Origin of the sequence: Serratia sp. NFX21, from assembly GCF_048517035.1 — a bacterium.
GTDB classification, from domain to species: Bacteria; Pseudomonadota; Gammaproteobacteria; order Enterobacterales; family Enterobacteriaceae; genus Serratia; species Serratia quinivorans.
The window spans coordinates 3,718,946-3,833,413 of record NZ_CP183196.1 but is presented as its reverse complement, the minus strand read 5'-3'; the positions used below and the strand labels follow the sequence as shown (position 1 = coordinate 3,833,413).

Genomic DNA, 114,468 nt, shown 5'->3' with positions numbered 1-114,468 from the left:
TTGAGCCGACGAACCACAGGCCAATGATTGAGCCTATTCCGAAGACGAACAGAACAATATCCACATCCGCGGACAAGCCCGAGGGTTCGAGGAGGGGCTCAATGTAGATATAGAGAATGTTGTGAGCGACAACGAAGGTAAAGACCACAAACAGTACGGCACGAATGCCAGTCTTTAGAAAGACTCCTGTAAGAGGCTGGCGCTGCTCCTTGGTCTGACCGGGAAAATCCGGAACGACGGCGATAACCCATACGATGAGCGCCAGTGCCAGGACAGTCATCAGACCAAAAGCACCTTGCCAGCCAATGGTTCGACCAAGCAACGCGCCGAGCGGTACGCCGAACACCAAAGCTATGGTCGCGCCAGCGCCGGATATCGCAATCGCCCGCCCGCTGAGATGAGATGGTGAGATGCGTACAGCAAAGCCGGCTAGCAGCGACCAAACAATGCCACCGAAGACACCGGCAAAGAAGCGCGCTACCAATGAGATGCTATAGCTATCGGAAAGCGCGGTGACGAGATTGACAAGCGAAAACCCAAAGATCGCCACCAACAGCAAAGGACGCCGCCGCATACCCTGCGTAAGGGTTGTCACTGGAATAGCAGCGACCAGTGCCCCCACCGCGTAGGCAGTGATGAACTGACCGGCCAAACTTTCGGATACATTCAAGCCCCCCGCGATGGAGGAAAGCAATCCTGCCGGCATGATTTCGGTCAACAGCGTGATAAAGGCTGCCATCGCTAGGGCAAGCAGTGCCGCGATAGGCAGGGTTTCCGTGTTCCTGCTTGAAGCCGATGTAGTCGTCGTATGCATCAAAAAATTCCTCAAATCGAAGTTGTCTCAGCCCTTTACAGAGCGCTACCCGACAGTGTGCTCGTTGGCGAAAAGAAGAAAAATAGGCAATAATTCACAACATATATGACAATTGAGTCATTAATAAGGAAGCTCATGGAAAGCCTTGGTTCCCTCGATGTCTTCGTTCGTGTCGGTGAGTCGCGCAGCTTCACGACTACCGGGCAACAACTAGGTATCTCAGCATCAGCAGTTAGCAAGGCTATCGCTCGTTTGGAGGAGCGGTTAGCTACGCGACTGTTCCATCGGTCGACTCGAAACGTCACTTTGACTCCAGAGGGAGCTCTCTTTCTGGAGCGCTGCAGACGCATTCTGGGTGAGGTGGAGGCGGCAGAAAATGAGCTTGCACAATCCAACCAGATGCCTCGCGGCAAGCTTCGCGTTAGCCTGCCTTCCGTCGGTCTACTGTTCATGCCGCAATTCGCCGAATTTAAACGTCAGTACCCCGACATAGAACTGGATATCGACTGCTCTGATCGTCTGGTGGATGTAATCGAGGAAGGATTTGATGCGGTGATCCGTACGGGAGAGCCAAGTGATTCCCGGTTGATGGCACGTAAGCTCGGAAGCTATCGTCGTATCATGGTGGGTGCACCGAAGTACTTCGAACAATGTGGGGTGCCGAATACCCCCGAGGAACTAATGCAGCACCGCTGTCTACGATACCGATTCCCCAGTAGTGGCAAGGTCGACCAGTGGCCCCTCAGCCGCGGAGGCCAAATGCTCACTTTTGATCTAGCCAGTTCAATGACGGCCAATACGCTTGAACCGCTGGTTTGCTTCGCAGAGTCAGGTCTTGGCATCGCGTGTATGCCAGACATTGCCATCCGTCAGCAACTGGAAGTCGGCAGCTTGGTATCCGTACTGGATGGATTCAATCAAGACCACACCATCTTACGGGTGCTGTGGCCTTCAAGTCGGCATCTTTCACCCAAGCTGAGAGTCTTCGTTGATTACGTCACCACCGCTCTATTTCCAGGTACAAGTAAGAAAACTGTTATCAACGGTGCAAACGTGATCCCCCCAACGGTTGAAAACTGATCCAAGGGTTAATCTGTTCTCCTGACAACGGGGGAGCTGATGGTCACTTTGAGACTGCTTGCTGGGTGCGCCGAAAGTGAGTCAGCAAAAGGCGCGTCAGTGGGCGGCTAGCCCGCCAAATATTATCAGTGTAGCCGTCTTACGCGCCAAGCAAAACCTATATGTGGTCGGCTCGGCTGCTGCATGGGCGGGAACTAGCCTGCAGGTCCTGCAGCGGCAATTGGCGCAATCAGCCTGACAATCTCCGAGGCGGCACTCATTGTTGAGGGTTCATCGCGACTAATCTTCAACTTACCTCAGTAACGGGCCGACCGCTATGTGCAAAGCGGACATTCGTTTGACTATAAAGAGATGTCCTCTATTAGTTGACCACTGATAGAGAATGCTGCGACTATATCAAGCAACGCGAAGGAGCAAACTCTAGTTGGCTATCCTCTAGCGGAATGTAGCTTCTAATAGAGGTTACGAGGCTTCGTTAAAATGAGAAAGATGTAGGATAGATAAAAATGGAACCTGTCTCAATGGCAATTAGTGTAGCAGCGTACTACGTTGCTACAAAATTTGTAGACCAATTTATATCTCAGGAAGGATACGGATGGTTCCGAAAGGTGCTTTTTCCTAAGCAAAGATATGTAGATAGGCTCAATCAATTGATCCAGGAAACGGCTACAAAATTTGAAGTCGAATATCCAATTGAGTCAGATAAAGTTCCATTTTATCACTCCCAACCATTATTTGAGGTATTAAACGAATATATTTTGTTTAAAGAACTCCCCGATAAAACTGAATTACTGAGTAAGTTTAGTGATTTCCCAAGTGTACTACCTCCAACTCAAAATCAACTTGAGCGTTTTTATGCAATTCTGACATTTGAAATAAACAATTGCAAAACGTTAAAAAATCTCCATATCGAAGAAACTTATAAAGAAAAAATATTCGATATTAGTGACGAACTTATTCAAATTAAACTTGTTTTGCGATCTATAGATGAGAAACTAACTTTTCACTTGAGCGATGATTGGTTGAATGAGAAAAACAGACAAGCTATAGCTGACTTGGGAGGGCGGTACACACCCGAACTCAACGTAAAGCTAGAAATAGCAAAGATATTTGATGGTCTCGGTAGAACTAATTATTTTTCTGAAATGTTTTATTCACATATGGATATTTTTCTGATCACTGGAAACAAGCTACATAGTTGTGATGTAATTTCTTCACAATTATCTGAAATAGCTCAGCTCTTAAGCGAAATTGCAAATCTATATCAAGAAATTAATTTTTCTAAATTAAATGAAATTCCGACGAATAAATTTAATGACTGTGTTTCCAGCTGCCAAGCAGCTATTGATGGGGCGGAATCAATATTGTGGAAACTCCGAGAAAAGTCAGAACAATCAGGTCAGACCAAGCACTACAGTGATAAGTATTCATCCACTCTGCGAGAGCTTCGGGAACTAAACCATGCGTGCAATAATATACTTACATTCATTAACTCAATAACAGTGAAGTTAGCTAGCAACCCATTCTTACTTCTCGAAGGAAAAGCTGGAATTGGTAAGTCTCATTTACTGGCTGACGTTATTAAAACACGAATTGCCTCGGATTATCCTTCTCTACTTATATTAGGGCAACAACTTACTTCAGATGAATCTCCTTGGATACAAATCTTCAAGAGATTACAGCTTAAAATCACTTCTCGTGAATTCCTAGAAAAATTAAATTTATATGGTCAAAAAAAAGGAGAAAGAGTATTAATTTTTATTGATGCTATTAATGAGGGGAATGGTAATAAATTCTGGAATGACAACATCAACAGCTTTGTCGATGAAATCAGGCGCTTTGAATGGCTTGGTCTGATAATGTCAGTCAGAACAACATATAGAAGTGTAACAATTTCACATGAGAATGTGGGGCGAAATAATTTTGAAATTCATGAGCATATTGGATTTCAGAATGTTGAGATGGAAGCTGTCAGTCTATTTTATGATTATTACAATATAGAAAGGCCTTCATCACCGAACCTTAATCCAGAGTTTAAAAACCCTCTATTTCTTAAATTATTGTGTGAAGGGATTAAGAAAAACGGCTTAACTAAAGTGCCTGTTGGATTTAATGGTATTTCAAATATTCTGAATTTTTTAGTCGAAGGTGTAAATAAATCATTAGCATCGCCAAAAAAATATTCTTTCGATCCCAGTTTTCCCCTTGTTAAAGATGCTCTAAACGAAATCATAAGATTAAAAATAAAAATTGGTGGTAATAGTATTTCACTTAAAGATGCTCACTTAGCGGTTCAATCTGTTGTTAAGGATTATGTTACCGATAAAAATTTCCTCAGCGCCTTGATTGACGAAGGATTATTGACTAAAGGTATAGTAAGAAATGATGATAATTCTACTGATGAAGTAGTTTATGTAGCTTTTGAAAGGTTTGATGATCATTTAACCGTTAAGTTTTTATTAGATGATGTTGAAAATATCGAAAATGAATTTAAGTCAGATGGTCGTCTAAAAAGTTATTTTGATGATGAATATGACTTATATATAAACTCGGGGATAGTAGAAGCTCTATCCATTCAATTGCCAGAAAAGTATGGGAAAGAACTTTATGAATTTCTGCCGGAGTTCAGCAATAATCATAAATTACTAGAAGCCTTTATTGATAGCTTGATATGGCGAGATATTAATGCTATTGATTTCGGAAAAATCACACCTTTCATCAATGAGCACGTTTTTGCGTTTAACAATAGTTTTGATCATTTTTTAGAGGCAGTGATCTCTATTTCAGGGTTAGTTGATCATCCCTTTAATGCTAACTTCTTGCATAATTGGCTAAAAGAACACCCTTTGCCAAATCGAGATGCGTTTTGGACTACAAAACTTAAATATAAATATAGTGAAGACTCAGTATTTAGGCATCTAATAGATTGGGCATGGGACAGAACAGATAAAAGCTACATTTCAGATGAGTCAATCGAACTGGTTGCAACTAGTTTATGCTGGTTTTTAACTTCTAGTAACCGAGAACTTCGGGATTGCTCTACTAAGGCTTTAGTTAGTTTACTCGAACCAAGAATTCCTGTATTGAAAAAAATAATTGATAAGTTTTATGGTGTGGACGATCCTTACGTTTGGGAAAGAATATTTGCAGTTGCATTAGGCTGTACATTGCGAACTGATAATTTTAAAGAACTAAAATATTTAGCCGAAACAGTTTACCAAAAGGTATTTTGTTCTGAGTATGTATATCCAAATATCTTACTTAGAGACTATGCGAGAGAGATTCTTGAATTTGCTGCTCATCTTGGATTGGAGCTTGAAGGCATTGAATTGTCCAAGACTAGGCCACCATACAACAGCATTTGGCCTGACGAGATCCCTTCAAAAGAAGAACTAGAGTCCCTTTATGATAAAGATTCTTATTGGGCACTTTGGAGCTCGATTATGGGAGGTGGTGACTTTTCACGATATACGATTGGAACAAATAACAATCATTCGGATTGGTCTGGTTGCAAGTTTGGTGAAACTCCTGTTGATCGTAAGCAAATATTTAAAACTTTCAAATGTAAACTAACTGATCAACAAAAAGAGCTGTTTGATGCTACAGATCCTATAATTGATGATAATAAAAGCGAAGAAATTACATTTGGGGATATTAAGATTAAAATTGGTCGCGCGATAGGTAGAAAAACACAGGAAGAAATAAAGGCGAGCAAAGAATTATTCAAGAGTTCTTTGTCATACGACCTGTTAATTGAGTTTGGAAATGATATAGAGCCATACCTGGATCATAATAATAACTTGCTGGAAACGGATAAATACTTTGATCTTCGAATAGCTGAGCGATTTATATTTACTCGTGTTGTGGAGCTTGGTTGGGATCCTGAGAAACATGGTGATTTTGACCGACAAATAGGAACTGGACGTGGACGCAGAGAATCATTTCAAGAACGGATTGGTAAAAAATACCAATGGATTGCTTATTATGAATACATGGCAAGGCTAGCCGATAACTTTATTCGTTTTAAAGGCTATAGTGACGAACGAAAGGAAAGTCCATACAAAGGGACATGGGAGCCTTACATAAGAGATATAGATCCTACTATCTTACTTAAAGAAACTGGAACGAAAAAGTTAAGCAATCAAGAAATGTGGTGGCTTAATGATGAAGTATTTGATTGGACTTGCTCTAATGAAGACTGGGTTAAAAGCTCTACTACTATAACTAATCCATATGCTTTGATTGAAGTTAAAGATGACAATGGTGATGAATGGATAATATTAGAAAGTTATCCAACATGGAAAGAACCAAAAATTATTGGAAACGATGATTGGGGGCACCCACGAAAAGAGGTTTGGTGTCATATCAGAAGTTATATCGTGAAAGTTGAGGAATTTGATGGATTTAGAAATTGGGCAAAAGATCAACATTTTATGGGCGGGTGGATGCCGGAAGGCACTAATAGATACCAATTATTTAATAGGGAGTTCTATTGGTCCGAAGCATTCCAGTTTTTTAAATCAGATTATTATGGTGGTTCAGATTGGACCTCGGTAACAGACCAAGAGTCTAGAGCTAAGATAGCTGATGTTAGTGTCACTTCTGTTAATTATTTGTGGGAAGAAGAGTTCGATAAATCAAAAATAGAAACTCTGAGCTTTTTGAAGCCTAGCAATTTAATCTTTGAAAAGATGGGCTTAAAAAGTGGGGAAGTAGAGGGTAGCTTCAATGATAAAAACGGAACTATGGTTTGCTTTGCGGCTGAAGCTGTGCATGCTTCAAAGGCGCATCTACTTGTTAAAAAAGAGCCATTTTTAACAATGCTAAGTGATAATGGTTTTGAAATCGTTTGGACATTATTAGGTGAAAAAGGTGTTATAGGTGGCTCACTCACCTCAAATCATCATTATGGCCGACAGGAGTTTAGCGGAGCATTTTATTTTGAAGGAAATCAGCTAATAGGAAGTCATAAAACTAACTTAACGAGATAAAAATAATTGTAAGAACTGAATATATAAGTAGTATTAGAAAGGGGGTTATACTTAAGAACCCCCGACTTGAGGGCGGCAGTCGGATGGTAGCTAATATGCACGTTAAAGATGCTAGCGGCGCTAATGTCAGCTCCTCGCTCATAGCAGACTTGGCGGTCTTGCTTTCCTTCCGCTCAGTGCCAGAAGCGGGCGCTACTTAACCTGATAAGTGAAATGCGAACAAATGCTGCGTTAACTATTGTGGCCAGTGAATGATTCAGATGGCTTTCACACTGGCCAGTCGTCATATCTTCTAATTCAGCTCTGCAGCATGCCCGGTTTTATCCGTAAGACCGGACAACATCGCAAGTATCAGTGCAATAACAGACAATATAGCTCCCGCCCAGTTAGGCGATTGCAGACCGAACCCCGCAGCAATCACCGCGCCACCAAGCCAGGCTCCTACAGCATTACCGAGGTTGAAAAGACCGATATTAACCGCAGCGGCCAGCGTGGGTGCACCTGCTGCCCGTGCTTTATCCATCACCAGTTTCTGGATAGGGGAAACTGTCGCAAATCCAAACGCAGCCATCAGGAAAATGCAGACGGCTGACATAACCTGGCTGTGCGCTGAAAAGTTGAATACCAGTAACACTACGGCTTGAGCAGCCAGTGTGAAATAGAGCATCGGCATAAGGGCGCGGTCAGCATATCGGCCACCAAGTTGGTTGCCCGTAAACAATCCAAGGCCGAACAGCAGCATCAGCCATGCGAGGCTGCTTTCACTGTATCCTGCCAGCTCCGTCATCATCGGCGCGATGTAGGTAATTGACGTAAAGAATGCGCCCGGCCCGAAAACAGTAATGCCCATTGCCAGCAGCACGTTTACGTTTCTGAAGGCGTTAAACTCATGCGCAAATCTCTGATTTTGTGCCCTTGGCTGGTGCGGGACGAGCATTCCGATGCTGATAACCGCAATGACCCCTATCACGGCTATAGCCATAAAAGCATCACGCCAGGAGAGGTGTTGACCAATCCAGGTACCGGCGGGTACGCCAATAAGATTTGCGACGGTTAGCCCCATGAACATGAACGCAATGGCCCTCACGCGTTTAGAAGGTGCAACCATATCTGCCGCAATAATCGAACCAAGACCAAAGAAAGCACCGTGCGTCATGGACGTGATAATTCTGCCCAGTATGGCTATGCCAAGCGTGGGGGCAAACGCCGTTACCATGTTCCCGGCTACGAAAAGCAGCATAAGGAATACCAGCATGGCTTTACGCGGGACTTTTGAACCCAGAATAATAAGAGCCGGTGCGCCGACGAAGACGCCCAGCGCATAAGAAGTCGCCAGATAGCCGGCAACGGGGATGGTGACGTTAAAATCTACGGCAATGACGGGGAGCAGCCCGGCAATGATGAATTCAGTGGTTCCGATACCGAATGCACCTATCGCCAGCGCCCATAGAGCTAATGGCATAACAAATATCCTGTAAGTAACACTATGTTTTACGTTTGAACTGCTCCGGAATACGGGAAAGATTTCAGCCCGTAAGGCAACAAAAGCAGCGGGACGATAAGGATATAAGTTTGCTAAAAGGCGATAAACAGCCCAGATATCGCCTCAGTGACGACAAAATCTCTACCTAAGCGTGCCGAAATAGCCTTCTCCGGCCTTTTTCAGCAGTTCGTCAACGATAAGGCGAACTCTGGGTATGAGGTGCCTTGTTCGGGGCCAGATGACGTTCAGCTCAACCGGGATGGGGGCATGGTCTGCCATCAGAGAGATCAGGCTGCCTGCGGCGATATGGTTGTTAACCATCGACTCAGGAAACTGAGCTATCCCCACGCCAGCCAGACAGGCCTGAATCATGGCATCTCCGTCGCTTATCTGATGTGCTGTGGCGGATATGAATTTCACTTCACGCTCCCCGGCCTTTCGCAGCCGCCAGGCAAGGGGGGCGCCCCGGCGGTAGCCCATAATGCAGTAGTGGCTTTTCAAATCCTCTATATCGGCAGGCAGGCCGTGCCGTTCAAGATAGGCCGGAGAGGCGCACAATATAAGCCGCTGCCGGCTCAGGCGACGGGCGATCAGCTCATCGGTGCTCTGTAGCTCTCCCAGCCGCAGCACCAGGTCAACGCCTTCCTCCACCGGGTCAATAAGACGGTCATTGAAAGTTAGCGCCAGCCGCAGGGCCGGGTAGCGGGTCATCATCTCGATCAATACCGGCATCATCAGATTCCGTCCGAAAGACGCCGGCATATCAATACGGACCGTCCCGGTGGGATTTTCCTGCCGTCTGCTGAGCGTGTTCTCGGCAGAGTCGAGAATTTCAAGCGCCGAGAGGCAACTGGTCAGGTAAGCCTCCCCATCACTCGTCAGGCTCAGTTTACGTGTTGAGCGGTGAAAAAGACGCGTTCCCAACCTCTCCTCAAGCCGGGCCACACTTTTACCTACTGCCGATTTGGTAATGCCCAGTTGCTCCGCGGCCTCAGTGAAGCTGCTCGATTTCGCAGTAATGACAAAGTTAGTAATTCCCCGCAGGGATTCTGCTGTAATTCCGGTAGACATAAAGTTTACTCAATGACGATTCATTGTGCATTTATCGATGTGTAATTCTATACCAGGCTTATCCCTATCAGTAAATAAAGCACCGGTAACCTGATATCAGCTCAGCTCACTGCACTTGCAAAAATGAGGTCAACCAGAGCCGATCATCCATCACACTTATCCGTAAACCCACCGGAAGAAAATTAAGCCTTCGGTGCAGAAGTTATCTATGACTCCGTTTCACGATCAGACGACGTGAAAGGGGAAGATACAGAAAACATCCTTACTCTGTTCCCGGGAACACATATCACAACAGTCAGGATGATGACGCTGAATCACGAGCCGGGGCTTGAAAAAGCAAAAAGCCCGCTCAGGTTTCCCTGAGCGGGCTTCTCTAATTTGGCTCCTCTGACTGGACTCGAACCAGTGACATACGGATTAACAGTCCGCCGTTCTACCGACTGAACTACAGAGGAATCGTTTGAACGGGGCGAATAATAACGGGGTGGCCCTGGCTTGTAAAGTCAGAAAAGGCCTTGATGTTTCGTTTGCTGCAAGATTATTCAACCTGCTGCTTTTTATGGCTTTTATTGCTGCACTGCTGCGCAGTGGTTCACAACCTGCCACTTATCTTCATCACCATGCTTTATGCTGGTGCAGGCTTTGGTGGTTTTCCGCCGGTGAGGGGAACGTCACTACCGACGCCAATATCATTTTTTCTTATTTTTCCGTCGATTAGTTGACGCTTTCTCTTATTCCGTCTGTCTGGCCCGGATCTTGCTGTGGTTTATCTCAACCCAGCCAAGTGGCATGACGGAGGCAGTATGAATTTCAGACGTCTTAAGTATTTCGTGAAAATCGTCGACATCGGCAGCCTGACCCAGGCGGCAGAAGTGCTGCATATCGCCCAACCGGCTCTCAGCCAACAATTGGCAACACTGGAAGGAGAGCTGAAACAGCAGTTGCTGATCCGCACCAAGCGCGGGGTACAGCCTACTGAGGCCGGTAATATTCTTTATGCCCATGCCCAGACTATTTTGCGCCAGTGCGAACAGGCGCAAAGCGCGGTCAATAGTGCCGGGCAGGCGATGAGCGGGCAGGTCTCTGTCGGGCTGGCCCCGGGCAGTCTGGCGTCACAGTTGGCGTTGCCGCTGTTGCAGGCGGTGCGCGATCAACATCCGGGTATTTTGCTCAGTCTGAATGAGAATATTGGCTCGACGCTGGCCGGCCAGGTCGCTAACCAAAACCTGGATATGGCGGTGATCTACGGCGCTAAAATGCCCGCAGGTTTGCAGGCCACGGCCTTAATGCGCGAAGATCTCTATCTGGTGGCGACGCGTGCGGTGCCAAACCCTGGCAACAGCGTTGAGCTGCTGGACGTTGCGCGGCTGAATTTATTTCTGCCGCGTGAGGGAGACGTGGTACGCAGCCAGGTGGACGAAGCCATGGCGATACGCAAGTTAACGGCCAACGTGATTGGTGAAATTGAATCGCCTGGCACCTTGAGTGCGGCTATCGCCAGTGGTTTGGGGGCCACCATTTTGCCAGAGTCGGTGGCGCGCGCGATGATTGGCCCGGCCAAGGCATGGATGGCGCGTATCAATGCTCCATCGCTGAGCGTGCCGCTTTCGCTGTGCATTTCCGGCCAGCAATCCTTGTCGGCCCCGGCGCTGGTGGTGAAAGAGATCCTGCTGTCCATCGCCGCCAGCCGCAGTCAGGAAAAACGCGTGCTGGCGTTGGTGCAATAAATCAGGTCGAACTCGATTAGCTGAGTTGGTAACGGCTGTCCGGCTGGGTGGCGGCGGGTAAATCCGTCTCGTCATTCATTTCGCGCAGGTTGATCTCAATCGCATTGCACATGGCATTGAGCGGCAGATCGTTGGCGGCGGTGCCGAACGGATCTTCCAGCTCTTCTGCCAGGGAGTCCAGCGAGATAAAGGTGTACGAAATAAATACCGAAACCAGCGGCGTCATGTAGTGCAGATCCGGCACCAGCGCGAAGGGCAGCAGGGTGCAGAACAGGTAGACGGTGCGGTGAACGATCAGGCTGTAGGCAAAGGGGATCGGCGTATTGGCAATGCGCTCGCAGCCACCGAGGATCTCCGACAGCCGGTTAAGGTTCTGGTCAATGCTATGAAAAAGTACGTCTGACAACTGAGCCGATTGCCGTTTCTCGCCCAGCCATTGGCCCATCATCAACAACAGTCGGTTGCAGGGGGAGGCGCTGTTTTTAATGGCCAGCAGGTCGGCATTGGGCAGCAGGCGCTGCAGATCCTCGCTGCTATCGCTGCCGCGCAGTTGGTGTTTCAGACAGTAGCTAAATGCCATCAGCAGGGCGGCAAATTCACGCGCTGCCTGATCTTGTTGCGGTAGCAGGCTTTTAATCTGCCGTAGCAGCGAGCGTTGAACAATTAACAACCCGCCCCACAGTAACCGCGCCTCGGTGAAACGCGCATAGCTGACGCTGTTGCGAAAGCCAAGAAAGATGGCGATCGCCACACCCAGCAGGCTGAAGGGGGCCAGCGTGAGTTTGACGCCCAGGTGTTCGTACCACTGAAAACACAGTACCGCGACAATTGACATCGCCACGTTAAGGCTGAGGCGAAACAGAATTTTAGAGAGCACCGAACCGTGCCAAACGAATAGCCGTCTGAACCAGTGTTGCTGAGGTCTGACAATCATAGGAGTGATAATGACTGGGGGATGGAAGCCGCTGTTGTAACAGATTTACGGTGTGTTCATCAACGGTCTGGGCGTTAAAAGTTAAAAAGCCCGCATCGCGGGCTTTAGCCATCCGCCGTTAACGGAACGGCGGTTCGTTAAAGGTACGCAGCTTGCGGGAATGCAGCCGATCGCCCTCGGCGCGCAGCAGGTCGATAGCGCAAATGCCGATCTGCAGATGCTCCGAGATCGCGCCTTCATAGAAGCGGTTGGCCTGCCCGGGCAGTTTGATTTCGCCGTGCAGCGGTTTGTCGGACACGCACAGCAATGTGCCGTAAGGCACCCGGAAACGGTAACCCTGAGCGGCGATGGTGGCGCTTTCCATGTCCACCGCCACGGCGCGGCTGAGGTTAAAGCGCAGCGCCGAGGCCGAGTAGCGCAACTCCCAGTTACGATCGTCGGTGGTGACTACCGTGCCGGTACGCAAGCGCTGTTTGACCTCTTCGCCGGGCATGCCGCTGACCATTTTGGTGGCGTCATACAGCGCGCGCTGCACCTCGGCAATGCTGGGGATTGGGATGTCCGGCGGTAGTACCGAATCCAGCACGTGATCGTCGCGCAGGTAGGCGTGGGCCAAAACGTAGTCGCCAATCGACTGGCTTTCGCGCAGGCCGCCGCAGTGGCCGATCATCAGCCAGGCGCTGGGGCGCAAGACCGCCAGATGGTCGCAGATGGTTTTGGCGTTGGACGGGCCGACGCCGATATTGATCAGGGTGATGCCCTGGCCGGTGCGAGAAATCAGATGGTAGGCCGGCATCTGGTGATTCTTCCAGGCCAGATCGGATACCGCCTGGTCCGGCGCGGTGGTTTCCGGCGTGATATAGATGCCACCCGCGCTCGACAGCGCAATATAAGGGCTGGCCGGATCGGCTATCTCGGCGCAGGCCCAGCGGACAAATTCATCCACGTAGCGGGTGTAGTTGGTGAACAGCACGAACGGCTGGAAATGCTCTACCGGGGTACCGGTGTAGTGCCGCAGCCGCGCCAGCGAAAAATCGGCCCGCAAGGCGTCGAAATGCGAAAGCGGGAAGGTGCTGGTGGCATGGAACAGGCCGTCGGCGGTTTCATCGCCAATTTGCGCCAATTCGGTGGTGGGGAAATGCTGTGCCAGGCTGGCGCTCATTGAGCGATCCAGCATCAGATTGGAGCCGTCAATCACGTAGGGGAAAGGAATTTCCTGCTGTGATGGCAGCACTTCGATATGCGCATCGTATTCACTCGCCAGCATGGTCAGTTGTTCGGTCAGATAGTGGCGAAACAGCTGCGGACGGGTAATGGTGGTGGTGTAGCAGCCGGTATGGGTGAAACGGCCATAGGCGCGGGTTTTGGTCTGACCGGGCGATTTTCCATCCCAACTGACCCGCAGTTCTGGGTAAACAAACAGCCCTGTGGCGCGGGTCTGCGCGTCGGGCAGCCCACCGTGATTGATAAAATCCCCAACCGCCTGGCGCAGCGCTTCAACCGAGGCTTCGTACAGCGCTTCCAGTTGTTCGATCGCCTGAGCGGGGGTGAGGCCGGTGCCGGATTGCTGACTGCTCATACTCTCTCCTTGGTTCTCCCGGCTATGCGGCGGGAGGCATACGGATGCCAATATCAATTCACAGCAACAGGTTAGCCGAAGACGGGCGTAAAATCTTTATTGAAGGGGAAAAGAAAACGCAGCGGCATGGCGTCTGCCGCTGCGGTGTCGCGATCAGGATGCGGGGGCGGCCTGTTCCACTTTCAGCGAGACCAGGCCAATGCCCAGTTTTTTCGGCGTAAAGCCGCCGCTGGCGCCTTCCTGTGGCTCGGTCGGTGCCGGTGGTGTGATCCGGATGTTCTGCGCACCGCCAGGGTTATCAAAGCGTAGCGTCACGGTAGTGTCCTGCTCGGTGAGCGTCACAAACTGTTCCTGGTCACCGACACGTACCGAAATTGGTTCGCCAACGTTTTTACCGTAGGCGCGGGCGCGCAGCACCAAATCAAAGGCCGAAGGCAGTGGGTCGACGTAGTCGATGTTCACCGTCGGTGCCAGATTGGCGTCCGACCAGCGGCCCCAGTCCTCGACGGCGGCAACACCGGTAATCGCCTTAACCTGTTCCGGCATGCCCGGCAGCATAAAGGCAATGGCATCTGCGTGATATTTAACCGCCGCATCGTCCACTTTCAGCCGCTCGACGGCATTTTGATATGCGGCCACGCTGTCCCCTTCCGGGCTGCTAAAGTTGACCTTGCCACGATAGTTGCCCCCTTTGGCCTGCACGATGTGCGGTGGGGCGGCCAGATTGCCTGAGGCAACGCAGGTCTCGGTACTCAGCGCCAGTTCAGGCGCCCACACCCGGCCAATTTCATAGCACTTGTCGACCCAGACGAATTTTTCACCCGCACCCAAACCGGCGAGCTGTTTTTTCAGCGGTGTGGACAGATAGACGTTAAACATCGGCTCAATTTTACTGTCCGTCACCTTCAGGATAAACGGCACCTTAAAGGTGATGCCAGAGAAGCTAAAACGGCTGCCCTGATTGTCCAGATTAAAGTTGCTGATGCTGTTGGGGAAGCCCCATTGTTTCACCACCGCCGGTTTCCAGGCGTTGATTTTCTCATCGATATTCAGAAATACGGTAGCCAGCGTCGGACTGGACAGGCTGCTGCGCCCAAGGCCAATGTAGTTATCGCCGCCCATCACGTCCAACACCGTGGCACCGTTGTCCAGCGTGCTGCGCTTCTCGTTATGCAGCGCGGTCTGTGGGTGGGTGCCGTCGATAATAAAGAACAGATTACGGCGTTTCTGCTTGGTCAGAATGTCATAAGCGGTGTTGTTCATCGCCAGGTGATCCGAAGACACCACGATAACGGTATTTTTGAAGTACTCGGACGCTTTGATTTTGTCGATCAGCGCCGCGATATGTTGCTGGCTGCAGGCCACCGCGCTTAGCGAGCGGTTTTCTTTGTTCTGCCAACTGAACGACTTTTTGCTGCAACTGGCGGAGATAAAACCGTCCGGGTGATGGGTGTCGACGGTCAGCGCAAACAGCGAGAACTTTTTATCCTGTTTCGACAGCTCGACAAACTTGTCGAACACCAGATCCAGCACGGTATCGTCGTACCAGCCCCAGTCATTTTTGTAGCCCGGATCGCTGACCTGCCCACGCAACTCCTTGAAGCCATACGCATGGTCAAAACCGTGCGATTTCAGGAAGGTATCTTTGCCGGCGAAGGCCAGTTCGGCACCCTGATAAAAGTAGTTGTCGTAACCGGCGGATTTCAGCACGTCACCCAGGCAGACGTTTTCCGGATAAAAGGTGGAAACGGCGCTGGAGGCGTTGCCGTCAAAGGGGGCAAACAGTGGGATACCGCACTGCGAAGACACCATACCGGCAATGGTATAGCCGGTGCCGGGCAGCTGTTGGGTATTGCTGAAATCGATACTGTTTGCGCGGTGCTGGTTCAGTTCGTCGGTCAGGCCGGGGAAGAGATCTGCATCCAGATAGGTTCTTTCCAGGCTTTCGGCATAGATATACACCAGGTTCGGCGCTTTACCCTGCATGCTCTTTTTCGGCGCTTTGTAATAGGTATCAAAGTCGGCGGTGTCACCGCTAATCTGGCTTCTGACCAGCAGGGAGATATCCTGAAAAGCCGGGGTGGTGCCGACGGAAAACAGCGCCAGCAGCACGGCGAGCACGCTATAAACCACGCTGCTGCTTTTTGCCTTGCGCCGCACCAGGCTCCAGGTCAGCACGCTGAAGATCAGCGCCAGCACCGCCAGCAGGCCGATAAACGGCAGCAGGTATTTGCCAACGCCGGCACCCTTCAGGCTGCTGGTGAGGGTGTAGAGCACCGCATCGGTAATGCCATCGCCGGTAAAGTAGTTACTGGCGATCAGCACCACGTTAAGGATCAGATAGCTGCCCAACAGCGTCAGCAGGGCGGCCAGCCACCAGCGGTTGGCGGCGGCTCGGGTCCGGTAGATGAGAATTGAGGCTAAAAAAAGTGCAAATGAAATTAATGCTGAAACCATCCACCGTACCCTGTCTGATTAAAAAGAAAATCTTAACTGCTCTGACAAACGCTATTGAGCCGCGCACAGCGCGAAAGAGGAAGGGTATAGCGCATTGAAAGCACCAGGGTCAATGCGTGTTTGCATTGCCTCGCCGCGGCAGAGTGCGATTGGCGTTTTTTGTGACATTACTGTGACACTAATCACGTCTGAGAGCAGCAGAGCGCAAAATAGGCCCTCTCCTTGGGGAGAGGGTCAGGGAGAGGGGAAACAGACCAACGCGCCCTTTAAGGCAACTCCACCGCATACTGCTCTACCGGGGTGATTTTCTTGATCAGCTTATTGTCGAACAGGAACTGTTCATAGGCCTGATAGCGCGCTTTATCCAGCCTGGCCGGATCGCGGGCGAACAGCGGCAGGCTGGCCTGCCAGGCCTGTTTGTTCAACTCGGTATTGAGTTCCGGGTGGGCCTTGGCGAACGCCAGCCAGCTTTCCTGTGGGTGAGCCTGCAGGTAATCGTTGCCTTTTTTCAGCGCCGTGAGGAATTTTTTGATTTTCGGCTCGCCTACCGCGTCGCGATTGGCGACGATAATCAGTTCGTCGTAGGCTGGCACGCCGTAGTCTTCCACGTTAAACACCACCGGACCCTTGCCCTGCAACTTTAGCTCCAGCGCTTCGATATTACGATATCCGCCAATCACCGCATCAACCTGACCTGCCAGCAGGGCGCTGGTCAGTTGGAAATTAACGTTGATCAACTTACCGTCGTCAGGGTTGAGGTGTTCATGCTTGAACATGGTTGCCAGCGTGGCCTGTTCGATGCCGCTGACCGAGTAACCGATTTTTTTGCCCTTCAGCCCTGCCGGGGTGGTAATGCTTTTATCCAGCGTAATCACGGTATTGAGCGGTGAATTAATCAGGGTACCCACGCGCACCAGCGGCAGGCCCTGATCGGCAAAGAAATGCAGCTGCGGCTGATAGGTGATGGCCAGATCGGCCTGTTTTGCCGCCACCAACCTTGGTGGTAGCGCCGGATCGGAAGGCGGCACAATCTTGACGTCCAGGCCTGCGGCCTTGAAGGCACCGATCTGCTCGGCCACCATAATCGGCGCGTGATCGGGGTTGATATACCAGTCGAGCACCAGCGTCAGTTTTTCTGCGGCGGTAGCTTGCCCGGTCAGCGTGGTGCAGAGCATCAGTCCGCAGAGGGTTTTATTAATCATTGTGGATCCCTTGTTATCAGTCATTTTCCGGCGCCCAGTCGATCAGGCGTAGCAGCAGCGCGTCCACCGTCACCCAAAGCAGGACGGTCATCAGCACCAGAATAAACAGCGCGGCAAAACAGACGTCGGTCTGCATGCGCGCGTTGGCGTTCAGCATTACGTAACCCAAACCTTCCGCCGAGCCGACCCATTCACCGATGATCGCGCCGATCGGGGCGACGGCGGCGGCCATGCGTAGCCCGGAGCCAAAGGCCGGCAGTGCCGCCATCAGCCGCACGTGCCGCAGTTGCGCCCAGGGAGAGGCGCGCAGGGTGCGGGCCAGATCGAGATAATCGTTATTGACCCGGCGCAGTCCGTCGAAGAAGGCTGAAGTGACCGGGAAGAAGATCACCAGCACGGCCATCACCACCTTGGCGCTCATGCCAAAACCGAACCACAGCACCAACAGCGGGGCCAGTGCAAACACCGGGATAGCCTGACTGGTTAGCACCAGCGGCATTAGCCAGCGTTGCAGCCGCGGGGAATAAATCATGCACAGCGCCAGTACGGCACCGAGCAACACCCCGGCCAGCAGGCCGCAGGCGATCTCGGCGGCGGTGATCAGCGTGTGGTAACCGAGGTAAGCCCGGTTGTTCCACAGCGCCTGCGCGACTGAAGAGGGTGAAGGCAGCAGAAAAGCCGCAATATCACCCAGAGTGACCAGACCCCACAGCAATAGCAGGCCGGCAAACACCGTCAGGCTGCGGCGCATCCGCGACAGACGGCTTTCAATCTGTGGTTTCATCCGGCGGCCCTCACCAGTTGCAACAACAGCTCGCTCTGGCTTTTTAGCAGTTGAGGATCGTCCGGTGCGCGCGGCGGCAAACCTTCGATAACATGGCTATCGTCAATACCGGCGGGATAGCGGGACAATACCAGCAGGTGATGGCTGAGACGGCAGGCTTCCATTGGGTCGTGGGTAATTAGCAATACGGTGTGCTGCGCCAGCAGTTCGGCGGCCAGTTGCTGGATCATGGCGCGGGTAATGGTGTCCAGCGCCGAGAAAGGCTCATCCATCAGCACAATCGGCTGGCGTTCATACAGGGTACGGGCGATGGCGGCGCGCTGACGCATGCCACCGGACAGCGCAGCAGGCAAGGCATTGCCATAACCACTCAGCCCCACGCGTTCCCGCAGGTGCTCGGCCCAGGGCCGATCGACCTTTTCACCGCGCAGCCGCGCGCCGAGGCTGATGTTCTGGTCAATGGTCAGCCACGGATAGAGCAAATCCTTTTGCCCCATATAAGCGATGCGCCCGGCAATCGGCAGGCCGTCACTGCCGGTCACCGAACCGGAGGTGGGTTTTTCCAGCCCGGCAATAATCTTCAACAGGCTGGTTTTCCCCGCGCCGCTGGCACCGAGCAGGGCGACAAAACTGCCACCTGCGATATCGAAGCTCAGTCGCTCGAAAATCACCTGCTGACCAAAGCGCAGGGTTAAATCCCGTACCTGAATACCCGGCCGAACGCCATGGTGTTGCGCGTTGCCTATACTCATTGGGCATTCAGCCCCATTTGCCAGAAGGCAGATTCCAGCCGGGTGGCGGTGGTGAAAATCTCTGACAGTTCGCCCAGGCGGCTTTCTGCACCGCGCTGGCGGCCGACGTTTTCCAGCAGATCGATAGCGGCCTGCACCCCGGCCAGATAGCCCGGATCGCCATAGTTGCGGATCCACGAGGCATAAGGGTTGCCCTCCATCACCGTGGCAGGGTCGCCCAGCAGCCGCAGGCCAATCTCGGCATAGCCGGCGACGCAGGGCAACAGCGCCGCCAGCAGGTCGAGAGCGTCCCCGGAGTGGCCGATATCGAGTACATAACGGGTGTAATTGAGGGTTTCTGCGGCTTCTGGCTCGGCGGCAATCTGCGGCTCGCTGAGGCCCCAGTCGGCGCAATAGGCCAGATGCAAAGGCAGCTCGGCGACAATCGCATTGAGCGAGGCGGTGGCCGTGCGCATCTCCGGCAGGGTGCGCAGTTTGCTGACCAGCAAGGCGTAAGCGCGGGCAAAGTGGATCAGGAACAGATAGTCCTGGGTCAGATAGCGGCGGAAAGCAGGTTCGGGTAGCGTACCGGCGGCCAGTTGCTGAATAAAGGGGTGAGCGACATAGTCCTGCCAGTGGCTACCGGCGCGCAGGCGCAGTTGGCCGTAGAGACCGTCGTCGAATTGGGGAGTAAACATGGGACCTCCAAAAGTGAGTGGAGATCCGGGCGCGCTGAGGTATGAACAGGCAATGACTGATAGCGTTATTGCCGACCCGTCCCTTCGCTGGCATGACCCAGATCAGGTTCAAAGGGTTCGGCTTGCGCCATCTCAGCCCATTACAGGACACCCCTCGGAGGAGCCTGTTATACGATATTTACTTTTTGATTACAATGTTTGGGCGGGGGGAAACCTGGAGGATTTTCTCTGCCAAAAACGGTTCGTTTAGTGCGGTCGAAGACAATTTTTCTGGCCTGACAGGGGGCATATTTGTCACTGTAATCCGGTCATAATTGAACCTAAGGACACCACCCATGAAGAAAATTGGATTTCTCTCTTTTGGCCACTGGACGCCTTCGTCACAGTCGGGCACCCGTTCGGCCGGCGATGCGTTGCTGCAATCGATCGACCTGGCCGTCGCGGCAGAAGAGCTGGGGGCGGATGGGGCCTATTTCCGCGTGCATCACTTTGCACGCCAGCTTGGCTCGCCATTCCCGCTGTTGGCTGCCATCGGTGCCAAAACCCAGCGTATTGAGATTGGTACCGGCGTGATCGACATGCGCTATGAAAACCCGCTGTATATGGTTGAAGACGCCGGAGCCGCCGACCTGATTTCAGGCGGACGCTTGCAGCTTGGCATCAGCCGCGGTTCTCCCGAGCAGGTGATTGATGGCTGGCGTTACTTTGGTTACACGCCTGCGGACGGCGAGACCGAAGCCGATATGGCCCGCCGCCACACCGAAGTGCTGCTGGACGCGCTGCGCGGTGAAGGCTTTGCCGAACCCAGCCCGCAGCCGATGTTCCCTAATCCTCCTGGCCTGCTGCGCGTTGAACCTTTCTCCGCCGGCCTGCGGGATCGTATTTGGTGGGGTGCCAGCTCAGACGCTACGGCAGTTTGGGCCGCGAAGCTGGGGATGAACCTGCAAAGCTCGACGCTGAAAAACGACGAAACCGGCGAGCCGTTCCACGTGCAGCAGGCCAAACAGATCCGCGCTTACCGCGAGGCCTGGAAGCTGGCAGGACATAAACGAGAGCCGCGGGTGTCGGTCAGCCGCAGCATTTTTGCGCTGATGAACCAGCAGGACCGCAGTTACTTCGGCAATAGCGGGCAGGAAGGCGATCAGGTGGGCTATATCGGCGATCAGACCCGGGCGATATTCGGCCGCAGCTATGCCGCCGAGCCGGAGCTGCTGATCAAACAGCTGGCGCAGGACGAAGCCATTGCCGAAGCGGATACCTTGTTGCTGACGGTGCCAAACCAGTTGGGCGTTGAGTATAACGCCCATGTGATTGAGTCGATCCTGAAGCATATTGCACCGGCGCTGGACTGGCGCTGATAAGTCGCGTACCGAAAGCCCGCCAGCCTCTCCGGTGGCGGGCTTGACTTATTTTGCTCATTTTGTATTTTAAGGACATGCATACTTTTCTGATTATCGTCCCCGAAGGGGGCATGTTATTCGAGTCGGCAGGCATCGCCGACATCCTGATGCAAGCCAACCGCTTGAGGCCCAACGACGCTCCGCTCTACCGGATGGCGATCGTCACCACCCAATCTCACCGGGTGGTGCATGGGTCGTCCGGCTTGAATCTGTTGGCCGATCATCGTCTTTCAGATCTCGACCCAGAGCAGGAACGCGACACCATCATAGTGACCGGAAAAGGCGCGACCGAGGAGGAGAGTGCCTATGTTGTCGACTGGCTACGGCGTGCCGCACCCCAGGCGCGGCGTATTGCGTCGGTTTGCGGTGGGGCGTTGCTGCTGGCCGAAGCCGGTTTGCTGGATGGACGCCGTGCCACCACCCATTGGCGATTGCTGGAAACCTTGCAGACTCGTTTTCCAAAAGTGCAGGTCGAAAATGGGCCGTTGTACGTGCAGGATGGTTCCGTCTGGACTTCGGGCGGGGTCAGTTCCGGCTTCGATCTCACCTTGGCTCTGGTGGAAGACGATTACGGTTTTGTTCAGGCACGCGAAGTGGCGCAAGATCTGGTGATGTTCCTGCGTCGGCCTGGTGGTCAGGCGCAGTTCAGCCGTTATCCTTTAAATCAGGCTAAAACCCCTGGCCCAATCCGCGATCTTCAGTCGTGGATCCTGGAGAATCTGGCCGCAGACCTTTCCGTTGAGCAGTTGGCGGAACGGGTTGCCATGAGTCCGCGTAACTTTACCCGGGTGTTCACGCGTGAAACCGGTATTTCCCCCGCCAAATTTGTTGAAGAAGGGCGTTTATATCTGGCCCGGCAACGCCTGGAGCAGAGTGCGGAAGGTATTGAGCAAATCGCCATCAGTTGCGGGTTTGGCAATGGCCTCAATCTGCGGCGCGTTTTTGAGCGGCATTTGCAACTCTCACCTACCGAATATCGCGAGCGTTTTCATTCCCGCATGTTGGCCTAAATTGATCTGCAAACGTCATTTACGACACTGATATCTCCGGTTTAGATTGGTGACAGAGCCAATAATGAAGGAGTAGATCATGGTCAAAGTAGGCATTAATGGATTCGGCAGGATCGGCAGGAACGTGTTGCGCGCAGCGTTAGGTCGCAGCGACTTTCAGGTTGTGGCAATCAATGATTTGACCGACAGCAAAACCCTGGCGCACCTGCTGAAATACGATTCGCTTTCAGGCACTCTGGCAGCCAGCGTCGAAGCCGGTGAGAACCAGTTGCTGCTCGATGGTCGACCGATTCATGTTTTCTCCGAAAGAGATCCGGCTGCCATCCCATGGAGCAGCGTGGGTGTTGAGGTAGTGATTGAGGCGACGGGCTTCTTCACCGACAAAGCCAAGGCTGAAGTGCACATCACCCAAGGCGGTGCCAAGCGAGTCATTATCTCGGCACCGGGCAAGGACGATGATATTACGCTGGTGCTGGGCGTTAACCATCAGCAATACGATCCGGCCAAACATTTTGTGGTCAGCAACGGCAGTTGTACCACTAATGGCCTGGCCCCTGCCGCCCAGGTATTGCATCAGGCATTTGGTATTGAATACGGTTTGATGAATACCACCCATGCCTACACCAATAGCCAGGCGCTGCATGACCAACCGGAAAAAGACCTGCGCGGTGCCCGTGCCGCAGCGGAGTCGATTGTGCCTTATTCCAGCGGTGCCGCCAAAGCGCTCGGCAAGGTGATCCCGGAGCTGGACGGTCGCCTGACCGGTTACTCGCTGCGGGTGCCGGTACCGGTAGTGTCTATCGTGGACTTAACGGTCACGCTGAAACGTGAAGTGACGGCCGAAGAGATCAACGCGGCTTTCCGCCAGGCTGCCGAATCCGGCCCTCTCAAGGATATCCTTGGCTACAGCGATGAGCCTTTGGTGTCCAGTGATTATAGAGGCGACCCACGTTCGTCGGTGATTGATGGGCTTTCCACGCTGGTGATTGGCGGTAATTTGGTCAAGATCCTCGCTTGGTACGACAACGAGTGGGGCTTCTCTAACCGGCTGGTGGATCTGGCGGTTCTGATGGAAAAACGCGGTTTGTAAAAGAGTAGGGGCGCTGCATGCTGCGCCCCTGTAGTGAACCTGGTCAAATTACAGTTGCGCGATCTGCATTAAATCTTGTTTGGCCCCTGGCGCGACCGCTAGCACCGGCCCGCCGCGCAGCAGATGTTCCCCGTCGGTATTAAACGGATGGGTCCAGCCACCGGCTTCATTAACCAGGCAGTAACCCGCCAGACAATCCCAGGCGTGCATATAAGGCTCGTAATAACCCACCAGTCTTCCTGCGGCAACCCAGGCCAGCATCATGGCACCGGAACCGTTACGGAAGAAATTGCCGCCCACGGCGGTGATCGCGGCGGCTATTTCGCCAACGCGCTCGGGCGTTACATAGCTGTTGGCACCAAAACCGGTGACGTGGTTTTGCATGGTGCGCTGGGGATCCACCCGCAGCGGTTTGCCATTAAGCGTGGCACCTGCACCGCGTGCCGCAACAAAGCACTCTTGCTGACAAGGGGCGACGATCACCCCGATCACCGGTTCACCCTGATGAATAACCGCAATCGATACACACCAGTTCGGCATACCGTTAACAAAAGGGCTGGTGCCGTCGATCGGATCTACCACCCAGGTGTAGCCAGAGTCACCCGGCTGCAGGCCAAACTCCTCCCCCAAAAAACCGTCGTCCGGGAAATGCTGGGCGATTTTCTCGCGGATCAGCAATTCAACTTCGCGGTCGGCTATCGATACCACGTCCTGCGCATCGCGTTTGGTTTCAATCACCAGGCTTTCGCGGCGGTTAAAATAGTCCAGCGCTTTGTCGCCGGCTGCACGCGCCGCCTGCTCGGCCAGCGTCAGGCGTTGGGAAATCAGCTCATTCATTTTAGCTCCTTAATATTTTGCGGCTTACTGGGCAATCAGCGCCAGCCCCTGCGATTTGAAATCAATGGCGACGCGAGTGGTCGGCGTCAGCTGGCGTTCCATCTGCACATCGACAATAAACAGCGCGCCGAGATCGGTCTTCACTTCATATTCGATATGGTCCCCCAGCCAGGCGCTGTGGGTCACTTCACCGTTTAATGCCCCGGTCTGCTCTGGCTGCAGGGTAATAAACTGTGGCCGCACCGAAAGTTGGGCGGCGCCGGGGCGGGCTTTAGCGCCCGGCACCCGGTACTGACGGCTGCCGAGGGTGATCAGCGCCTCGCCGTTATCTACCCGCTCAATGTCACAAGGCAGAATATTGGCCTCGCCCATAAAGTCGGCGATAAACACCGACGCCGGCGAGTGATACAGCTCCTGTGGCGCACCCTGTTGGGCAATATGCCCTTCTTTCATGACGATAATCTTATCGGAGACCGCCAAAGCCTCTTCCTGATCGTGAGTGACATACACGGCGGTAAAGCCAAGGCGCTGCTGCAAGTCGCGGATCTCGGTGCGCACCCGGCGGCGTAGCCGTTCGTCAAGATTGGACAGTGGCTCGTCGAGCAGCAGCACCTGGGGTTCCAAAACCAGCGCACGCGACACGGCAATGCGCTGCTGCTGGCCGCCAGAGAGTTCGGCGGGCAGGCGCTGGCCCATGTTTTCCAGGCCGACCAGCTTCAACCCCTCACGCGCCCGATCCTGCGCTTCTTTACGCGGCAGGCCGCTGGCGAGCAGGCCGTACATCACGTTGTCCAGCGCATTCATATGTGGGAACAGGGCGTAGGACTGGAACACCATAGCCACGTCGCGCTCATTGGCAGGCAGATGCGTGACATCTTTGCCGCCGATCAGAATACGTCCTGAGGTCGGGTGTTCCAGGCCGGCCAGCAAGCGCAGGGTAGTGGTTTTGCCGCAGCCCGAAGGGCCGAGCAGCGTCACCAGCGTGCCGGGTTCGACGGTGAGCGAAAGGCCGGGCAGGGCGGTGAAGTCGGCAAACTGTTTGGTGACGTTCTCAAACACCACCGAGCCGGAGCGAATGGCAGTCATAGGGCATTCTCCTGATGTAAGGCCGCGGGTGGCGTCACCGGCGGGGTAGCAGTTATTGCGCGGCGTAGGCGACGTTCGCCCACCAGCAACTGGAAGCTGAGGATCACCGCCAGCATCACCACGATAAGCACCGAGGAGTAGGCGATAGCCACGCCGTATTCCCCGTTTTCCACCAGCCCGACGATGTAGGAGGTGGCCATGTTGTACTGAGCGCTGACCAGGAAAATCACCGCGCTGATCGAGGTAATTGCCCGCACAAAGGCATAAACCAGAGCTGCGCTGATAGCGGGTTTCAGCAGCGGCAGGATCACTTTGCGCAGGGTGCGGAAACTGCTGGCGCGTAGCGTCAGCGAGGCTTCATCCAGGCTGCGATCCAGCTGGCTCATGGCGGCGATGCCACCGCGCACGCCGACCGGCATATTACGGAACACAAAGCAGGCCACCAGGATCAGTGCGGTACCGGTGATCTCCAGCGGCGGCAGGTTATACGCCATGATGTAACTGACGCCGATCACCGTGCCGGGGATGGCAAAACTGAGCATCAGCATAAACTCAAAGGTCTGGCGACCGGCAAACTTCTGCCGCACGATCAGCCAGGCGGTGAGCAGGCCAACAATGGCGGTGAGCGGCGCGGCGATCAGGGCAATTTCCAGCGTGGTCCAGAACGAGTTCCAGGCGACCCCGGTCCAGACAATCTGGCCGCTGTTCCATTGGAAACCGAAGGCGCGGGCGTAATGAGCCAGCGTCAGGCTGTTATCCAGCCCCCAGGACTGCACAAAACCGCCGATCAGGATCATGCCGTAGACCACCAGCGTGAATAGTCCCCAGGGGATCACCAACGCGTAAACGGCATAGCGCAAGCCGCGTGGCAGCCCGCAGTGGGTGCCGGAATCTCCTTTGCCGGTGACGGTGGCGAAGTTTTTCCCCGCCAGCCACAGGCGCTGCAAGATAAAGGCACTGAGGGTAAAGCACAGCAGGATGATCGCCAGGACGGCGGCGCGGCTTGGATCGTTTTGCGCACCGACCACCGAGAAGAAGATCTCGGTCGACAGCACGCCGTGGCTGCCCCCCAGCACCATCGGATTGCCGAAGTCCGCCATGCTTTCGATAAAGCTGATCAGGAAGGCGTTGGCCAGACCGGGGGCCATCAGCGGCAGTGAAACATAGCGGAAGGTACGCCAGCGGTTGGCGCGCAGCGTCTGTGAGGCTTCTTCCAGCGAGGGACTGACCCCTTCCACCACGCCAATCAGCACCAGGAAGGCTATCGGGGTGAAAGAGAGCACCTGAGCAATCCAGATGCCGGTCAGGCCATACAGCCAGCGACCTGGCTCGATGCCAAACAGGCTGGCGAGCAGTTCGGTAACCACGCCCGCGCGGCCAAACAGCAGCATCAGCGCCAGCCCAATCACAAACGGCGGCGTGATGATCGGCAGTACGGTCAGCAGGCGCAGCCCTTTTTTGAACGGCAGCGGCGTGCGGGTGGCGGCCAGCGCAAAAGCCAGGCCGAGCAGCGTGGAACCACTGGCGGTCATCAACGCCAGGGTCAGGGTGCGCCAGGCGGTACCGCAACTGCCGCCTTTCAGGCAACCCAGGCTCCAGATGGCCGGATCCTGCATATTGGCGATCAGGCCGTCGGGTTTAAACGAGCCATCCACGTCCTGTACCGAGGAGACAAACATGCTCAGAACCGGGTAGAGCACGAAGGTGGTCACCAGCGCGACCAACAGCACGATGGCGGCCACCACAAAGGCATCCCCCTTCAGCACGCCGCGTTCGGCCAGTGCAAAAGAGAACAACAGCAAAAAGGTGGTGATCAGCAAAATGGCACCGGCGCCAAAGGCGGGTTGGCCGTCGCTGAGCGTGCCAAACAGCTGATCGCTCCACTGCCAGTTCCAACCGCTGTAGCCGATGGCGTGGCCTTCAAACAGCAAAAATACGATGCCGACGACGCTGGCGCACATCAGCAGTTGCGAGCGCAGGCGGCTCACCGGCAGCAGGCGTGCCGGCGCGCAAACCAGCAGCATCAGCAGGGCAATCAGCAGCCAGGGGCGTTGAAAGGCCAGTATTTGCCACAGCGCGGGGGCACTGGCCTGATCCCGCCACAGCGTACTCAGCCAGCCAAAGTCGAAGAACCCGGCTTCCTGGCTGTACCAGGGCAGTAGCAATACGGCCAGTGCGCCCAGCACGAGGGCCCCGTCCAGGCGGCGGTTTTGAGCATTCATCATAACCTCGAGAGTTCATATTTCCGTCACCGCACTTTGCATGGGCGAGAGTTACCTCGCCCGGTTTGTCGCAGAGCGCGTCACATTCGGGAGGAAAGGGACGTGAATTATTGGGCGCTGGCGCCGATCTCTTTATCCCAGCGGCTGAGCAGTGCCTTGCGTTTTTCTGTCGCGCCGTAGGTTTTAAAGTCGTAATCGATCAGTTTGATGTTCTCAAAGCGTGGCGCATATTCGGAAATCGCCGCGTTACGATTTGACGGCAACTGGAAGGATTTGGCGTCTTTCATGTGCGATTGCGCATCAGCGCTGAGCGCCCAGTCGTACCACACCTTGGCCTCATTGAGGTTGCGTGCGCCTTTGACGATCGACATCGAACCAATTTCAAAACCTGTGCCTTCGCACGGGGCTACTGCTTTGATTGGGAAGCCATCGACCTGCATTGCGACGGCATCATGCATAAACACGATACCGACGGTGGTTTCGCCGCGTGCCGCTGCCTTCACCGGCGCCGAGCCGGATTTGGTGTACTGCGAGATATTGGCGTTGAGCTTTTTCAGGTAGTCGAAGGCCGGCTCTTCGCCCATGATTTGCACCAGAGTGGCGAGGGTGTTGTAAGCGGTACCGGAAGAATTTGGGTTAGCCATCTGGATCTCGCCTTTGTAGGCCGGGTCCAGCAGGTCGCTCCAGCAGGCAGGCACCTTGAGTTTTTTCTCCGCCAATAGCTTGGTGTTGTAACCCCAACCGAGCGCCCCGGCATAAACACCCACGGTGCGGTAACCGGCGCTTTCCGCCTGTTTACGTGCCCAGTCGTGCTGTTGATCAAGCAACGGGGATTTATAAGGCTGGGTTAACCCTTCGTCCGCGGCCTGCATATGCGGATCGCCAGTGCCTGCCCACCAAATATCGGTGCGCGGGTTACGGGCTTCGGTACGAATACGTGCGTAGGCTTCCCCGGCGGAGAGGCGCACCATACTGACTTTGATATCCGGGTGCTGTTTCTCGAACAGGTTGGTCATCTGTTCGCAGACCACCACATCGGCGGAACAGATCATGTTCAATTTCCCAGCGGCGAAAACAGGTGAAGCAGAGAGTGCAGAGCCAGCGGCGAGGACCGCTATCAGAGTAACGCGATGCATGGTGTTCTCCTTGGTTGTGTAGGGTGGCGATACGTTGTCGCCTATTCTTTTTGCACGTGTGTGCAAATAACTAGAGGATAAAAATTGTGCTGTCAATCGCGCAATGAAACAATTCAACCTTCTCGTCACAAAAATGAAACATTCTTACCGATAAAAATTTGCACAGCTTTGCAAAGTGCGGCAAACTTTTCGCAGAGCAGAAAATGGATGGATATGAAGATGGCGGTGGACAAGGCGATTATCAGTGCGAAAGACGTGGCGGAATTGGCTGGAGTTTCCCGATCGGCGGTCTCGCGGACTTATACGTCTGGTGCCAGCGTGTCGGCGGCGACCCGCGAGAAGGTGATGCGGGCGGCTGAAGAACTGGGATATCACGTTAACCATTTGGCTCGGGGATTGGTACGTAACCGCAGCGGCATTGTTTGCCTGATCGTTTCAGAGTTGGCGACCCCTTACCGGGCCAGCCTGGTGCGTTTGCTGACTCAGCATTTGCAGGATGCGGGCAAAATAGCCATGTTGATTAACACCGATCGCTCCGATGACAGCGTCTCCCAGGCACTGCAACAGGCGATAAACTTCCGGGCAGATGCCTCCTTTGTGCTATCCGGCATGCCCGACAGCGCCATTGCCCGGCTGTGTCACAGGCACGGCCAGCGGCTGGTGCTGATTAACCGTGATGACACCTTGCCCGGCTCACTCAGCATCCGGCTGGATAACGAAGAAGCGGCGGGCAGAGTGGTGATGGCGTTCGCCCGTGCGGGCTGCCAACGCATCGCTTTTGCCAACTCTTTGGCCGGTACGCCCAGCCTGATGGCGCGTGAACGGGGTTTTCTGCAGGCAGCGGAAGCGGCGGGGTTACCGGTGAGCGTCGAACGCTTCGGTACCACCTCCTATGAGAGCGGTCAGATCCTGGCGCACCGCCTGTTGACCCGGCGCGAGCGGCCTGATGCGGTGTTTTGCGTCACGGATTTATTGGCCTGCGGCTTTATGGACGAGGCGCGCCATCGCTTTGGGCTGCGTATTCCTGAAGATCTTTGTGTTGCGGGCTACGACGATATTCCGCAGGCGGCCTGGTCTTCTTACCATCTCACCACTTTTACCCAGCCGGTGGCGATATTTGCTCAGGATTCGGTTGCGTGGCTGGTGGCCGAAGAGAAGAAAGAAGAGAGCATGATGCCGGCACTGGGGCAGGAGATGCCGGGTGAAACCCGGCTGTACCATGCTGATTTTGTCTGGCGTGGCACCATTCGCGGGGCCTGAGTTTCCTTCATTTCAGATTGTGCATGGCGCGTTGGCAGATCCGGCGGAACTTGCTAAGTTACATGGCAGCTCAGGTCAACACCATTTTCTATTAGCCGCGGAAATTGCATGCCATTCATTTGGCTGTGGCCCAATCTGGTTCGAATAAAAGAATTAACCACAAAAGGATTAATTCAGGAACTGAAGGTTTAACCCGAAGAAAATCTGCCAGCGAGGCTGTCCTGGACCACGGTCTGCAACCGAGCCCTGAGGCTCCACAAAGAAGTTGTAGACGGTTTTATCTTGCTTGATAACCTGTCCAATACCTAAACCCAGCGGAACACTGTAGCTGTCATTCTGGAAGTTGTAGACCCAGATAGGGGCAGATCGCAGATAGGTACCTCCACCTAACTGATAGAATAAAAATGGCTGGAAAGTACCGAGATTCACGTCGCTGCGGTTGTCTTCTCCGGCAAAGCTATGCTGCCATGAGGCCAGATAACCGAACTGGAATTTTGGTGAACTGGCATTAAAGAGCACGTTGACCAGACCCGCAGACCATTTCTCTGTTCCCAGAGCATCTTCAGTAGCAGTCGGCGCCGTTATTTGCGGACCGAAACCAAAACTCACTGCCGGATTGCCGGTATCAATAAGCCACGACGCAAATAAGTTCAGATCACCTAAACCTGTTTTATGACCATAGGTTGGCGCAACCGGATAGGTATTAACCGGTAATGAACCCCGTAACAACCATTTGCTATCGCCTAATGAAAAAGGCTGCGCATAACGGAACCAGAACTGATTGGCATCCTGATCCGTACCGCTCACATCCCCGATGTAATAGTTCTGCATATTAAATGCAGTCATATTCGCCAGAGGGTTGTTTGCCTGCGCCGCATCCGGGGCATGCTCTTCAGCTGCATAGGCATAACATGAAGCAAGGCATAATATTGAAGGCAAAATCGAGTATGAAAGACGCATAGGATTACCTTAAGTAAGTCCCCTGCAGCCGTGACGCCACAGGGGGAATTATTTATGGTGTAACGATATTGAACCAGAACTCGAACTTGTCCATATAGCCCAACATCTCATTGAGCTTCGCACCGTTACCGGTGACCTTAACCTCGCCTTTATCTTCAGCCTGTTTCAGGGTTTCTTCTTTCAGGATGATTTTATTAAGCGTGTCGCGGTTCAGAACAATCGTGGCATCAGCGTCTTTCGCTTCAGCATTAGCAGTATGGTTCAGTACTCCGTTTTCCAGCTCCAGCTTGTATTTACCGCCATCGCTGCCCAGGTCGATATTAAACACCGCTTTGGCATTACCCGCTTTTTCACCGTTGATATGTACCGCCAGGAAATCGAAGAACATTTCAGGCGTCATCGCGCGAACGGTATCCGGGCTTGCTGTATTAGGTGTTGGGCCTTTAACCACACCATTGCGCAACTCCTGAGCACCGGTCAGGTAGAAGTTACGCCATGGGCCGGACTCAGCCTGGTAACCCAGTTGTTCCAGTGCATCCGCTTCCAGGTTACGCGCATTCTGGTTATTTGGATCGGCAAACACCACTTTACTAACCACCTGAGCAACCCAACGGTAGTTACCCTGGTCAAAGTCGGTTTTTGCTTTCTGAAGAATCGCATCGGCACCGCCCATGTATTCAACAAATTTCTTCGCTGCTTCTTCCGGCGGTAATTCATCAAGCGTTGCCGGGTTGCCATCGAACCAGCCGAGATACAGCACATACGTTGCTTTCACGTCATGGCTGATGGAGCCGTAATAGCCGCGGTTAGCCCAGGTCTTCGCCAGGCTGTCTGGCAGTTTGAAGTTGGCAGCAATTTCATCGCGTGTCAGGCCTTCGTTGGCCATACGCAGGGTCTGGTCGTTGATATAACGATACAAGTCACGCTGGCTTTTCAGCAGGCCAACAACGTTTTCGTTACCCCAGGTCGGCCAGTGGTGCTGAGCCATAATAATTTCAGCTTTGTCACCCCAACGCACTATGGCTTCGTTGATGTATTTCGACCACGGCAATGGTTCTCGAATTTTCGCGCCGCGCAACGAGTAGGTATTGTGCAGGGTGTGAGTCACATCCTCTGCGGCTTCGATGAGTTTCTTCTCTTCGATGAACCACAGCATTTCAGACGGTGCTTCGGAACCCGGCGCCAACATAAAATCGTAAGTCAGACCGTCAATCACTTCTTTCTGGCCGTCTTTATCGATGATGTTAGTTGGTGCAATCAGCGTCACAGTACCTGCTGAGGTGGTTGTCCCCAGACCCGCCCCCACCTGGCCAGTAGCTTCGGGTTTAAGGAGGTTGCCATACATATAGCTGGCACGGCGGCTCATAACGTTACCGGCCATAATATTCTCGGCTACAGCAGCTTCCATAAAGCCTGCTGGCGCATAAACTTTTACCTTCCCGGACTTAACATCCGCTTCGTCTACCACACCACGCACGCCGCCATAGTGGTCAACGTGGCTATGGGTATAAATGATGGCGACAACGGGTTTATTACCGCGATTTTTGAAGTACAAATCCATGCCGACTTTTGCTGTTTCTGCTGAAACCAGCGGGTCAACGACTGTAATCCCTTCTTTACCCTCAATGATGGTCATGTTGGATAAATCAAGGTTACGGATCTGGTAAACACCCTCAGTCACTTCAAACAGACCGCTGATATTGATCAACTGAGACTGTCGCCAAAGGCTCGGGTTTACAGTGTCAGGGGATTTTTCCCCTTCTTTGATAAATGCATACTGTTGTGGGTTCCAGATAACATTTCCCTGCTCGCCTTTAATCACCTCCTGAGGTAAAGCGGCGATAAAGCCTTTGTGGGCATTCGTGAAATCGGTGTTATCGGAGAAAGGAAGCTGGTTATAAAGTGCATCGTTAGCTTGCTTTGTTGACGCGGTGGCACCTTTTGGTGCTTCCTGCGCGAACAAAGGTGTCAGTGCGCTGGAAGAGAGGAACCCTGCCAGTGCAAGACTTTTGACGATCAACGTAAGTCTCATTTGTAACCCCCATGTGAAAACCTTATAACTACTCAGCCTTATCAAATAATTACTTCTTGAAATTATTAATTAATTCAAATAATTAAAATGGCCACTGGTCATTTTCATTTTTTAAATATAACCAAGTAGTTACATTTCGCCATTAATAGATACAAATATTTTATGCTTGCGGGACTAATTGCCTCAAAAGTCTTTTAGCAGTGGAGTATGTCCGTCCCTCGCTCACAGCTGCCCGCCTGTCTGCTTAAAAAATAGGTTTAAGGTGGGATGTTTTCCGTTTTCTAAGCGGATCCCTTAAACTGCATCGCGCAGGTCACAATATATGGGCAATGACCATAAACGGCTGTAATCCTGGGTTTTTGAACGAGTGAGTTAGAACCGTTGCCAGAATGTTCATCAGTGTCTGTAGATAAAAACCCTGTATCCGATTCGCGCTGACGCGCCAGCTGCCCCGATGAACGAAGAGGGAGGCAGTTATTCAAACCAAGGAAGTAAGATGCTTTTGCCAGATTCAAGCTTTACAAAAAACCTCTATCAATCGTCATTTGAACAATGAGTCGTCAGCTGTTTGTTGCTCTGGATGGGCCCAAGGGAGCCGGTAAAACCACACTGTTGGAAGCCATTACGAAAGTACTAAGGGCAGACAACAAGAAGGTGATCCGACTTTGCGAGAAAAAAAGCGATCCCTACAGGGGGGAGACAATGGCCCTTGTTAACAAACTCGCCAGAAATCCCAACCTGGATTTGGAATTGGAGGTCTGTAAGCGCTTTGCTGATAGCCGTGCATGGATTTCCCGGCACGTGCTGACTAAACAGCCAGCGGACAGCATTATCCTGATGGATCGCTGGTATCCCTCGGATGCCGCGTTTCGTCGGATGGTTCCATTTGCAGAGATTTTACAGCTTAACATTGAACGAAACGTGCGAACGCCAGACCTGCATGTCGGGGTTGTTACTGCGCCAGATATTTCATGGGCGAGGGCCGCGGCCCGACCACGTGGGCTAAGCAGTACGGTGATTCATAAGCTGGAAGAGCATGTTGCTTGTACTCGCGCGTTCGAGCGAGAAATTGCAAATCGCGGCTGGTTTTTATGCCGTAATGAAGGAATGATCGAAGACGCAACGATGCAGGTGATTTCTGAGATCTACAGAGTGCTGGATGCCCATAGTCATTCGTATACCGCTTAAAAGCTCTGACGCTATACCTTCAACGCCGTTAACGCGGCATCGTTATGGATAAAATCTGATTCTGTCAGAGATTCAATAATACCAAACGGCAAAAGACCCGCCTAAGTCTCCTTAAGCGGGTCTTTCGAATTTGGCTCCTCTGACTGGACTCGAACCAGTGACATACGGATTAACAGTCCGCCGTTCTACCGACTGAACTACAGAGGAATTGTCTGAACGGGGCGCATCATATCCAGCCACCCAGAATGTGTCAACGCTAAATTCGCCTATTCGGTGCGACTGCTCAGCATCTGAGCAAAGCGGGCTGGATTATGGGACTTCTGCGCTGTTTTCAGCCTGAAGCCGCTGTAAACGTGCGAGAGGATCCTGCTTATAGAAGCGACTAAAATGCTGGTACATCACCGGAAAACGGTTGGCCAGCAGTTCGGGCGCACTGAAAAAGTACTCCGACAGCACCGCGAAACATTCAGCCGGATCGGTCGCCGCGTAGGCGTCCATACTGGCGGCCTCTTCGCCGACCATGTCGATCTCGTCCTGCAGGTTTTCCATCGCGGCGTGCAGGTCATGTTCCCAGGCGGCGATATCGCGTAGCGGGATCGGTGGAATACCGGTGGCACTGCCGCCGTTGCGCATGTCCAGCTTGTGTACCGCTTCGTGGATCACCAGGTTAAAGCCGGAGAGATCAAAAGAGTCCTGCACGTCCTGCCAGTTGAGCACGATGGGCCCTTGTTCCCAACTTTGGCCGGATTGCACCACCGGCCCGGAGTGCACCAGGCCGAAGTCGTCCTGCCATTCATCTTCCACAACAAACGGCGTAGGGTAGAGCAGGATCTCATTGAAACCATCAAGGCACTCGGCGCCCAGTTCCAGCACCGGCAAAGCGAACAACAGGGCAATACGCGCCTGCATTTGCGAGGTCAGCACCAACCCTTGCAACGGGACGATACTTTTTTGCTGCAAGATCTGCCCGGCAACGACGATCAGCCGTTGTTGTTCCCGCTCATCCAGCGGAGAGAGCAGGGGAATTGCCAATGCGTCCTGCCACTGGGCAAGCGTCTCCGCCTGCGGTTGATGCGTTTTCCACGGCCATTTAATCATCACGTTGCTCGTAAAGTCGTCACTTGAACATTCGGCTGGAGGCTAACCCTGTAAAAATGCCGCAAAAAGGGGCATGATAGCAAGCACTAGAAGGAGAGATGCCGGAGCGGCTGAACGGACCAGTCTCGAAAACTGGAGTAGGGGCAACTCTACCGGGGGTTCAAATCCCCCTCTCTCCGCCATTATTCAATCACTTAGATAAAATTCTTTCAACGATCCCCGTCACAGATAGCCCTTCACAGCATCACCGAATTCCACCGCTGCCAGTAAGAATGACCGGCTTATTTTTCCGTAACGCGAAACTCCTTGCGATATAAAGACGGCGACGTCTTGAACTGCCGCTGAAAATGCCTGCGCATTGACAACGCAGTGGCGAAACCTGCGGCCTGCGCAATGCGCTCGACGGGCTGGTCGGTTTTTTCCAGAAAGCGCTGCGCCATCGCCAGCCGCTGATTCAGCAACCACGGCATGACGCTGGTGCCGGTAGTTTGCTGAAAGCGCCGGGTAAAGCTGCGGCGACTCATGCAGGCTTTGTCCGCCAGTGCATCCAGCGTCAGCGGTTGCTGCAGATTTTCCGTTGCCCAACTCAGCGTTTGCATAAAACGGTCACCGCCCACAGTGTTATACACCGGTTGCTCGATAAACTGTGCCTGGCCGCCCTGACGGTGTGGCGGCACCACCAACTGCCTGGCCACCGCGTTGGCGCTCTCCGCACCACAGTGCTTGCGTACCAGGTGCAGGCAGCAGTCGATGCTGGCGGCGGTGCCGGCGGAAGTGACAATATCGCCGTCATCCACGTACAGCACATTCTGGTCTATCGACACCTGGGGATATCGTCGCAGAAAATCCGCCATCCATTGCCAATGGGTGGTTGCCGGACGGCCGTTGAGTAAGCCGGCCGCCGCCAGAACGAAGCTTCCGACACACAGGCCGACCAGGGTAGCACCACGCGCATGGGCGTCTAGCAGGGCGTCGATAAGTTGTGGTGATGGCGGGACTTCGGGATTGCACCAGCTGGGCACTATCACCATATCGGCTTGCGCCAACGCCGCTAATCCATGATCTGCCACTATCGAGAAACCAGCGTTGGTCTTTAATGGGCCGGGTTCGGTGGCGCAAATCAACAGCTGATAGGCCGGTTCCCCGTTGCTGTTCAGTGCCTTCTCAAACACCGCACAGGGCACCGAAAGGTGAAACGGGATGATGTTGTTAAAAACCACGATACCCACTTTAAGTGGCGCCATACTGCTTCCTTTTTATCAGTAACCCTATGTGGACGATTTGGCCCGATGATATCGCTTTTGGTTATTAGACTACCTGTTGCCATATCACTGCAACCTGCAGAATTGAACCCGACCGCAGCAGGAAACGACGTGCTGTTTTGTTGTTCTCACAAGGATAAACCAAAATGAAAAAACTGATTTCCGGTACTGCACTGGCACTCTCGATGGCTACCTCCAGCCTGGGTTTTGCCGATGATAAGCAAAGGGCGCCTACCATTCGCACCATGAGCGGTGCGCAGGCAAGTACATCTTTACCGGTTAACGCTACAGCGCTATTGGTGATTGATTTTCAGAATGAATACTTCATCGGCAAGATGCCCATCCCCGACGGAAATAAAGCGCTGATGAACACGCAACGGTTGGTCAGTTTTGCCCATCAGCACAAGATGCCGGTGTTTTTTATTCGGCATATTGGCCCGGCAAATGGGCCGTTGTTTGCCGAAGGTAGCAAGTTCGCCGAGTTCCATCCGGATCTGCAGCCGTCGGGCAATGATCGGGTGATCACCAAAGCCACCCCCAGTTCATTTGTGGGCACCGATCTGGATAAGCAACTTAAGCAGGCGGGTATCAAGAAGCTGGTAGTGAGTGGGTTGATGACCCATATGTGCGTCTCTTCAACGGCGCGCGATGCGGTGCCGTTGGGCTATGAGGTGATTATTCCCGAGGATGCCACCGCCACCCGCGATCTGGCTACCTGGGATAACCAAATTGTGAATCACGCCGTGCTGCAACGCGCTGCGCTGGCCGGGGTAGCCGATGTGTTTGCTGAAATCAAAACCACCGATCAGGTCTTGGCGCTGCCGGTGAATTAAGCGGTCCTCGGGGAAGCAGGCCGCCGGCCACTTTGCAATATTTCACGGCTCGCCTAAGCTGATTTCAACCATCACTTTTTTATGGGTAATCACTATGTTGACTGTGTTACGCACTTCAGTTTTGGGCGCTGCGGCCTTGTTATTCCTCGTGGGCTGCCAGCAAAAGGCACATCAGCCGCCGCCACCACTGCAAGTGCAGTTGGAAAAGCTTTCCACCATGCTGGCTGGTAGTCACTTCCTGCGACAAAACTGTCACCGTTCGGACATCCCGGATGACGTTAAATTGCAACGTACCGCGATGCGAGTGGCGGAACATCGGGGCTGGGACACCCAGGCAGCGGGTTATCAGCAGTTGCCGGCACTGGCTCAGGCTCGTTATCTGGCCATACTGGAGGATCGTCAGTTGCTGACGGACAAATGTGCCGCGCTGAACAATCGTACTGCAAACTTTGTTGCCGCAGCCAAGTCCGATCAGGAAGACTACATGGAGTAGTCCCCGCAAGCACGGGCGCGGCATGCGGCGCCCGTCACCCCACAATCCCCATCTCCGTTTAAAATATTCTTTGCAGGATAAGCATCTGTCGCTCATTATTTGAAATGTTGTTTCACTTTTATCCCATGAGCCGATCTTGAAGCCATATACCGCCTTGCGTCAGCGAGTAGAAAATACCCCCTGGTACCCAAAACGCAAAAGTTATCGCGTCCTGTTTTGGCGTGAGATCACGCCGCTGGCGGTGCCGATCTTTATGGAGAACGCCTGCGTTCTGCTGATGGGAGTGCTGAGCACTTTTCTGGTGAGCTGGATCGGTAAAGAGGCGATGGCCGGGGTCGGGCTGGCGGACAGCTTCAACATGGTGATTATCTCCTTCTTTGCCGCCGTGGATCTGGGCACCACGGTGGTGGTGGCCTTCAGCCTGGGCAAGCGCGATCGCAAAAGAGCACGCTCGGCGGCACGCCAGTCGCTGGTGTTGATGACGCTGGTGGCCCTGGTGCTGGCGGTGGGCATCCATTTGGCGGGCGAGCAGATTATTGATGTGATCGCCGGTGCCGCCACGCCGCAGGTGAAAGCATTGGCGCTTTCTTATCTGCAAACAACGGTCTGGAGCTATCCGGCGGCGGCCATTGCGCTGATTGGCAGCGGTGCGTTGCGCGGAGCCGGGAACACCAAGATCCCGCTGCTGATCAACGGCGGCATGAATATCCTGAATATCATCATCAGCAGCATCCTGATTTATGGCATGTTGGGTTGGCATGGGTTGGGCTTTGTCGGTGCCGGATTGGGGCTGACCATTTCCCGCTATATCGGCGCGATAGCGATTATCTACGTGCTGATGATCGGCTTTAACCCGGCGTTGCATATCACGCTGAAAAGTTACTTTAGCCCATTGAAGCTGGCCATCTTGTGGGAAGTGTTGGGGATTGGCATCCCCGCCAGCATTGAGTCGGTGTTGTTCAACGGCGGTAAGTTGCTGACCCAAATGTTCGTCGCCGGTATGGGTACCAACGTTATCGCCGGTAATTTTATCGCTTTCTCTGTCGCTTCATTGATCAACCTGCCGGGCAACGCCCTGGGGTCTGCATCGACCATTATTGTCGGGAAACGTCTGGGTAAAGGGCAGATAGCCCAGGCGGAACGGCAGTTGCGGCACATCTTCTGGCTGGCGACGATTGGACTGACGGTGATCGCCTGGGGCACGGCGCCGCTGGCGGGAGTGTTCGCCTCGTTTTATACGCAACAAGATGACGTGAAGGAGGTGGTGAAGGTGCTGCTCTGGCTCAACGCCGCCTTTATGCCCATCTGGGCCGCTTCCTGGGTGCTGCCCGCCGGTTTGAAAGGCGCGCGCGACGCTCGTTTCGCCATGTGGGTGTCGATGCTGGGCATGTGGGGTTGTCGCGTGGTAGCCGGCTATACGCTGGGCATTGTGCTGGGGATGGGCGTGGTCGGCGTTTGGTTAGGGATGTTTATGGATTGGGCGGTGCGCGGTGCGTTGTTTTATTGGCGTATGGTCAGCGGACGTTGGCTGTGGAAATATCCGCGGCTAAAACAGCCTGATGTGGCGGAAAAACAACCATCCGATATCTGATGCGAAAGGCCCGGTTCAGCCAAGGAACCGGGCATCAAGCGATGAATATTCAGCCTTTGATATTGACGTCACTGCAGCTATAAAAACCTTCGCCAACCGGGTCTATGCGCTGCCAACGAACGTAGAGTACATGTTTGCCGGTATAGTTTTTCGCATCGACGGCGAATTTATATTGCTGGTTCACCGGAGTCACGTTTTCAACTTTGCCTAACAGCTCAAGATCGCTCCATTTTAATTCGGCTTTTTCAGCATCGTAATCGGCTTTGGAAATATAAACTTCAAAGAAGCTTGGATCATGCGTTGCCGTTGCATCATAAACAATATCGATTTTACCATTTGCATTTTTCTGGATATCGCTAGTGCGCCAAGGGGCTTTAACGTCCAACCCTGACTTGTCATTCCAGACTTTGTCTCTGTCATCCCATTCGGTACCCACGTTCCCCGCAGAGCAGAGCTGCCCATCGGGTATCGCGGCCTTAACGGCGGCGGGGTTGTTGTAATCGGCGACGTTTTTGGAGACTTCATTCCATTGCCTGAATTGGTAGTTAGACTGTTCAATCAGGTTAACTTCTTGCTTGCTGCTATTTTTATTGCCTTCTTTTTTCGGTGAAACAAAGCCGGGCTTGTTAAGATATTTATTGTAAATGTATTGATATGCCGCCCTGCAATCACTCTCTTTTATACCTGAACCGTCCGCCGGCCAATAAAATCCGCCTTCTTTAAAACATTGATATTGGCGTGAAATAGGGGTAGCGACAGAACCGTGTCTAAGCTGTGCCGAAGCCTGCTCTTTGGTAGTGGAAACTTGCTCCTGAGCCAATGCGGCGGTGGAAAATAATGAACATGAGGCTAATACCAAAAGGGTTTTCTTTAATAACATTGAAGTTGTTCCTCTATGATTTAAACCCGTCATAATTGAGGCTGCATCTGTGTCGTTTTGATGCAACGCCAAATATTGGGCGTAACGGCAAGTGGATAAATGAGTCGATAAACGTTTAGGTAACAGCACTAAAAAAATACTTAAGCATTATTGCTGATATCTCGATAAAATTAGTGATATTCATCACAATAATGCGAGATGGTGATATTTAATTAATTAACTTATTGAATACTTCGCAAGGTGAAGAGAAAAGTTTCTTCTCTGAACATCGGTCTCTGAGTGCGATGGCGAGCGGGGTGAAGGGGTCAGCGATGTGATGGCTTAACCTTTGTGGCAAGGCGGGGCGTTGTCCGGTTGATTTTCCTGCCGCCATTGGGCCGGTGATACGCCGTGGACCTGTTTGAAGGCTTTAGAAAAATGCAGTTGGTTTTCATAGCCGACCGAGATCCCCACCACTTTTATCGCCGTCCGGCTGTTGCGCAGCAGGCTGGTGGCGAGCGTCATGCGAAAGTTAAGCAAGTACTCCTTTGGCCCGATACCGTAAGCTCCCTTGAACAATCGGCACAGGTAACTGCGGTTGATATTGCAGTAGGCGGCCAGGCGTTCAATGGTCAGGTGTTCGTGGTAACGGTTTTCAATCAGTTTGACCGCTTTGTGCAGATGTTGCGTCTTGTCGCTGGGGTGTTCGTTGCTGCCCTGTAGCGCATTGTCGATCAACGCAGAAAAAAACAGATAGCTCAGGCCGAGGGTCTTCAATCGATGTTCATCATCATGGCTAACGAGCTGCCGCAGATAGCTCAGGGCCTGGGGAGTCTCGTCAGTCTTGCGGGGGCGATAAATCGGGAACTGGCGGCTCAGGCGGCACTCTTCGAAAATCTTGCCGGCCACCAGTCCGTCGACCTCCAGCCACATGTAATGCCAGGGATCTTTTTTATCGGCGCGATAGGTGGTTACGTCGTGCGGATGGATCAAAAAACCTTCACCAGCAACGACTGGAAATGCACCGTATTCGCTGTGCAGTACGCCGGTTCCGCTTATCACATAATGAAATAGATAGTGCTGCCGCACCGCCGGGCCGAAGCTGTGCCCTTTGTCGCAGTTCTCCTCACCATATTGGTACAGATTCAGCTCAATATTGTCGGTGCGGTTTAGGGTGAAACTCTTATGCATCAGGCGATGTCCTGGTTTTCTTGTCCACGCTAACAGTGTAGCGGCCATGCGTTAGGTGGGTAAACGCCAAATCCAGACCTGGCTCACAGTTTTTGCGCTGCGTCGTTTTTCGCCATAATGAGGTCACATTCATCCATATCCGGCTTAGGGATTGCAGGGTAATTTCAGCCTATCGAAAACCAGTGCAGCGGAGAAATAGGATGATTAAAGTAACTTTTATGGGCGCAGGCAGCACCATCTTCGCCAAGAACGTACTCGGCGATATCATGGCAACGCCGGCATTGAAAGAGGTGGATATCGCGCTGTACGACATTGATAGCGCCCGTCTCAATGAATCTTTCGCCATGCTCAGCAATATCAATCGCAATATTAACGCCGGCAGGGCGAAGATCACTCCCTACCTCGGGGTGGAAAATCGTCGTTCGGCGTTGAAAAATGCTAATTATGTGGTTAACGCCATCCAGGTTGGCGGTTACGATCCTTGCACTATCACCGATTTCACCATTGCTAAAAAGTATGGCCTGCAGCAAACCATTGCCGATACCCTGGGGATAGGTGGCATCTTCCGTGCGCTGCGCACCATTCCGGTGATGTTTGACTTCGCCCGGGATATTGAAGCGGTATGTCCGGATGCCTGGCTGCTGAATTACACCAACCCGATGGCGGCCTTAACCGGCGCCATGCTGCGCCATACCGAAGTGAAAACGGTGGGGTTGTGTCACAGTGTGCAGGTCTGTGCAGAGACGCTGCTGAAAAGCGTGGATATGCCTACCGATGATGTCCAGTTCCACATCGCAGGCATTAACCATATGGCCTGGTTGCTGGACGTTCGTCGCCATGGCGAGGATCTGTACCCGGAAATCAAGCGTCGCGCCAATGCGCTGCAGGGCAAACATGATGATATGGTGCGCCATGAAATCATGAAAACCTTTGGCTATTACGTCACCGAGTCTTCGGAACATAACGCCGAGTACATGCCTTATTGGATCAAGCGTAACTATCCTGAATTGATTGAGCGCTTTAACATTCCGCTGGATGAGTATCCGCGCCGCTGTATTGAGCAGATTGAACAATGGCAGCAACGCAAGCTGGCGCTGACTAATGACGCCAACCTGACTCATACCCGCACTCATGAGTATGCGTCTTACATTATTGAAGCGATGGAAACCGATCGCCCGTACAAGATTGGTGGCAATGTGCTCAACAGCGGTTTAATTACCAACCTGCCTGCCGAGGCCTGTGTTGAAGTGCCTTGCCTGGTGGATGGGCAGGGCATCTCGCCCTGTTACGTCGGTCATTTACCGGAGCAACTGGCGGCGCTCAACCGCACCAATATCAATACCCAACTGCTGACTATCGAAGCCGCGGTAACCCATAAACGGGAAGCGATTTACCACGCGGCACTGCTGGATCCGCATACTTCAGCCGAGCTTTCGATTGATGATATCCGTAAACTCTGCGATGAACTGATTGAGGCACACGGTAACTGGCTTCCTGCCTACCACTGATCGCCAAACTAACTGTATTACCTCCTCAAAACGCACAAGGCGCGGGGCTTCCTGCGCCGTCATAAATGGGATGGTGAGCCATGTTTTATTTAAAGAACAAGAACTTTTGGATCTTCGGTGCCTTCTGTTTTTTCTATTTCTTTATCATGGGGGCGGTGCTGCCGTTCTTCCCGATCTGGTTGCATGACGTCAACCAACTCGACCAGCAACAAACTGGTCTGGTATTCGCCTGTATGGCGCTGTTTGCGCTGGTGTTCCAACCTATTTTTGGTTTTGTCACCGACAAATTTGGCCTGAAGAAACACCTGCTGTGGATGATCATTTTCCTGCTGCTGTTTCTGGCACCGCTGTTTATTTATGTCTTCTCGCCGCTGCTGCAAACCAACTTTGTGCTCGGGGCGCTATTGTGCGGGATTTACCTGGGGTTGGTGTGCAGCGGAGGCTCGCCCGCAATTGAAGCCTATATCGAGAAGGTGAGCCGCCGCAGCCAGTTTGAGTATGGTCGTGCCCGGCTGTTTGGCTGTATCGGCTGGGCGATTTGCGCGTCTATCGTTGGCTATATGTTTACCATCAACAACCAGTTTGCGTTTTGGCTGGCGTCGAGCTTTGCACTGGTGTTGGCCGGCCTGCTTTATATGTTCAAACCTGAGCAAAACAACACGCTGGCGGTGGCGGACGGCTTGGCGCTGAACCATAAACCGGTCAAGTTGAAAGCGGCGTTGAGCCTGCTGAAAATGCGCAAGTTTTGGTGCCTGGTGATGTATATCGTCGGGGTGGCCTGCGTGTACGACGTGTTCGATCAGCAGTTCGCCAACTTCTTCACTTCGTTTTTCAGCGATCGACATGCCGGGACTCAGGCGTTTGGCTATGTCACCACGCTGGGCGAGTTCCTTAACGCTTTTATCATGTTCTTTGCGCCATTGATCATCAACCGCATTGGCGGCAAGAACGCGCTGCTGATTGCCGGGGTGATTATGTCGGTGCGGATTATCGGTTCGTCTCAGGCTGACTCGGTGACTGCGGTGATTTTCCTCAAAACCCTGCATATGTTTGAGGTGCCGTTCCTGCTGGTGGGCATTTTCAAATACATTACCACCCAGTTTAACGTGAATCTTTCCGCATCGATTTACCTGTGGGGTTTCTGCTTCTTCAAGCAGCTATCGGCTATCGGCATGTCCTATGCGGCGGGCCTGATGTACGTCAACTACGGCTTTAAAACCTCGTATCTGATCCTCGGCTGCATTGCCTTGCTGTTTACCCTGATCTCGGCCTTTGCCCTGAGCGGCAAGGTCGCGGTGGTAAAACAGGAGGCTGTGCTGCCGGTGGCGGCAAATTAATCAATACAGTAATGTCATGAGGCTAAAGAACAACAATGTCAGGGCGATGATAAACCCGGTTTGCAGCGTTTTGCGCAGCAGGCGGCCCTGGCCCCAGCGGGTAGCGCTCAGGCGGTTGTCGATCGCAAACAGCGCCGGCACCATCAGCAGCAGATAAACCAGCATCAGCATGGCGGTCAAAGGTTGTTGGCTCATGCAAGATCCCCCGTACCGGTAGGGCTGGGTGGGGCGAAAACGATTTTTTGTCTGCTGCGGTGTTGAATCATAGGTCTCCAAAGAGGGCCGCCCGGAGGCGGCCGTCAGTTCACTGCCTGTCATATCGAGATGATTGTCGGCCACTGCCGGGGCCAACGCAGTCATAGTATTGCGAATGATAATCATTATCAACATATAATGTGAAATTTATTGTGGGAAAGGGCGGTCTGGCGTGAAAAGTTTTTGCGGGGTATTTACGGTGACAGAGCACGCCAGGCGGCGTGCTCTGTGATAGGTCTATCCTCGACGATTATTTCTCATCTGGCAGTGCGTAAGCAACGATATAGTCGCCCAGCTTGGTGCCGAACGAGCCATGGCCGCCGGCGGAAATCACCACGTACTGCTTGCCGTTGACCTCATAGGTCATTGGCGTCGCCTGGCCACCGGCCGGTAAGCGTGCTTCCCACAGTTTTTCACCGTTGGTCACGCTGAAGGCACGCAGGTAGTTGTCCGCCGTTGCGCCAATGAAGAACACATTCCCGGCGGTTGAGACCGGTCCGCCCAACATCGGCATCCCCATTTTGAACGGTAACGGCAGCGGAGAGCTGTCGCGCACGGTACCAATGCGTTTTTTCCACACGATATCGTTGGTTTTCAGGTCTACCGCGGAAATGTAACCCCAGGCAGGCTGTTTGCACGGCAGGCCAAGTGGCGACAGGAACGGGTTCAGGGTCACGCCGAACGGCACACCGTACTGCGGCTGGACGCCGGCTTCGGTACCGCTGCCGCCTTTATCGCCGACCGGCGGCTCGATTGGGTTACCTGGGCCGCGTGGGATCAGTTTTGACACAAACGGCAGCGCGATAGGGTTGGCGATGGCCACCTGACGGTCAGTATCGACAGACAGGCCACCCCATTCGAACATGCCAAGGTTACCTGGGAACACCAACGTGCCCTGTTCGGAAGGCGGGGTGAAGGTGCCTTCATAACGCAGGCTATGGAACATCACCCGGCAAACCAGTTGGTCATAAATGGTGGCGCCCCACATATCCGCGCCGGTCAGTTTCTTCTCAGGGCGGAAAGTCAGCTCAGAGAAAGGCTGAGTCGGTGACAGGCGGTCACCCTTGGCCGGGCCCTGCGGAACCGGTTTTTCCGGTGCAGGAACCACCAGCTCACCGTTGGTACGGTTAAGAACGAAAATGTTACCGGTCTTGGTCGGCACATAAATCACCGGCACCTTGTTGCCGCTCTTGTCGGTGATATCCGCCAGCGTTGGCTGGGCCGGTACGTCCATATCCCACAGGTCGTGGTGCACCGTTTGATAGAACCACACCAGCTTGCCGGTAGAAGCGTTCAATGCCAGCAAGCCGCTGGCATAACGCTCCATGTTCGGCGTGCGATCGCCGCCCCAGATATCCGGAGTGGTCACCCCCATTGGCAGGTAAACGATATCCAACTTGGCATCGTAGGCTGAAGGCGCCCAGGAGTTTGGCGAGTTCGGCGTGAAGTGATGTTCATCCGCCGGGATGGCGTTGGGATCATCTGCACCCGGATCAAACGCCCACAGCAGTTTGCCACTGTTGACGTCAAAACCGCGGATCACGCCCGAAGGTTCGCGATTGGAGTAGTTATCGGTCACCGCACCGGCAATGACAATCACCTTATCGGTGATCACCGGTGGTGAAGTTGGCTCATAATGGCCCGGAGTGGCATACGGCATATTGCTTTGCAGATTGAGTTCACCGTTATTGGCGAAGTCGGCGCAAGGCTTGCCGGTCTCGGCATCCAAAGCAAACAGGCGGCCATCATTCACCGGCAGGATAATGCGGCGTGCGCACTGTGCCGGAGAGGCGTCGGTGGCGTTGCCTGCGGCGGCAGGGGTCTCATGATAAGAGACGCCACGGCAGGTGATGTGCTGGAAGGTTGGGTTGAACTTCAACTGAGGATCAAACTGCCACTTTTGCTTGCCGGTGGCCGCGTCCAGCGCGAACAGTTTCTGGTGTGGGGTACACAGATAGAGCGTGTCGCGGATTTTAATCGGGGTCACTTCGTTGGTGATTTCCCCCGGATCGTTGGCGGTTTTCAGGTCGCCGGTCTGGAAGGTCCAGGCTTCCTTGAGCTGACCGACGTTCTTGTCGTTGATCTGGCTCAGTGGGGAATAACGCGTACCTTCCTGAGTACGGCCATAGGCCGGCCAATCGGCGTCTGAGGCCTGAGGGGCAACCTTCACCTGGGCCGGTTCAAGGGTGCCGTTGATCTCTTGCGGATCGTTAAACACCGCGTAGGCCAGTACTGCGACAGTAAACACCAGCGCGATACTCAGTGCGCTGTAGGCCAACTTGCCGCTGGCAATCAGCTTGTGATAGATAAACGGCAATACCAGCCACAGGCCGAAGAAGAAGGTGACGTCCAGACGTGGCGTCAACGCCCAGAAGTCCGGGCCTACCTCCCACAACGCCCAAATTGTGGTGCCGAGTAAAAATACGGCATACAGCAGCAGGGCAGTGGCGCGGCGGCGAGCCAACAGCCAGGCGGTAACCAGCAACACCAGGCCGGCGATGATGTAATACAGCGAACCGCCGAGCTTGGCCAGCCAGATGCCGCCTCCCAGCAGATAGAGTCCGCTCAGCGCGGCAAATAATGCCGTGATGATGATGAGCGGCGACAATGATGCTTTATTTTGCATAGTATTATCCTTACCAAAATGAAAAGTCCCCGATTTAGAGATTAAGCCATATCCAAAAAAACACGCGGTTTCTCCCTAAAAATCCATCCCGTGCGTTCGGCAAACCCTCTCCAGCGCCAAGGCTAAAAGGCAGTGGCAGTTAAAATGGTGAGGCTGGTTTTGGCTTATTGAAAAACTCTGTCATTGGGGACGAAAGTAAAAAAACACTGCATCGGGCGTAGCGTTTTACCCCTTCATTGAGAGGCTGGCGACCACTCCGCCTGAAGCGCGGCTAGGTTACTCTAATTGTTACTCTTTCGTTGCATACCTTGTGCTGTTTCGGCGATTTTTTGTTGGCTTTATGAATGGAAATTAGATTTTCAGGCTTGCCGTGGGTAGCGCAGTGCCTCGACAAACAGCGCAAAGGCGGTGGTGTGCTGCCTGCGGCTGGGATAATACAGGTAATAGCCGGGGAACCGTGGGCACCATTCGTCGAGCACCTGGACCAAACGGCCGTCGGCCAGCTCATCGGTGACGCTGTCTTGCGGGACAAAGGCGATGCCGAAGCCGAGCCTCGCCGCGTCAATGCGTTGGCGCAGACTGTTAAAGGTTAGCTGGCCGTCGACCCGTACCTTAATTTCGCGCCCGTCTTTTTCAAATTCCCAGGCGTAGAGACCGCCCATGGTGGGTAAGCGCATGTTGATGCAACGATGGTTTTGCAGTTCCTGTGGGGTGGTTGGCGTACCGTATTGTTCAAAATAAGCGGGGGAGGCGATGGGGATCAGGCGCATATCCGCTGCGATACGCACCGCAACCATATCCTTGGCGACCTGTTCACCCAGACGAATTCCGGCATCAAAACGGCCACTGACGATATCGGTCAGGGTGTTATCCAAGGTGATCTCGACATTGATATCCGGGTAGTCCGCCAGAAATGTCTTCAACACCGGCCACAGCACCGAGTCGACGGCATGTTCGCCGGCGGTGATGCGGATGTTGCCCGCCGGACGTGCCCGCATTTCACTCAGGGCATCCAGTTCACTTTCAATCTCGGCAAAACGCGGACCGATGCTGTTGAGCAGCCTTTCACCGGCTTCGGTAGGAGCCACGCTGCGGGTGGTTCGGGTCAATAAACGCAGTTCTAGCCGTTCTTCCAGCCCCCTGATGGCATGACTCAAGGCCGATTGGGAAACGCCAAGTTTCGCCGCCGCTTTGGTGAAGCTACGCTCGCGGGCGACCATCAGAAACGAAATTAAATCGTTAAAGTTTTCTTTTAACATCCCGGCCTCGCCGTATGGGCAGAATTAATGACGATATTCTAGCCGTTTGCGATGACCACCGACAATTAATGAATTCAGCTCATAGCTCCTTGCGCATTTTGCCATCTAGTCCTGATGCCGGAGCGACGTTATCTTTTGTCTGGCAGCTTAAATGACTCACAGCCTCTACAATTATTCTGTCCCTATTAGCGTCGGCTACTTTGGCCGAAACGGAGAAAACAGTGAAAATTCAACGCAGCGGTTCCCAACCCTCCCGTCCGGGTCCAGAAGACTATTTTACCGGTAAGGTGCGGATCGATGCGCCGTTTGCCGGCAGTGAGCCGGCCCGCGTAGGCGGTGCTACCGTGACCTTTGAGCCAGGTGCGCGCACAGCCTGGCACACCCATCCGCTCGGCCAGACGTTGATCGTCACCCAGGGGCGCGGTTGGATCCAGGTGTGGGGCGAGGAGATCCAGGAAATGAACCAGGGCGATATCGTCTGGATCCCGGAAGACGTCAAACACTGGCACGGCGCGACGCCGGAGACGGCCATGACCCACATTGCCATCGCCGAATCATTAAACGGCAGCCCGGTGGATTGGCTGGAGCAGGTCAGCGACGCGCAGTACCAAAAATAATGGCTGGGTTGTTAGCGAATTGGATCGTCACGCATTGCCGATCTGCTGGCAAAACCGCAGCCGATTGCCGAAGGGATCGGCGATGTTCAGCTCTTTTCCCCAGTCGACAGTTTCAACCCCCGGCCTGGCATAGCGATACTGCCTGGCCGAAAGCTCGGCGTGCAGTGCGTCGATATCCTGGGTGGGAATGAATAGGGCGGAACCCGGCGTGCTGTCACCGTGGTGTTCGCTGAGGTGAAGCGTCAGGCCGGAGCGGGTGATCTGCATATACAGCGGCAGGTCTTCACTGAAACGGTGCTCCCAATCGAGCGTGAAACCGAGAAAATCCAGATAAAATTCCCTGGCCTTTTCAACCGAGAAGATGCGAAGAATGGGGATAGCGGCGGAGAATTCCATTGTTGACCTCATTAAAATCATTGGCCCGCGCCGTGCGGGCCGTATAAAGACATCGGGTGATTAGCTCCCCAGCCCGCCGAGGCACAGGTACTTAATCTCAAGATAATCCTCGATACCGTATTTTGACCCCTCACGGCCCAGCCCGGAGTTTTTAACCCCGCCGAAGGGGGCGACTTCGGTGGAAATCAGCCCTTCATTAATGCCGACGATGCCGTATTCCAGCGCCTCGGCGACGCGCATGACCCGGCCAATATCCCGGCTGTAGAAGTACGAGGCCAGGCCAAACGGCGTGTCATTGGCCAGCTCAATGGCTTCGGCTTCGCTATTGAAACGGATCAGCGGTGCTACCGGGCCAAAGGTCTCTTCATGGAAGATTTTGGCCTGTCGTGGCACCTCGGTCAGAATGGTCGGCGTAAAGAAATTATTGCCCAGCGCATGGGGTTTGCCTCCCAGCAGAACCCTGGCACCCAACTGCACCGCGTCGGCGATATGCTCGTTGACCTTTTCCACGGCGGCCGGGTTAATTAACGGGCCGATAGTCACTCCGTCGTCCAGGCCGTTGCCGACCTTAAGCTTTTCTACCGCCGCCTTCAGTTTTTCGGCGAAAGCGTCGTAGATGCCGTCCTGAACCAGAAAACGGTTGGTACACACGCAGGTCTGGCCGGCATTGCGGTATTTGGAAGCGACTGCGCCTGTCACAGCGGCGTCCAGATCGGCATCGTCAAACACGATAAACGGCGCGTTGCCGCCCAGCTCCATACTGGTCTTTTTGATGGTCGGGGCACACTGTGCCAGCAGTTGCGCACCGACCTCGGTGCTGCCGGTGAAGGAGAGCTTGCGTACGTCCGGGTTGGCGGTCAATTCCGCCCCTATGGCCTGGCTCGGGCCGGTGATAACGTTGCAGACGCCGGCCGGTAAGCCCGCACGCTCGGCCAGCACGGCGATGGCCAGTGCAGAGAAGGGAGTTTGGCTGGCGGGGCGGATCACCCCGGTACAGCCCGCAGCCCAGCCGGGGCCTGCTTTACGGGTGATCATCGCCGCCGGGAAATTCCACGGCGTAATGGCCGCGAAGACCCCAATCGGCTCTTTCTGCACGATAATGCGGCGCCCTGCCTGGGGCTGCGGAATGGTGTCGCCGTAGACGCGTTTGCCTTCTTCGGCAAACCATTCGATAAAGGACGCCGCGTAGGCAATCTCACCCCGGCTTTCAGCCAGCGGCTTGCCCTGTTCTGCGGTCATGATCAGCGCCAAATCGTTCTGATTCTCCATCATCAACTCGAACAGGCGGCGCAGTTTGCCGGCACGTTCTTTGGCGGTCAGTGCGCGCCAGGCCGGCTGGGCCTTTTTCGCGGCAGCGATCGCCAATGCGGTTTCCCTGGCGCCGAACGCCGGCACCTGACCGACCCGTTCGCCGGTAGCAGGATTGTGGATCTTGATGCTCTGGTCGCCTTTGATCGGCAGCCATTGCCCATCGATATAGTTGGCCTCGCGGAACAGCGCAGGATCTTTGAGGGTGGCAGAGAAGTGATTGCTCATCGGTTTTCTTCCTTTTTCAGAATTCAACACAGGGTGACCTATCCCAAACGGCACCCCTTTACCCTAGCAAACTTTTCCGCCGCTATTTGCCCGATCCGTGGCAACAAATCAATTTACCGTCAAGCGCACCTTCTGTACAAAAAACATCCGGCTGCGGGACGATACTGAAATCAGCAGGCATATGACCCTTTTCGATGTGATTAAAAGGAGTGTGCAAATGATGAAATCAGTGGACAGACATCTTTATGGCGGCGGAGAAATGGACTTTTTGGCTTCCAGTATTGCATTGATGGAGTGGCAGGGGCGAGAGGTGGACGCCGGCAAAGTGGCCGGCAATATGTCGGAGTCGCAAAGCCGATTGTTCTTTGAACGCCTGAGCTATTTCCGCCAGCTTTATCAGACTTCGAGCGTGGAACACAGCGTATAAACTTCTTACATCCCCTCTCTTTTGGGAGAGGGGATGTTCATCCGCATAACTGTGCAGATTTATACTGACCATACCCCGGTGTTCAGCGTTGCCGGGGAGAACTCAAGATTGCGGCCGCGCCACGGTAGCGCCTGCGAAAAACGCCAAGCACTCTGTATATCGAAACGCCAGTAGCGTTCTGCACCAGCCACCCCTTGGCCCATCTCTGCTTGCCAGAGGATCTGCGTTTCCCCCTGCAAATGTAAAACATCCCCGCGTTCAAAATCGATAAACAGCAACGCCGCTCGCGGCTGCGCCAACAGATTACCCAGGGTATTCATATAGCGATTGCCACGAAAATCCGGTATCCACAGAGTGCTTCCCTCCAGATAGATAAACCCCGGTTTTCCGCCCCGGTGCGAAATATCCACGCCACCTTGCGCCAGCGTGGTATGGGCAGCACTGGCCACGAAACAGGTATCCGCGTTGCGAATCAACGCCTGTGCCGCCGTGTCAAGCCGAGTGAGATATTCAATTGGCGCGGGGTTGGCAGGGGCCGGATACAGCTCGCGCCGCTGAATATACTGCGGACAATTGCCGAAGCTTTGCCTGACTTCGATCTCAAGGCGGTTTTTGTCGGTGCGTCCGATCACACCGTTGACGCGGTTACGGCGTCGGTTGCTAAAATCCAGCCCCAGGGCACCTATCGGCTGGCCGGATTGCAGTGCCGCCTGCGCCGGATCGTCGCTGCGGCGTGGGGTACTGATGCGCAGGTGGGTGCTGTCCGGCGTGCGTAAAAAACCGGGTGGGCCACTAAACAGCGTAGCCACCGGCCAACCCTGCTCGTCCAGCGTGGCGACAAACAGGTAAGGCAGTGCCTCGAAAAACTTGCGGTGCTGGTCGGGCATGTTGGGGAAAATACCGCCGCCCACCTGGTCAAATCCGGCCAGGGTCTGGGCACGTAGTTCATCGGGGTGGAACATCTGCGGGATCATCGGATTTACCTCTCGACGGGGTACGGCAGCGACGGCATGGCGAAGAAGCCGGGCAATGCGGCAATGCGCGTTACCCAGCGTTGAATTGCCGGGTAAGGGGCCAGCGAAATACCACCTTCCGGCGCTACGGCCACATAGCTGTAGCAGGCCAGATCGCCAATGGTGGCCTGTTCCGTCGCCAGGAATTGACGTTGGGTCAGATGCTGCTCCACCTGTGGCAGGAAGCGCGCGCTGACGGCCTGCGCGGCCTGATAATCTTCTGGCACCCCAAACTGGGCGCTCAAACGAGCGGAAGCCGGCCCATAGCGGACTTCCCCGGCGGCTTTGGACAACCATTCCTGCACCTGTGCGGCCACTGCTGGCGCCTCTGGCAACCAGTGGCTGTCCGGCGCATAGCGTTTGGCCAGATACACCAGAATGGCGTTGCTGTCGGCCAGCGCCAAATCGCCATCGAGCAACACCGGGATCTGGCCGAAAGGGTTCAGGCGCAGAAAGGCTTCGCTTTGACGCACCGCCGCGGGGGCTTCGATAAATTCATACGGCAGTTCGAGCATCCGCAGCAGCAGTTCCACGCGGTGGACGTGGCCGGAAAGCGGGGTACCGTACAGTTTTAGCTTTTGCATAATCACACTCCTGAAGGATTTTAATCAGCATACTCTTGCAGTCGGTGAGCGAAATCCGGCAATCTGGAAATTAATAATTTCAATTTATGGAATAGTCTATGGATCGGTTGGACGAACTGGCGATTTTTGTAGCGGTGATCCAGCACGGTAGCCTGGCCGCCGCCGGTCGCAAACTGCGACGTTCCGCCCCGGCAGTGACCCGGGCCATCGCCTCGCTGGAGCAGCGTTTTGGCGCCCGGTTGGTTGAACGCACTACACGGCGGCTGGCCCCGACCGAAGCCGGGCTGCGGCTGGCGGAGCGCGCGCATTTACTGCTGCATGAATACCAGGCGGCGGTACTGGATACGGCGGATACCCAGCTCAGCGGCCTGCTGCGCATTACCTCGCCGGTGCAGTTCGGGCGCAAGCACGTGGCACCGGTAGTCATGGCGTTTCTCGATCTTTATCCGCAGATGCAAATTGAAATGGTGCTCAACGATCGCAACCTGGATTTGATCGACGAGGGGCTGGACGTGGCGGTGCGCATCGGCCATTTGCAGGACTCTTCCCGCGTGGCGCGTCGGTTGGGGCAGGTATCCCGGGTGACGGTCGCCAGTCCGGCCTATCTGGCGCTACGCGGCGAGCCATTGGAACCGGCGCAGTTGGTCGATCATGACACCATCGTCGGCACTCAGCGGGCGTCGCTGCGCGAATGGCGGTTTGGCCCACAGGAAAACGGTGACAGGGTAAGGCTGACGCCGCGCTTGCTGCTCAACGAAGTCGAAACCCAGTTGCTGGCGGCGCGAGCCGGCAAGGGTATCGCCCGGTTGCTGTCGTATCAGGTGGCAGACGATCTGGCAGCGGGGACGCTGGTGCGCCTGCTGCCGGCGTTTGAACCCTTGCCGATGCCGGTGCAGCTGGTGGCGCAAAATAGCCAACGCATGCCGCTAAAGGTGCGGACCTTCTGGGATTATGCCTGGCAGGAATTAAGCCAATTGGCGCAAATTCAGCCGCCGTTAAAATAGCGATTCAGGCTCAATAAGTTTCACTGGCTAAACTTATTGAGCCGCGGAAAAGATTTATATTACCCTGCACGCATTGCTGCTGTTCACTTCTTGACAATATTATTCCCGGTGCTAATAGTTAACGCATATCTTAAATAATAAACGAAGTTTAATATATGAAACTTTTAGCGGGCAGTTACGATAACGGTTCGACGGTGGACAATGAGGATGAAATTCTGACCTCATTCCAAACTCGCAGTCAGGCGGTTTATCAGCAAGTCCGCAGCGAACGTAATATTGCCTATGGGGATTCACCCCGGGAAGTTTTCGACTGGTTATATTCTGACAAACCGCATCAGGGAACATTAATATTTATTCACGGAGGATATTGGCAATTTTGTTCCAGGGACGACTTTGCCTTTATTGCCACAGTGCCATTGGCGTTGGGTTTTGACGTGGTGCTACTGGAATATACGCTGGCACCACAGGCCTCGCTTGACGATATTTGTCGGCAAACCGGTGTGGCGCTGAACGCGATTCAACAACGCTTGGCGCCAAATAAACTCGCGCCGGTTTACCTGTGCGGCCATTCCGCCGGGGGGCATCTGGCCAGTTTCTGGCAGCATCATCCTATGGTCGACGCGGTGTTACCGATCAGCGGCATTTTCGAGCTGGAACCCCTGTTAACCACTTACGTTAACCGGCAGTTGCAGTTGACCCTGCAGCAAATTGCCCGCTTAAGCCCGGCGCGCAATATACCCGAACGCATTAAACCGATGACGCTGTTTTACGGCGCTGCCGAATTAGCGGAACTGATTGGCCAGTCGCGACATTATTATGCTGCGCTGCAAGCAAAACAGCTGCCCGTCCGCCTGGTTGCGGTCGACGGCGCCAACCATTACAACGTGCTGGATTCACTGTTCGCCAGGGATGGGGCGTTGATCCGCCAGTTAACCACTACGGGGAAATAAACCATGCGTACCATTATCGACACCGGCTTGCCGGAGATTGGCCAACCCTTTTCCTGGGCGACTAAAGGCGGCGGCATGCTGTTCACCGCCCATGGCCCGGTCAGGCCCGACGGCAGCATTGAAACCGGTGAGCCGGAAAAACAAATTACCCTGACCTTTGATAATTTGGCCCGGACGTTAAAGGCGGCAGATAGCCACAGCGATAATGTTCTGCAGGTTATTGTTTATCTCACCGATGTGAACGACGTTAAATTACTCGATGAAATCTATAAGCAATACTTTAATTATCCTTACCCCAATCGTTCAACGGTAATTGTTGACAAGCTGGTGGTGCCAGGAATGAAAATAGAAATAACCGTCACTGCTACCGCCTGAAAATAGATAACTACAATCCCACCTGCAAATTCATTAAATAATGAATTAAGGAATCGCTATGTTTAATCACATTGGCCGTTCGGCGGCCGATCCTATTATGTCGTTGATGGAAGCTTATTTACGGGATGAAAATACGCAGAAAGTTAATCTGGGTATTGGTCTTTATTACGATCAGCAAGGGCGGATCCCGCTGATGCAAGCGGTTGAGGCCGCCGAGCTGCAGTTGCTCGAACAGCGTCGCCCGCATGGATATCCGCCGATCGAAGGCTCGGCGCTGTTTGCCCAGCAGGTGCAGACCTTGTTGTTCGGCGAAGCGGCATCAGCGTCGATTAGCACGGTGCAAACCGTTGGCGGTTCAGGCGCTCTGAAGCTGGCGGCGGATTTTATCCATCACTACCTGTCCCGCCATGATATCTGGGTGTCAGATCCTACCTGGGCCAACCATTGGGCGATCTTCGAGGGCGCAGGGCTGAAGGTACATACCTATCCGTATTTCGATGAGGCCAGCGGCGGCCTGCGTTTTGACGCGATGCTCGATACGTTGGACAGCCTGCCGGAAGGCAGCGTGGTGCTGTTGCATCCTTGCTGTCATAACCCGACCGGCACCGATCTCAGCCCGGCGCAATGGCGTGCCACCCTTGAGGTGGTGCAGCGTCGCCGCCTGCTGCCGTTGTTCGATATTGCCTATCAGGGCTTTGGCGACGGTCTGGACGAGGATTGTTTCGCGCTGCGTGAGGCATTGAAAACCGACCTGGAATTTTTGGTCGCCAATTCGTTTTCGAAAAACGTCGCGCTGTATGGCCAGCGGCTGGGGGGGCTTTCGGTCCGCTGCGCCAGTCCGGAGAGTGCGAACAACGTCAAGGGCGCGTTGAAAACCTTGATCCGCCGCAGCTATTCCTGCCCGCCGACTCACGGCAGCCAGATTGTGGAAACGCTGTTGGCGGATGCCAACTTGCGCCAGCAGTGGGAAAGCGAACTGGCCGGCATGCGTCAACGTATCAAACAGATGCGTCAAACCCTGGCTAACGGGCTGGAGCAGGGCGGTTCGCCGTTGGACTACCGGCGCATTCGCGATCAGAAAGGCATGTTCAGTTACACCGGGTTAAACCCGCAGCAGCTCGAGCGGTTACGGCAAGATTACGCCATCTATCTGGTGGCGCCCGGCCGCATGTGTTTGCCCGGCCTGAATCAAAACAATGTCGACTACGTGACTGCCGCCATCCTGGATGTCACCCGTACTGTGTGAATAAGGTAGGACCGCCATGAAACAGATGAAAGGTTTTGAAGAAATTGCGCGGCGGCAGGGCGGGTTGAAGAAACAGCTCACCGCCGGGCAGATGACCATGCTGGCGATAGGTGGGGCGATCGGCACCGGGCTGTTTCTTGGTAGTGCCTATGCCATTCAGATGGCCGGCCCCAGCGTCCTGTTGAGCTATTTTATCGGCGGCGTGGTGGCGTTGTTGCTGATGGGATGCCTGGCGGAAATGACCTCTGAACACCCGACGCCGGGTTCTTTTGGTGACTACGCCGAGTTTTACATCAGTCCGCTGTTCGGTTTTCTGGTGCGTTATTCTTACTGGTCCTGCGTAGTGTTGGCGGTGGGCACCGAGGTTACCGCCATCGGTATGTATATGCAGTTCTGGTTCCCGACCACGCCGATTTGGCCCTGGGTACTGCTGTTTTCTGCGGCAGTCATCGTCATCAATGTGATTGGCGTCAAGTCCTTCGGCCAGGTGGAGTATGCGCTGTCGACCATCAAGGTGGTGGCCATCGCGGCCTTTATCGCCATTGGCATCGGCATTTTGGTGTTTTCCGCTAACCCGGCCTACGGTATTCACAACTTTACCGCCAATGGCGGCTTCTTCCCGTTTGGCGTCAAGGGCATGTGGTTCGCGGTGATCGTGTCGATTTTCAGCTACCTGAGCATTGAGATGATCGCAGTAGCCGCCGGTGAAGCCAAAAACCCGGTGATTGCGGTGAAAACTGCCTTCAAGGGTACCATCTTGCGGCTGTTTATTTTTTATATGCTGTCGATTGCGCTGATGCTGGCGATCGTTCCCTGGCGGCAGTCCGGCACCGGTGAAAGCCCGTTCCTGATGGCGATGAACGTGATCCACCTGCCTGCCGCCGCCGGTATCTTCAACTTTATCGTGCTGGTGGCCGCGCTGTCGGCGATGAACAGCCAGTTGTATATCACCACCCGTATGATGTTCTCACTGTCGCGTGCTGGTCAGGCACCGGCTGCGCTGGGCCGGGTCAGCAAACGCGGCATTCCGGTGAACGCGCTGGCGATGTCGTGCATTGGCATTGTGGTGTCGATCGTGCTGAGCCTGGTTTATCCGGAGAAATCCTTTGCCGCGATGATGTCTATTTCGGTGTACGGCGCTTGCTTTACCTGGCTGATGATTTTTGTCACTCACCTGTTTTTCCGTCGCCAGCATCGCCAAACTCACCTGAAATTCCGCATGTGGGGCTTCCCCTACACCACGCTGGCCGGTGCCGGTTTGATGACCGCACTGTTGATCTCGACGGCGTTCACCGAGTTTTTCAAGATGACGCTGTGGTTTGGCATCCCGTTCACTCTGCTGCTGGTGGCGATCTATTTCTTCTATAGCCGCCATCAGCCGCTGCCCACCGCGATGGAAACGCCGGAGTTAGAGTAAAGTGGTTTGCTGATAATGTCGTTATCTGGCTCTGGCAATAAACCACTTTAACCGGAGAATAAGGGATCTTTCGCAGGTGTAGAGTGGTGTTGCCATGAGCAGTGAGACAGAAAAAATTCAGATTGTCGGCCGAAGCGATAATTCGGCCCAGGGCTGGGTTAGTGGCTTTCTTGGGATGTTGATTTTTAGCGGTTCTTTGCCCGCCACCCGCCTGGCGGTGCAAGAGTTTGATCCCCTTTTCCTGACCGCGTTGCGGGCGGTGCTGGCAGCCATATTGGCGCTGAGCGCGCTGGGGGTCATGCGTCAACGTTGGCCGCAGCGTCAGGACTTTGTGCCGCTGGTGATGGTTGCGATCGGGGTAGTGATCGGTTTCCCGTTGCTGACGGCATTGGCCTTGCAGCACACCACCTCGGCGCATGCGCTGGTGTATATCGGGCTATTGCCGCTGGCGACCGCCTGTTTTGGCGTACTGCGCGGGGGAGAACGCCCGAAAACCGCTTTCTGGCTGTTCTCGGTGTTGGGTAGCCTGTTGGTGGGGGCCTTTGCGCTAAGCCAGGGGGCGGGCGCTTCCTGGGCCGGTGACCTGCTGATGGTGGCTGCGGTACTGCTCTGCGGCCTGGGCTACGCGGAGGGCGCGATACTGACGCGCAGGCTTGGTGGCTGGCAGGTGATCTCCTGGGCGCTGGTGGTGGCCTTGCCGCTGACGGCAGGGGTTGCCGTTTGGGCCGCACCAGCGAGTTGGCCGCAGGTCAGCGTCGGTGCGTGGTTTTCTCTGGGCTATATTTCGCTGTTTAGCATGTGGATTGGTTTTATCTTCTGGTATCGCGGTTTGGCGCTGGGCGGCATTGCCGCCGTGGGGCAGTTGCAACTGCTGCAGCCGTTCTTTGGTCTGGCGCTGGCCGCATGGGTGCTGCATGAAAGCATCCAGCCTTCAATGATTGCGGTCATGGCCGGGGTATTGGTTTGCGTGTACGGCGCGAAGCGATTTTCGCGCTGAATCGGGCATACGATATTGCCTATGTGAGCGCCCCTCTCCCGGGGGAGAGGGGATTAGCCGGTGTTAGCCAGGGCCACCAGCACCTGATTCAGCCGTTGGGCGGCGCGATGGATTTGCAACTCATCGTAGCCGCCCAGTCCGAGTATCAAGCCGCTTTTCCCGCTGCCGATGGCATACATCGGCGAAAGTGCGCTGACTGCCACTCCAGCCTCGGCAGCACGGCGAGCGACCCGTTGGTCGTCCAGCCCCGCCTTCAACCACAACACCAGATGCATGCCCTGGCAGCTGGGGTGCAGCGTCGCCAGCTCGGCAGAAACATGGGCATTGATGGCTTCGGTTAATACCCGCCGTTTTTCCGCATACACGCCGCGCATGCGGCGGATATGACGATCCAGATGCCCCTGCGCCATAAAGGCCGCCAGCACGTGTTGATCGGCGCTGGGCGGGTGGCGGTCCATCAGCACGCGCGCGCCGCAGAAGGCATCCACCAGTGGCCTGGGCACGATGGCGTAACCCAGCCGCAATGAAGGAAAAAGGATCTTGCTGAAGGTACCAAGGTAGATAACCCGGGCCGGATCCAACCCCTGCAATGAAGGAAACGGATGGCCTGAATAGCGCATTTCACTGTCGTAATCATCCTCGACAATCCAGGCCCGGCTCTCTTTGGCCCAGGCCAGCAGCTCGAGCCGACGCGTCATGCTCATTGGCATGCACAGCGGGTATTGGTGAGAGGGGGTGACAAAAACGGCTTTGGCCTGCGGCGCGATTTGGCTGCCTGCTGCCACGTCTATTCCTTCGGCATCCAGCGGGACTCTGGCCATCAGCCGGTCGCGGAACAGGTGGTTAAAGATGGCGGTAATACCGTGATAGGCCGGATCTTCCACCCAGGCGGTGTCTCCGGCGTCCAACAGAATTTGCGTCGCCAGATACAACCCTTGTTGGGTGCCGGAAGTGATAATCACCTGTTCCGGCGTACAGAGCACCGAACGGGATTTGCGGACGTATTCACAGACCGCCTTGCGCAACGGCAGTGCCCCCAAAGGGTCACCATAACCGGCGGGGGCGCCTGGCCCACGGGCACGGATGCGGTTGCCGAGACGACGCCAGACGTCATCGGGCGCGGTATCATTGATGGGCACCGAGACGGTGAAGGGGATCGGTGGCAGCGGCCGTAACTGCCCGGCAAACTGCGCCAATGCCTGCGCCTGGCTGGAAAGGGGGATGTCACAAATATCAGCCGGGCTGACTGGTGCCGGGGGCTGGCGGTGAAGTGACAGGGCGACGCGGGTGCCCGAACCGGGCTGCGCTTCGAGAAAACCCTCGGCGGTCAGCTGTTCGAAGGCCGCCAGCACCGTGCCTCTGGCCAACTGCAATGCGCCTGCCAGCACGCGGGTGGAGGGCAGCAGATCGCCAGGTTTAAGTTCGCCTCTGTTGATGGCGGCACGCAATGCCTGAGCAAGCTGCAGGCTAAGCTGCCCCGCCTGGCGATCAAGCTCGCCGATGGCGGGGACTTCAACCGTTTTGGCCGTTCTTGGCATCGATTCCGGTCCAGATAAAAAGAGTTAAACAGGGGATTCACTGTAAACCACTTTTTAACGAAATAGCGTATGTCGTGATGCTTAAAGCTGATTTTTTGGGATCAGGTGATCGCCAAAACTTAAGCGCTGACGGCCCGGTTCGATTTCGCTCAGTGGGGCGACTTCTTGCAGTGAAGATTTACAGCGCAGCACCAAATCATGATATTCGCGCGTGCCGGCCACTTTCCACGCCAGTTCCTGTTCGGTCAGGTCACGCAATACCCGTGCCGGACTACCGACCACCAGCTTGTTGGCTTCAATCACCGCGGCGGCCTTAACGAACGCCATGGCACCGACGATGGTGTTTTCACCGATCTCCGCGCCGTCCATAATCACCGCATTCATGCCGACCATGGCGTTACGGCGGATACGACAGCCGTGCAATATTGCGCCGTGGCCGATGTGCCCGTCCTGTTCGACCACGGTGTCCTGCAGCGGAAAGCCGTGCATCACGCAGTTGTCCTGAATATTGGCCCCGTCGCCGATTACCAGGCGGCCAAAGTCGCCGCGCAGGCTGGCATTGGGGCCTATATACACCTGTTTGCCGACGATCACATCGCCAATCAATACCGCCGTCGGGTGCACATAGCTGCTGGGGTCTACCACTGGCGTCAGGCCATCAATCTGATACACGGGCATAGCAAAAGCTCCTTAAAATGAAGGATCGCGCGGCAGGCCGCCAAAGCGCCGGTAATAGCCGGCCGCCGGAGCGGGCAGGGTGCCGATAGTGGTTTCCGCCAGCGCGCTGACATACTCGGTCGCGGCGCGGTCCACCCGCTGATAAATATTGATACACAGGTTGCGGGCGATCTGCCCCTCCCACTGGGCGGGCAACAAGGCGTCCGGCAGCAGCGGATCTTTAAGCACCACGCGGCGGAAGAAGTGGATCAATAATAGCTTAATCTGGAAACAGCGCTGGGGCGTCAGCAGGGCATCGTCGGTTTCGCGCAGCAACGCCATTAGCGGGCGGAAAGAGACGATAAACTCATGATAATCGGCGGCGACCTCGCCCAGCGCCCAGCAGTTGGCCACCAGCTGCTGCAGGGTTTTCTCGGAGCGGTTATAGGGGTAATCGGCACGAAAATAGATCGCTTGTTCGCTGGCGTTAAGCTCGCCGAGCAGCGCGGTGACGTCGGTTTGGGCATGGGTCGGTGCCGCCATCAGGTTATTGGTGATTTGACCAAAACCCAGCCAGCCCAGCTCTTTTTTCAGCCGTGCCCGCTCGCTTTTCTCCGCGCTTTCCAGCAACAACAGATCCCATTTCCCGTCCCAAGCCGGTGGCTCGCTGAGGTAGATTTTCGACTCGGCGTGGCGGAACTGGCGCATACCCTGTTCGGTCACCCGATAGAAGCTGCGGCGCCCGATTTTTTCAACCTCCAGCCAGCCCTCTTTTTGCAGGCGAAATACCGAGGTGCGCACAAAGCGGTCTCCGAAACCCAGCGCCTCCAGCAGTGCGCTCAGGCTGCCGAGCCACACTTCTCCACCGCGATGACTCAGCGCATCGCCGTACAGGGAGATAATCAGTGAAGTGCCGCTGATCGGCTGGGCGTCTATAGCATGGCGGATAAACTCATCCAGTTTATGTTCCATATTTTTCCATGGGTTAGCCGACGATGAGACACAACATTACCACAAATTCTTAAGGCGTCATCCGTGACGCCAATGGAATCAACGGGGGCGCAGGTCGACCACCCGCTGGGCTTTGCCTTCCGAACGCGGGATATCGCCGCAGTTGGCAATGCTGACGTCGGTGCTGACGCCAATAATCGATTTGATATGGTGACGCAGCTGGTGGCAAATCTCACAGCGCTGCTGATGGCTGAGGCTGAGTGCGGCCTCCTTCAATTCAACGCGTACCGCCAGGGTATCGAGGTGCCCACTGCGGCTGACCTGCAGCTGATAATGCGGCGACAGCTGTTCGAACTGCATAATTTGTTCTTCCACCTGCGACGGGAACACATTGACGCCACGGATGATCAGCATGTCGTCGGAGCGACCGGTGATTTTTCCCATCCGGCGCATCTGGCGTGCATCGCCAGGCAGCAGGCGGGTGAGATCGCGGGTGCGGTAGCGGATCACCGGCAGCGCCTCTTTGGTCAGGGTGGTAAACACCAGTTCGCCGTGCTCCCCATCCGGCAGGGCAATGCCGGTTTCCGGGCAGATGATCTCCGGCAGGAAGTGATCTTCCCAGATAGTCGGGCCACCGCCGCTTTCGGCGCACTCCATCGCCACCCCCGGCCCCATCACTTCGGACAGGCCATAGATATCCAGCGCCTTGATGCCCATGCGGCTTTCAATTTCGTGCCGCAGCGCTTCGGTCCACGGCTCTGCGCCAAACACCCCGAGACGTAATGAACAGCCACGCGCATCGCCGCCCATTTTGCGTTCCAGTTCATCGATCAGCGTTAAACAGTAGGATGGCGTTACCATGATCACGTCGGGTTTGAAATCCAGGATCAGCTGCGCCTGTCTTTCGGTTTGCCCACCGGACATCGGGATCACCGTGGCCCCCAGCCGCTCCGCGCCGTAATGGGCGCCCAGCCCGCCGGTAAACAGGCCATAACCATAGGCTACATGCACCTTGTCTTTGGCCGTGGCACCGGCGGCGCGCAGGCTGCGGGCGACGATATCGGCCCAGTTATCGATATCCCGCTGGGTGTAGCCGACCACCGTCGGCCGGCCGGTAGTGCCCGACGAGGCGTGAATACGCACCACCTGTTCCATTGGTACCGCGAAGGTATCGAACGGGTAGTTGTCGCGTAAATCCTGTTTGGTGGTGTAGGGGAAACGCGCCAGATCGCTCAACTGCTTAAGATCGTCCGGATGCACGCCCGCCTGATCGAACTTGCGTTTATACATTGGCACATTGTTATAGGCGTGGTGCAGCGTCCATTTCAGACGCCCCAGCTGCAGCGCTTCAATTTCATCACGCGAGGCGAACTCAATGGCGTCGAGTGGCGGTGGATTGGTAGTCATCATTATTAGCCTCGGGGTCAAACTCGCTCAATGATCATGGCGATGCCTTGGCCGACGCCGATGCACATGGTGCAAAGCGCGTAGCGGCCGGAACGCCGTTCCAGTTCAAACAAGGCGGCCAGCGCCAGGCGTGCACCGCTCATCCCCAACGGGTGGCCAAGGGCAATAGCGCCACCGTTGGGATTCACCTGCGGGGCGTCGTCCGGCAGGCCAAGCTGGCGCAGTACCGCCAACGCCTGGGCAGCAAAAGCCTCATTCAGTTCGATCACGTCCATTTGCGCCAGGCTTAGCCCGGCTAACTCCAGTACCTTGCGGGTGGCCGGCAGTGGGCCGATCCCCATCAAACCGGGTTCGACTCCGCAGGTGGCGGTGGCGACGATACGTGCGCGCGGGGTGAGGCCCTGACTGACGGCGATTGCCTCGGAGGCAACAATCAGCGCCGCTGCGCCGTCGTTTAAGCCGGAGGCGTTACCGGCGGTCACGGTACCGGGTTGGCGGAACGGCGTTTTCAGCGCCTGCAATTGTTCCAGCCGGGTGTCTGCGCGCGGGTGTTCGTCCTGGCTGAACAACGTCACCGCGCCTTTTTTACCGCTGAGGCTGACCGGCACTATCTCCTGCGCCAGTAAACCTGATTCTTGCGCTCGGGCGGCGCGTTGCTGGCTGCGCAGCGCGAAGGCGTCCTGATCGGCGCGGCTGATGTTGAACTGCGCCGCCACGTTTTCAGCGGTTTCCGGCATCGAGTCGGTGCCGAACTGCGCCTGCATCAGCGGATTGATAAAGCGCCAGCCCAGAGTGGTGTCATACAGTTGCGCCTGACGGCTGAAAGCGCTGTCGGCTTTGCCCATCACCAGCGGGGCGCGGGTCATTGATTCTGCGCCGCCGGCCAGCACCAGCCCGGCTTCACCGGCCTTGATGCTGCGAGCCGCCATGGCCAGTGCGTCCAGCCCCGAACCGCACAGGCGATTGACGGTAGTGCCGGAAACGTTCACCGGCAGGCCGGCCAGCAATACTGCCATCCGGGCCAGATTGCGGTTGTCTTCCCCGGCCTGATTGGCGCAGCCGAGGATCACATCATCGACCAATGACCAGTCCACCTGTGGGTGGCGAGCTAACAGGGCACGCAGCGGCAGAGCGGCCAAATCATCGGCACGCACGTTGGCCAATGCGCCACCGTAGCGGCCAATCGGCGTGCGAACGCCATCGCAGATAAACGCCTGACTCATGGTTGTTCCCCTAAAATGGCATGGCCGAGGCGATGCGCCCGCCCGCGGAACCAGGCGACGGTCTTGCCCAGTTGGTTGACGATTTCGACGTCATACAGCCCGGTGGTTTTACCCTGATGGCGCACCTCGGCGCTGGCGGTCAGGCGATCGCCGGCCAGCGCCGGGCGAATAAACTCGATGTTGCAGCCAGAGGCCACCGCAGCCAGCCCCTGACTGTTGCAGGCATAGGCGAAGGCGGTGTCCGCCAGGCTGAACAGTTGGCCGCCGTGGCAGGTCTGGTGGCCGTTGAGCATCTGCGGGCCGACGGTCATGCTGACCCGGGCGAAACCGGCATCAACCGCATCCACCCGCATCCCCATCGCCTGAGCACAGGTATCCTGTTGAAACATCTGTTCGGCGCAGCGTTGCGCCAGTGCCTGTGGCGTATTGGCGTTCATGGTTGGGCTCCTGAAGAGAGGGATGCGTAATGACGCAGCAGCGGCATTGGGCGATAACGTGGCTCACCATAGTAGAGTTGCAGGTTTTCCAGCGTGGTCAGGATGTGTCGCCAACCCAGAGTCGTCCCCCATTCCAGCGGGCCGCGTGGGTAATTGACGCCGTAGCGCATGGCGTGGTCGGTATCCTCGGCACTGGCGACGCCCTTGTTGACCACGTCAAGCGCCTCATTGGCCAACATGGCGAGGGTGCGCATCACCAGCAGGCCGGGATAGTCCGGCAAAGCGATCACCTTCTTGCCGAGAGATTGCAGCAGACGCACGATGGTGGCGTTGTGCCGGTCATCGTTTTGCGCCGCGCAGCTGATAGCGACGGTGGTGGCCTGCGAGTAGTCGGCAGACAGATCAAACAGCACCACGGGAGTTGCGGTTTCATCGGCCACCTGGCTGGCTGTTTTACCATTAGTTAACATAAGTGTAACTTCATCGATCCGGGCGTAGGCGCTGGTCTGGCCAGATTGTTTGATCGACTGCGCATTTCCGCTCAGTAATTTGCTCAGTAGCGCGATACCGGCGGCATCGCCATGCAGTGTGATGCTGCGCGGCAATGCTGCCGTAGAGGCAGGCAGAACGGCAGCGACCGGCGGCTGATGATCGCCATAGCGATAAAAACCACGGCCACTTTTGCGGCCAAGACGCCCGGCCGCCACCAGTTCCTGCTGTACCAGCGACGGGGTAAACCGGGGATCCTGGAAGAAAGCCTGAAACACCGATTCGGTCACGGCATAATTGATATCCTGACCAATCATGTCGGTCAGTTGCAGTGGCCCCATGGCGAAGCCACCCGCGTCGCGTATCACCGCATCCAGCGTGGCGGCGTCAGCGACCTGTTCTTCCAGCGCGCGCAGGGCCTCGGCATAAAACGGCCGCGCCACCCGGTTAACGATGAACCCCGGCGTGGAGCGGCACAGCACGCTTTGTTTGCCCCATTGCCGGGTTAGCCTTTGCAGTGTGGCGACGGTTTCGGCGCTGGTGTCCAGCCCGCTGACGATCTCCACCAGCTTCATCAGCGGTGCCGGGTTGAAGAAGTGCAGCCCGGCCAGACGCTGTGGATGTTGCAGCGCACCGGCGATGGCGGTAATCGACAGCGAGGAGGTGTTGCTGGCAAACAGCGTGGCGGGTGAGCACAGCGCTTCCAGCTCACGGAACAGGCTTTGTTTGATTGCCAGCTTTTCCGCCACCGCTTCTATCACCAGACCGCTGTCGGTCAGCGAGTGAAGCGACTCTGCCGGCTGAATGCGCGCCAGCAGGGCTTCGGTGGTGGTGGCATCGGCCTTGCCGGCCGCAACACGCTGACGCAGCCGTTGGGCGAGAGCGCCGAGTGCCTCCCGGGCAGCAGAGGCGGCAATATCAAACAACTGCACCTGATGCCCGGCGGCGGCGGCCACCTGAGCGATACCGATGCCCATGGTACCGGCACCAATCACCGCCACGCTGAGGTTTAAGTTCGGCTGGTCCATGGTTATTTCCCGCTGAAATTGGGCGCGCGTTTGGCGAAGAAGGCGCTGACGCCCTCGCGGTAGTCGTCGCTGCGACCGCCCAGACGCTGCAGATCGCGTTCCAGATCCAGCTGTTGGTCAAGGCTGTTGTTGGCCGAACTGTAGAGGGCTTTTTTAATCAGTCCCAGCCCATAGGTTGGCTGAGTAGCCAGGTGTTGCGCCAGCGTTTGGCTGGTGGCGGCCAGTTCATCCGCGGCAACCACCTGCCAGATCATGCCCCAGGCCAGCGCTTGCTGTGCGCTGACTTTGTCACCCAGCAGCGCCATCCCCATGGCACGGGCGTGGCCTGCCAGGCGTGGCAGGAACCAACTGCCGCCAGAGTCCGGTACCAGACCCAGACGGCAGAAGGACTGGATAAAGTTGGCGTTATCGGCGGCAATGACGATGTCGCAAGCCAGCGCCAAAGCGGCTCCGGCCCCCGCGGCCACGCCGTTGACGGCGCATACCACCGGTTTTGGCAAAGCGGTCAGGCGGCGGATCAGCGGGTTGTAGAAACGTTCCACCGACAGGCCGAGATCCGGCGCCTGTTGCTCAACGCTAACGTTGCGATCGTTCAGATCCTGTCCGGCGCAAAAACCGCGCCCGGCACCGGTGATCAGCAGGCAGCGCACGGTTTCGTCGCGCTCGGCGAGAGTCAGCGCTTCGCTAAGCTGGCGGTGCATCTCGTCGTTAAAACTGTTGAGCCGGTCTGGCCGGTTAAGAGTCAGGGTCAACACCCCGGCTTCCAGATGGGTGAGAATCAATGCGTTATCCATAAATCAGCGCCCCTGATAGTTTGGCGTACGTTTTTCGAAGAAGGCGGCGATGCCTTCACGGCGATCGTCGGTGGCGGCCAGGGTGACAAACTGCTGGCGCTCGATGGCCAGCCCCTGGCTAAGGCCGGTTTCTTCAGCCTGTTTCAATGCCTGCTTGGCGGCGCGTAATGCCAGCGGCGCCTGCAGGCTGATGCGTTCGGCAACCTGTTGCGTGCGCTCCAGCGTCAGCGCATCGACACAGACTTCACTGACCAGGCCACTTTGCAGTGCGCAACTGGCGTTGATGGCTTCACCGGTCAGCACCATCTGGCTGGCGCGAGACTTGCCGACGCAGCGGATCAAACGCTGGGTGCCCCCGGCGCCTGGCATCAGGCCGAGGGTGATTTCCGGCAGGCCAAAACGGGCGCTTTCGCCGCAGATAACGATGTCGCAGGCCAATGCCAATTCACAACCGGCACCCAGCGCATAGCCGTTGACCGCGGCCAGCAGCGGTTTGCTGAACTGGGCCAGGCGCTGCCACAACAGCGGACGGCGATCCGTCAACGTGGCGGGCAAGTCTTGCTTTTGCAGCTCGTGCAGGTCGGCACCGGCGGCAAAGAAGCGGGGCGCGCCGGTAATCACCACTGCGCCAACGGTGGCATCGGCGTCGGCCAGTTCCAGCCAATAAACCAATTGTTCCAGGCACGGGGTGCTCAGGGCGTTGCGCGCCTCTGGGCGATGCAGTGTCAGAGTCACCACTCGCTGGTGTTGCTGTCGCAGGACAAAAGGGGTTTCCATCGGCGGCTCCTATACGTCAAAGTCCAATACCACACCGTCGCCACGCGGCCACGACTGACAACTCAATACGTAACCCGCCGCCAGTTGATCCGGCTCCAGGCTGTAGTTAACCGCCATATCCACCTGACCGGCCTTTAACTGGCACTTGCAGGTAGCGCACACCCCGCCTTTGCAGGCGTAGGGCAGGTCAGCACCCTGACGCAGCGCCGCATCCAGAATGCTGTCATCCTGGGCGCCTACTTCGATATCCAGCCGACGGCCATCGAGCAAAATCTCGACCCGGGTGGCGTTGCGGTTGGCGTCATTGACCGGCCGGGCAACCATGCCGCTGGTGTTAAAACGTTCGCTGTGAATGTGCCCGGCGGGCATGCCAGCCTGTTCAAGTACGCTCTGGGCGTCGTCCATCATGCTTTCAGGCCCGCAGATAAAGGCGTGGTCATAGTCGCGGTAATTGAGTAATGCATCGCCGATCGCCAGCAGGTGCTCACGGTCGATGCGGCCGCTGAGCAGTGGGCTATCAAGATTTTCCTGGCTGAACAGGTACAGCGGCTGAAAGCGTTGGGGATAGCGGTTCTTCAGATCGGACAGTGCTTCTTTGAACATCACCGAGCGGCTGCTGCGGTTGCCGTAAATCAGCGTGAAACTGCTGTTTGGCTCAAGTTGCAGCGTGGCCTTGATGATCGACAGCATCGGCGTAATGCCGGAACCGGCCGCAATCGCCAGATAGTTACCGCTGTTCTCCGCCCGTGGTTGGTAGCCGAATCGCCCTTGCGGCACCATCACTTCCAGTGCGTCGCCGACCAACAACTGCCGGTTAACGAACGAAGAGAAGCGGCCCTGATGAATGGCTTTAACGCCGATTTGCAGCAAACCTTCCTGCGGCGAGCTGCAAATGGAGTAGCAGCGGCGCAACTCTTCGCCGTCGACCAGCGCCTTCAACGTCAGGTGCTGGCCGGGCGTATAGCAATAGTGACTTTTCAGTTCTTCGGGTACCCGCAGAGTGATGGCTACGGCGTCCGGCGTTTCGCGCTCGATGGCGGCGACGTTCAGGCGATGGAAGACCGTCATGGTTATTCCTAAATGCATTTGAAGTAGTCGAAGGGTTCACGGCAATCGCAACAGCGGTACAGCGCCTTACAGGCGGTGGAGCCGAATTCGCTGATTTTCTCGCTGTGGGTGCTGCCGCATCGCGGGCAGGGCACCGGGCCGTGCGCCTGGGGTTTGTCGCAGGTATGGCCCTGTGGTGGCGCGACGCCATATTCCCGCAGCCGCTCACGCGCAGCCGCATTCATCCAGTCGGTAGTCCAGGCCGGACTAAGGCGGATATCCACTTTTACCGGGCTGAAACCGGCCGCAGTCAACTGCTGTTCGATCGCTTCGAGCAGGAACTCGGTGGCGGGGCAGCCGGAATAGGTCGGCGTGAAGGTAATGCGCCAGCCGCCGCCGTCGGCTACTACGTCGCGCACCATGCCCAGATCGGTAATCGACAGCACCGGCAGTTCCGGATCGCTGATCTGTTGCAGGCAGTGCCAGATTTGCGGGATTTCGGCGGCTTGCAGCCGGGTAATGTTCATGACGGCCTCCTACCAGTTCGCGTTGGGATAGGCGCGTTGCAGAAATTGCATCTCCGCCAATAACGGGCCGAGGTGCTCGCTGTGCCGTCCCTGTTTGCCACCGTGACGGAAGGCCTGTTCGCTCGGTAACTGCAGGCCGGCCTGTTGCAAGGTGTCGCTCACCCCTGCCAGCCACGGCGCCTCGAGCTGGCGCGGATCGGCGGCGATGCCCTGTTCCGCCAGCTGCAGTTCCAGCTCGTCGGCGTGGAACAGCTCGGCGGTAAAGCGCCACAGATTATCCAGTGACTGCTGAATTTTTTGCCGGCTGAGCGGGCTGCCGTCACCCAGACGGATCATCCAGCCACGGCTGAAACGCAGGTGGTAATGGGCTTCTTTCAGTGACTTGGCGGCGATGGCAGCCAACTGTGTATCGCTGCTGCTGCTCAATGCCTGATGCAGTTGCACATGGTAGACATCAATCAGGAACTGGCGCACCAACGTATCGTTGAAACCACCGTTGGGCTGTTCCGCCAGCAGCAGGTTGTGAAACTCGCGCTCGTCACGGCCAAAGGCCAGGCGATCTTCACTGTATTGCGGCCCGGCCAGCTCGGCGGCGTAGCCGAGAAAGTTGCGCGCCTGACCGAGCAGGTCCAGGCCGATGTTCGCCAGCGCCAGGTCGATCTCCAGCTCCGGCGCGTGGCCGCACCAGCCGCACAGCCGCTGGGCGAGGATCAGTGGCGTATCGCCCTGACGCAGAACATAAGTGATGAGTGGATCGTTATTAAAGGTCATGGTCGCCCCTACATGTTCTTGATGCCGTCGGGAATGGTGTAGAACGTCGGGTGACGGTAAATCTTGTCATCGGACGGATCGAAGAAGGCTTCACGATCTTCCGGCTGCGAGGCGATCAGATGGCTGGACTGCACCACCCAGATTGAGCAACCTTCGTTGCGGCGGGTATAGGCGTCGCGAGCGTTTTCCAGCGCCATCTGGTCATCGGCGGCGTGCAGACTGCCGACGTGACGGTGCGCCAGCCCTTGTTTGCTGCGGATAAACACTTCATACAGCGGCCATTCAACGTGTGTCATCATCGGTTCCTTATGCGGCGGTTGAGGTGTTTTTGGCCGCGTGGGCCAGGGCGCCTTCACGCACCCAGGCACCTTCGTCCCAGGCGCGGCGTTTGGCCTGCAGCCGTTCGTGGTTGCATTGCCCGCGGCCTTTAATCACCTCGTGCAGTTCACTCCAGTCGATTTCGCCAAAGCGATAGTGGCCGCTGGCTTCATCCCAGGCCAAATCGGCATCCGGGGCGCTCATCCCCAGGGCTTCCAGCTGCGGCACGGTATTGTCGACAAACTTCTGCCGCAGCTCGTCGTTGCTGTGGCGCTTGATCTTCCAGGCCATGCTTTGCGCGCTGTGTGGTGAATCGGTGTCGCTTGGGCCGAACATCATCAGCACCGGCCACCAGAAGCGATTAATCGCATCCTGCAGCATGGCTTTTTGCTGTTCGCTGCCCTTGGCCATCGCCATCACCGCCTCATACCCCTGGCGCTGGTGGAAGCTCTCTTCCTTGCAAATTTTCACCATCGCTCGGGCGTAAGGGCCATAAGAAGCGCGGCATAGGGCTACCTGATTGACGATAGCTGCGCCGTCGACCAGCCAGCCGATCACCCCGATATCTGCCCAGTTGAGCGTCGGATAATTGAAGATCGAAGAGTATTTCATCTTGCCGTCGAGCATTTTCTGGTAGATGTCCTGGCGCGAGCAGCCCAGGGTTTCGGCGGCGCTGTACAGATACAGACCGTGCCCGGCTTCGTCTTGCACCTTGGCCAGTAACACCGCCTTGCGGCGCAGCGTTGGCGCTCGCGTCAGCCAGTTGGCCTCCGGCAACATGCCCACCACTTCGGAATGGGCATGCTGGCCAATCTGACGGATCAGGTTTTGGCGGTAGGCATCCGGCATCCAGTCTTTGGCCTCAATGGAGATATCCGCCGCAATCTTGTCGTCGAAGTGTTGCTGATATTGCGCGTCAGTTGTCATGCTTGCCTCTTGGTGATTCGTATTTTTCACATTAAATATAAAAATGTGAATCACGTTAACTAACCATAAGGCTACAAACTGATAACAAAAAGATCAAACGACATTTATGTGGTTTTGCGATGTTACTCACAGGTGTTTTTACTATTTTATTGTTATTTATGGTTATTTTAAAATTGACGGCAACGAGAAATAGCCTGTTTTTCGAGCTTATCGGTCGTGATGTTTTGTTTTTGTTAAATCCAACCCAAGAGAAAACTGGACAATACCTGATACGTAATTAATCATTGTTGTGTAAATTTATGAATTCCGGAGGAGCAAATGCAGCAGTTAAACAGTTACCTTTCTGGCGGCTGGGTGTTCGGCCAGGGCACCGCCCGCGAAATCCATCATGCCGTTACCGGCGAACCGCTGTATCAGGTTTGTTCCGACGGGCTGCCGCTGGCCGCCAGCCTGGAGTATGCGCGCAGCCGGGGTGGCAAGGCGCTGGCGCAGATGACCTTCCAACAGCGCGCACAGATGATGAAAGCGGTGGCCAAACACCTGTTGGCTCATAAAGAAGCGCTGTATGACATTTCCTACCAAACCGGAGCGACTCGCAGTGACGGCTGGGTGGACATTGAGGGCGGTATAGCCACGCTGTTTGCCTATGCCGGTCTGGCAGGCCGTGAAATGCCGGACGATACCCTGTGGCCGGAAGACGAACTGATCCCGCTGTCCAAACAGGCGCAGTTTGCCGCCCGCCATGTGCTGACCTCACGCCCTGGCGTGGCTCTGCATATCAATGCCTTTAACTTCCCCTGCTGGGGGATGCTGGAAAAGTTGGCACCGACCTGGCTGGCGGGGATGCCGGCGATCATCAAACCGGCGACCGCCACCGCGCAGTTGACGCAGGCAATGGTCAAATTGATTATCGACAGCGGTTTGGTGCCGGAGGGCGCGCTGCAACTGGTGTGTGGCGGTATCGGTGACATGTTTGAACACCTCGATTATCAGGATGCGGTGACCTTTACCGGCTCGGCGCAGACAGGTCAGCGGCTGCGGGCCCATCCGCGCCTGCTGGAAAAATCCATTGCCTTCACCATGGAGGCCGATTCGCTCAACTGCTGCGTGCTGGGGGAAGACGTCACGCCGCAGATGCCGGAGTTTGCGCTGTTTATCAAAGAAGTGTGCCGCGAGATGACCGCCAAGGCCGGGCAGAAATGTACCGCCATCCGGCGGATTATCGTGCCGGCGAAGCGGGTGGCAGAGGTGCAGCAGGCGCTGTTGCAGCGCCTGGCCGGCGTTACGGTGGGCGACCCTAAACTGGAGCAGGTGCGGATGGGGGCGCTGGTCAGCCACGAACAGCGCAATGACGTACAGCAAAAGGTCGATTTTCTGCTGCATAACGGCTGTGAACCCTTGTGCGGTGCCGTGGCGGATAAACTGACGGTGATGGGCGAAGATGCGAGTAACGGCGCATTTTACCCGGCCACCCTGTTGTACTGCGCCGATCCCTTTACCCATCAGGCGGTGCACGGTACCGAAGCCTTTGGCCCGGTGGCGACGTTGATGCCTTACCAGCACACCGAACAGGCGATCGAACTGGCGTTAATGGGCCAGGGCAGCCTGGCGGGATCGCTGGTGACCGCCGATGAAACACTGGCAACGCAGTTTATCCGTGCGACGGCCTGCGCCCATGGTCGCATGCTGATTTTGGATCAACAGGCGGCGGTGGAGTCCACCGGCCACGGTTCTCCGTTACCGATGCTGGTGCACGGCGGGCCAGGGCGAGCGGGAGGCGGTGAGGAACTGGGCGGGTTACGGGCGGTAAAACACTATATGCAACGCACGGCGATCCAGGGCAGCCCGGCAATGTTGGCGGCGATTGGCCGTGAGTGGGTGCGCGGGGCAACGGTGATTGAGGCTCCGGTTCATCCGTTCCGTAAATACTTTGAACAACTGCGGCTGGGCGAAAGCTTGCTCACCGCACGGCGTACGGTGACCGAGGCCGACATCGTTAATTTTGCCTGCCTCAGCGGTGACCATTTTTATGCTCATATGGACAAGATCGGTGCCGCCGAATCGCTGTTTGGCGAGCGGGTAGCTCATGGCTACTTTGTGGTATCTGCCGCTGCCGGTTTGTTTGTCGACCCGGGTGTGGGGCCGGTGATTGCCAACTACGGCATGGAAAACCTGCGTTTTATCGAGCCGGTGAAAATTGGCGATACCATCCAGGTACGGCTGACCTGCAAGAAGAAAATCTGCAAGCCGCAGAAAACCGCTGAAGATCGTCCGCATGGCGTGGTGGTGTGGGATGTGCAGGTGCTCAATCAACATCAGCAGGCGGTGGCGTTGTATAGCATTCTGACGCTGGTAGCCCGCCAGCAAGGGGATTTTGAGGCGGCAAGCTAAAGACGGCGGGGATGGCAGCTATGTTAAGATGCGCCATCCCGTTGACTAAAAAATTGAGCCTATGACGATCCAACAACTCCAGCTAACTGGCTTCCGTTCTATCCGCAACCTGCAACTGCAATTGGGCCGCCTGAATGTGATCAGCGGCCCGAACGGCTGCGGCAAGTCCAACCTGTATAAAGCGGTACGGCTGATCCACGAGGCGGCATGCGGGCGTTTGTCTACGGCGTTGGCCGAGGAGGGCGGTATTCAGAAAGCGATGTGGGCCGGAGGATTGCGCCCGGGCGATCGGCGGGGTGATCCTAAGAGGATGTTGCTGTCTGCCACCCTTGAGGACTTCGATTATCAGTTGCAACTGGGGTTCCCCGATCCTACCGACAGTCTGTTTCAACTCGACCCGCTGGTCAAAGAGGAGTCGCTGTGGGTAGCCGGTCATGGTCGTCGCCCGTCGGCGCGGGTGCTGGAGCGGCGCAATCAAAGCGCATTCCTGACGAATATTCAGGGCGAACGCACGACTTATCCCGCCAGTCTGCATGCAGAGGAATCGGTGTTTGGTCAGCTTGCTGACCCCCACCTGTATCCTGAAGTGTCGCAGGTGCGGGAAAACCTGCGCCAGTGGCGTTTTTATCATGAGTTTGCCGTTTGGCCCGGTTCGCCACTGCGTGCGCCGCAGGTGGGCATCCGCGCGCCGGTGCTGGCGCATGACGGCAGCAATCTGGCCGCCGCTTTTGAAACCGTTTGCGAGATAGGCAACGGGGAGTTGTTGCATGAGATCCTGGGGCAGGCCTTTCCGGACTGTGAGTTTGAAATACAGGCACCGCAGGGGCGTTTTCAGCTATTGATGCACCGGGCCGGGATTTTACGTCCTTTGGACAGTGCCGAACTTTCGGACGGTACGCTACGTTTTCTCTGCCTGGCCGTGGCGATGCTCAGCCCGCGGCCACCGGCATTTATGGCCTTTAACGAACCGGAAAACAGCCTGCACCCGCAGTTGCTGCCGGCGCTGGCAATGTTGATCGCCGAAGCCAGTCGATACAGCCAACTGTGGATCACCAGTCATTCACCACAATTGGCCGAACTGATTGGCCGCCACAGCCTGGTCACGCATTATCAACTGGCGCAGCAGCAGGGGGAAACCCAGTTGCTTACCGCGGATTAAATCAAGGGTTTGCGCAGCAGCGTTTCCAACATTTTTAGCGGTGACTGCCGTGGATTTTTCATCGCACTGACCGGCAGCAGGAAGGTTTGTTCCAACATAAACTGACCGGCCATCGCTGCATGCGGCGTCTGATCGGAAAAACAGATCCAACTGCTGCCCGGCGGTAGGTCGAGTGCCAGCTGTGGGCCTTGCTGCTGGTAGTTTTGGTCGGCTTTCATTGCATCGTGCAGGTGCAGCATCAGGTGGTCGTAATGGCTGCGGCGGCGTTTGGTGATGCCGACCTTATGCTGCAGCCAACTGCCCAAGGGCGAATAGCGCGGCAGGCGCGGTATAAACCGCCGTGCCAATTGGGGGAAGGGTTCACCGACGCGCCATTGGCGATGCTCGCCGTGCGGATTGATGTTGGTAAAAATACGCAGGATACGCTCACCCTGATTGGGGCGTGACGGGAAGGCGTCAACGTGCAAACGACTGTCGTCCTTACGCCATGAACTGGCCGCACGCCAGGCCGAAACCGGGTGCAGGCGCAGGCTGTTAACCGGTGAATGCAAGGTCTGCTGATAATGAGGCAGTAAACCGGCGATTAACTGCCTGCTGGCCCGATAATAACGCTCCAGCAGTGCCTGTACCTGCGGCTGTTGCGCCGCTATCGCTACGCCAGATAATTTTTGGCTTTCTGGCCAATAGCTGATGTTTTTACGTTTTATATCCACCAGTGCGGGATCCAATAACGCTATTTCATCGGCTAACAATGGAAATTTTAATTCGGGTAAAAACAAGACTTTTCCTTGCTCCAGCGCCAGGGTGGCGGTGAGGGCAGCAGGCAGAGGGGCGCTGTCCCACTGCCGTTGTGGCAATGTCATCAACGCCTGTTCCGGCATAAGGCTATCCATACGTATCCTATCTCCTTGCAAAGCAGGGTTCTTATAATTGTTTTTATTTGAATGGAATATATAATCCGCGGGAATTATTCCCGAATTGTATTAATGGCTAATAAACTGGCTTTAATAATGGTAACACTATTAAAATTCACCAAACACTAAACAGAGATTAAACGATATGTTAATCGCACGAATGGGTAAAAATAGATTTAAACGGAATTAGTGGGTTTATTATTGGAAATTAATCAAAAGCATCAATTAGGCATGATAATTCTATTAGGTGGCCTGGGTTTTTTATCTGAGGCCGCCTTTTTGCTAAAGGCGGCCTACCGGGTTAAGCGGAGTAAATACGGTTTTTTCCCTGGGCTTTCGCTTGGTACAGTGCGCTGTCCGCCTGATTGATAAAGCTCATCGGCGTGTCGTTATACATATGCGGCACCTTGGCGTAGATCCCTATGCTGATGGTGATGACGCCATGTGGGTTGCCATCATGAGGTATTTTTAGCTCCCGCACCGCTTCAATGACGCGCTCGGCGAAAATCAGTGCACCCTGGGCGTCGGTATCCGGCAAGATGATGGCCATTTCTTCGCCGCCGTAGCGGGCCATAATGTCGTTGCTGCGGCTGGCCATTCCCTTGAGCATTTGTCCGATCTGTTGCAGACACTGGTCGCCGGCAACGTGGCCATAGATGTCGTTATACTGCTTGAAATAGTCAATATCCAACATCAACAGCGCCACGCTGCGGTAGTTGCGTGAGGCGCGCATCAGCTCATTCTTTAAGGCGATATCAAACTGACGGCGGTTGGCCAGCCCGGTCAGGCCGTCCAGCAAGGCCAGTTCTTCCAGGGTGCGGTTGATACTGGTGAGCTGATCGCGAGTGCGCATTAGCTCGGCTTCGGTGCGCACGCTGTGGTTTATCTGACGCATCAACACCATCCCCATCGCCAACAGGATCGCCAGCAGGGTGGCACCACCCAGGGCAAACAGGCCGGAATCGTTGCGCCAATCAGCCAGCACGTCTTTTTTCGACAACCCGGCGGCAATCACCAGTGGATAGCGGGTAACCCGTGAATAGCCGTAAATCCGTTCCACCTTGTCGTAGCGCGAGGTAATGGTGGCATTGCCGAATTCGGAATGTGGCAATATTTCCCGGAACAACACGCCCTCGGAAATATTCTTGCCGATGGCCGCCAGGGAATAAGGGCGACGGTAGAGAATGGTGCCGTCCGCCAATAGTAAGTTGAGTGAAGCATCACTGTTTAGCGCAAAGGTATCGTAAAACTGGCGGAAATAATTGATATACAATGTGGCCAGCACGACCCCGGCAAAACTGCCGTCCGGGTGGTTAAAACGGCGTGATACCGGAATGATCAAATCGCCGGTAGAGCGGCTGCGTACCACCTTGCCGATATAAACTGCATTGCTGTTGTGCTCGAGGTGATATTTAAAATATTCCCGGTCGGCATTGTTGGCGTTTTGTACAAAGCGGCCCGATGAAGTGACGACCCAATTACCTTGCGCATCGTAAACAAACAGCCCGTGCAGTTGCGGCAGGTTACCCACCTGTGTTTGCATCACTTTTTGCAATCGTAACAGCTGTGGGCGAGCCAGCCCGTCAACCTGAATGCGCTCACTCAGATCGGACAGCGTGCTGTCGGTCTGCATAAAGGTGTCATCGGCATGCTGCGCCAGCGAACGGGCCAAATTGGCGGATTCATTCTCGGCACTTTGCAAGTCGCGCTGATGGGCATTCCAAATTTGCCAGGCGTTAAACAGGATCAGCGTAACGGCAACGATGACGACAAACACGCCGGCCTGAAATAATAACGGGGAGTTTTTACCGTTGCGAGGCCGTTCGGCATCCTGCAGTTGCTGCTGTGTCATGTCACCCTTGCTGTACAATCTTTAAATCGAGGTAAGAACAATCCTACATCTTATTCGTTAATCACCTGGACCACTACACCTTAAACGGCGAAAATGAATAAGTTGTTGAGGGCAGAGGAAGAATATATTGCCTCCGATTATACCCTTCGCATTAAACCTGCGGAGAGAATACAGGGATCGCTTGCATGTCTGACTACATCATTATTACTTTGCTGACGCTGGTGGTTTATTACCCGGTGACGCTGGGAGTACTGGCGTTAATGATCCTGTTTGCCTGGCGGCAGCGTAAGTCGCCTTACTGGCGTTTGGGACTGGTGCTGCTGACGGCGCTGTTTGTGCTGTTCGCCATGGCGGCCTATGACTGGTATCACTACAACTGATGGTTGATACCACGATGCCCGCTATCAGAGCGGACACCGCAGCGGGATGAAGCACTATTCAACGTTAATCATCCAATTGACACCAAACTGGTCGGTCAGCATACCAAAACCTTTGGCCCAGAAGGTGGACTGATAAGGCATGGTTACCTGGCCGCCCTGTGACAGTTTTTCAAACAGTTCGCGGCCTTGATCCACGGTACTCGGGTTGAGCGACAGGGCAAATCCTTTGTGTGATGCGTCGGCACCCTCCTGCGGGCAGCCATCCGAGGCCATCAGCGCGGTTTCACCGATCAGCAGCCGGGCATGCATGATGGACTCCGGATTGACGTCTTGAGGGTTGCCCTGTTTGGCTTCCTCGGGCATCTCTTTGTAACGCATCATCATTTCAAGCGTGGCACCCAACTGCTGCACGTAGAAGTTCACCGCCTGTTCACAGTTACCGTTAAAGAATAAGTAGGGTTGAATCACCATGACATTGACCTCTGTTATGGCCCGTCTGGGCGTTTAGCGGCCTACGGCGGGCGGGAAACAATAGTTTCTAATTGCGACTATTGCTGTTGGAAACTTACAAGTGTAGTGCGATTTCCGCTGAATGCCTGGCTGCCGATCACGCTGTGGGGATTTTTCGCCCGCCCAGTAGTATTGACCGAAAAACCGGGATGGTTCATCCCGGTTTAGACAGATTATCTGAGCGGTCACAGTTCCTATACTCGTTACAACCTTCACTAACGGAGTCACTGTAATGAGCAAACAATCTTTGAATGGAAAAGTGGTGTTGATCGCTGGCGGTGCGAAGAACCTGGGTGGCCTGGTGGCGCGCGATCTGGCGGCCAGCGGGGCAGCAGCGATAGTCGTGCATTACAACAGCGATGCGACCCGGGCGGCAGCGGAGGAAACGCTGAAGGCGGTAAACGCGGCGGGCGCACAGGCGATAACGGTGCAGGGCGATCTGACTAAACCGGCTAACGTGGCGCAGCTGTTTGAGCAGGCTATCAAGGCATTCGGCAAAGTGGATATTGCCGTTAATACCGCCGGTTTGGTAATCAAAAAACCGATTGCCGAGGTGACCGAAGCGGACTACGACAGCAGTTTTGACATCAATTCCAAGGCGGCTTTCTTCTTTATCCAGCAGGCGGGCAAGCATTTAGCCGACAACGGTCGCATTGTGTCCATCGTCAGCTCACTGCTGGCGGCTTATACGCCGTTTTATGCCGTCTATCCGGGCAGCAAGGCACCGGTGGAGCACTTTACCCGTGCCGCGTCCAAAGAGTTTGGCGAGCGGGGCATCAGCGTGAATGCCATCGGCCCCGGCCCAATGGATACGCCGTTCTTCTACGGGCAGGAAAGCAAAGAGGCGGTGGAATATCACAGCAGCGCCGCGGCGCTGAGCAAGTTCTCGAAAACCGGCCTGACCGACATTGAGGACATCGCGCCGATCGTCAAATTTCTGGTCACCGACGGCTGGTGGATCACCGGGCAGACGCTGTTTGCCAACGGTGGCTATACTACCCGTTAATATCAATTTTGCTGCGGCCGATGCCGCAGCCTGTTTAACAGGATGCACTGCCGGTGGATAAAATAGGGAGATTGCGGGTCTTTATCCAGGTGGCCGAAGTGGGCAGTTTTATCCGGGCTTCGCAGATCCTGCTGATGCCAAAAACCACGGTTTCGGCCGCGATACAGCAATTGGAACATGAAATGGGCACCCGCCTGTTTCATCGCACCACTCGCCGGGTACAACTGACCAGCGACGGTGAACTGTTGCTCGAAAAGGCACGCAGCCTGCTGTTTGACGTGCAGGCATTGGAAAGTCTGTTTCACCGGCAAAACGGCCCGATCGGGGGGCGTTTGACGGTCGATGTCCCCAGCCGAATCGCCCGGAGAATGATCGTGCCGGCGCTGCCGGACTTTTTTCTGCAGTATCCCGAAATCCAACTGTTTCTCAGCGCCAGCGACCGTTCAGTCGATCTGATCCAGGAAGGGATCGATTGCGTGGTGCGCGTCGGCAATCTCAGCGACAGCAGTCTGGTCAGCCAGCCGCTGGGCCGCCTGAGTATGATTAACTGTGCCAGTCCGGATTATTTGCAGCGCTACGGGACCCCGGAGCATCCTGACCAATTGGAAGATCACTGGGTGGTGGGCTATGCGCAGCCGACCCTGGCAGGGGCGGATAGCTGGCAGTGGCAGCAGGATGGACAGCATTTTGAGAAAACGTTGCCTAGTCGGGTGACGGTGAACAATGTGGAAAACTACATCGGCTGTTGCCTGGTGGGGTTGGGAATGATGCAGATACCGCGTTTTGATGTTCAACACTACCTGGATAACGGCAGCCTGTGCGAGATCTTGCCGCAGGCCCGGCCACCGGCAATGAGCATGGCTTTGCTTTATCCTCATCGTCGTCAGCGTTCGGCGCGTTTAACCGCCTTTGCCGAGTGGTTCAGCCAGTTAATCAAGCCGTTTTGCGAAACCTGAGGCCTGGTGGCCAATGGGATTTTTATCTAAGTGAGATGCTATTTATTATTGGCTTTCAGGCAATTAAATTTCTGTAAAAACAAGACACAATTAAAACCGCCAAAAAAGTGACAAAGGATGTGTAACATTACATCAGCAGCAGGGTGGCTGAGCCATCCCAGGCGGCAGCCAGGGCATAGATTGCAGCCAGTATCAGCAGAAACGGCGTGTTGGTCATGGTCTGTCTCCGGCGTGAAGTCTCGCCTGTCGTTATAGCCTTTATAAATGACAGCGAGATGAATTCGGCTGATTTTTGTACAGTAAAATTCAGACGGACGGAAATGGGTAAACTGCTGATATTTGACTATAGTAGTTGTGTGAAGACGCGTGTTTATCGTGATTTACCCTGTATCGTTCTGCCGTTAAGGGAAGGGGCAGGTGTGAAAGTATCGAGCAGGCGCCGTCGTGGGTCTGGTGATAGGGTTTCTTAAGGCAAAAAGTAATAGGGAGAGTAAAAATGGGCATTATTTCCTGGATCATTTTTGGGTTAATCGCCGGTATCTTGGCTAAATGGATCATGCCGGGCAAAGACGGTGGTGGCTTTATCGTGACCGTCATTCTGGGGATTATCGGTGCAGTTGTCGGCGGCTATATCAGTACCTTCTTCGGTATGGGTCGTGTGGATGGCTTCAATCTGGGCAGCTTTGTTGTCGCAGTCATCGGTGCCCTGGTGGTGCTTTTTGTCTACAGAAAGATCAGAAGCTAATCAGATGCTGATCAACAGGGTCGCTGCGGCGGCCCTTTTTTCGTTAAATCACAAGGGTCGAGCGGCCTGAGCCGACGGCTGGAAGGGGATTACCATGGGTCTTTTTGATAGCGTATTGGGCAATATTCTCGGCGGTGCCAACGGCGGTAAAGGCATCGATTACGTCGCCATCATGCAATGGGTCGAGCAACAGGGCGGCCTGCAGGCGATTCTGGACAAGTTCCGTCAGGGGCAATTCGGCGATGTGGTCGGTTCATGGCTGGGTAACGGTGAAAACCAGCAGATCAGCGGCGATCACGTGCAGCAGGCGCTGGGCAGCGATGCCATCAAGCAGCTGGCCGAAAAGCTGGGCGTCGATCCGGCTCAGGCATCCGCCACTATTGCGCAGTTCCTGCCAACGGTCGCTGACGCCGCATCGCCAAATGGCGAAGTGCAGCAGGACAGCAATGAACTGGGCGATATGGTCGGTAAACTGTTCAAATAATGTTTATGCCTCCGGCGCCTGGTCGGGGGCATAGTTTAACGTCATGCCTTCAATGTTCCCCAATGCCGTCAGCAAATACTCCACCCAGGCCCGCACTTTGCCGGGAATAAAGCGCGCCGCGGGATACACCGCATGCAGCGCCATCGGCGGATAACGCCAGGCCGGCAAAATGGGCACCAACGCGCCACTCGCCAATTGCTGACCGATCAACGGCCGCTGTGCGCCGCCAATACCCAGCCCCGACTCAATCGCCGCCAGCAATGAAAAAGTGTTGTTAGCACGGAATACCGGACGCAGCTCCACCATCTCGGGGCCATGAGGGCCGATTAACGTCAGCGTGTCTGCGTCGCTCAGGCCGCTGTAACGGATATGCGGATGGGTTGCCAGCTCTGCCAGCGTTTGCGGTTCACCCTGGGCCGCCAGGTAAGCCGGCGAGGCCACCAGAATGCGTTGTAACTCTCCCAGTCGTCGCGCCACCGTGCCAGCTGAACTCAGTTCGCCAAAGCGGATCGCTACATCGATGCCTTCACCGATCACATCCGCCCGACGATCGTCCAGCAACAGTTCGATGTTCAGTTGCGGATGCTGTTGCTGAAAGGCGATCGCCAGCGGCGTCAGGTGTTGTTGGCCGAAACCTGTTGGTGCATGGATGCGTAACGAACCCTGCAGCCGCAGGTTTTGGCCATGTAGCACTTCTTCCGCTTCACCCACCGCCGCCAGAATCGGTTTGATTTGTCGGTAATAGCCCGCACCGGCATCGGTCAGCGTCACGGCGCGGGTGCTGCGAAACAGCAGTTGTGCGCGCAGCTGTTGTTCCAGGCTGGCGATCTGTTGGCTGACCGCCGGTTGTGTCAGGCCCAGATCGCGAGCGGCGGCCGACAGGCTGCCCAACTCGGCTACCCGAACAAAAGTCTGCATGGCGTTTAGCTTGTCCATCGGCCCTCCATCTATAGATTTTACTTATAAGTGATAGTAATAAACCCCGCCTACCGCAAGCTTAACTAATAAATCATAGTGAAAGTCTCAATAGATACTGAAGCGGAGACATAACATGCAAAACGACAAACTGGCGCTGGTGGTCGGCGCTAACGGCGTTATTGGCGGCAAGCTGATTGAAGAGCTGGAACAACAGGGTTGGCAGGTGATTGGCCTGTCGCGGCGCGGAGGCGTTGACCGGCCGCAGGTGCGTTATCTGGCGGTCGATCTGTTGGATGCACAGGCAACGGCTGATGCCTTGCGCCCGCTGACCCAGGTCAGCCACATTTTCTACGCAGCCTATCAGGATGCGCCGGATTGGGCGGGGCTGGTGGCGCCAAACCTGGCGATGCTAAGCAATGTGGTGGAGGCGTTGGAACCGGTGGCGCATGGGCTGGAGCACATTAGCCTGATGCAAGGCTATAAAGTGTATGGCGCCCATTTAGGGCCGTTCAAAACCCCGGCGCGTGAAAGTGATGCCGGGCATATGCCGCCGGAGTTTAATCTGGAGCAGCAAAGCTATCTTGAACAGCGCCAGCAGGGGAAAAACTGGCACTGGAGTGCCATTCGCCCCAGCGTCGTCGGCGGTTTCTCGCTTGGCAACCCGATGAATCTGGCGCTGACCCTGGCGGTTTATGCCTCGATCAGCAAGGCGCTGGGGCTGCCATTGCGTTTTCCCGGCAAACCAGGGGCTTACCACAGCCTGCTGGAAATGACCGATGCTGGGTTGCTGGCGCGAGCTACCCTGTGGGCGGCTACGGAGCCGGCGGCGGCTAATCAGGCATTTAACATCAATAACGGTGACCTGTTCCGCTGGAGTGAGCTGTGGCCGAAAATTGCCGGCTATTTTGATCTGGAAGTGGCGCCGCCGCTGCCGATGCCGCTGGAGTCGGTGATGGCGGATAAAAGTGAGCTGTGGCAGGCGTTGGCGCAACAGCATCATTTAGTCGAAACGGATTACCGTGCGGTGGCGAGTTGGCGTTTTGCCGATTTTGTTTTCTCGTGGGATTACGACATGTTTGCCGATGGCAGTAAGGCACGCCGTTTTGGCTTCCATCAATTTGTCGAAACCGAAGCGATGCTGTTCGCGCTGTTTGACGAATTCCGCCGTCGCAAGATAATTCCTTAAGTCGGCTGGCGGGACAGGCGTTTTTTATGGCAATCTTTGGCTGCCGCACCAAGCGGCAGTCAGGAGGCCGTCACCCCGACCGGCCCGGATCGATGATGAGGAATTAACTGTGACAGGGATAACCGCCATACTGACGCTTTTGCTGGCGCTGGTGACCATTGCGCCACTTTCAAAGCATGCAGCCTGGTGGATCCGGGTGTGGGATTTCCCCCGCCTGCAAATACTGGCGCTCTCGTTGCTGGTGTTATTGCTTAACCTGCTGTTTGTACCGCTGTCACCCTGGGTGTGGGGCATGATAGCCGTGAATCTGGCCTGTGTGGTTTATCAGGCCGCGTGGATTTACCCTTATACCCGGCTGAGCAAACCCCAGGTGCTGGATTTTACCGGCTACCAGAAGAAACCGCGTATCCGCATTCTGGTGTCCAACGTGTTAACGCCCAATCGGCAGGCGGAGAAACTGCTGGCGTTGGTGGCGACCGAACGGCCGGACGTGCTGGTGGCGGTAGAAACCGATGCCTGGTGGGAGCAGCAGCTGTCGGCGCTGGAACAGGACTATCCTCACAGCCTGAAATGCCCGCTGGATAACCTGTACGGCATGCATGTCTATTCGCGGCTGAAACTCAGCGATGCGCAAATACAATATCTGGTGGATGAGCAGATCCCGTCGATGCACATGATGGTGCATTTGCCGCAAGGGCCGCAGATACGACTGCACTGTGTACACCCGATGCCGCCGAGCCCGACCGAGAATGAAGAGTCGGAAGATCGCGATGCCGAGCTGGTGATGGTGGGCAAAAGCGCAGCCAAATCGGAGTTACCGGTAATTGTGACCGGCGATTTGAACGATGTGGCCTGGTCGACCACCACCCGGCTGTTTCTGAAAGTCAGCGGCCTGTTGGATCCGCGCCGTGGCCGTGGCATGTTCAGCACTTTCCACGCCGGTTATCCGTTCCTGCGTTGGCCCCTGGACCACGTGTTTCATAGCGATCATTTTGTTCTCGGTTCGCTGCGCCGCTTAACCAGCGTCGGCTCGGATCACTTCCCGATAATGGTGGAACTGGTGTATTCGCCGATGCAGGGGGCACAGCAGGAAAGCCTGGAGAAAGACAGCGAAGACGAAGCGCTGGCGCAAGAGAAGTTAGCCAATACCGACTCCACGCCGGAAGAGGTCCACACCCCAGGCAGTTGAAAACATCCCCCCGCGACACCTGCTGCGGGGGGCGTATGACCTAGATAGTCAGCATGATTTTACCGATATGCTGACTGGACTCCATCAGCGCATGGGCTTCCGCGGCCTGATCCAGCGGGAAGGTTTTGAATATCTGCGGTTTTAATGCGCCGCGCTCCAGTAGCGGCCACACCTTCTGGCGTAAATCAGCGGCAATTTGCGCTTTATCTTCCACGCTGCGTGCACGCAAGGTCGAGCCGGTATGGGTCAGGCGCTTGATCAGCAGTGGCATCAGGTTCAGTTCCTTCACCACGCCGTTCTGGGTGCCGATTTGCACAATGCGCCCGTCCATCGCCGCCGCCTGGTAGTTCTTCGCCACGTAATCACCGGCAATCAGATCGACAATCACGTCGGCTCCCTTGCCGTTAGTAGCGCGCTGGGTCTGTTCAACAAAATCTTCGTTGCGGTAGTTAATCGCCACATCGGCACCCAATGCCAGACTGGCCTGGCGCTTTTCTTCGGAGCCGACGGTGGTGATCACCCGGGCGCAAAAGGCTTTCGCCAGCAGGGTGGCGACAGTGCCGATACCGGAGGTTCCGCCGTGGATCAATACGGTTTCGCCAGCCTTAAGGTGCCCGCGTTGGAACACGTTGACCCACACGGTAAAGAAGGTTTCCGGGATCGCCGCCGCTTCAATCAGGCTAAAGCCCTCGGGTACCGGCAGCGCATTGCTTTCATGTACTTTGCAGTATTCTGCGTAACCGCCGCCGGCAATCAGGGCGCAAACCGCGTCGCCGATGGCGTAATTTTGTACCCCAATACCGATAGCGACTACGGTACCGGCGATCTCCAGACCAGGAATATCCGATGCGCCAGCAGGCGGTGCGTATTGGCCGCGGCGTTGCATCACATCAGGGCGGTTAACGCCGGCGGCAGCAACCTTCACCAGAATTTCTCCCTGTTGCAGGGTTGGCAGCGGTCTTTGGCTGCTAATCAGAACCTCTGGTTCGCCAGGCTGGCTGATTTCGACGACTTTCATGGTGTTGGGCAGCGCTGGGTTGGCTGACATGGTGATTCTCCTCAGTTGGCGTTCAGGCGCAGTAACCAGTGTAGGTAACCGCCTGCTGTAATTCATGTTTTATCTTACATAAATGCCGAAGGGAGAATGTGGATCATAGGGCTGTCGCAAGGGGAAAGGTGGGGCGCCGCCGCAGGGGCGGCATGGGATTAGTCATTGGGCGGGATGCGAAAACCTTTTAGCGAGACGATAAAATGTTCTTTCCCTTTGGATATTTTGGCGCCTCGATCACACCACAGGCTGGCGAGCTGGAAAAAGTCGTCGCTGTCGATGTCATAGGCCAGTTCGATTTTTTTTGCCGTGCCGTAGCGGATCAGCTTTTCGGCTTCCTGGTGGTTGGTTGCTCTAATGGTGGTCATAACGAAATCCTTGGTATTAAGCCAGTGCGGATAATCGCCAACCATGATATGGCCATATTGTGACAATTTTGTGATGAAAAAATGACAGGGTGCAGTTCTGTGGCCAGGGGCAGGGTGTTAATGCCATACCCCTGTACGCTTGCATTAACGATCGTAGGGACGCAGCAAGGTACTTTTCTTCTGAGATTTGAAGTGCTTATACAACGCGAATCCTGCGATGCCGGCTAATACGGCCAGCAAAGATAAATATTCAGTCGCCATCTGACAACCCTCCGATAAAGCATGGCTAAGGAGTGGTTATTTGTGACAGCTATCACGTTACGCAGCAATGAGACCATTCTGTAAGTCGGCAGGTGCTTGATATTCAGGCATAAAAAAAGCGCCTATAAGGAGGCGCATAAAATATTGCAACACAGCTTGTTGTGTTCAGCACCAGGAGGAGTGGTGAACAGAGTGCCATTGTATGAACACTGTGCTGCGGCTGATATAGGGATAACTCTTAAAGCCGCGTTACCACTGATAACCCATGCTCACATTGTAATCAGGTTCCTGATCGGTGGAGTAGGGATCTGACTGACGGCGGCGATCGGTTTTTTTCACCGGGCCGTTATTCGGGCCGTATTTAAGCGACGAATACGGCTTGGCGCGCGGGCGACTGCAGCCGGGGTGATCACATTCCATATCAACGCGAAAACCGGTTTTGTCTTCTGTTTCCGACCACACCACCGGTGGCTTGGCCGATCTTTTTTCCGGGCCAAGGGCGGTTTGCGGTGCGGGTGCCGGTTTGATACTGGGGTCCGGTGCGGTGTAGGACAGGTCCAGCGCCTGGGCGGGGGCGCTCAGTATCAACAGAGCAGTGCAGCAGGACGCTGCCAGCGTATGCCATCTCAGCATGGTCAATCTCCCTTTATAGTTACGCCGCGCAACTATAAATTAGTCAGACGAGAATTACTATCATTTGTGGCCGAAAATGGCGCAGCGCAGAGTTGGCGGCGCCAGCGTTCGGGTCTACTCTATGAGTAACTTCTCTTTATAAGACATTGAGCTATGACCACTGACACTGCGTCGTTGAGCTTACGCCAACGCAGTTATCGATTGTTGTTCGACAACCACTCCCGTAGCGGCCGCAGAATGGAAGCCTTTTGGGTCAGTACCGCGCTGCTCAGCGTGGTGCTGCTGTTTCTTGAGCCGGGCGGCAGCGCCTTGTACGCGCCGGGGCAGCAAGCGATTTATCTTTTCTTTTATGCCGAGATTTTTTTTACCGTTATTTTCACGATCGAATATTTGCTACGGCTGTGGAGCACCCCGCGTGACCAGCACTATGCCCGCAGTTTTTTCGGCGTTGTCGACCTATTGACGGTACTGCCGATGTACATCATCTGGTTTTACCCGCATATGACGGTGGAATTCGTGATGCTGCTGCGCGTCGTGCGGATACTGCGGGTGTTACGGGTGTTGAAACTGCTGCGTTACATGAGTGAGATGGGCATGATTTGGCGCAGCATCAAACTGGCGCGTCACAAGCTGGCGATGTTTTTTGGTTTTGTCGCCGTGGTGCTGTGCGTCTTTGGCGGCCTGATGTATGCGATTGAGGGGGGGAGCGGGGGCTTTACCAGCCTGGCGGCCTCCGTTTATTGGGCGGTAGTGACGCTGACCACCGTGGGATACGGCGATATTGTTCCCCATACCCCGTTGGGGCGGTTACTGACTTCGGTACTTATCCTGCTGGGCTATTCAATCATTGCGGTGCCGACCGGCATTCTGACGGCCTATATGTCGCAGGAGCTGCAACGTAACCGTGAAAGGCGTAATTGTGAGCAATGTCAAAGAGGTGGCCACGAGACTGAGGCCATATTTTGTAAATATTGTGGCAGTGCCTTACCCCCGCTAACCGGGAAACACAGTCACAAATGACGACAAATTAAGCAGAGCGGGTGAAATCCTGTGCGTTTAGCCTCGTTTCCACAGAGGGGCTTATAAAAAGAGTTGCTATTAAAGCCCCGTCATGAGTTAATGCTTCTCGGCCTGTGGTACAGACCTATTTATGCACGACATTTTGAGTAAAGTAGTTCAAATTTAAAGCGTTATCCTAGATAGCTCTTCACTGACGAATTTCCTTTCTAGTGCCTCCATAAGTAACTGATGACCGGCTATTTCTTGCCCATGGTGGCGTAAATTTAATATTGTAGGAATTAAACATGTCTAACATGATCAAAGGTCAAGTGAAGTGGTTCAACGAGTCTAAAGGTTTCGGTTTCATCACTCCAGCAGACGGCAGCAAAGATGTGTTCGTACACTTCTCTGCTATCCAGGATCAAGGCTTCAAGACCCTGGCTGAAGGCCAGAACGTACAGTTCTCTATCGAGAACGGTGCTAAAGGTCCGTCAGCGGCTAACGTTACCGCTATCTAATCGGCCTCTCGCTGATTAATAAAAACCCGCCAAGGCGGGTTTTTTTGTGCCTGCTATTTGCCGCAGGCAAAAAAAAGCCCGCAAGTCTGCGGGCAAAAGTTCCTTGTTACTTCTTCATTTGCAGGTACTTCTCTGGGGGGAAGCACCAGCGAACAGACTACCTGTTGCACGCTTAAGATTCTGCGGACAAAACGTTAAGAAAGTGAAAAGGCCACGGGCCGAATGGCCTGCTACGCTTGTAGAAAGGCGCTACGCAGGAGAGCTGCGGATTTACTGCAGTGTACGGTATTTTTCTTACCGCATTTTGTAATACACTGACATCAATGATAAATGATGGGGTAGGGCATGAAAGCTAACGATCTGGTAACGGTAAAAACTGATGGTGAGCAACGGCGTGAGGGAGTGATTCTGGCGGTAGAAGAGTTTAACGAGGGGGTAATGTATCTGGTCTCTTTGCCTGACTATCCTGCCGGTGTCTGGTTCTTTAACGAGATAGACAGTCGTGACGGCACCTTTGTTGAACTGCGACAGGTCGCTTCTCAGGCTCCAGACTCCAAATAGCCCGGTTTGTTAATTTAATTTGCAAGATTTACGGTGGGTGATTATTTCACAGCGCTAGGAATAATCGGTTTTTTGCTGCGGGAATACCCGCCGCGGCCGAGATTTTCGTCGCGAGCAGGTATTTAGGTTATTTAAATGCGTGATTTCCAGCACTCTGTGCTGAACAACATTTAAAACCAACGTTTGGCAGAGTACACAACAAAGCTTTTAACCTAGCGGCTATTGACAAATATCCCACTGGTTAGCGTGTCGGTCAAACGAACAACATGATAAATAATCTGTTTGTTGTGCGTTTTAATTTTTCTTTTGATATTTCCCTTGTGGGAAGAGACGGTTTTGGCTTTAATTTGCATCTGGTCGGATATCTGGATGGTGCCCTGACCCGACATCCACATGCGTAACATGTTTGATTCAGTTTGGCTGAGCGTAACCGGAGTCTGATCAAATGAGGTTTTTTCAGTGCGAGGAGCTTTTCTTTCCAGATAGTGACTAAGTAGTTGATTCATAGTCTCTGGTTTGATCGATTTTGACGAGATGATGACATTTTTACGAACATATAAATAATCGTCAAAATGTACGTTGGTGATGGCCATAAAGATGAAGAATAAGGTGTCAGGGTGCAGTGATATCACCCCTTTTATACGTTCCGTCGCGTTAGCTTCGTGTATAAAACAGTCTTCATTAATAAATACCAGGCTAGGCTTCAACTTGCTGCATTTTTCATGCAGATCATCGATATCACCAATAGCATTAATCTGGCGTTTTTTTACTCCGTGCGTTGTCAGGTAGTCTGTTAAACCCAATCTGGTATAGCTGCATGAATCCATAATGATCGTTGGCATATCTCACCCCCACTTAAATCCGTTTTACCGCGGTAACAAAAAGAAAAAGCCTGAAGCCTAAAAGGCAAAAAAGAACAAAAAGAGTCACATCCAGGAATGTTCTATCAATAAATACGGTAGTACTCAACGATATTTTCTTTCTAAACTAATTAACATCATGAACCTATAAGTTTAGCTTAAGTCAGAATAATCTGCTGGCGTATGGATTGCGGGGCAGTAACGGCAACTTGTGCTTGAGCCGCGTGCTCGCTGGTATTTTTATCATTGAATCTGCCCATCATGTCACGAAACGAAATTTTAGATTGCTAGGAAAATTCTTAAAAAAAATTCATGTGTTGTTTTTTTAACATTTCTTGGCCTATTTATTCATCAGTGTAAGTGCTGCAAGGTTTTAATGGTTTTATTTTTATTAATATTATCATATGGTTATATTTATTTCATGGGTTTTTGATAATGATAATTCTTCCATTCCTTATCACTTGCGATAACCAATAGTCACACAGAGTTAACATTGCCCGGTGTTTTTGTTACGAAAATTGGCGTTATAACAAAGAGTTGATGTGATTATTCGTGCTGTTACGACTAATGTGATAAATGTCAGTGAGTGATTAATTGGTTTTTCTGAACTATTTGGGAGCATCCCAGGGTACCAATATCCGTTGATCGGCCGGGGGGGATTGCTGCCGTAGAATAATCACCGGCAGCAATCAATAGTGCGGCGTTATCTTGACTTGTCCTATCAGCCAGTCTCTGCCAGGCAGTGACGTATCGATTCCAACGCCAGATGGATATCGCTTTCCTCGGTCATCCAGTTGACCAACGCAGCACGGACCCCCGGCTGTCCGTTATAACGGGTAGGGGTGCAGCGCACTACGCCGTGCCGATCGAGACGGGCTATAAAGCGATCGCGTGCAGCAGTAGCATCGCCTGCGACATTTTTGAGCGCAAAGCACACTACGTTCAGATTGACTGGCGCCAGCAGGTGGAAACCCGCGCTGGCCGTCAGCTCTGCCCCCAGCAACTGCGCCAGTCGAACATTGCGTTCAACCATATCTTGCATACCGCTGCGGCCATAAGCTTTCAACGCCATCCACAACGGCAGGGCGCGAAAACGCCGCGAGTTTTCCGGAGTCAGGTGCAGGTAGTTGTCTGGCCGCTGCGTCGGCGCTTCCAGATAAGCCGAATGGTTTTGGAAGACCTGCATCTGCAATGCCAGATGACGGCTAAATTGGATCGCGCTGTCGTAGGGCACGTTCAACCATTTATGTGCATCAACGGTAATCGAGTCAGCCTGCTCCCAACCGGCTAAGCGTGGCGCATAGTGCGGTGAACAGGCCGCCACGCCGCCAAAGGCCGCATCAACGTGTAACCAGAACGGGTAGCGCTCGCGCAACGCCAGCAGCTGCTGCAGGTCGTCGAAGACTACGGTATTCACCGTTCCGGCACTGGCCAGCACCATGGTCGGTACACCAACACTGGCAGCCAGATGCCGTTCCAACGCAGCAGGGTCGATAGCTTCGGAGTTCGGCAGGCTGTCGATAATTTTTAATGCATCGCGACCCATGCCGAGCATGCTGAGTGCTTTTTCGCTGCTGGAGTGCGCATTCGCTGACAAAACCTGTATGGCCCCTAACGCTGCCAACCCCTGTTCCGCAACATTGATGCCGCGCTGCTGCCCCAGCCACTGGCGGCCGATGGCCATGCCGACAAAGTTGGCCATGGTTGCCCCGCTAACAAAACTGCCGTTGAATGCCTCTGGCAGACCCAACAAGTCTTTTAGCTGCACAATGGTCGCCAGTTCAATTGCCGCGGCCACGGTATCGTGGCTCAGCTGACTGTTTTGGTCTACAGCGCTAACCAGCCAGTCTGCTGCCAATGCGGCAGGAGTCGAGCCGCCGGTAACAAAGCCAAAATAACGCGGCCCGGCGCTGGCAGAAAGACCCTCGGCATAACGCAGCCAGAAATCATCCAGTGCCGCCAGTGCGCCATCGCCGCTGTCAGCCAGTAAATTGTCACCCGGCTGTAGCTGTTGAGCGGCCAGAGGAGGGCAAACCGGGCGCTGTTGCAGGCCCGTCAGGAAGCCTTCGGCCAACTGCCGGGTGCGGTCGAGTATCTGTGGAAATTGCTCAAGGTCCTGCTGTAAACGTGGGTGCATCGCTGACTCCAGATGTAAGGGGCATGAGTGACAGCCTAGAACATTTGCTTTGTGGCGAAAATCGATGAAAAATGGCCTTTTTGGATAGTCTGGCTAACCAATGTTAAATGACTCGATCCCACTGCACATTCTGCCGACCTTTGTGATTGCCGCCCGGCTAGAGAATTTGCGCGCTACTGCCCTGCAAGTACATCTTACCCATGGTGCCGTCAGCCAGCAGATCCAACAGCTCGAACGGGCAATCGGCTGCCCGCTGTTTGAACGGCAGGGGCGCGGGCTGCGCCTGAATAGCGCCGGACGTGAGCTGTTGGCCGTTGCCGAACCGGCGCTGCAGGCATTGCAGCAAGGCGTCAGCCGGGTCAGGAGGATTGCGCAAAGTCAGGCTCTGCGTATCAGCGTGCTGCCCTCTTTTGCGCATTACTGGTTAATGCCGCGTCTGCCATCTTTTCATACGGCCTGTGCCGATATTGCGTTGGATATCGACGCCTCGCTGGTAGTGCAGGATCTGGTGCGCAAAGGGTTTGATGCGGCCATCCGCCTCGGCAATGGTCAATGGGCAGAGATGCAGGCACAGTGGATTGCCTCCGGAGAGGTGGTGCCGGTGGCCACCCCGGCGCTGGCCGACCAGTGGCAGGCAGCATTTGACCGTGGCGCAGCAGGCATACCGCTGTTGGAACATGATGTTACGCCGTGGCGTAGCTGGTTCACTGCGCATCAGCAGGTGGAGTCCGGCCGTCCCTTGGCATTATTCAATGATGCGGGATTGTTGATCCGCGCGGCTGAGCAAGGGTTTGGCATCGCGCTGGTGAAAAAACTACTGGTGAGTGATGCGTTGGCAGAGGGCCGCTTGACCGCACTGGCACCGGCACGACATCTTGATCAGATAGACTTTTATCTGGTTTGGCCGCAAACCGCCGGATTGACGCCGGCGGTCGAAGCATTATTGCACTGGTTGCAGCGGCAATTGGCCTGAGTTTAGCGGCGTAGCCATTGCGGCTGTGAACTGCCAAGGGTTGTCGCAGGCAATGCCCAGAGCAGTGCTGTGCCGTTCAACCGTAGCGGCGCGATAAGGCGTTGTGCCGCCCCCCAATGGGTCAGCTCGGTTTCCGGGTTTTCATCCGCAGCGGTGGCTGCAGCCAGCGGCGTTAACGGATGCTGTTGCGGGTAAGGGTTATCAAACAGCAGTTGTGCCGTCCGTGCCAGGGAGAGTCGGGCGCTGTAGCCGGTACCCTGTAGCAGGCGTTGACGCATGCCGTGCAGCACCGCCGTCGCCATCAGGTAGCCGGTTGCGTGATCGAGAGCCTGTACCGGCAGGGGGACAGGTACGGCGGCGTTTTTCCATTGCATGCCGGATTCCGCCAGCCCACAGCTCATTTGCACCAGGCTGTCGAAACCACGCCGTCCTCGCCACGGGCCACTCCAGCCATAGGCGTTGAGGCAAACGTCGATCAATCCCGGCGATAGTGTGCGGCGTTGTTCTGCGCCATAACCCAGTTTTTCCAGCGCTCCGGCGCGATAACCATGAACCAGAACGTCGGCGTTTTTCAGTAAATGCTCGAAGGTGTGACGATCGTGGGGGTTTTTCAGGTTCAGCCGTGCGCAGCGCTTACCGAGGATCACTTCATGTTCGACACCGGGTTCTTCCCAACCGTAGGGATCGATGCGTAATACGTCGGCCCCCAGACCGGCAAGAAAGCGCGTGGCGACCGGCCCGGCGATAATTCGCGTCAAATCCAGCACCCGCACGCCGTGCAGCGGTCTGGCGGCAGGCAGCGCCCAGCCGGGGGGCGGAGCTTCCGCCTGTTGTCGTTGATGGCAAAGCGGCTCCTGCGCAACGCTCTTGCCCTGAATATGTTGCCGCCATGCTTCGATTGAGCGCATTTCAGCCGCGCAGCCGCCGGCCTCGATCACTGCCTGCTCCAGTTCACCTTTTTTCCACGTCAGCACCTTTTGCGCCAGTGCATTTTTATCCTGATGCGGGCCCAGCACTTGTTCTACGGCTTTGCGGTGATGAGGGACATTGGTATGCAGGCGGATCCAGCCATCGCTGGTGGCATAGTCACCCGCCAGCGCGTCCCAGGCGGCCGGCAATGACCACCCGAGTGGCCGTAAGGTCCAGCCGAACCACAGCGACGCCAGCCGGCTGTCGACAAACACCTGCGGTTCCCCGCCCTGATTTTGTTGCAGCAGTTGGGCGCAGGCCAGCCCGGCGGCCCCCAGGCTGGCGGTTGCCAGCTCGCTGACCGGGAATGCGCTGTTCAGGCTGCCTTCGCCGCCGACCGTCAGCGCAATTGCTGGCGCGTTGTCGCCGTGGCCGAAGCTTTGCCCGATTTCTGCGAGCAGTGTTTGAGTAAGGGTATCCATCATCAACTCCAGGTTGCCGGTCGGGGGACTGTGCCTAGCCTAGTTCACCCCGACCGGAGTTGCTATGGTGTGATGTTCAGGATGCGACCGTCCGCCAGTTTGGCTCGCAGACTATGGGCGGCAATGCCATCGAATGCTTGTTGGCCAAAGTTGGCCGTCAGGGTTGAACCGTCGCTGAAGGTGGTTTGCTGTACCCAACCGGCTTGATCAAGCCATTGGAAGTCGGTCAGTGCCTTATCCCACAGTGCCAGATGCAGCGGACGGAAGGCCGCATCGGCCTGTTTGATTTGCGGCAGGCGTGTCTGCAAGGTCGCGCGGCTGAGGTGGAACATCGGCGCGGTGTTGTACAACAGGCTCAGCAGGCTGCGGGTGGTTTTGACATCGCTAAACTTCAGGTTGTCGTAATTCCAGTGGTGGCTGCTGATCACCGCATCGTGAAATACCGCCTGATACATGGGCAGACGATAACGCGGATCAAATTCCACCGTGCGATAAGGCTCTTTTACTTTGGCCGGGCTGAAGAAGAAAGCCGGCTGGGCATTGGGCCACCAGGCTCCAAGGTAGTAAGGGGAGGATTTATCCTGATTCATCTGTTTATCTCCCCAGCCAAATCCCCAGGTTTCCATGCCGTGGGCAAACATGATGTGGCGTGCGGTTACCGCGTTGCCATCCTCGGAGCCGAGCGGCAGCTTAAGGGTATTGCTGAACCAGGCCAGCCGCGCATTGCGGGCCTGCGCCATTTGCGCTGCGCCGGTCGGGTGATCGGGCTGATAGTCGTCTGAAACCATCCCGGTACCGTCAACGTCCAAAAACAGGCTGTTTAGCCCGGCCAACTGCACCAGTTCGCGCATGCGCTGCTGAGAGTAAGGCAGCACGCAGCCTGGATTCAGGTAGTAACCCTGCTTGCCGAAACCGGGCTTTTTACTGCCGTCGGCCCGTACTATGGCGCACTTTTCACGTAGCGCCGTTGGCAGTTGGGCAGTTAGCCAACTGTCATTGACTCCGCGCGGAATGCCGGTGTCGTAAGAGTCGTAGCTGGCAATCAGGTAACCCGATTTTTTGGCACTTTCTACCGCCTGCGGATGCAGGAATTCGGCGGTCCAGTTATCGGTACCCAGCCACAGACGGGGCAGCCCGGCCTGGTGAAGCGCCTCGATCAGCGGTTTCGCCAGCCCCTGGCCCCAGCTATCCGGCGGTGTCAGATAGGCTCCAAGCTGCCGCTGCGTCCATTCCCGTACGTTAGTGGCTTGCTGGCGCTGCGCCTGCAGAAAATCCTTGTCATCCGGCGTGGCTTTCAGTGGCGTTAATGCCACCAACGCCTGATTAAGGGCATCAACCAAGGCTTGTTGCTGCCAGGCTTCCGGCGTTTTCCCCGCCAGTTTCTGCACCGTTTTCTGGCTTTCGGCATCCATTTTCTGCCACAGCGTTTCGCCGGTTGGCGATGTCAGCCAGGCAAGTAATCCCGGCCAATTTTTCACGTCGGCCGGTGCCAACAGCTTGTCGCCCCACAGATAAATATGGGTGGCACCTATCAGTTTCTCACCCTCCGGCGCGATACGGATTTTATCGCGCAGGCTGCTGAACTGCCCGCTTTGCTGCAGGTATTCGCGATAACGGCGAGCGCCGGAAAGTGGGGTATCGCCTACGTGCAGTAACACCTCGAAGGCTTGTTGTTGATTAAAACGGTTGAACTGGTGGCTGCTGTGCATGGTGAGCATGTTTTTAGCGCCGGCAAAGGTAACCTGATTGCTGAACGGGGTGAGCAACAACCAGCTATAAACCTTGCCCTGCTGTTGTTGGCTCCACAGCGGCAGCTTCAGATCCCAGTTGGTATCCAGCGGTGTCATTTCTTTCACCAGATAACGCTGCCAGACGGCGTTATCCAGAGGGATGCGGCTGCCTTCGCCAATCGGTAACAGTAGGGTGGTGGCCTGCGGCGGCAGGGTGAACCAGTTCAGCGTTTGCGCCCGGTCGCTGCTGAAGCTCAGGCGCAGATCGCCGCCTTCCAGCCTGGCGGTGAGCTGCATGGCGCTGTTGGGCCATTGCCAACTTGCCTGGGCAGGCGTGCTTTGCAGGTTAGCCACGGTTTGCCCAACCTGCGCCTGGTTGACCTGGATCTTGCCTGCGGTGACCTGCAGCGTGGCCGGATCGATTTCATAGCGGGTTTCACCCTGTTGCAAGAGCAGGGCCTGGGCGGGAAAACCGGCAAACAAGGCGAGGCTGATAGAGAGGCGAAGCATGTTCATCGAATAGTTGTCCTTGGTGATGATTGTCCTGCTGAACTTTCAGTTTATCGGGAATTAGCGGGCGACCCAATGCCAATTATCTATATTCGTGTGATGAGTCAAATATACGAAATTAGTGAGTTTAGTTTTCGTTTAATAATTTGGCCTTTACATCATCACCCCACGTCACTATACTCAGCCAAAATTTCAGTGAGGAAACACAATTGGACAGTTTTAGTTGCAGTGATATAAACAAGGCAAGCTGACCAATCCTCTTCTGATTTGTTGCTTGCCGAAAACGGCGGGCAGCACCCCTCTCAAGTTATTCCGAGCTGTGCAAACCCGAATCTTATTGTTGTCCCTGTTGCCCAATGGCATCGGGTGAATTGATTTGGACGCTATTATGGCCACTTTCAGCCACAGCCTTTTCCCTCCAGGCATTCACACGCTCAACCGCTGATTTATTATCGGCGAGATTTCGCGTGTGCTAAAAAGCACATGATTTTATCTCCTGCAGTTATTTAAGGGGAAAGTCATGGCTATGACTCCTTTTGTTTTAAATTTATTACTGGCGATGAGCCTGGGCGCGGTTATTGGCGCTGAGCGGCAGTGGCGCCAACGTATGGCCGGTCTGCGCACCAATGCATTGGTGGCAACCGGAGCTGCGGTCTTTATCCTCAGTTCCATGTCTACCGATCCTTCCAGCGCCGGACGAGTTGCCGCGCAAATTGTCTCCGGTATCGGCTTTTTGGGTGCCGGGGTGATTATGCGTGAAGGGCTGAATATCCGCGGGCTGAATACCGCCGCCACGCTGTGGTGTTCTGCGGCGATTGGCGTGCTGTGCGGCCTTGGCCAGTATTGGAACGCGGTACTGGCGACGCTGGTGATCCTGTGTGCGAATATCCTGCTGCGTGAAGCGGCGCAGCGTATCAACCTGCAACCCCAGCAGCAGGCGACCGATCTGGAAGTGTGCTACCGCATTCAGGTCACCTGCGGTGAGCAGGATGAAATACTGGTGCGTACCCTGATATTGCAGGCGCTAAATGGTGTGGCATTAAAATTACAATCGCTGCGCAGTGCGGATATTTCCATTCCCGGTCAGTTGGAAGTTTGCGCGGAAATAACCGCGAACCCCGCGGTGCAAAAAGAAATTGAGGGCATAGTCTGTCGTGTCAGCCTGGAAAAAAGCGTGAGTGCCGTGCGCTGGCGCATTGCTTCCGAATTGCCTGTTTGATTATTGATAAACATTCACTTTATTAAGTGATAAGGAGGCGTCATGGACGGTGACCCCGAAAGTTTGATTATTAAACGTTTCTGGCGTGGAAATAAACCGCGTTAATTACGTCAATTAAATAAATTCCACTTTGTGCTTATTCACCCATTAATTGGGCGGGGTAACCCTGTGCGCAGAGTAAAATAAGAGGATAGCGTTATGACCTATATTAATGAAAACGTACGCCGTCGTGATAAAAAAACGACGCCTTACGCCATCGCCCAAGAGGCGAAAAACAGCGTTGATCAGACGCTGGCCAATTTAAAATGTAATCGCAATGGCTTGACCCAGGACGATGCGGTCGAACGCCTGGAGCAATATGGCGTTAATCAGGTGGCTCATGAGAAGGCGCCCCATGCGCTGGTGCAGTTATTCGCCGCGTTTAACAACCCGTTTATCTATGTGCTGATGGCGCTGGCCGCGATCAGTTTCTTTACCGATTACTGGCTGCCGGCCCGGCGCGGTGAAGAAACCGATCTTACCGGCGTGATCATCATACTGGTGATGGTTTCACTCAGCGGGTTACTGCGTTTTTGGCAGGAGTACCGCACCAACAAGGCGGCGGAGACGCTAAAGTCTATGGTGCGTACTACCGCGACGGTACTGCGCCGCAGCAGTTACAGCGCGCAGGCTTTGACGCTGGAGATACCGATCCGCGAACTGGTGCCGGGCGATATTATTAAGCTTTCTGCCGGCGATATGATACCGGCGGACGTGCGTCTGCTGGCCTCACGCGATCTGTTTATCAGCCAGGCGATCCTGACTGGGGAAGCGATCCCGATCGAAAAATACGATGCGCTGGGCAACGTCAGTCAAAAATCGAGCGAAGACGAAGTTTCCAGTGAACATGCGCTGCTGGAACTGTCGAATATCTGCCTGATGGGCACCAACGTCGCCAGCGGTACCGCCACGGCGGTGGTGGTTGCGACCGGCGGGCGTACCTATTTTGGTTCCTTGGCAAAGTCGATAGTCGGTTCCCGTTCGCAAACCGCGTTTGATCGCGGAGTGAACAGCGTCAGTTGGCTGCTGATCCGCTTTATGCTGGTGATGGTGCCGATCGTATTGTTGATTAATGGCTTCACCAAGGGCGACTGGAGCGAAGCGGCGCTGTTTGCTTTGGCAGTAGCGGTCGGGCTGACGCCAGAGATGCTGCCGATGATCGTCAGTTCCAATCTGGCGAAGGGCGCCATTGCCATGTCACGGCGTAAAGTGGTGGTCAAACGGTTGAATGCCATCCAGAACTTTGGCGCGATGGACGTACTCTGTACCGACAAAACCGGCACCCTGACCCAGGATCGCATCATCCTCGAACACCACCTGGACGTCAGCGGCATCAGAGACAATGAAGTGCTGCATCTGGCCTGGCTGAACAGCTTCCACCAGAGCGGGATGAAAAACCTGATGGATCAGGCGGTGATCCGCTTTGGGCGTGGCAAACCGGGCATTGAAGCATTGGGGCGTTTCAGCAAGGTTGACGAGTTGCCGTTCGATTTTGTGCGTCGCCGCCTGTCGATCGTCGTAGCGGATGAAAACCACCAACAGCGGCTGATCTGTAAAGGGGCCGTGGAGGAAATGCTGGAAATCGCTACCCATGTACGTGAAGGGCAGCAGATTTTACCGCTGGATCAGGCGCGACGTGAGGCACTGCAGGCGCTGGCCGCCCAGTATAACGAGGATGGATTCCGCGTACTGGTGTTGGCAACCCGAGAGCTGGGGGAACAAAACAATGCCTTGCCGCTGAGCGTGACCGATGAACGCGATATGGTGATCCAGGGCGTCCTGACCTTCCTTGACCCACCGAAAGAAAGTGCGCAGGAAGCTATTGCTGCACTGCAGGAAAACGGCGTGGCGGTGAAAGTCCTGACCGGCGATAACCCGGTGATCACCTGCAAGATTTGCCGCGATGTTGGCCTGGAACCTGGCGAACCGCTCTCCGGACCGCAGATTGCCGAGATGGACGATGCCACATTGGCGCGTGAAGTGGAGCAGCGCACGGTCTTTACCAAACTGACGCCTCTGCAAAAGTCGCGGGTGTTGAAAATGTTGCAGGCGAATGGTCATACCGTCGGTTTCCTTGGTGACGGCATTAATGATGCCCCGGCGTTGCGCGATGCCGACGTAGGTATTTCGGTGGACACCGGCACTGATATTGCCAAGGAGTCGGCAGACATCATTTTGCTGGAAAAAAACTTGATGGTGCTGGAAGAGGGCGTGATCAAGGGGCGCGAGACCTTCGGCAATATCATCAAGTACCTGAACATGACCGCCAGCTCCAACTTCGGCAACGTGTTCTCCGTGCTGGTGGCCAGCGCATTTATTCCGTTCTTGCCGATGCTGGCGATCCACCTGCTGATCCAGAACCTGATGTACGATATTTCTCAGCTGTCGCTGCCGTGGGACAAGATGGACAAGGAGTTCCTGCGTAAACCGCGCAAGTGGGATGCGAAAAACATTGGCCGCTTTATGCTGTGGATTGGGCCGACCTCGTCGATTTTCGATATCACTACCTATGCGCTGATGTGGTTTGTCTTCGCTGCCAACAGCGTCGAGCATCAGGCCCTGTTCCAGTCCGGGTGGTTTATTGAGGGGTTACTGTCGCAAACGCTGGTGGTGCATATGCTGCGTACCCAGAAAATTCCGTTTATTCAGAGCACCGCTGCATTGCCGGTTCTGCTGACCACGATATTGGTGATGGCGTTGGGGATTTATCTGCCGTTCTCACCGCTTGGCGCCCTGGTTGGGTTGCAGCCGCTGCCCTGGGAATACTTCCCGTGGCTGGCCGGTACCTTGATCAGCTACTGCGTTGTCGCGCAGCTAATGAAGCGGTTCTATATTCGCCGTTTCGGTGAGTGGTTGTAATTATTGCGGGCGCAGTCTACTGCGCCCCTACAGCAGTTTCTTCACCAACAGACCCAGCATGATGGTCAGCGTAAAGGAAAACAGCGTACCGAGCAGCACATACTCGGTACGCATTTTGTCATCACTCTGGCGTAAATCACCAAAGCGAAAGATTGACTTGGCCGCCAGCAAAAAACCGATAGCCGGGATCTGCCCTATCAGCACAAAGGTCAGGATCAGCGTTCTTTCCAGATAACCGATTTGTTTGCCTGCGCGTAACAGCGAATCGTTATCCGCTTTGGCTGACGGCGGCATCTGTGGCGTCCAGCGCGCCAGCAATTGCCCCATCAGAATGCCCATCGGCATATAAATCAATAAATAAGCCAGTAGCAGCAGCCCGGATTGCCAGCGAGCCGCGGCGCTAGCCAGCACGCTAATCAGAGCGAGGGCATTCGGCGTAAGCAACAGCCACAGCAAAACAATCACCGTCAGGTGCAGGCCTTGATCGAGCAAAAAACCACGTGCCTGGCTGAGGCGGGTTAACAGGGTGACTTTCAGCAGGTCGGTCAGCCAGTGGCTGATGGCAATAACCAACAGGGCGAACAGCACTTGAGCGGAAGAGATCCCGCCATACAACAGAGCAAAAACGGCCACGACCCAGGCAGCCAGCACGCCGTGCAGCAGGGCATGCAGCAGCAGGAAGCGAGAGCCGGCCCGATGACGTATTTTATCTTCAACCCAACTACGCGGTTGCAGTGGGAAGTCGGCAAGCAAATGGGCTATCAGCAACCAGATCAGCAGGGGCAGGTAGCTTAAATCCATATTCAGGTGATCCTGTTAATCGCGTGAATAAATCGCATGATTTCCTCGTAGGCCGCGCGTTTGAGCGTTGCGGAGACCGTGGAGGCGGCCTTTTGCAGTTTCTCTGCCACTTCCTGGTTACTGGTGGCGAACATACGGGCCTGGACTATCCGCGCTTCGGTCTGCGAAAGGCGGCTAACCACATGATCTAACATTGGCAACAGATCGCTGACAATGGTATTGGTCTGATCGTTATCATTTTTCAGAGCCAGTCGGCAATTTTTCATCAGGCCGTCCAACGCCTGACCCGAATTCACAAAGGCACTGCCATAGCCGGCGCTCTGAGCCTGCTTTGTGCCCAGGCCGACAGCGATACGGGCATCCCAGCGTTGGGCGTCCATGGCTTTGAGCGCGATGCGGATATACACCGCCAGCAGCAAACCAGACTGCGGCTCGGCCACTGCCTGAAAGGCATCGCCACGGAAAATATCGAACTGCTGAATAAGCTTAGCCTGTTGCAGCTGGCTAAGCAGGGCATTTAAGCCGCTAAGGTAGTGAGTGGTGTCTAACTGCCGGGAATTGACCAGATCGCCGGTGATCACGCTGACTTGGGCTGGCATGTGTTTGTCTGCTCTGAAGCGGGGAGTGATGGTTGAATTTCGCATCTAAATACGAATATGTCAATAATTCGTATCTGAATGCGAATATGTAGATTATTCGCCTCTCAATACGAAAAATGAGGGTCGATTGAGTGGGTCTGAGTTGTTCAGCCGGGAATACGCGGGCCAGAAGGCTCGCCACCGGCGAAGCGGGAGGTATAGCGGTTATGAGCGGGTTTTTAGAAACTTTGTACCAACACTTCGCGCGGCTGTTCGCTGCCGTGCTTCAACAGATAGTCGAAGGATTTCTCGCTGCTTTTCAGTTGCTGCAGAAACTCCTGCGGGGACAGATCGTGTTTTTTGCCGCTCATATAAGCCAGCGCCAGCTCTTTTGCCTGATAACGTGAGAAGTTGTACATATTGGTTAGCCCTCGAAACGGTGGATTTCAGTGCTAACGATTGTAACCAAAGAGCACATAATGAACAGACGCTTTGGCGTATGGATTCGATAGCTAAAACTTAACCTGACGTTTCGGCATAGTATCAATGCGTCAAATCTTCTCGGACAGGAACTCGACAACGCTGCGGTTGAAGAGATCCGGACAGGCAATATTGGAGATATGCGAAGCAGGCAGGCATTGCAGTTCGGCATGGGGGGCGTTGGCGACCAGGAATTCGGCGTCCGCTATCGTAGTCACCGGGTCCAGTTCTCCGGCTATCACTCTCATTGGCCGCGTCATAGAGACAATTTCCGCACGGAGATCAGCCAGAGCCAGTGCATCGCAGCAGGCGGCGTAACCTTCGGCATTACCGGCCGCCAGCCCGGCGACCAGTGGGGCAACTCGTTCAGGATGCTGCTGTAAAAAAGCTTCGCTGAACCAGCGAGCGGGAGAGGTGGCGGCGATCGGCGCCAGCCCGGAGTGGCGCACCTGTTGGGCACGTTGCTGCCAGCCTTCGGCACTGCCGATGCGGGCGGCAGTATTGGCGACCACCAGTCGCCTGATGCGTTGCGGGTGGTAGCGGTTGAGCCATAACCCGGTCAGGCCGCCCATCGAAATGCCGCAAAAGTGGGCGCTTGGTGCATCCAGATGATCGAGCAGGGCGATCACATCCTGGCCCAGATCCTCAAGCCGCAGCGGAAACGTTGGCAACGGTGTGGCACCGTGCCCGCGCTGGTTATAGCGCAAGACGTGAAAGCGCTCAATCAACACCGGCAGTTGCGCCTGCCACATGTCGAAGGTGGTACCGAGCGAGTTGGACAGCACCAACAGCGGCGCTCCGGCGTGGCCATCAAGGCGATAGTCGATATCCATGCTGTTTCTCCGTCTCATACCCGTTCGATAATCAGTGCAATGCCCTGGCCGACGCCAATACACATAGTGCACAAGCCATAGCGGCCGCGCGTCTTTTGCAATTGCCAGGCGGCGTTCATCACCAGCCTGCCACCGGAAGCACCCAGCGGATGACCGAGGGCGATCGCACCGCCATTGGGATTCACCTGAGCGGCGTCGTCACTCAGCCCCAGTTCACGCGTCACCGCCAATGCCTGTGCCGCAAAAGCTTCATTAAGCTCAATCACGTCCATTTGGTCGAGGCTCAGCCCGGCAATTTTTAATACCTTGCGTACCGCTTGAGCCGGGGCAAAGCCCATAATTGAAGGCTCAATACCGGTAACGGCGCTGGCGATAATACGGGCCATGGGTTGCAGTCCGTGGCGAGTCATCCCGGTTTCGCTGGCCAGCAGCAGCGCGCAGGCACCGTCGTTCAGCCCGGAAGCATTACCGGCGGTCACCGTTCCCTGAGGGTTAACCACCGGTTTCAGCTTCGACAGGGCTTCCAGCGTGGTGGCGCGCGGGTGTTCGTCCTGAGTGAACAGTAACGGTGCGCCTTTTTTCTGCGCAACGCTGACTTCAATCAACTGCTCGGCGAAAAAGCCGCTTTCCTGCGCGCTAGCGGTGCGCTGCTGGCTGCGCAGGGCAAAGGCGTCCTGATCCTGGCGGTTAATCCCGAATTTGAGGGCGACGTTTTCGGCGGTTTGCGGCATCGACTCCACGCCATATAGCGCCTGCATCTGTGGGTTGATAAACCGCCAGCCCATGGTGGTGTCTTCCAGTTTCATCATTCGGCTGAAGGCGCTTTCCGCCTTGCCCATCACGAAGGGCGCACGGGACATGCTTTCTACACCGCCGGCGATCATCAGTTCACTTTCGCCGGTTTTGATCGCCCGGGCCGCCATCGCCACGGCGTCCAGACTGGAGCCGCACAGGCGGTTGAGGGTACAACCGGGGATCTGTACCGGCAGCCCGGCCAGCAGCAACGCCATGCGCGCCACGTTGCGGTTATCCTCTCCGGCCTGATTGGCACAGCCAAGCAGCACGTCGTCCACTGCCGCCCAGTCAAGTTGTGGGTGGCGTGCCTGCAACGCTTTGAGCGGCAGGGCGGCCAGGTCGTCGGCGCGAATGCTGGCCAGGCTGCCGTTGAGTCGACCAAAAGGCGTACGGACGGCATCACACAGGTAGGCGGGGATCATGCGGTGGTTCTCCGTGCTGAAGGGCAAAGGTCAGTTCGACCGGGGTGACTGCTTGCAATTGCTGCGGGGTCAGCCCGCCGAATATTTCGCGTACCACCAGACCCTGAGATGTCACGTCCATCACCGCCAGATCGCTGTAGATGCGATCGATACAGCCGACGCCGGTCAGGGGATAAGTACAGTGGTGAACAATTTTGCATTCGCCTTTTTTGGTCAGGTGTTCGGTCATCACAAACACCTGACGGGCACCAATCGCCAGATCCATTGCGCCGCCGACCGCCGGGATTGCCCCCGCTGCGCCGGTACTCCAGTTAGCCAGATCGCCGCGTTCGGAAACCTGATAGGCACCGAGCACGCAGATATCCAGATGACCGCCGCGCATCATGGCAAAAGAGTCGCCGTGATGGAAAAAGCAGCCGCCTTTGAGCAGGGTGACCGGCTGTTTACCGGCGTTGATCAGTTCAGGATCTTCCTGGCCGGCCGCCGGTGCCGGGCCCATGCCGAGAATGCCGTTTTCGCTGTGCAGGAAGATCTCTTTATCCGCCGGCAGGAAGTTGGCTATCTGGGTTGGGATCCCAATGCCCAGGTTGACGTAGGCACCTTCCGGGATATCGCGGGCAATACGCTCGGCTAGCTGTTGATGAGTGAGTTTGGTCATAGGGGCGCTCCTTAAGCCGACGGTGGCGCAGGGTGATCGGGCGTAGTCACCAGGCGTTGCACGAAGATCCCCGGCGTAATGATATTTTCAGGATCCAACTCCCCCAGCGGCACCATGCGGTTGACTTCGGCAATGGTGCAGGCGGCGGCCATGGCCATAATCGGCCCAAAGTTGCGCCCGGTTTTGTTGTACAGCAGGTTACCCCAGCGATCGGCTTTATCGGCCTTGATCAGCGCGAAATCTGCCTTCAGCGGTAGCTCGAACACATAGTGTTTGCCGTCGATCTCGCGCGTTTCTTTACCTTGCGCCAGTTCGGTGCCATAGCCGGTCGGGGTGTAAAAACCGCCGAGCCCGGAACCGGCGGCCTGAATGCGCGCCGCCAGATTGCCCTGCGGGATCAGCTCCAGCTCCAGTTCGCCACGGCGGTACAAGTCATCAAATACCCAGGAGTCCGACTGGCGCGGGAATGAACAGACAACCTTGCGCACGCAACCGGCCTTTAACAGCGCCGCCAAGCCAAAATCCCCGTTACCGGCGTTGTTGCTGATCAGCGTTAGCCCGCGCGGCCGATGGCGGATCAAAGCGTCCAGCAGCGTATAGGGCTGACCGGCCGGGCCAAAACCGCCGACCATAATGGTCGCGCCATCGGGAATATCGGCGACGGCGGCATCGATGGACGCCACGTATTTATCGATCATCTGCTCTCCTGATTGCGCAACGGTAATTTCTGCGTGACGCTTATGGGCCTGGATTTACCTTAAGGGATGAAAAAAACAGCGACAAGTGCGAATATCAGCGTATTGTGCGATTATCGAAACATTAGTCCTTTGGTGATCAATTCTGTGATACGGATAACTATATTGAGTCGGAGGTCAGGATGAGTGATGCGTCGGAGTCTGGTGCTGGAGAACTGCGTCGGTTGCAGGAGATCGGGGAGTTAAGCAACGATCAATATAAGGGTGACCCCAATTTTATGGCGTCGTTGGCCAGGGGACTGGAGGTGCTGCAGGCCTTCCAGCCGCAGTATTCACAAATGTCGGTTTCTGAAATCAGCCAAATTACCGGTATCCCACGTGCGGCGGTGCGGCGTTGCCTGTACACCCTGCGTGCGTTGGGATTTGTGCATTGCCCTGACGGCCGCCATTACCGGCTGCTGCCGCGGGTGCTGACCATCGGGCACGCCTATCTTTCTTCTTCCGAACTGGCGAAAGCGGCGCAGAACTCGCTGGACTACCTCAGTAAGCTGCTGAATGAATCCTGCTCGGTGGCGACGCTGGACGGTGACAATATCCTGTATATCGCCCGCGCTTCGGTGAAGCGTATTATGACAATCGATTTGGGGCGCGGCAGCCGCCTGCCGGCCTATGCGACTTCGATGGGACTGGTCTTGCTCAGTTCGCTGGATGAAGAACAGTTGGACGATTATCTGTCGCGGGTCAGTTTCGAACCGCTGACCGAATTCACCGTGACCAGCGCCGAGCAACTGCGTGAACAGTTGGCTAAAGTGCGTCGGCAAGGCTATGCCATCAACGATCAACAGTTGGAAATTGGTCTGCGTTCTATCGCGGTGCCGATGCATTCCCGCAAGGGCGGCGTAGTCGCGGCGATGAACGTGGGCGTCAACGCTTCACAAATTTCGTCGGCGGAACTGCGTGAGCGGGTGCTGCCACAGCTGCAACGCACGGCGATGGAGCTGGCGCTGCTGCTGTAGCTCGCGGTTGGATGAGCACCGCTGAATGGTCATCGGCTGTTTCTCATTGCCGATGGCCAGCGGCGGCAAGGGGGACCAACAGCAGGCTCAACCGGCTGGTGCGGCCTGCGTTTTTACCAGGACCAACGGACACCGAGGTTAGCGCCCCAGGGTGATTCAATTTTGTCCCCTTTACTGTATCTTGCATCGGTATATATCTGGGCATCAGGGGTCAACTGCAGGGAAAGCCCCATGCCGTACTCACCCCGGGTACCGGACAAATCGTTGTTGAATCCGTTCCCATTAATACTGACGGGGTTAGTGTTCACGAACTCCTGAATGGCGGCCATACGTAGCCAGGGTTGCAGCGTCATGCCATTCTCCAGAGGCAGCGTTCGCCCTAAAACGCCATTCAGGATTGCCTGTTGGGATTTGGCGACGCCGCTGGTGGCCTGCAAGCCATTGTCGAACGTATAGGATTGCCCTTTCACCCACAGCGTAGCCAGTTGCAAAGAGGGTTCAACAAACCAACCGCTATCCAGCACAAATTGGCGGCCGACTTCCAGCGACAGACCAAAGCCAGGCGTGTTGTAACCACCCCTGGTTTTTTCCCCATCAGTCATTCGGACATCAGCATGGCTACTAAAATTATTGGCTTTGAGTAGCGCATCGACAAACCAGCCCGATTCCAGTAGCCAGGTATTGTAGCCGCCAATAAAGAAGCTATTGATGGTGCCAGTGCTGCCCTGACTGAAATCGAGCGCATTGCGACTCACACCACTGAATAACCCTGTCAGCCATTGGCCATTATTGGTGTCGCGTGCGTTGTCGACACCCACGGAAATGCCTGATTGTGTTTGGCGGTAACCAAGGCCTGCGCGATCATTCACCTGATAGCGGCTCCCCAGTGTGCGAACCCAGGCGCCACCCCGTTGTTTTCCCTGTCGCACCTCACCCATACGGGTTCGAAGGCCGGTCAGTTCGCCATACCAGAGAGTCGGCGTGGCATTGAACAAACCCAGCGCGGTGTGGGTGACAGGCGTCACTACCGGTTTTTCTTCGGCATCATATTTTTGCGCCAGTACCCAATCATTGTCGCGTTGTTGCAATTCATACTGATAGGTCCCGGCGTCCACGGCACCGTTGTTCAGCGCAAAGTGACTCTTGCCGCCACCGGTCGTTACCAGGATTAAAGCGCTGTCCGTAATGTCGGGTTCCCGGCCACTGTTCTTGATCATCAACAGATGTTCCCCGTTAGCTTCCCCGCTGACGGTAATTAAATCACCGGTTAACGCCGCTAAATCCGTATTCATGACAAAGGCCCCGTTCCCCGACAGTGAATCCAGCGATAAGGTCTGGAAGGCACCGTCAGCGTGACGAAAGACGACCTGGCCGTCGTTGTTTAGCGCCCTCAGCGTGGAGTCATGGGTCACTGTCCACCGGCTGGAATCGCTCAGGCTCAGACGGTTGACCCCGTTGACGGCGCCATTGAGCAATGTGGCCCGACTCAACGCCACATCAACCGGGTTTTCAACGGCAGAACGGATATCCCCGTTGAGCACCACCCGATTGTCGGCAATCAAATCCACAACCCGGCTGTCATTTGGATTAACGCTGCTACCGGCCAGATTCTCCAGTAAAATGCCATTGCCGGCGGTGAGTTGCGAACCGTTTTTTATCGTCAGTTTTAGCGTTGCGCCGTTGGTTTTTATCGCCGGGCCCAGGCCGCTGGACAACATGACGTTATCCAATACGACGTTACTGACGCCGCCGCTGGAAGTATTGCGGATGTAGAGTCCGGCGGCATTACCTTGTGTAGTCAGCGTGCTGTTGCTGATATTCAACGTGCCGGTTAGCGCCCACAGTGCGTGGCTGTCTTGTCCTGCCGTGGTGACCGACAGCGCATTGCCGTTAATGACCGAACCGGGATAGGCCAATAATCCGGAGCTGTCGCTGTCGGCAGTTTCAATGCGTGCGTTATCAAGGTTAATTATGCCGCCACGGGCTGCAAAGACACCGATGCTACGCCTCCCGAGTGTGGTGATGTGCAGATTATTACCTTGTACCCGGGATTCGCTGTACAACCCGTAGCCGCCGGTGCCGGAGGTGTTTAAGCTGCTGTCTGTCAACGTGGCCGGGCCAAAATGCGCATTGAAGGCGTGCGAGCCAACGCCGTAAGTCGTGAAGGTCGCGCCGACGACGTCAACTGAGGAGTCTGCCGTTGCTACCCAGAGTGCATCTCTATAGTTGCTTTGTGTGGTAAAACTGCCGCCCCGAATAGAGGCCTGGGCCGCGACATTGAGATTGACGGCCATCCCTCCCTGCGTGTTGACGGTGGTGTTATCAAGCATGACTTGACCGTTCAATATGTAGATCCCATCCCCTTTCTGGGTGCTGATATTACTGTTATTCAATAAAACGCTACCCCGCCCCCCGTCGCTGTTATAGATTTCTACACCCCGATTCTCCCCGTTGGTTGAAATATTAACGGCATTCCCTTCGACCCTTCCATTACTCACTTCCAACGCGGCCTGGACTCCGGTTCCTCGTAAAAAAATATTAACGTTTTCTAACGTGGCATGGGCGAATTCTGCATTTGAACTGGTCAGGGAAATACCTTTACGGTTTGCATCGGTGGCAACAATAGTTGAATGGCTCATTGTTAATGTGCCGTCCGTTAGGGTGACGCCGCCACTGCGAGGGCCGTTGGCTGAAATTTCCAAATTATTCAGTGATAGCCGGGCCCCGTTGCGGCCAAAAACGCCGGCACTGTAACTGCCGGCGACGGTAATATTGCCGCTGTTCATCACTAAATTCCCGCCATCAACATTGACGGCATGTGCTTGTATGCCGTTTGTCGTTAACAAGGTTCCGTCCAGGCGGGCACTGCCCCCGGCGCGGATATTCGCCGCATAAAGCGAATTGCCGGTCGTACTAAAACTCAGCCCGGTCAGTGACGTTTGCAACAGGCTGCCGTCACCGGAGCTAAACAGAGGGTAATCACCGGCCGTTGTGCCGGTATAGCCGTGGGTAACGTCCAGTGTTGAACCATCAACGACGCGCCAGGGTGAGGCTGCATTGACGACGGCGGAAAATCCACCGGTGGTCGCCAGGGCTAACAAACAGCCGCGGGAGAAAAATGAAGGGGCAAAAGAGGCCATATTACTATCCTTGAATGGTCCGATTTTTTTAATTTCATGCGAGTTGATGTATATATAAAAATTATAATCAGAAAAATTTAATTATGTTTTTATATAAATTAATTACATTGCCGCGAGGGCGGATTGCAAGGTTTCTGTTTGATGGTTATTTTAATGTCGTGCTATTGCGTGTAATTATTAACCCAATTGACGTCCTGTATCAAGAGTTATCTGGCTGCCATTCTAATTATGTTGATAATATTTTATTTTGTGAATGTTGGGAATAAATGGTTGTCGTTAATTAAATCGATATTAATTATATTATAACTTGAGCGGGGGTTATTCTTGATACTCTGTTCTGGTGGTATAGAGCCTATTTTACTAAAGGGGGACGCCAACAGATTACCCCCTGTTGGCGTAAGGAGCCGCTAAACGTTGATAGCGGACAAAATGCCACCCTCAGCGTTGTGTCACCAGGATACTCTCATTAGGTCAGGGCATTTAATTCTTTCAGTAAACCGAAGGCCAGTTTCATATGATCTTCGCTAACGATAAACGCGCGTAACTGCTGGTGCTGATCAAAGCCTTTAGCGATCATTCCCTGCGGCTCAGCGACAATTGTCCAGCTCAAATCCTGCCGACGGGTTTCCCCTGCCAGCTGCAGCGGCAAGCTGGGGGTTTTCACCTTGACCAGCATGGCGGGCAGCTTTACCGCTTCCGCCGCACCCAGCAGGTTTTTTGCCAGGGTCATGGCGCTGAACTGAATCGGCTGGAGGAACGGTAACAGTTGCCCCTCGATCTCCGCGCAATCACCAAGAGCGTAAACATCCACTTGCGAGGTCTGTAAACGATTATTCACCTGGATGCCGCGATTAATCTGCAAACCGGCCTGACGCGCCAGCCCGACGTTTGGCCGCAAACCGACCGACGCTATCGCTGCATCAACCCACAATTGGCGACCGTTGCTCAGCGTGGCTTGTATCCCCTCATCATGTTGTGTCAGTGCGCCCAGTTGCTGGTTGAGCAGCAATTCTACCCCCATCTGTTGCAGAGCATGTTGCAGGCGGCAGCTCGCTTCAACCGGCATTAACCCCGATAGCAGGCTGCCGGACTTGTCTACTAGGGTGACCTGTTTACCGGCCCGGCACATGTCCATCGCCAGTTCACAGCCGATCAGCCCCCCGCCCAAAATCAACACCCGTTGCGCCTGGAGCAGGGTCAATTGGCTGTCGCGGAATTCCTGTTGGCTGTTGAGCGTCAGCATTAACTCATGGCCCGGCACCGGCGGCACTATGGCCGCAGCGCCGATCGCCAAAACCAGTTTATCGTAATGCCAGACTTGCTCTGCGCTGCGCACCATTTTTTGCCGCGTATCTATAGCCGTAATACGCGTATGGGGGTGTACCGTCAGTTGGAACTGTTCGGCGAAGTCACCGAAGCTTTGCCGGGTCAGGGCGTCAGCGGTTTGGTTTAGGCTGAATACATGGCTCAGTTCCGGTTTGTTATATTCATCGCAACTGTCGGCGGCTATCAGCCGAATAGGGACTTCGCCATCTTGCCTGCGCAGATTCTTGACCAACTGTCGGGCGGCAAAGCCGGAGCCGACGATCAGGATACCGGGGTTCATTTTGCCTCCGAAGAGAGTGGGTCGAACACCTCTTTGCCCATGGCGCATTCCGGGCACAGGAAATCATCCGGCACCTCTTGCCAGCAGGTTCCGGGCGCCACATCTTGCATAGGTTCGCCCAACGCCGGATCGTAGACCCACAGACAGACGCTGCATTGCATGCGCGGGCCAAGATCGGCATCGGCACAGGATACTTCGGGTTCAGACGCCGGCTGAACGGCAGTGACCGCAGGGGCTGACACAGTCAACGCCGAAGGAGACAATGCCCATTGGCGAGCGATATCCCGGCCATGTTGACGACAGACTGCCAGCGTATCGCCGTCAGGGCGCCATTTGGCTTTCAGCGCCAGCGTGGTTTCAAAGCCGCAATCCATCAATCGGGTTTGAATGCGGTCTACCGCGCCGCCATTCCAGCCGTAGCTGCCGAAGGCCGAAGCTTTCTTATTGCGAAAACGCAGCCCGGTTATCTCCTCCAACAGCCCGGCGACTTTCGGCATCATCACGTTATTCATGGTCGATGAGCCCACTAACACGCCTTTGGAACGGAATACGTTAGTCAGGATCTCGTTCTTGTCATGACGCGCCACGTTAAAAATCTTCACTGCCACACGCGGGTCGACTTCATTGATGCCTTGTGCCATCGCATCCGCCATCATGCGGGTGTTGTTGGACATGGTGTCGTAAAAAATGGTGATGCGATCTTCCTGATAATCCGCCGCCCACTCTAAATAGCGCTGTACGATTTGGGTTGGGTTATCACGCCATACCACGCCGTGTGAGGTGGCTATCATGTCTACCGGCAGGTTGAAACCGAGGATCTCGTTGATTTTTGGCGTCACCAGTCGGCTGAACGGCGTCAGGATATTGGCGTAGTAACGCTGACATTGTTCAAACAATTCATTCTGATCGACTTCATCATTAAACAGATGCTCATCGCAATAGTGCTGGCCAAAGGCGTCATTGCTAAACAGCACCGCATCGCCGGTCATATAGGTCATCATGCTGTCCGGCCAGTGCAGCATCGGCGTTTCAACGAAGATCAGCTGTTTGCCGTTGCCGATATCCAGGCTGTCGCCGGTGTGTACTACGTGGAAATTCCACTCCGGGTGATGATGGTGGCCGTTGATCGAATCAATGCCATTCTCGGTGCAGTAGATAGGCGTCCCCGGGATCTGCGCCATCAGTTCGGTCAACGCCCCGGCGTGATCTTCTTCTGCGTGATTGATGATGATGTAATCCAGGGTTTTAAGATCAATTTCCGCCGACAGATTTTGTACAAACTCACGGCTAAATTTATGGTCTACCGTATCGATCAGCACCGTTTTCTCTTCACGGATCAGATAGCTGTTATAGCTGCTGCCCTTTAGGGTTTTGTACTCTGTCCCATGAAAGTCACGGACTTCCCAGTCACGTTGTCCTACCCATTGGATATTGTTTTTTACCTGAATTGCCATGCTCATTACCTTTGTTGTCAGCGACTCAATTTTGATACTTGTAATGAGCAATGGGCGTGCCAGTCATTATCTTATTGTTTTATAAATACTAATAATTATTTGATGTCATTTTGACATCGGCGTAGCATTGTCTTTATGACTAGTAAGTGTCGGAATGACAATCATGACCCTCTCCATACAATCCCTCGCCAGCATCGCTATTGAACTGCAAAGCGGCCTGACGCAACGCGACCGCTTTCAACGTTTGATCAATAGCTTGCGTAGCCTGCTGCGTTGCGACGCTTCCGCATTATTACGTTTTGAAGGACAACAGTTCCGCCCATTGGCTATCGACGGGTTGGCCCAGGACGTGCTGGGGCGGCGCTTCGCGCTGGATGCTCATCCACGCCTGGAGGCGATTGCCCGCGCCGGTGGCGTGGTGCGTTTCCCTGCGGACAGCGAATTACCGGATCCTTACGATGGGCTGATCCCAGGTCATGACCAACTGAAGGTTCATGCCTGCATTGGGTTGCCGCTGTTTGCCGAGCAGGATTTAATCGGTGCGCTGACTTTCGACAGTTTGGATCCGATGCAATTCGATCGCTTTAGCGATGAGGAACTGCGGTTAATCAGTGCGCTGGCGGCGGGGGCGCTAAACAATGCGTTATTGGTGGAAGC

101 protein-coding genes, 3 tRNA genes and 1 riboswitch (2 of these 105 only partly in view) are annotated in these 114,468 nt (G+C 55.1%); of the genes, 40 read left to right on the top strand and 64 right to left on the bottom strand.

What is annotated here, in order from left to right:
• Positions 1-814 carry the 5' portion of an MFS transporter gene (locus tag ACNT1W_RS17985; RefSeq protein ID WP_419245953.1) on the bottom strand. 377 nt of this gene lie to the left of the window's left edge, so the window shows 814 of its 1,191 coding nt (coding positions 1-814); the start codon lies at positions 812-814; its stop codon lies beyond the left edge, outside the window.
• 135 nt (positions 815-949) lie between these two features.
• Here ACNT1W_RS17985 and ACNT1W_RS17980 point away from each other — a divergent pair, with 135 nt between their 5' ends.
• Complete coding sequence (locus ACNT1W_RS17980) at positions 950-1,894, top strand: LysR family transcriptional regulator (RefSeq protein ID WP_419245952.1); 945 nt, start codon at positions 950-952, stop codon at positions 1,892-1,894.
• Positions 1,895-2,415: 521 nt separating this feature from the next.
• On the top strand, positions 2,416-6,885 hold the full coding sequence (gene avs2 / locus ACNT1W_RS17975; RefSeq protein WP_329906722.1) for an AVAST type 2 anti-phage system protein Avs2: 4,470 nt from the start codon (positions 2,416-2,418) through the stop codon (positions 6,883-6,885).
• Between the two features lie 292 nt (positions 6,886-7,177).
• Here avs2 and ACNT1W_RS17970 read toward each other — a convergent pair whose 3' ends face one another.
• From ACNT1W_RS17970 to ACNT1W_RS17960, 3 genes are all read right to left on the bottom strand, one after another.
• Positions 7,178-8,347 carry an MFS transporter gene (locus ACNT1W_RS17970; protein ID WP_419245951.1) on the bottom strand — a complete coding sequence of 390 codons (1,170 nt, stop codon included), beginning with the start codon at positions 8,345-8,347 and terminating at the stop codon, positions 7,178-7,180.
• A 162-nt stretch (positions 8,348-8,509) separates the two neighbouring features.
• Positions 8,510-9,439: a LysR family transcriptional regulator gene (locus ACNT1W_RS17965; RefSeq protein WP_419245950.1), complete on the bottom strand. Its 930-nt coding sequence runs from the start codon at positions 9,437-9,439 to the stop codon at positions 8,510-8,512.
• Between the two features lie 379 nt (positions 9,440-9,818).
• Positions 9,819-9,894 (bottom strand) — tRNA-Asn (locus tag ACNT1W_RS17960).
• Between the two features lie 5 nt (positions 9,895-9,899).
• Here ACNT1W_RS17960 and ACNT1W_RS17955 point away from each other — a divergent pair.
• Both ACNT1W_RS17955 and nac read left to right on the top strand, forming a co-directional pair.
• Positions 9,900-10,157: a hypothetical protein gene (locus tag ACNT1W_RS17955; protein WP_419245949.1), complete on the top strand. Its 258-nt coding sequence runs from the start codon at positions 9,900-9,902 to the stop codon at positions 10,155-10,157.
• Between the two features lie 85 nt (positions 10,158-10,242).
• A complete protein-coding gene (nac, locus tag ACNT1W_RS17950) occupies positions 10,243-11,166 on the top strand; it encodes a nitrogen assimilation transcriptional regulator NAC (protein WP_012145849.1) in 924 nt (307 codons plus the stop codon).
• A gap of 16 nt (positions 11,167-11,182) precedes the next feature.
• On the opposite strand, the gene ACNT1W_RS17945 is transcribed toward nac, so the two are convergent.
• The 7 genes from ACNT1W_RS17945 to tenA all read right to left on the bottom strand — a co-directional run bounded on the left by ACNT1W_RS17945 (position 11,183) and on the right by tenA (position 19,551).
• Complete coding sequence (locus ACNT1W_RS17945) at positions 11,183-12,100, bottom strand: bestrophin family protein (RefSeq protein ID WP_012145848.1); 918 nt, start codon at positions 12,098-12,100, stop codon at positions 11,183-11,185.
• 118 nt (positions 12,101-12,218) lie between these two features.
• Complete coding sequence (locus tag ACNT1W_RS17940; protein WP_261128406.1) at positions 12,219-13,679, bottom strand: AMP nucleosidase; 1,461 nt, start codon at positions 13,677-13,679, stop codon at positions 12,219-12,221.
• A gap of 153 nt (positions 13,680-13,832) precedes the next feature.
• Positions 13,833-16,136 carry a phosphatidylglycerol--membrane-oligosaccharide glycerophosphotransferase gene (gene opgB / locus ACNT1W_RS17935; RefSeq protein ID WP_419245948.1) on the bottom strand — a complete coding sequence of 768 codons (2,304 nt, stop codon included), beginning with the start codon at positions 16,134-16,136 and terminating at the stop codon, positions 13,833-13,835.
• A gap of 266 nt (positions 16,137-16,402) precedes the next feature.
• On the bottom strand, positions 16,403-17,338 hold the full coding sequence (locus ACNT1W_RS17930) for an ABC transporter substrate-binding protein (protein WP_419245947.1): 936 nt from the start codon (positions 17,336-17,338) through the stop codon (positions 16,403-16,405).
• Positions 17,339-17,354: 16 nt separating this feature from the next.
• Positions 17,355-18,122, bottom strand: coding sequence for an ABC transporter permease (locus ACNT1W_RS17925; RefSeq protein WP_419245946.1), 768 nt, complete (start codon positions 18,120-18,122; stop codon positions 17,355-17,357).
• On the bottom strand, positions 18,119-18,874 hold the full coding sequence (locus ACNT1W_RS17920; protein WP_017893352.1) for an ABC transporter ATP-binding protein: 756 nt from the start codon (positions 18,872-18,874) through the stop codon (positions 18,119-18,121). Before ACNT1W_RS17920 ends, ACNT1W_RS17925 begins: the two co-directional genes overlap by 4 nt.
• A complete protein-coding gene (tenA, locus tag ACNT1W_RS17915; protein WP_261097968.1) occupies positions 18,871-19,551 on the bottom strand; it encodes a thiaminase II in 681 nt (226 codons plus the stop codon). Before tenA ends, ACNT1W_RS17920 begins: the two co-directional genes overlap by 4 nt.
• A 62-nt stretch (positions 19,552-19,613) precedes the next feature.
• A riboswitch (TPP riboswitch) is annotated at positions 19,614-19,716 on the bottom strand.
• Positions 19,717-19,886: 170 nt separating this feature from the next.
• On the opposite strand from tenA, the gene ACNT1W_RS17910 reads away from it, so the two are divergent.
• The 3 genes from ACNT1W_RS17910 to gap all read left to right on the top strand — a co-directional run bounded on the left by ACNT1W_RS17910 (position 19,887) and on the right by gap (position 23,051).
• Positions 19,887-20,909 (top strand): LLM class flavin-dependent oxidoreductase, encoded by a 1,023-nt coding sequence (locus ACNT1W_RS17910; protein ID WP_012145841.1) that lies wholly within the window; start codon positions 19,887-19,889, stop codon positions 20,907-20,909.
• Positions 20,910-20,986: 77 nt separating this feature from the next.
• On the top strand, positions 20,987-21,961 hold the full coding sequence (locus tag ACNT1W_RS17905) for a GlxA family transcriptional regulator (protein ID WP_218217082.1): 975 nt from the start codon (positions 20,987-20,989) through the stop codon (positions 21,959-21,961).
• 79 nt (positions 21,962-22,040) lie between these two features.
• Positions 22,041-23,051 carry a type I glyceraldehyde-3-phosphate dehydrogenase gene (gap, locus tag ACNT1W_RS17900; protein ID WP_012145839.1) on the top strand — a complete coding sequence of 337 codons (1,011 nt, stop codon included), beginning with the start codon at positions 22,041-22,043 and terminating at the stop codon, positions 23,049-23,051.
• Positions 23,052-23,099: 48 nt separating this feature from the next.
• On the opposite strand, the gene ACNT1W_RS17895 is transcribed toward gap, so the two are convergent.
• The 4 genes from ACNT1W_RS17895 to ACNT1W_RS17880 all read right to left on the bottom strand — a co-directional run bounded on the left by ACNT1W_RS17895 (position 23,100) and on the right by ACNT1W_RS17880 (position 28,332).
• Positions 23,100-23,888, bottom strand: coding sequence for an inositol monophosphatase family protein (locus tag ACNT1W_RS17895; RefSeq protein WP_261408727.1), 789 nt, complete (start codon positions 23,886-23,888; stop codon positions 23,100-23,102).
• A 24-nt stretch (positions 23,889-23,912) separates the two neighbouring features.
• Positions 23,913-24,974, bottom strand: coding sequence for an ABC transporter ATP-binding protein (locus ACNT1W_RS17890; protein ID WP_012145837.1), 1,062 nt, complete (start codon positions 24,972-24,974; stop codon positions 23,913-23,915).
• Positions 24,971-27,196, bottom strand: coding sequence for an ABC transporter permease (locus tag ACNT1W_RS17885; protein WP_419246879.1), 2,226 nt, complete (start codon positions 27,194-27,196; stop codon positions 24,971-24,973). The genes ACNT1W_RS17890 and ACNT1W_RS17885 overlap by 4 nt, the downstream gene beginning before the upstream one ends.
• Positions 27,197-27,303: 107 nt before the next feature.
• Positions 27,304-28,332, bottom strand: coding sequence for an ABC transporter substrate-binding protein (locus ACNT1W_RS17880; protein WP_112362473.1), 1,029 nt, complete (start codon positions 28,330-28,332; stop codon positions 27,304-27,306).
• 219 nt (positions 28,333-28,551) lie between these two features.
• On the opposite strand from ACNT1W_RS17880, the gene ACNT1W_RS17875 reads away from it, so the two are divergent.
• Positions 28,552-29,592 carry a LacI family DNA-binding transcriptional regulator gene (locus tag ACNT1W_RS17875; protein ID WP_419246878.1) on the top strand — a complete coding sequence of 347 codons (1,041 nt, stop codon included), beginning with the start codon at positions 28,552-28,554 and terminating at the stop codon, positions 29,590-29,592.
• A gap of 168 nt (positions 29,593-29,760) precedes the next feature.
• Here ACNT1W_RS17875 and ACNT1W_RS17870 read toward each other — a convergent pair whose 3' ends face one another.
• Entirely contained in the window at positions 29,761-30,552 is a 792-nt protein-coding gene (locus ACNT1W_RS17870) for a hypothetical protein (protein WP_012145833.1), read from the bottom strand.
• A gap of 52 nt (positions 30,553-30,604) precedes the next feature.
• On the bottom strand, positions 30,605-32,584 hold the full coding sequence (locus ACNT1W_RS17865) for an alkyl/aryl-sulfatase (protein ID WP_012145832.1): 1,980 nt from the start codon (positions 32,582-32,584) through the stop codon (positions 30,605-30,607).
• A 552-nt stretch (positions 32,585-33,136) separates the two neighbouring features.
• On the opposite strand from ACNT1W_RS17865, the gene ACNT1W_RS17860 reads away from it, so the two are divergent.
• Entirely contained in the window at positions 33,137-33,772 is a 636-nt protein-coding gene (locus ACNT1W_RS17860; RefSeq protein WP_419245945.1) for a dTMP kinase, read from the top strand.
• Between the two features lie 131 nt (positions 33,773-33,903).
• Here ACNT1W_RS17860 and ACNT1W_RS17855 read toward each other — a convergent pair.
• Positions 33,904-33,979 (bottom strand) — tRNA-Asn (locus tag ACNT1W_RS17855).
• 102 nt (positions 33,980-34,081) lie between these two features.
• Positions 34,082-34,870, bottom strand: coding sequence for a DgsA anti-repressor MtfA (gene mtfA, locus ACNT1W_RS17850; protein WP_419245944.1), 789 nt, complete (start codon positions 34,868-34,870; stop codon positions 34,082-34,084).
• A 92-nt stretch (positions 34,871-34,962) separates the two neighbouring features.
• On the opposite strand from mtfA, the gene ACNT1W_RS17845 reads away from it, so the two are divergent.
• Positions 34,963-35,052: transfer RNA gene (locus tag ACNT1W_RS17845), tRNA-Ser, on the top strand.
• Positions 35,053-35,151: 99 nt separating this feature from the next.
• On the opposite strand, the gene ACNT1W_RS17840 is transcribed toward ACNT1W_RS17845, so the two are convergent.
• Positions 35,152-36,114 (bottom strand): GlxA family transcriptional regulator, encoded by a 963-nt coding sequence (locus ACNT1W_RS17840; protein WP_017893338.1) that lies wholly within the window; start codon positions 36,112-36,114, stop codon positions 35,152-35,154.
• A 164-nt stretch (positions 36,115-36,278) separates the two neighbouring features.
• Here ACNT1W_RS17840 and ACNT1W_RS17835 point away from each other — a divergent pair, with 164 nt between their 5' ends.
• From ACNT1W_RS17835 to ACNT1W_RS17825, 3 genes are all read left to right on the top strand, one after another.
• Complete coding sequence (locus ACNT1W_RS17835; RefSeq protein ID WP_261422136.1) at positions 36,279-36,965, top strand: cysteine hydrolase family protein; 687 nt, start codon at positions 36,279-36,281, stop codon at positions 36,963-36,965.
• 94 nt (positions 36,966-37,059) lie between these two features.
• Positions 37,060-37,458 carry a type II secretion system pilot lipoprotein GspS gene (gspS, locus tag ACNT1W_RS17830; protein ID WP_012145827.1) on the top strand — a complete coding sequence of 133 codons (399 nt, stop codon included), beginning with the start codon at positions 37,060-37,062 and terminating at the stop codon, positions 37,456-37,458.
• A 136-nt stretch (positions 37,459-37,594) separates the two neighbouring features.
• Positions 37,595-39,049, top strand: coding sequence for an EmmdR/YeeO family multidrug/toxin efflux MATE transporter (locus ACNT1W_RS17825; RefSeq protein ID WP_419245943.1), 1,455 nt, complete (start codon positions 37,595-37,597; stop codon positions 39,047-39,049).
• Positions 39,050-39,098: 49 nt separating this feature from the next.
• Here ACNT1W_RS17825 and ACNT1W_RS17820 read toward each other — a convergent pair whose 3' ends face one another.
• Positions 39,099-39,929 carry a lytic polysaccharide monooxygenase gene (locus ACNT1W_RS17820; RefSeq protein WP_017893335.1) on the bottom strand — a complete coding sequence of 277 codons (831 nt, stop codon included), beginning with the start codon at positions 39,927-39,929 and terminating at the stop codon, positions 39,099-39,101.
• Between the two features lie 321 nt (positions 39,930-40,250).
• Positions 40,251-41,099, bottom strand: coding sequence for an AraC family transcriptional regulator (locus ACNT1W_RS17815; RefSeq protein WP_419245942.1), 849 nt, complete (start codon positions 41,097-41,099; stop codon positions 40,251-40,253).
• A 200-nt stretch (positions 41,100-41,299) separates the two neighbouring features.
• Here ACNT1W_RS17815 and ACNT1W_RS17810 point away from each other — a divergent pair, with 200 nt between their 5' ends.
• Together ACNT1W_RS17810 and ACNT1W_RS17805 are read left to right on the top strand one after the other, a co-directional pair.
• A complete protein-coding gene (locus ACNT1W_RS17810; RefSeq protein ID WP_261097984.1) occupies positions 41,300-42,607 on the top strand; it encodes an alpha-glucosidase/alpha-galactosidase in 1,308 nt (435 codons plus the stop codon).
• An 80-nt stretch (positions 42,608-42,687) separates the two neighbouring features.
• Positions 42,688-43,944 (top strand): MFS transporter, encoded by a 1,257-nt coding sequence (locus tag ACNT1W_RS17805; RefSeq protein WP_012145822.1) that lies wholly within the window; start codon positions 42,688-42,690, stop codon positions 43,942-43,944.
• On the opposite strand, the gene ACNT1W_RS17800 is transcribed toward ACNT1W_RS17805, so the two are convergent.
• The 3 genes from ACNT1W_RS17800 to ACNT1W_RS17790 all read right to left on the bottom strand — a co-directional run bounded on the left by ACNT1W_RS17800 (position 43,945) and on the right by ACNT1W_RS17790 (position 48,084).
• Positions 43,945-44,139: a hypothetical protein gene (locus tag ACNT1W_RS17800; RefSeq protein WP_041418982.1), complete on the bottom strand. Its 195-nt coding sequence runs from the start codon at positions 44,137-44,139 to the stop codon at positions 43,945-43,947.
• A 310-nt stretch (positions 44,140-44,449) separates the two neighbouring features.
• Entirely contained in the window at positions 44,450-46,825 is a 2,376-nt protein-coding gene (locus tag ACNT1W_RS17795; protein ID WP_012145820.1) for a glucose/quinate/shikimate family membrane-bound PQQ-dependent dehydrogenase, read from the bottom strand.
• Between the two features lie 359 nt (positions 46,826-47,184).
• A complete protein-coding gene (locus ACNT1W_RS17790) occupies positions 47,185-48,084 on the bottom strand; it encodes a LysR substrate-binding domain-containing protein (protein ID WP_012145819.1) in 900 nt (299 codons plus the stop codon).
• A 221-nt stretch (positions 48,085-48,305) separates the two neighbouring features.
• Here ACNT1W_RS17790 and ACNT1W_RS17785 point away from each other — a divergent pair, with 221 nt between their 5' ends.
• Positions 48,306-48,701, top strand: coding sequence for a cupin domain-containing protein (locus ACNT1W_RS17785; RefSeq protein ID WP_017893329.1), 396 nt, complete (start codon positions 48,306-48,308; stop codon positions 48,699-48,701).
• A 27-nt stretch (positions 48,702-48,728) separates the two neighbouring features.
• Here ACNT1W_RS17785 and ACNT1W_RS17780 read toward each other — a convergent pair whose 3' ends face one another.
• Together ACNT1W_RS17780 and gabD are read right to left on the bottom strand one after the other, a co-directional pair.
• On the bottom strand, positions 48,729-49,097 hold the full coding sequence (locus tag ACNT1W_RS17780; protein WP_115184343.1) for a glyoxalase superfamily protein: 369 nt from the start codon (positions 49,095-49,097) through the stop codon (positions 48,729-48,731).
• 60 nt (positions 49,098-49,157) lie between these two features.
• Complete coding sequence (gene gabD, locus ACNT1W_RS17775; protein WP_419245941.1) at positions 49,158-50,633, bottom strand: NADP-dependent succinate-semialdehyde dehydrogenase; 1,476 nt, start codon at positions 50,631-50,633, stop codon at positions 49,158-49,160.
• Positions 50,634-50,850: 217 nt separating this feature from the next.
• On the opposite strand from gabD, the gene ACNT1W_RS17770 reads away from it, so the two are divergent.
• The gene (locus tag ACNT1W_RS17770; RefSeq protein WP_017893325.1) at positions 50,851-51,060 is read left to right on the top strand and encodes a glycogen synthase; all 210 of its coding nucleotides are present in this window, start codon (positions 50,851-50,853) and stop codon (positions 51,058-51,060) included.
• Positions 51,061-51,119: 59 nt separating this feature from the next.
• Here ACNT1W_RS17770 and ACNT1W_RS17765 read toward each other — a convergent pair whose 3' ends face one another.
• Together ACNT1W_RS17765 and ACNT1W_RS17760 are read right to left on the bottom strand one after the other, a co-directional pair.
• Entirely contained in the window at positions 51,120-52,034 is a 915-nt protein-coding gene (locus ACNT1W_RS17765) for a pyridoxamine 5'-phosphate oxidase family protein (protein ID WP_261097988.1), read from the bottom strand.
• Positions 52,035-52,039: 5 nt separating this feature from the next.
• Positions 52,040-52,657, bottom strand: coding sequence for a glutathione S-transferase (locus ACNT1W_RS17760; protein ID WP_419245940.1), 618 nt, complete (start codon positions 52,655-52,657; stop codon positions 52,040-52,042).
• A 98-nt stretch (positions 52,658-52,755) separates the two neighbouring features.
• Here ACNT1W_RS17760 and ACNT1W_RS17755 point away from each other — a divergent pair, with 98 nt between their 5' ends.
• From ACNT1W_RS17755 to ACNT1W_RS17730, 6 genes are all read left to right on the top strand, one after another.
• Positions 52,756-53,661, top strand: coding sequence for a LysR family transcriptional regulator (locus tag ACNT1W_RS17755; protein ID WP_012145811.1), 906 nt, complete (start codon positions 52,756-52,758; stop codon positions 53,659-53,661).
• A 155-nt stretch (positions 53,662-53,816) separates the two neighbouring features.
• A complete protein-coding gene (locus ACNT1W_RS17750) occupies positions 53,817-54,611 on the top strand; it encodes an alpha/beta hydrolase (RefSeq protein ID WP_419245939.1) in 795 nt (264 codons plus the stop codon).
• Positions 54,612-54,614: 3 nt separating this feature from the next.
• On the top strand, positions 54,615-54,986 hold the full coding sequence (locus tag ACNT1W_RS17745) for a RidA family protein (RefSeq protein WP_115184349.1): 372 nt from the start codon (positions 54,615-54,617) through the stop codon (positions 54,984-54,986).
• Positions 54,987-55,044: 58 nt separating this feature from the next.
• Positions 55,045-56,232, top strand: coding sequence for an amino acid aminotransferase (locus tag ACNT1W_RS17740; RefSeq protein WP_419245938.1), 1,188 nt, complete (start codon positions 55,045-55,047; stop codon positions 56,230-56,232).
• 16 nt (positions 56,233-56,248) lie between these two features.
• On the top strand, positions 56,249-57,649 hold the full coding sequence (locus tag ACNT1W_RS17735) for an amino acid permease (protein ID WP_012145807.1): 1,401 nt from the start codon (positions 56,249-56,251) through the stop codon (positions 57,647-57,649).
• A gap of 94 nt (positions 57,650-57,743) precedes the next feature.
• Entirely contained in the window at positions 57,744-58,646 is a 903-nt protein-coding gene (locus tag ACNT1W_RS17730; protein ID WP_419245937.1) for a DMT family transporter, read from the top strand.
• A gap of 53 nt (positions 58,647-58,699) precedes the next feature.
• Here the strand turns inward: ACNT1W_RS17730 and ACNT1W_RS17725 are convergent, their stop codons facing one another.
• The 14 genes from ACNT1W_RS17725 to paaA form a co-directional block, all read right to left on the bottom strand.
• Positions 58,700-60,184 (bottom strand): PLP-dependent aminotransferase family protein, encoded by a 1,485-nt coding sequence (locus tag ACNT1W_RS17725; protein ID WP_261278145.1) that lies wholly within the window; start codon positions 60,182-60,184, stop codon positions 58,700-58,702.
• Positions 60,185-60,265: 81 nt separating this feature from the next.
• Positions 60,266-60,862, bottom strand: coding sequence for a phenylacetic acid degradation protein PaaY (gene paaY, locus ACNT1W_RS17720; RefSeq protein WP_419245936.1), 597 nt, complete (start codon positions 60,860-60,862; stop codon positions 60,266-60,268).
• Between the two features lie 12 nt (positions 60,863-60,874).
• Positions 60,875-61,813 carry a phenylacetic acid degradation operon negative regulatory protein PaaX gene (paaX, locus tag ACNT1W_RS17715; RefSeq protein WP_329906746.1) on the bottom strand — a complete coding sequence of 313 codons (939 nt, stop codon included), beginning with the start codon at positions 61,811-61,813 and terminating at the stop codon, positions 60,875-60,877.
• A gap of 78 nt (positions 61,814-61,891) precedes the next feature.
• Complete coding sequence (gene paaK / locus ACNT1W_RS17710; RefSeq protein ID WP_419246877.1) at positions 61,892-63,199, bottom strand: phenylacetate--CoA ligase PaaK; 1,308 nt, start codon at positions 63,197-63,199, stop codon at positions 61,892-61,894.
• A 17-nt stretch (positions 63,200-63,216) separates the two neighbouring features.
• Positions 63,217-64,422 (bottom strand): 3-oxoadipyl-CoA thiolase, encoded by a 1,206-nt coding sequence (gene pcaF / locus ACNT1W_RS17705; protein ID WP_012145802.1) that lies wholly within the window; start codon positions 64,420-64,422, stop codon positions 63,217-63,219.
• Positions 64,419-64,859: a hydroxyphenylacetyl-CoA thioesterase PaaI gene (gene paaI, locus ACNT1W_RS17700; protein WP_012145801.1), complete on the bottom strand. Its 441-nt coding sequence runs from the start codon at positions 64,857-64,859 to the stop codon at positions 64,419-64,421. The genes pcaF (ACNT1W_RS17705) and paaI overlap by 4 nt, the downstream gene beginning before the upstream one ends.
• Positions 64,856-66,376, bottom strand: a complete 1,521-nt coding sequence (locus ACNT1W_RS17695) for a 3-hydroxyacyl-CoA dehydrogenase (protein WP_419245935.1) — start codon at positions 66,374-66,376, stop codon at positions 64,856-64,858. The genes paaI and ACNT1W_RS17695 overlap by 4 nt, the downstream gene beginning before the upstream one ends.
• Positions 66,377-66,378: 2 nt before the next feature.
• Entirely contained in the window at positions 66,379-67,170 is a 792-nt protein-coding gene (gene paaG, locus ACNT1W_RS17690) for a 2-(1,2-epoxy-1,2-dihydrophenyl)acetyl-CoA isomerase PaaG (RefSeq protein ID WP_012145799.1), read from the bottom strand.
• Between the two features lie 3 nt (positions 67,171-67,173).
• Positions 67,174-67,947 carry a 2,3-dehydroadipyl-CoA hydratase PaaF gene (paaF, locus tag ACNT1W_RS17685; RefSeq protein WP_115184353.1) on the bottom strand — a complete coding sequence of 258 codons (774 nt, stop codon included), beginning with the start codon at positions 67,945-67,947 and terminating at the stop codon, positions 67,174-67,176.
• 9 nt (positions 67,948-67,956) lie between these two features.
• Positions 67,957-69,015 (bottom strand): 1,2-phenylacetyl-CoA epoxidase subunit PaaE, encoded by a 1,059-nt coding sequence (paaE, locus tag ACNT1W_RS17680; RefSeq protein ID WP_419245934.1) that lies wholly within the window; start codon positions 69,013-69,015, stop codon positions 67,957-67,959.
• A gap of 8 nt (positions 69,016-69,023) precedes the next feature.
• Positions 69,024-69,521, bottom strand: a complete 498-nt coding sequence (gene paaD / locus ACNT1W_RS17675; protein ID WP_112363184.1) for a 1,2-phenylacetyl-CoA epoxidase subunit PaaD — start codon at positions 69,519-69,521, stop codon at positions 69,024-69,026.
• A 9-nt stretch (positions 69,522-69,530) separates the two neighbouring features.
• Positions 69,531-70,292 (bottom strand): 1,2-phenylacetyl-CoA epoxidase subunit PaaC, encoded by a 762-nt coding sequence (gene paaC / locus ACNT1W_RS17670; protein WP_419245933.1) that lies wholly within the window; start codon positions 70,290-70,292, stop codon positions 69,531-69,533.
• A gap of 8 nt (positions 70,293-70,300) precedes the next feature.
• Positions 70,301-70,588 (bottom strand): 1,2-phenylacetyl-CoA epoxidase subunit PaaB, encoded by a 288-nt coding sequence (paaB, locus tag ACNT1W_RS17665; RefSeq protein ID WP_017893307.1) that lies wholly within the window; start codon positions 70,586-70,588, stop codon positions 70,301-70,303.
• Positions 70,589-70,598: 10 nt separating this feature from the next.
• Positions 70,599-71,537, bottom strand: a complete 939-nt coding sequence (gene paaA / locus ACNT1W_RS17660) for a 1,2-phenylacetyl-CoA epoxidase subunit PaaA (protein ID WP_012145793.1) — start codon at positions 71,535-71,537, stop codon at positions 70,599-70,601.
• Between the two features lie 318 nt (positions 71,538-71,855).
• Here paaA and paaZ point away from each other — a divergent pair, with 318 nt between their 5' ends.
• Positions 71,856-73,928: a phenylacetic acid degradation bifunctional protein PaaZ gene (gene paaZ, locus ACNT1W_RS17655; protein WP_419245932.1), complete on the top strand. Its 2,073-nt coding sequence runs from the start codon at positions 71,856-71,858 to the stop codon at positions 73,926-73,928.
• Positions 73,929-73,989: 61 nt separating this feature from the next.
• Positions 73,990-75,087 (top strand): AAA family ATPase, encoded by a 1,098-nt coding sequence (locus tag ACNT1W_RS17650; RefSeq protein ID WP_012145791.1) that lies wholly within the window; start codon positions 73,990-73,992, stop codon positions 75,085-75,087.
• On the opposite strand, the gene ACNT1W_RS17645 is transcribed toward ACNT1W_RS17650, so the two are convergent.
• Together ACNT1W_RS17645 and ACNT1W_RS17640 are read right to left on the bottom strand one after the other, a co-directional pair.
• Entirely contained in the window at positions 75,084-75,980 is an 897-nt protein-coding gene (locus ACNT1W_RS17645; RefSeq protein ID WP_419245931.1) for a Kdo hydroxylase family protein, read from the bottom strand. The genes ACNT1W_RS17650 and ACNT1W_RS17645 overlap by 4 nt on opposite strands.
• Positions 75,981-76,302: 322 nt before the next feature.
• Positions 76,303-77,853: a sensor domain-containing diguanylate cyclase gene (locus ACNT1W_RS17640; protein WP_261128438.1), complete on the bottom strand. Its 1,551-nt coding sequence runs from the start codon at positions 77,851-77,853 to the stop codon at positions 76,303-76,305.
• Positions 77,854-78,038: 185 nt separating this feature from the next.
• On the opposite strand from ACNT1W_RS17640, the gene ACNT1W_RS17635 reads away from it, so the two are divergent.
• Positions 78,039-78,233, top strand: coding sequence for a hypothetical protein (locus ACNT1W_RS17635; protein WP_012145786.1), 195 nt, complete (start codon positions 78,039-78,041; stop codon positions 78,231-78,233).
• A 54-nt stretch (positions 78,234-78,287) separates the two neighbouring features.
• Here ACNT1W_RS17635 and ACNT1W_RS17630 read toward each other — a convergent pair whose 3' ends face one another.
• Positions 78,288-78,704: a VOC family protein gene (locus tag ACNT1W_RS17630; protein WP_012145785.1), complete on the bottom strand. Its 417-nt coding sequence runs from the start codon at positions 78,702-78,704 to the stop codon at positions 78,288-78,290.
• A gap of 271 nt (positions 78,705-78,975) precedes the next feature.
• Between ACNT1W_RS17630 and ACNT1W_RS17625 the strand changes: the two genes are divergently transcribed.
• The 4 genes from ACNT1W_RS17625 to ACNT1W_RS17610 all read left to right on the top strand — a co-directional run bounded on the left by ACNT1W_RS17625 (position 78,976) and on the right by ACNT1W_RS17610 (position 81,934).
• Positions 78,976-79,749 carry an SDR family oxidoreductase gene (locus tag ACNT1W_RS17625; RefSeq protein ID WP_126501768.1) on the top strand — a complete coding sequence of 258 codons (774 nt, stop codon included), beginning with the start codon at positions 78,976-78,978 and terminating at the stop codon, positions 79,747-79,749.
• Between the two features lie 53 nt (positions 79,750-79,802).
• Positions 79,803-80,705, top strand: coding sequence for a LysR family transcriptional regulator (locus tag ACNT1W_RS17620; RefSeq protein WP_259189790.1), 903 nt, complete (start codon positions 79,803-79,805; stop codon positions 80,703-80,705).
• 496 nt (positions 80,706-81,201) lie between these two features.
• Complete coding sequence (locus tag ACNT1W_RS17615; protein ID WP_012145782.1) at positions 81,202-81,450, top strand: GlsB/YeaQ/YmgE family stress response membrane protein; 249 nt, start codon at positions 81,202-81,204, stop codon at positions 81,448-81,450.
• 94 nt (positions 81,451-81,544) lie between these two features.
• Complete coding sequence (locus ACNT1W_RS17610; protein ID WP_261128442.1) at positions 81,545-81,934, top strand: YidB family protein; 390 nt, start codon at positions 81,545-81,547, stop codon at positions 81,932-81,934.
• 3 nt (positions 81,935-81,937) lie between these two features.
• On the opposite strand, the gene ACNT1W_RS17605 is transcribed toward ACNT1W_RS17610, so the two are convergent.
• Positions 81,938-82,870, bottom strand: coding sequence for a LysR family transcriptional regulator (locus ACNT1W_RS17605; protein ID WP_419245930.1), 933 nt, complete (start codon positions 82,868-82,870; stop codon positions 81,938-81,940).
• Between the two features lie 115 nt (positions 82,871-82,985).
• On the opposite strand from ACNT1W_RS17605, the gene ACNT1W_RS17600 reads away from it, so the two are divergent.
• On the top strand, positions 82,986-84,038 hold the full coding sequence (locus tag ACNT1W_RS17600) for an SDR family oxidoreductase (protein ID WP_012145779.1): 1,053 nt from the start codon (positions 82,986-82,988) through the stop codon (positions 84,036-84,038).
• A 109-nt stretch (positions 84,039-84,147) separates the two neighbouring features.
• Entirely contained in the window at positions 84,148-85,227 is a 1,080-nt protein-coding gene (locus ACNT1W_RS17595) for an endonuclease/exonuclease/phosphatase family protein (RefSeq protein ID WP_419245929.1), read from the top strand.
• A gap of 40 nt (positions 85,228-85,267) precedes the next feature.
• On the opposite strand, the gene ACNT1W_RS17590 is transcribed toward ACNT1W_RS17595, so the two are convergent.
• The 3 genes from ACNT1W_RS17590 to ACNT1W_RS17580 form a co-directional block, all read right to left on the bottom strand.
• Entirely contained in the window at positions 85,268-86,275 is a 1,008-nt protein-coding gene (locus ACNT1W_RS17590; RefSeq protein WP_012145777.1) for an NAD(P)H-quinone oxidoreductase, read from the bottom strand.
• Between the two features lie 158 nt (positions 86,276-86,433).
• Positions 86,434-86,643 carry a hypothetical protein gene (locus tag ACNT1W_RS17585; RefSeq protein ID WP_012145776.1) on the bottom strand — a complete coding sequence of 70 codons (210 nt, stop codon included), beginning with the start codon at positions 86,641-86,643 and terminating at the stop codon, positions 86,434-86,436.
• Positions 86,644-87,153: 510 nt separating this feature from the next.
• Positions 87,154-87,537 (bottom strand): hypothetical protein, encoded by a 384-nt coding sequence (locus tag ACNT1W_RS17580; RefSeq protein ID WP_261098007.1) that lies wholly within the window; start codon positions 87,535-87,537, stop codon positions 87,154-87,156.
• Between the two features lie 153 nt (positions 87,538-87,690).
• Between ACNT1W_RS17580 and ACNT1W_RS17575 the strand changes: the two genes are divergently transcribed.
• The 3 genes from ACNT1W_RS17575 to dsrB all read left to right on the top strand — a co-directional run bounded on the left by ACNT1W_RS17575 (position 87,691) and on the right by dsrB (position 89,615).
• The gene (locus ACNT1W_RS17575) at positions 87,691-88,557 is read left to right on the top strand and encodes an ion transporter (RefSeq protein WP_012145774.1); all 867 of its coding nucleotides are present in this window, start codon (positions 87,691-87,693) and stop codon (positions 88,555-88,557) included.
• A gap of 284 nt (positions 88,558-88,841) precedes the next feature.
• A complete protein-coding gene (gene cspE / locus ACNT1W_RS17570) occupies positions 88,842-89,054 on the top strand; it encodes a transcription antiterminator/RNA stability regulator CspE (protein ID WP_004946278.1) in 213 nt (70 codons plus the stop codon).
• Between the two features lie 345 nt (positions 89,055-89,399).
• Positions 89,400-89,615 (top strand): protein DsrB, encoded by a 216-nt coding sequence (gene dsrB / locus ACNT1W_RS17565; protein WP_012145773.1) that lies wholly within the window; start codon positions 89,400-89,402, stop codon positions 89,613-89,615.
• Between the two features lie 212 nt (positions 89,616-89,827).
• On the opposite strand, the gene rcsA is transcribed toward dsrB, so the two are convergent.
• Positions 89,828-90,457, bottom strand: a complete 630-nt coding sequence (gene rcsA, locus ACNT1W_RS17560) for a transcriptional regulator RcsA (RefSeq protein WP_012145772.1) — start codon at positions 90,455-90,457, stop codon at positions 89,828-89,830.
• Between the two features lie 739 nt (positions 90,458-91,196).
• A complete protein-coding gene (locus ACNT1W_RS17555) occupies positions 91,197-92,612 on the bottom strand; it encodes a pyridoxal phosphate-dependent decarboxylase family protein (protein ID WP_261128446.1) in 1,416 nt (471 codons plus the stop codon).
• Positions 92,613-92,712: 100 nt separating this feature from the next.
• On the opposite strand from ACNT1W_RS17555, the gene ACNT1W_RS17550 reads away from it, so the two are divergent.
• Entirely contained in the window at positions 92,713-93,585 is an 873-nt protein-coding gene (locus ACNT1W_RS17550) for a LysR substrate-binding domain-containing protein (RefSeq protein ID WP_419245928.1), read from the top strand.
• Positions 93,586-93,587: 2 nt separating this feature from the next.
• Here the strand turns inward: ACNT1W_RS17550 and ACNT1W_RS17545 are convergent, their stop codons facing one another.
• Together ACNT1W_RS17545 and ACNT1W_RS17540 are read right to left on the bottom strand one after the other, a co-directional pair.
• Positions 93,588-94,976: a CoA transferase gene (locus tag ACNT1W_RS17545; RefSeq protein WP_419245927.1), complete on the bottom strand. Its 1,389-nt coding sequence runs from the start codon at positions 94,974-94,976 to the stop codon at positions 93,588-93,590.
• 62 nt (positions 94,977-95,038) lie between these two features.
• Entirely contained in the window at positions 95,039-97,222 is a 2,184-nt protein-coding gene (locus ACNT1W_RS17540; protein WP_419245926.1) for a glycoside hydrolase, read from the bottom strand.
• A 514-nt stretch (positions 97,223-97,736) separates the two neighbouring features.
• Here ACNT1W_RS17540 and ACNT1W_RS17535 point away from each other — a divergent pair.
• Together ACNT1W_RS17535 and mgtA are read left to right on the top strand one after the other, a co-directional pair.
• The gene (locus tag ACNT1W_RS17535) at positions 97,737-98,435 is read left to right on the top strand and encodes an MgtC family protein (RefSeq protein WP_261128449.1); all 699 of its coding nucleotides are present in this window, start codon (positions 97,737-97,739) and stop codon (positions 98,433-98,435) included.
• Between the two features lie 198 nt (positions 98,436-98,633).
• Complete coding sequence (mgtA, locus tag ACNT1W_RS17530) at positions 98,634-101,333, top strand: magnesium-translocating P-type ATPase (RefSeq protein WP_419245925.1); 2,700 nt, start codon at positions 98,634-98,636, stop codon at positions 101,331-101,333.
• A gap of 27 nt (positions 101,334-101,360) precedes the next feature.
• Here the strand turns inward: mgtA and ACNT1W_RS17525 are convergent, their stop codons facing one another.
• The 7 genes from ACNT1W_RS17525 to ACNT1W_RS17495 all read right to left on the bottom strand — a co-directional run bounded on the left by ACNT1W_RS17525 (position 101,361) and on the right by ACNT1W_RS17495 (position 106,598).
• Positions 101,361-102,134: a DUF3307 domain-containing protein gene (locus tag ACNT1W_RS17525; RefSeq protein WP_012145765.1), complete on the bottom strand. Its 774-nt coding sequence runs from the start codon at positions 102,132-102,134 to the stop codon at positions 101,361-101,363.
• Positions 102,135-102,136: 2 nt separating this feature from the next.
• Complete coding sequence (locus tag ACNT1W_RS17520) at positions 102,137-102,733, bottom strand: SatD family protein (RefSeq protein WP_017893286.1); 597 nt, start codon at positions 102,731-102,733, stop codon at positions 102,137-102,139.
• A gap of 218 nt (positions 102,734-102,951) precedes the next feature.
• Entirely contained in the window at positions 102,952-103,131 is a 180-nt protein-coding gene (locus ACNT1W_RS17515; RefSeq protein WP_012145763.1) for a hypothetical protein, read from the bottom strand.
• A 132-nt stretch (positions 103,132-103,263) separates the two neighbouring features.
• Complete coding sequence (pcaD, locus tag ACNT1W_RS17510) at positions 103,264-104,025, bottom strand: 3-oxoadipate enol-lactonase (protein ID WP_419245924.1); 762 nt, start codon at positions 104,023-104,025, stop codon at positions 103,264-103,266.
• Between the two features lie 14 nt (positions 104,026-104,039).
• Entirely contained in the window at positions 104,040-105,242 is a 1,203-nt protein-coding gene (gene pcaF, locus ACNT1W_RS17505; protein ID WP_419245923.1) for a 3-oxoadipyl-CoA thiolase, read from the bottom strand.
• Complete coding sequence (locus ACNT1W_RS17500; RefSeq protein ID WP_261098016.1) at positions 105,220-105,900, bottom strand: 3-oxoacid CoA-transferase subunit B; 681 nt, start codon at positions 105,898-105,900, stop codon at positions 105,220-105,222. Before ACNT1W_RS17500 ends, pcaF (ACNT1W_RS17505) begins: the two co-directional genes overlap by 23 nt.
• An 11-nt stretch (positions 105,901-105,911) precedes the next feature.
• Complete coding sequence (locus ACNT1W_RS17495) at positions 105,912-106,598, bottom strand: 3-oxoacid CoA-transferase subunit A (protein WP_115184371.1); 687 nt, start codon at positions 106,596-106,598, stop codon at positions 105,912-105,914.
• 179 nt (positions 106,599-106,777) lie between these two features.
• Between ACNT1W_RS17495 and ACNT1W_RS17490 the strand changes: the two genes are divergently transcribed.
• Positions 106,778-107,611, top strand: coding sequence for an IclR family transcriptional regulator domain-containing protein (locus tag ACNT1W_RS17490; RefSeq protein WP_012145758.1), 834 nt, complete (start codon positions 106,778-106,780; stop codon positions 107,609-107,611).
• 113 nt (positions 107,612-107,724) lie between these two features.
• Here ACNT1W_RS17490 and ACNT1W_RS17485 read toward each other — a convergent pair whose 3' ends face one another.
• The 3 genes from ACNT1W_RS17485 to norV all read right to left on the bottom strand — a co-directional run bounded on the left by ACNT1W_RS17485 (position 107,725) and on the right by norV (position 113,811).
• Complete coding sequence (locus ACNT1W_RS17485; RefSeq protein ID WP_419245922.1) at positions 107,725-110,751, bottom strand: autotransporter outer membrane beta-barrel domain-containing protein; 3,027 nt, start codon at positions 110,749-110,751, stop codon at positions 107,725-107,727.
• A 466-nt stretch (positions 110,752-111,217) separates the two neighbouring features.
• Positions 111,218-112,357, bottom strand: a complete 1,140-nt coding sequence (gene norW, locus ACNT1W_RS17480; protein ID WP_419245921.1) for an NADH:flavorubredoxin reductase NorW — start codon at positions 112,355-112,357, stop codon at positions 111,218-111,220.
• Entirely contained in the window at positions 112,354-113,811 is a 1,458-nt protein-coding gene (gene norV, locus ACNT1W_RS17475) for an anaerobic nitric oxide reductase flavorubredoxin (RefSeq protein WP_419245920.1), read from the bottom strand. Before norV ends, norW begins: the two co-directional genes overlap by 4 nt.
• A gap of 163 nt (positions 113,812-113,974) precedes the next feature.
• Between norV and norR the strand changes: the two genes are divergently transcribed.
• On the top strand, positions 113,975-114,468 hold the 5' portion of the coding sequence (gene norR / locus ACNT1W_RS17470) for a nitric oxide reductase transcriptional regulator NorR (protein ID WP_041418605.1). It continues 1,030 nt past the right edge of the window; only the first 494 of its 1,524 coding nucleotides appear in the window; the start codon lies at positions 113,975-113,977; the stop codon falls past the right edge of the window.

Bases quoted from the DNA above. Each gene is read 5' to 3' on its own strand.
- ACNT1W_RS17910 (WP_012145841.1), top strand. From the start codon at position 19,887: ATGAAGAAAATTGGATTTCTCTCTTTTGGCCACTGGACGCCTTCGTCA.
- ACNT1W_RS17605 (WP_419245930.1), bottom strand. From the start codon at position 82,870: ATGGACAAGCTAAACGCCATGCAGACTTTTGTTCGGGTAGCCGAGTTG.
- ACNT1W_RS17740 (WP_419245938.1), top strand. From the start codon at position 55,045: ATGTTTAATCACATTGGCCGTTCGGCGGCCGATCCTATTATGTCGTTG.
- ACNT1W_RS17540 (WP_419245926.1), bottom strand. From the start codon at position 97,222: ATGAACATGCTTCGCCTCTCTATCAGCCTCGCCTTGTTTGCCGGTTTT.
- ACNT1W_RS17520 (WP_017893286.1), bottom strand. From the start codon at position 102,733: ATGCCAGCCCAAGTCAGCGTGATCACCGGCGATCTGGTCAATTCCCGG.
- pcaD (WP_419245924.1), bottom strand. From the start codon at position 104,025: ATGGATATCGACTATCGCCTTGATGGCCACGCCGGAGCGCCGCTGTTG.
- paaD (WP_112363184.1), bottom strand. From the start codon at position 69,521: ATGAACATTACCCGGCTGCAAGCCGCCGAAATCCCGCAAATCTGGCAC.
- ACNT1W_RS17725 (WP_261278145.1), bottom strand. From the start codon at position 60,184: ATGCCAAGAACGGCCAAAACGGTTGAAGTCCCCGCCATCGGCGAGCTT.
- mtfA (WP_419245944.1), bottom strand. From the start codon at position 34,870: ATGATTAAATGGCCGTGGAAAACGCATCAACCGCAGGCGGAGACGCTT.
- avs2 (WP_329906722.1), top strand. From the start codon at position 2,416: ATGGCAATTAGTGTAGCAGCGTACTACGTTGCTACAAAATTTGTAGAC.
- ACNT1W_RS17765 (WP_261097988.1), bottom strand. From the start codon at position 52,034: ATGATCCCGCAGATGTTCCACCCCGATGAACTACGTGCCCAGACCCTG.
- ACNT1W_RS17780 (WP_115184343.1), bottom strand. From the start codon at position 49,097: ATGGAATTCTCCGCCGCTATCCCCATTCTTCGCATCTTCTCGGTTGAA.
- ACNT1W_RS17640 (WP_261128438.1), bottom strand. From the start codon at position 77,853: ATGACACAGCAGCAACTGCAGGATGCCGAACGGCCTCGCAACGGTAAA.
- ACNT1W_RS17650 (WP_012145791.1), top strand. From the start codon at position 73,990: ATGACGATCCAACAACTCCAGCTAACTGGCTTCCGTTCTATCCGCAAC.
- paaZ (WP_419245932.1), top strand. From the start codon at position 71,856: ATGCAGCAGTTAAACAGTTACCTTTCTGGCGGCTGGGTGTTCGGCCAG.
- ACNT1W_RS17645 (WP_419245931.1), bottom strand. From the start codon at position 75,980: ATGGATAGCCTTATGCCGGAACAGGCGTTGATGACATTGCCACAACGG.
- ACNT1W_RS17790 (WP_012145819.1), bottom strand. From the start codon at position 48,084: ATGTTAAAAGAAAACTTTAACGATTTAATTTCGTTTCTGATGGTCGCC.
- ACNT1W_RS17810 (WP_261097984.1), top strand. From the start codon at position 41,300: ATGATTAAAGTAACTTTTATGGGCGCAGGCAGCACCATCTTCGCCAAG.
- ACNT1W_RS17885 (WP_419246879.1), bottom strand. From the start codon at position 27,196: ATGAATGCTCAAAACCGCCGCCTGGACGGGGCCCTCGTGCTGGGCGCA.
- ACNT1W_RS17590 (WP_012145777.1), bottom strand. From the start codon at position 86,275: ATGTCAGCCAACCCAGCGCTGCCCAACACCATGAAAGTCGTCGAAATC.
- ACNT1W_RS17750 (WP_419245939.1), top strand. From the start codon at position 53,817: ATGAAACTTTTAGCGGGCAGTTACGATAACGGTTCGACGGTGGACAAT.
- ACNT1W_RS17730 (WP_419245937.1), top strand. From the start codon at position 57,744: ATGAGCAGTGAGACAGAAAAAATTCAGATTGTCGGCCGAAGCGATAAT.
- ACNT1W_RS17865 (WP_012145832.1), bottom strand. From the start codon at position 32,584: ATGAGACTTACGTTGATCGTCAAAAGTCTTGCACTGGCAGGGTTCCTC.
- paaB (WP_017893307.1), bottom strand. From the start codon at position 70,588: ATGACACACGTTGAATGGCCGCTGTATGAAGTGTTTATCCGCAGCAAA.
- ACNT1W_RS17795 (WP_012145820.1), bottom strand. From the start codon at position 46,825: ATGCAAAATAAAGCATCATTGTCGCCGCTCATCATCATCACGGCATTA.
- ACNT1W_RS17550 (WP_419245928.1), top strand. From the start codon at position 92,713: ATGTTAAATGACTCGATCCCACTGCACATTCTGCCGACCTTTGTGATT.
- ACNT1W_RS17585 (WP_012145776.1), bottom strand. From the start codon at position 86,643: ATGACCACCATTAGAGCAACCAACCACCAGGAAGCCGAAAAGCTGATC.
- ACNT1W_RS17745 (WP_115184349.1), top strand. From the start codon at position 54,615: ATGCGTACCATTATCGACACCGGCTTGCCGGAGATTGGCCAACCCTTT.
- mgtA (WP_419245925.1), top strand. From the start codon at position 98,634: ATGACCTATATTAATGAAAACGTACGCCGTCGTGATAAAAAAACGACG.
- opgB (WP_419245948.1), bottom strand. From the start codon at position 16,136: ATGGTTTCAGCATTAATTTCATTTGCACTTTTTTTAGCCTCAATTCTC.
- paaF (WP_115184353.1), bottom strand. From the start codon at position 67,947: ATGGAAACCCCTTTTGTCCTGCGACAGCAACACCAGCGAGTGGTGACT.
- paaE (WP_419245934.1), bottom strand. From the start codon at position 69,015: ATGACGGTCTTCCATCGCCTGAACGTCGCCGCCATCGAGCGCGAAACG.
- ACNT1W_RS17930 (WP_419245947.1), bottom strand. From the start codon at position 17,338: ATGATTAATAAAACCCTCTGCGGACTGATGCTCTGCACCACGCTGACC.
- cspE (WP_004946278.1), top strand. From the start codon at position 88,842: ATGTCTAACATGATCAAAGGTCAAGTGAAGTGGTTCAACGAGTCTAAA.
- ACNT1W_RS17755 (WP_012145811.1), top strand. From the start codon at position 52,756: ATGGATCGGTTGGACGAACTGGCGATTTTTGTAGCGGTGATCCAGCAC.
- paaK (WP_419246877.1), bottom strand. From the start codon at position 63,199: ATGACTACCAATCCACCGCCACTCGACGCCATTGAGTTCGCCTCGCGT.
- tenA (WP_261097968.1), bottom strand. From the start codon at position 19,551: ATGTTTACTCCCCAATTCGACGACGGTCTCTACGGCCAACTGCGCCTG.
- gap (WP_012145839.1), top strand. From the start codon at position 22,041: ATGGTCAAAGTAGGCATTAATGGATTCGGCAGGATCGGCAGGAACGTG.
- ACNT1W_RS17490 (WP_012145758.1), top strand. From the start codon at position 106,778: ATGAGTGATGCGTCGGAGTCTGGTGCTGGAGAACTGCGTCGGTTGCAG.
- paaC (WP_419245933.1), bottom strand. From the start codon at position 70,292: ATGACCTTTAATAACGATCCACTCATCACTTATGTTCTGCGTCAGGGC.
- ACNT1W_RS17630 (WP_012145785.1), bottom strand. From the start codon at position 78,704: ATGGTGATTCAACCCTACTTATTCTTTAACGGTAACTGTGAACAGGCG.
- ACNT1W_RS17635 (WP_012145786.1), top strand. From the start codon at position 78,039: ATGTCTGACTACATCATTATTACTTTGCTGACGCTGGTGGTTTATTAC.
- nac (WP_012145849.1), top strand. From the start codon at position 10,243: ATGAATTTCAGACGTCTTAAGTATTTCGTGAAAATCGTCGACATCGGC.
- ACNT1W_RS17980 (WP_419245952.1), top strand. From the start codon at position 950: ATGGAAAGCCTTGGTTCCCTCGATGTCTTCGTTCGTGTCGGTGAGTCG.
- ACNT1W_RS17895 (WP_261408727.1), bottom strand. From the start codon at position 23,888: ATGAATGAGCTGATTTCCCAACGCCTGACGCTGGCCGAGCAGGCGGCG.
- ACNT1W_RS17940 (WP_261128406.1), bottom strand. From the start codon at position 13,679: ATGAGCAGTCAGCAATCCGGCACCGGCCTCACCCCCGCTCAGGCGATC.
- ACNT1W_RS17525 (WP_012145765.1), bottom strand. From the start codon at position 102,134: ATGGATTTAAGCTACCTGCCCCTGCTGATCTGGTTGCTGATAGCCCAT.
- ACNT1W_RS17965 (WP_419245950.1), bottom strand. From the start codon at position 9,439: ATGTCTACCGGAATTACAGCAGAATCCCTGCGGGGAATTACTAACTTT.
- pcaF (WP_419245923.1), bottom strand. From the start codon at position 105,242: ATGATCCCCGCCTACCTGTGTGATGCCGTCCGTACGCCTTTTGGTCGA.
- ACNT1W_RS17925 (WP_419245946.1), bottom strand. From the start codon at position 18,122: ATGAAACCACAGATTGAAAGCCGTCTGTCGCGGATGCGCCGCAGCCTG.
- rcsA (WP_012145772.1), bottom strand. From the start codon at position 90,457: ATGCCAACGATCATTATGGATTCATGCAGCTATACCAGATTGGGTTTA.
- norV (WP_419245920.1), bottom strand. From the start codon at position 113,811: ATGGCAATTCAGGTAAAAAACAATATCCAATGGGTAGGACAACGTGAC.
- ACNT1W_RS17610 (WP_261128442.1), top strand. From the start codon at position 81,545: ATGGGTCTTTTTGATAGCGTATTGGGCAATATTCTCGGCGGTGCCAAC.
- ACNT1W_RS17500 (WP_261098016.1), bottom strand. From the start codon at position 105,900: ATGACCAAACTCACTCATCAACAGCTAGCCGAGCGTATTGCCCGCGAT.
- norW (WP_419245921.1), bottom strand. From the start codon at position 112,357: ATGAACCCCGGTATCCTGATCGTCGGCTCCGGCTTTGCCGCCCGACAG.
- gspS (WP_012145827.1), top strand. From the start codon at position 37,060: ATGTTGACTGTGTTACGCACTTCAGTTTTGGGCGCTGCGGCCTTGTTA.
- ACNT1W_RS17805 (WP_012145822.1), top strand. From the start codon at position 42,688: ATGTTTTATTTAAAGAACAAGAACTTTTGGATCTTCGGTGCCTTCTGT.
- ACNT1W_RS17515 (WP_012145763.1), bottom strand. From the start codon at position 103,131: ATGTACAACTTCTCACGTTATCAGGCAAAAGAGCTGGCGCTGGCTTAT.
- ACNT1W_RS17760 (WP_419245940.1), bottom strand. From the start codon at position 52,657: ATGCAAAAGCTAAAACTGTACGGTACCCCGCTTTCCGGCCACGTCCAC.
- ACNT1W_RS17800 (WP_041418982.1), bottom strand. From the start codon at position 44,139: ATGAGCCAACAACCTTTGACCGCCATGCTGATGCTGGTTTATCTGCTG.
- ACNT1W_RS17545 (WP_419245927.1), bottom strand. From the start codon at position 94,976: ATGGATACCCTTACTCAAACACTGCTCGCAGAAATCGGGCAAAGCTTC.
- ACNT1W_RS17600 (WP_012145779.1), top strand. From the start codon at position 82,986: ATGCAAAACGACAAACTGGCGCTGGTGGTCGGCGCTAACGGCGTTATT.
- ACNT1W_RS17555 (WP_261128446.1), bottom strand. From the start codon at position 92,612: ATGCACCCACGTTTACAGCAGGACCTTGAGCAATTTCCACAGATACTC.
- ACNT1W_RS17485 (WP_419245922.1), bottom strand. From the start codon at position 110,751: ATGGCCTCTTTTGCCCCTTCATTTTTCTCCCGCGGCTGTTTGTTAGCC.
- ACNT1W_RS17835 (WP_261422136.1), top strand. From the start codon at position 36,279: ATGAAAAAACTGATTTCCGGTACTGCACTGGCACTCTCGATGGCTACC.
- ACNT1W_RS17815 (WP_419245942.1), bottom strand. From the start codon at position 41,099: ATGCATAAGAGTTTCACCCTAAACCGCACCGACAATATTGAGCTGAAT.
- ACNT1W_RS17770 (WP_017893325.1), top strand. From the start codon at position 50,851: ATGATGAAATCAGTGGACAGACATCTTTATGGCGGCGGAGAAATGGAC.
- ACNT1W_RS17860 (WP_419245945.1), top strand. From the start codon at position 33,137: ATGAGTCGTCAGCTGTTTGTTGCTCTGGATGGGCCCAAGGGAGCCGGT.
- ACNT1W_RS17535 (WP_261128449.1), top strand. From the start codon at position 97,737: ATGGCTATGACTCCTTTTGTTTTAAATTTATTACTGGCGATGAGCCTG.
- ACNT1W_RS17875 (WP_419246878.1), top strand. From the start codon at position 28,552: ATGGCGGTGGACAAGGCGATTATCAGTGCGAAAGACGTGGCGGAATTG.
- ACNT1W_RS17890 (WP_012145837.1), bottom strand. From the start codon at position 24,974: ATGACTGCCATTCGCTCCGGCTCGGTGGTGTTTGAGAACGTCACCAAA.
- paaA (WP_012145793.1), bottom strand. From the start codon at position 71,537: ATGACAACTGACGCGCAATATCAGCAACACTTCGACGACAAGATTGCG.
- pcaF (WP_012145802.1), bottom strand. From the start codon at position 64,422: ATGAGTCAGGCGTTTATCTGCGATGGCGTTCGCACGCCGATTGGCCGC.
- ACNT1W_RS17615 (WP_012145782.1), top strand. From the start codon at position 81,202: ATGGGCATTATTTCCTGGATCATTTTTGGGTTAATCGCCGGTATCTTG.
- ACNT1W_RS17575 (WP_012145774.1), top strand. From the start codon at position 87,691: ATGACCACTGACACTGCGTCGTTGAGCTTACGCCAACGCAGTTATCGA.
- paaY (WP_419245936.1), bottom strand. From the start codon at position 60,862: ATGCCCGTGTATCAGATTGATGGCCTGACGCCAGTGGTAGACCCCAGC.
- ACNT1W_RS17495 (WP_115184371.1), bottom strand. From the start codon at position 106,598: ATGATCGATAAATACGTGGCGTCCATCGATGCCGCCGTCGCCGATATT.
- ACNT1W_RS17695 (WP_419245935.1), bottom strand. From the start codon at position 66,376: ATGGACCAGCCGAACTTAAACCTCAGCGTGGCGGTGATTGGTGCCGGT.
- ACNT1W_RS17625 (WP_126501768.1), top strand. From the start codon at position 78,976: ATGAGCAAACAATCTTTGAATGGAAAAGTGGTGTTGATCGCTGGCGGT.
- dsrB (WP_012145773.1), top strand. From the start codon at position 89,400: ATGAAAGCTAACGATCTGGTAACGGTAAAAACTGATGGTGAGCAACGG.
- ACNT1W_RS17735 (WP_012145807.1), top strand. From the start codon at position 56,249: ATGAAACAGATGAAAGGTTTTGAAGAAATTGCGCGGCGGCAGGGCGGG.
- paaI (WP_012145801.1), bottom strand. From the start codon at position 64,859: ATGAACGCCAATACGCCACAGGCACTGGCGCAACGCTGCGCCGAACAG.
- ACNT1W_RS17905 (WP_218217082.1), top strand. From the start codon at position 20,987: ATGCATACTTTTCTGATTATCGTCCCCGAAGGGGGCATGTTATTCGAG.
- ACNT1W_RS17945 (WP_012145848.1), bottom strand. From the start codon at position 12,100: ATGATTGTCAGACCTCAGCAACACTGGTTCAGACGGCTATTCGTTTGG.
- paaG (WP_012145799.1), bottom strand. From the start codon at position 67,170: ATGGATAACGCATTGATTCTCACCCATCTGGAAGCCGGGGTGTTGACC.
- ACNT1W_RS17820 (WP_017893335.1), bottom strand. From the start codon at position 39,929: ATGTTATTAAAGAAAACCCTTTTGGTATTAGCCTCATGTTCATTATTT.
- gabD (WP_419245941.1), bottom strand. From the start codon at position 50,633: ATGAGCAATCACTTCTCTGCCACCCTCAAAGATCCTGCGCTGTTCCGC.
- paaX (WP_329906746.1), bottom strand. From the start codon at position 61,813: ATGGAACATAAACTGGATGAGTTTATCCGCCATGCTATAGACGCCCAG.
- ACNT1W_RS17580 (WP_261098007.1), bottom strand. From the start codon at position 87,537: ATGCTGAGATGGCATACGCTGGCAGCGTCCTGCTGCACTGCTCTGTTG.
- ACNT1W_RS17870 (WP_012145833.1), bottom strand. From the start codon at position 30,552: ATGCGTCTTTCATACTCGATTTTGCCTTCAATATTATGCCTTGCTTCA.
- ACNT1W_RS17970 (WP_419245951.1), bottom strand. From the start codon at position 8,347: ATGCCATTAGCTCTATGGGCGCTGGCGATAGGTGCATTCGGTATCGGA.
- ACNT1W_RS17880 (WP_112362473.1), bottom strand. From the start codon at position 28,332: ATGCATCGCGTTACTCTGATAGCGGTCCTCGCCGCTGGCTCTGCACTC.
- ACNT1W_RS17840 (WP_017893338.1), bottom strand. From the start codon at position 36,114: ATGGCGCCACTTAAAGTGGGTATCGTGGTTTTTAACAACATCATCCCG.
- ACNT1W_RS17920 (WP_017893352.1), bottom strand. From the start codon at position 18,874: ATGAGTATAGGCAACGCGCAACACCATGGCGTTCGGCCGGGTATTCAG.